Below are 112,996 nucleotides of genomic sequence, written 5' to 3' on the forward strand. Positions count from 1 at the left end.
CCAAGGCAAAGAGCATGGAAGACCTGGCCAAGCGATTGAAAGCCCAAGGGTACGTGCTGGAACGCAAGCCCGAGAAGCCTGGATCGAAGCAGTACTCCAACCGCGTCGCCTACAAGAAAGCCGAGTTCAAGGCCCTGAAGCACGGCGTTTTCAGGATCCCGAACGCCAAGGGTGAAGACCGGCGCGGAGCGGCTTGGGTGCTGCTCCAGTCCAAGAAGACAGGAAAGCAGTTCTATGCGGTTTCGGTTCATATTTCCCCGAAGTTGCCACAGACCGGGAATGTCTCCATGGCTTCGAGCGCCGAACTGATCAACGCCAAACTGGCCACGATCAACAAGAAGAGCTTGCCGATTGTGACTGGAGGTGATTTCAACTCGAGCTACTACGACAGCCCCAACAGCCCGCACACCACCCTGGTGAAAGCAGGCTGGACTGATGCCGCGTCGAGTGCCAAGCGCACCAACTACATGAGAGCCACCACGAGCCAGGGGACCGGATCCAAAATGGCGTTGACCTACGGACGTATCGACTACATCATGACCAAAAACATTTCGGGCACCGTCTCCTACAAGAACGTTGTCAGCACCAAGAACAATCGGATTGTCTCCCAGCACGGCTCGGATCACCACATGGTCGTTGCCAAGATCAAGATCAAATAGCCCTTAGAAGCCAGGTCGGGCCCGTTTTTCCATGTCCAGGGAAGACGGGCCGAGCCATTTAAGCGCAGAGTTTTCCCGGGTCAAGGCCTTGACATGGAGCGTGTCCCGAAGCGCATGCTGGAACTTGCCGTGTGTCGTCGATGAACCCTGGAGTCTTCGATCCGCGAGGGCCCGGCAACCCGGGAAGTTGCTTCACCGACGTGAAAGTGGACAGTTCATGAAACAAGTCGCATTAGGCAGTCAGGGATTGGTTGTTCCAGTCCAAGGGCTCGGCGCCATGGGGATGAGTGCGTTCTACGGAGGGCGGGACGACGTCGAATCGGCGGCCACGCTGCACCGGGCCGTGGACCTGGGCGTGACGTTGATCGACACGGCCGAGATCTACGGACCCTTCCTCAACGAGCGGCTCATCGGCCGGGTGCTTGGCCCGCGGCGCGGGGAGATCACCATTGCCTCCAAGTTCGCGCGGGAGGTTTTCGACGACGGCACCTTCGGTCCGGTCAACGGTAGTCCCGCCTATGCCCGCAAGGCACTTGAGCGGTCGCTGGTGAACCTCGGGACAGACGTCATCGACCTCTACTACATGCACCGGATGGATCCGAAGATACCCATCGAGGAAACCATGGGTGCCCTCTCCGAATTCGTGCAGGAGGGAAAGATCCGCTTCATCGGGCTGTCCGAGGCAGCGCCCGAAACCATCAGGCGCGCCCATGCCGTACACCCTGTGACGGCCTTGCAGACCGAGTACTCGCTCTTCGAGCGTTCCCCGGAAGAGAACGGCATTCTCAAGACGGTGCGTGAGCTCGGGATCGGGTTTGTTGCCTACTCGCCGCTGTCCCGCGGCTTCCTCTCGGGGACCATCACCAAGATCTCGGACTTCGCCGAAGACGATTTCCGTCGGCATGTCCCACGCTTCAGCGAAGCGAATTTCGGGGAGAACCTCAAGCTGGTTGACCTTGTTCGCGCCATGGCCGTGGACAAGGGCGTCACCCCCTCTCAGCTGGCCCTGGCCTGGCTCCAGGCCCAGGGCGTGGTGGCGATCCCCGGCACCAAGCGCCGGCGCTACCTGGAAGAGAACGCGGCGGCCGCGGACCTTGAGCTGGACGCCGCTGAGATCGCGGAGCTCTCCTCGATCATCCCTGGTTCCGCGGTGCACGGTGCCCGCTATGACGAGGCGGGCATGAAGTCGACCTACTTGTGACCCGTCGGAGCCACATCCAAAAACGGATCCCCGCCTCCTGGTGAAAACCGGAAGCGGGGATCCGTTGTGCGTGCGTCGCGCGAGTCGTTGCGACCGCGCAGGCATCGGCAGGCTTGCTAGACGCCCTGGGCGTTGTTCTTCTTCATGGCCGCCAGGCGGGCTTCGATCTCCGAAACCTCGGGGGCCGCTGCCTCGACCGCGGGGGTGGCCGGGGCTTCGTCAAGGATGTTGCTGCTGGTCTTCATCGCGGCGAGGCGTGCCTCGATCTCGGTGCTTTCGCCGAGATCCTCGAGGGCGGCGAACTGGGAGTCGAGGGAAGACGCCGCGATTTCGGCGGCTCCGCGCACCTTTGCCTCGTCGGCACGGATCTTGGATTCGAAACGGCCGATTTCGGAGGTCGGGTCGCTCAGGTCAAGCGCCTTGACGGCTTCCATCATCTGGCCCTGGGTCTTGGCGTTGCGGGCGCGGGCAACCAACTCGTCTCGCTTGGAAACGAGTTCCTGACGCTTGGTCTTCATGGTGGTCAGGCCGGTCTTGAGCTGCTCAACGATCTGGCGCTGCGACGTGATGGAAGGTTCCAGGTTTCGTGCGGTCTTTTCGCTGGCCATCTGGCGCTGGATGGCGACGGTGGCGAGCTGGTTGAACTTCTGGGCGTTGGCCGTGTCGCCGGCCGCCACAAATTCCTCCGCCTTGTTCGACGCCGCAAGCGCCTTGCCGCCCCACTGCTGGGCTTCCTGAAGGGCCTTCTTGTAGTCGTCTTCCTGCATGCGCAGGTTGCCGATCGTCTGGGCAACCGCGGCCTCGGCCTCGGCTATGTTGTTGGTGTAGTCGCGCACCGACTGGTCCAACATCTTTTGTGGGTCCTCGATTGCGTCCAACGCCGCATTCGCGTTTGACTTGCCGATCTTAAACAGTCGAGAAAAAATTGAGTTCTTCGCCATGGGTGCTCCCTTTCAAGTGCCGCAGTCATTAACTCTATGCGACGGGAGGGCCACGGATTAAACGGTGTTGCGGTGAGCCGCCGGCGTATACAGCCAATTTCGCGCATCCGCTGCGCCGCCCAAAAGGCCGCGGGGCGTGCGATGCAATCCGGCGTCTGGCGACGAAGGATCAGGACACCCGCCCCGCGGCGGTCCATCCGTTTCCGGGCGCTACTTCTTTGCGCCGTGGTGGGCAGCCTTCTTGGCGGCCTTTTCGCGGGCGATCAGCACCTTTTCATCCAGCGGCGCATCGGCGCTGGCGCGCAGCCGTCGGTAGTACTCCATGGCCTCGTCCTGGCGTTCGGCTTCCCCGCCGCCGGCAATGGCCGCCCGCAGGTGTTCCGGGCCGTAGCCGAAGGCGTCGACAAGATCCTGGGCGTGCGGGCGCAGCCGATCCAGCAGGATGTTGACGTAGCCCGAGAGTGTGCGTGCCCGCTGCATCGAGAGGCGACCGTTCATCAGGTACCAGCCCAGGTTCTCCTCGATGAGGGTCAGCGCGAACACGTCGCGCAACCACGTGAGCACCGTGCGGGTGCCGGTGTCGGTGGTCTCCGCGATGGCCCGGGTGAAGGCCTCCCAGCGCAGTAGTTCGCCGTGGGCCATGGCTGCGGCGATCAGCTCGTCCTGGTGCGAGTTGAAGGCCGCAGCGCTCTTGGCGCGGTCCTTGGTGGAGACCCCGCGCAGGGAGTCCGCAATTTCCCCCACCATGGCGTTGACGCGGTCGGTGAGCAGGGCGCGCTGGTTGGCCTCGTCCTTGAAGAAGTTCGCGCTCTTGCGTTCCGAGCCGGTGTCGGCGACGGCCTGGGCCACCGAGCGCAACCCCGAACGGTTCAGCGCGACCTTTTCCGCGTGCTTGACCACGTAGCGGGCCAGCACACCGGCGTTGAGTTCGCGGAATTCCTGCCCGTAGTCGGTGAGCAGGCGCTTGCCGACGAGCTGCAGCAGCACGTTGTTGTCGCCCTCGAAGGTGACGTAGATGTCCAGATCGGCGCGCAGCTGGGTGAAGCGGTTCTCGGCGATGAAGCCGGAGCCGCCGCAGGCCTCGCGGCATTCCTGCAGGGTGTCCAGCGCGTCCCAGGTGCTCAGCGACTTCAGCGCCGCGGCGAAGGTCTCAAGGTCCTGGCGGTCCTCGTCGGTGTCCGTCGCGCCGGAGAAGACCCCGTCGAACTTGGCCAGCAGTTCCTCGTGCGCGAAGGACGCCGCGTAGGTGCGGGCCAGGCGGGGGATCAGGCGGCGCTGGTGGCGCTGGTAGTCCATCAGCGTTTCCTCGACGGTGTCCGAGGATGCGTTGAACTGGCGGCGCTGGTTCGCGTAGGTGACGGCGATCTGCAGGGCGACCTTGGACGCGGCGGTTGCGGCGCCGTCAAGCGAGACGCGGCCCTGGACCAGGGTTCCGAGCATGGTGAAGAAGCGGCGGCCCGGGGAGTGGATCGGGGAGGAGTAGGTGCCGTCCTCGGTGACGTTGCCGTAGCGGTTGAGCAGGTTGGTGCGCGGGATGCGGACGTTGGTGAAATGCAGGCGGCCGTTGTCGATGCCGTTGAGTCCGCCCTTGAGCCCGTCGTCCTGGCCGCCGACGCCGGGCAGGAACCCGTTCTCGTCGCGGATGTCGACGTAGAACGCGTGCACGCCGTGGTTCACGCCGCGGGTGATCAGCTGCGCAAAGACCACGGCGGCCTTGCCGTGCACACCGGCGTTGCCGAGGAATTCCTTCCAGGCGGCCTTGAACGGGGTGTTGATGACGAATTCCTGCGTGTCGGCGTCATAGGTGGCGGTGGTGCCGATGGAGGCGACGTCCGAACCATGTCCGATCTCCGTCATGGCGAAGGCGCCGGGGATCTCCAGGCTCATGATGCCCGGCAACCACTTGTCCTGGTGTTCCTGCGTGCCAAGGTGCAGCACCGCGCAGCCGAAGAGGCCCCACTGGACACCGGCCTTGATCTGCAACGACGGGTCCGCCACGACGAGTTCCTCGAAGCTGGCAATGGACCCTCCGTGGTTGTCCTCGCCCCCGAGGTGCTTGGGGAAGGCGCGGTGCACGGCGCCCGAATCCACGAGCACCTTGAGCTGGCCGAAGACGCGTTCGCGGTGCTCGTCCATGCCCAGGCCCGGGGTGCCGCGCACGGCCTCGGTGCCGGCCAGCGCGCGCGACTGCTTGCGGATGTCGGCCCAGCGGCCGAGCAGCTGTTCGCCGAGTGCCGCCACGTCGATGGTGGCGTTGGCGGTGTCTAGGGTCAATTGTTCCTGGGTCACTGGCTTTCTTGCCTTTCGGTTGTGCTGCCCTCGCCATGCGGGGTAACTGTCGTCGGATCCTTGAGGTGTTTCGCTTCGGTGATGTGTCTGGTGTTTCGGTTCTTGCTTTGCCGCTTCGGGCAAGTCCTGGTGGAGGCTAGCGGCTTTCCGCGGAAGCCTGGTGGGCGACGCCGTGGGTCAGCCATCCGGTGATGCTTTGCGCCAGTTCCTCGATGCTCGGGCGCTGGCTGGTGTCCGGGGCCCGCAGCCACAATTCGCCGGCCGCGCGGACCATGCCGATCGACGCGCGCGGCCAGAGCTCCAGTGCCGGGCTGGCCAACTCGCCCGGGGCGATGCCCATGTACGAGTGCATGCGCTCCCGCATCATCGAGGTCAGTTCCTCGAAGAAGTCGTTCAGGGCGCCGTCGCGGACCTTTCCGCCCGCACCGGCGGGATCGGTGAGCACGTCGGTGGCGGGGCCCGCCGTGACAAAGAAGTAGATGTTCGGCGAGTTTGCCGCCATCTGCAGGTAGGCGAGCATCATTGCGTGGAGCGCGTCCCCGTTGTCGCGGGACTTGCGTCCGGCGGCGATCACCCCGGAGCGGAACTTCTTGATAACGTACTCGCCGACGGCGTGTCGCAGCCCGTCCTTGTCGCCGAAGTACCGGTAGAACACCGACTTGCTGGTGTTGGCCTGCGCAGCGATGTCCTCCATCGAGGCGTTGGGTCCGAGCTCATGGATCGCGCGTCGGGCCAGCTTGATGAGCTCCAGCCGGCGGGAGGCGCGGTGCGCGTCCCAGCGTGCGGAGCGGCCATCGCCACTGGTTTCGAGCTGTTGCGACGTGGTCACGTCGGCGGGTTGGTTGTTCACGATACTCAGCGTATCAGGTACGCTGGGTATCAGTAACGCATCTCACATTTCTGCTCGAGGAGTTTTTACATGTCTGCACAGTCCGACACCCAACTGGTCCGTCCGGCGGTCATCATCGGCGGCAACCGAATTCCCTTTGCACGCTCCAGCGGCGCCTACGCCAAGGCAAGCAACCAGGACATGCTCACCGCGGCGATCGACGGACTGGTGGCCCGCTTCGGATTGCAGGGCCAGCGGTTGGGAGTCGTCGCCGGAGGCGCCGTGCTCAAGCACTCCAAGGACTTCAACCTGGTGCGTGAATGCGTGCTGGGAACCTCGCTCTCCCCCGAGACCCCCGCCTATGACGTGCAGATGGCCTGCGCTACGGGCATGGAAGCCATCGGCTCGCTGGCCAACAAGATCAAGCTCGGACAGATCGACTCGGCGATCGGCGGCGGCGTCGACACGACCTCCGACGCTCCGATCGCCGTCTCCGAGGGCCTGCGCTCCATGCTGCTGGACCTCTCCAGGGCCCGCACCACCGGGGCCAAGCTCAAGGCCATGAGCAAGTTCCGTCCCGGCTTCCTGGCCCCCAACGCACCGGGCACCGGGGAGCCGCGCACCGGCCTGTCGATGGGCAACCACCAGGCGCTGACCACCAAGGCGTGGGACATCAGCCGCGAGGCGCAGGACGAACTGGCGCTGGCCAGCCACAAGAACCTTGCCGCCGCCTACGACCGCAACTTCTTCGACGACCTGATTACCCCGTTCGCCGGGGTCAGCCGCGACACCAACCTGCGCGCGGATTCGACGCTGGAAAAGCTCGCGAGCCTCAAGCCCGTCTTCGGCAAGAACCTGGGCGATGCCGCCACCATGACCGCGGGCAACTCCACCCCGCTGACCGACGGCGCCTCCGTCGTCCTGCTGGGCAGCGAGGACTACGCGCGCGCCAACGACCTGCCGATGCTCGCGAACTTCGTGGACTTCGAGGCCGCCGCAGTGGACTTCGTGCACGGGGCGGAGGGCCTGCTCATGGCGCCCGCCTACGCGGTGGCCCGCCTGCTCGAGCGCAACAACCTCACCCTGCAGGACTTCGACTTCTACGAGATCCACGAGGCGTTCGCCGGGACCGTGCTCGCCACGCTCGCTGCCTGGGAGGACGCGGAATTCTGCAAGAACAAGCTGGGGCTCGACGAGCCGCTGGGAGCCATCGACCGCTCCAAGCTCAACGTCAACGGCTCCTCGCTGGCAGCTGGCCATCCGTTTGCCGCCACCGGCGGGCGCATCGTGGCCACGCTGGCAAAGATGCTCCACGAAAAGGGGTCCGGCCGCGGACTCGTCTCCGTGTGCGCCGCCGGCGGGCAGGGCGTCGTGGCGATCCTGGAGGCGCGCTAAACCATGGCCGACAAGTACCTTGAACTCGTGAACTCCGGCTTCACCAAGAACCTCGCCAAGACCCTGGGCCTGCCGCGGCCCTCCATCCTGCGCCGCCACACCCCCGGGGCGCCGCTGGTGCCCGGCCCCGTGCTGCTGCTTGGCAGCAGCACGGCCGCGCAGGGACTCTCCGACACCTTGCTCGGCTGGGGACTCGATGTGCGCAGGCACGCCGTGGGCGAAGGCAAGATCGGCGCGATCATCCTGATGCTCGACGACGTCGCCACACCGGGCGAACTCTCCGAACCGATGCTCGCCGCCGGGCACGCCCTGCGCCAGCTGGCCCCGGGCGGCCGCGTCGTCTCCTTCAGCCGCCCGGCCCTGGCCACCGACACGCCCGCGCAGGCCGCGGCCCGCCAGGGCATCGACGGCTCGGTGCGTTCCCTCGGACGCGAACTGCGCGGCGGGGCCACCGCCAACGGCGTGGTGCTCGGCGAGCGCGTCGACCCCACCGCACCCTCGGCGCTTGCCGCGTTGCGTTTCCTGCTGTCGGGGCGCAGCGCCTACGTGGACGGCCAGTTCCTGCGCGTCGATTCCACGGACGGGGAGCTCCCTGCCGACTTCGAGAAGCCGTTGGCCGGGAAGGTCGCCGTGGTGACGGGTGCCGCCCGCGGCATCGGAGCGGCGATCGCCAAGACGCTGCGGCGTGACGGAGCGACGGTCGTCGTCGTGGACGTCCCGGCGGCGGGGGATGCGCTGGCGAAGGTGGCCAACCAGGTTTCGGGCACCGCGCTGCAGCTGGACATCACCCGCGAGGACGCCGGGGCGGTGATCATCGAGCACGCGAGGTCCCGGCACGGGAAGCTGGACATCGTGATCCACAATGCCGGCATCACGCGCGACAAGCTGCTGGCCAACATGGACGCGGCCAGGTGGAACTCGGTCGTTGCCGTGAACCTGGAGTCGCAGCTGCGGATGAACGAGGCGTTCCTGGCGGCGGGGCTCCCGGGGCTGCGGATCGTGGCGCTGGCCTCGACCTCGGGCATTGCCGGGAACCGCGGCCAGACCAACTACGCGGCCTCCAAGGGCGGGGTGATCGGCATGGTGCGCGCCAGTGCCGCGGCCTTTGCATCCCGGGGTGGCGGCATCAACGCCGTGGCGCCCGGCTTCATCGAGACGGAGATGACGGCCAAGATCCCCGTGGCCACCCGCACCGTGGCGCGCATGCTCATGCCTTCGCTGATGCAGGGCGGTTTGCCGTTGGATGTCGCCGAGGCCATCGGCTTCCTGGCTTCGGATGCGGCGGCGGGCATCAACGGGTCGACGCTGCGCGTGTGCGGGCAGTCCCTGGTGGGTGCGTGAGCATGCGCAGCACCCTGGAACTGGCGGAGGTCCCCTCGCTGGGTTCGCTCTACGCCAAGGCGCTCGGCACCCAGGCCAAGGGCCTGCTCCCCGGCAGGGAATCGCCGCTGTTGGTCCTTCCCCGGGTTGAACACCGGGTGGCCGGGCTTCGCGTGGATCGGGACCACCTGGTCGCCTACCAGCGGCTGATGGGCGACACCGTGCGCGAGGAGCTGCCCAGCGTCTTCGTGCACGGCCTGGCCTTCCCCGTGGCCATGTCCGTGATGGTGCGCGGGGACTTCCCGCTCCCGTTGCTGGGAATGGTCCACCTTGCCAACTCGGCCGAACACCTGCGCCCCGTTTCCCCCGCGGCGGAGCTCAGCGTGCTTGCCTATGCGGCGGACCTGCGCGAGCACCGTGCGGGGACCCAGCTGGACCTTGTCGCCGAGGTGCGCGAAGGCACGGAACTTGTCTGGCGCGGCGTGTCGACCTACCTGGCCCGCGGCGTCTGGCCGGGACCCAAGCCGGCCGGGGAGCCCGCCCCGCGGGATCCGTTTGCGGCGCCGACGCGCACCGGTTCCTGGGTGCTGCCGGCCAACACGGGGCGCGCCTATGCGGCCGTCATGGGCGACTACAACCCCATCCACCTCTGGGCCCCCACGGCCAAAGCGCTGGGCATGAAGCGGGCCATCGCCCACGGCATGTACCTGGCGGGCCGGGCGCTGGCCGGCGCCGCCCCCCACGGTTCGGGGTATTCGTGGAACATCGAGTTCTCCACCCCGGTGTTCCTGCCCTCTACGGCCGACGTCGCGTTCAGCGACGAGGAGCGGACGACAGTGTTCAGCGGATGGGGCGCGCGCAGCGGCAAGCCCCACTTTGCCGGATCGATCGTCCGCAGCTAGCGGGGGCCATCCAGCGAGGCACGGGTGCCCGGTCCCTCGGGGATCGGGCACCCGTGCCATGTCAGGACGTGTCATGTTCGAACGTCCACCTTGCCAAGGGCCGCTTCCGCCAGCCTGGTCGCCGGCGGCCGTTCGTGCCGTGTTGCCTGAGGTCAGGGACGAGGTGCTGGCACGGGAGGTTGCCGACGAAAGCCGTTCCGCGCGCCCCTGCTCCCGCGCCGGGGGAGCAGGGGCTGTTCGGCGTCGGCAACTTGGCATACGCAGCGGGCGCGCGGCTGAGTATCATGGGGACGACCCCCACGCGATGGCCAAGGCGAACACCATGGCCGGGCTGTTGGGGACCAACAGCCCGGCCAACGCCGCGGCCCCCTGATCGAAAGAGCTGATGCAATGGCCGCCCCAACCTCCTACGCGCGCGAGGTCGTCCGGGTCTTCATCCCCGTCGTCCTGCTGCACGCCCTTGGCTTGGGGACGTTCTTCGTGGTGGTCTATCCCCAACACATCCAATGGGGGTCATCCGTCTTCGGCGTGGGCGTGGCCGTCACGGCCTACATCCTCGGCGTCAAGCACGCCTTCGATGCCGACCACATCGCCGCGATCGACAACACCACCCGCAAGCTGGTCGACATGAAGAAGCCGGCCGCGGGCGTCGGGCTGTACTTTTCCCTGGGGCATTCCAGCGTCGTCTTCCTCATGGCGGCGATGCTCGCGCTCGGTGTTTCCTGGGCGGTCGGGCTGGCCTCCGACGGCAACGGCATACGCACCGTCCTGGGGGTTTTCGGCACGCTGGTCTCCGGCGTGTTCCTGATCCTGATCGGCCTGATCAACGCGGTGTCCTTCTTCGGCATCCTCAAGGTGTGGCGCCGGGCCCGGACGGGCACGTTGAACCAGAAGGAGCTCGAACGGCAGCTGGACGGGCGCGGCTTCATCAACCGGCTGCTGCGGCCGCTGGTCAAGTCCGTCGACCGCCCCGCAAAGATGTATGGCGTCGGGTTCCTCTTCGGCCTCGGGTTCGACACCGCCAGCGAGATCGCCCTGCTGCTCCTGGCCGGGACTGGGGTGGCCGGTGGCCTGCCCTGGTATGCGGTGCTGTGCCTTCCAGTGATCTTCGCGGCAGGCATGAGCCTGTTTGACACGCTCGATTCCGCGGTCATGGTCAAGGCATACTCATGGGCGGCCATCAACCCGGTTCGCAAGGTGTACTACAGCCTGACCGTCACCGGAATCTCGGTGATGGTGGCCGTGGTGATCGGCGGGGTGGAGTTGATCGGGCTGCTCAATGAAAAGCTCGGCCTGAGCGACCCCTTCACCCTGTGGATTGCCGGATTCGACCTGGAAAACATCGGGTACCTGGTGGTGGGCGTCCTCGTGGCGGCCTGGTTGGGATCGACGGCCTTTTGGAAGTTCGGACGCGTCGAGGAACGCTGGGCCCGCAAGAATGAATCCAGCGGAGTTGTGGGCGAGCGGAGCTAGCAATGGGCGGCACGGCGGCAGGGCGAAGCGTTGGGGCACCGGCGGGACGGGGCGCGGCGGCAACGGTCCTCCACGGGCTGTCGCAGATCTTCTTCCAGACAAACGTCCTGACCGGCCTGCTGATCCTGGCGGCCTTCGTTGCCCAGAACTGGTGGATGGCCGTCCTGGTGGTGCTGGGTTCGGCCGCATCCTCGGCGGCGGGGCGCCTGCTGGGCGCTCCGGGCGCGGACATCCGGGCGGGCTGCCAGGGGTTCTGCGGCGCCCTGATCGGCGCATCGACCTACTCGGCCCTGGGTGCTCCCTGGTTCTCCTATCCCCTCGCCATCGCCGGTGGACTGCTGTGCGCCCCGGTGACCAAGCTGACCGTCCGGCTCTTGGAAACCAAGCCGTTCAAGAGATTCGACCTTCCCTCCACCACGGCCCCGTTTTGCCTGGTGGCAACGCTGATCTGGGTGGGTATCGACGGACTTCGCCTGAACTCGCCGTTGCGGTTGTCCGGAACCGATCCCCAGGAGTTCTTCGCGTCGCTTTTCACCAACATTTCCCAGGTGGTCCTGGTCGACAGCGTCTGGGGAGGAGCGCTGATCCTGGCCGGGCTGTTCATCGCGCACTGGAAGGTCGGCGTTGCGGCGATCGTCGGAAGCCTCGTGGGTACCGTCTGCGCCATCGCCATGCACGAGAACCTTCAACGGACGGCCAACGGCCTGAGCGGGTACTCGGGTGTGCTGACGGCCATCGCCTTCGCCGTGGTCTTCGCGAAGGGACGCTGGGTGCCCTGGGTGTTTGCGGTGGCCGGTGCCGCGATAACGGCCGTGGTGACGCTGGCGATGCACCAGCTCCCGGGGCCCACCTACACCTGGCCGTACGTGCTGACCACATGGCTGGGTCTGGTCTTGATCCAGGTGTCGCCCCGGTTGCACCGGAGATAAGCCGCGGCCCGTGATTCGGCGGCTAGAACGCGCCGCCCAGCCACAGGCCCAACCAGGCGGCGGCGACGGCCGCAATTGCCAGCGCCAGGCCGTTGCCGAGGGCCGCCGCGTACCGGCGGTCCCGAACGAGCTGGACGGTTTCGTAGCTGGACGTGCTGAACGTGGTGTACCCGCCGAGGAAGCCCGTGCCCAAGACGATGAGGAGGTCCGCCGGGAGCAGTGTGTCCATGGCCATGCCAGTTAGGAACCCGAGGACCAGCGAGCCGGAAACGTTGATCAGGGTCGTCGGCCAGGGGTAGCCTGCCGGTGCCTTGGACCTCATGAATCCGTCGGCCGCGTAGCGCACAGCGGCGCCGATTCCGCCGGCCACGGCCAGGGCCAGGAACAACCAGGGCGTCACCGGCTGCCCTCCCGCGCGTTCTTGGTCGACCGGGAACCGAGGACGATGCCCGCCCACGTGGCACAGGCGCCCAGCGCCACCGTCCCGAACACGTAAAGCAGCGCCGTTCCGGGGTGCCCGTGGATGCCGAGCAGGGCCGCGTCCACGGCGAGTGAACTGTAGGTGGTGAACCCTCCGCAAAAGCCCGTGCCGAGAAGCAACTTGAGGCGGCTTGCCCGGTCGCCGGGAATTCCGGGGCGGGTGAGCGCCTCGTAGAGGACGCCAAGCAGGAACGCGCCGAGGATGTTGACGGTGGCAATGGCCACGGGCACGCCGTCCGCTGCGGGAATGAGCAGGGAAAAGGCCTCCCGTGCGGCGGCCCCGAAGGCGCCGCCGACGGCCACCACCGCCCACATGCGCCACTTCAGGTGGTTGGGACGGTTCGTGCCGCCCATCAGTCTCCCCGCCGCGGCAGCCTTGATTCCGCTCCGGGCGCACGGGACGGGATGACCACCACGGGCCTGCCCTGCCTGTGGGCCAGGTGCGTCGCGACGGAGCGGTTGAAGAATTCCTGGATGCTGCCGCCCACGGAATGTTCGTGCGTTCCGACCACGATCATGGCGGCATCGAGTCGTTCCGCAAGGCGCCCCAGGGCGGCCGACACCTCGCCCGCCAGCACCAGGGTCCTCCAGGTGACACCCGAGTCCCTCAGGATGAGTTCCAATTCCGAGGCCAGCTCGGCGTCGAAGGCTTCCTCTGTGTCGTCGGCAGGGTCGGGATCGATGGGCGCGGAATGCTCGGACCCGTTGGTTCCCGCCGGCAGCGGCAGGCGGGCCTGGTCCACGAACGCGCACACCAGTTCGGCGCCGAAGCGGAGGGCGAAATCCGCTGCCTGCTCCACGACGCGGGGAGGCTGCCCGGGTGCCACGCCGACGATGACCGGACGCGGCGGATTCGGATTCTGGCTCATAGGTGGAGCCTATCGGTTCCTCCGGGGCATGTCCTATGCGGCCGGCGGGGAGTGCAGTTCGCGCGGCCCCACACGGGGGCTGCCCGGCCGGGCCCGGTCGTAGGAGATCACGGACGCCGCGGCAGTCTCCTCCCACCCGTGGGCGGATGCGAAGGCCGCGGCCCGGGAGCCCAGGGTCCGGCGCAGGTTCGGGTTTTCGGCCAACCGGGCCAGCTCGCGTGCCCAGGACTCCGGTTCGGTGTCGTCGATCAGGATTCCGGTGACCCCGTCCTGCACCGCATAGGGCAGGCCGCCCACCCGGTGCGCAAGCACCGGAGTTCCGCAGGCCTGCGCCTCGAGTGCCACCAGGCCGAACGATTCGCTGTAGGACGGGACCGCAACAACGTCGGCGCAGCGAAACGCGCGTGCCAGGTGCCCGGCCGGCATGGGCAGCGAGAACCTCACCATGTGCTCCACGGACTCGGTCTCGACGAGCCTTTGCAGGTTCAGCTCCTTGGCGCCGGACCTGGCACCGATCACGGAAAGCTTCACGTCCAGTTCGGGTCGCTCGCGGGCCAGGATGCCCAGGGCCCTGACCAGGATCTGCGGTCCCTTCAGTTTTTGGATCCGTCCCGCAAACACCACGCGCAAGGAATTCGGGGCACCGATGCGCTCGGCACACACCCCGGGGTGAAACGCCTCGAGGTCGACGCCGGGCGCCACCACGTCCACCCGGTGGGCCTGCGCTCCGTACAGCTCGATCAGTTCGACAACCTCGGCCGGGGTGTTGGCTGTCAGACGGTCGGCCTGCTCGCAAATGAACATTTCCCCGGCGATCCGTGCCCCCGATTCCTCCGTCTTGGCCGACGCCTTCTTCACCTTGCCCATGGTGTGCATGGTGTGCACCAGCGGAATGCCCCAGGTTTCGCGCAGCCGAAGGCCAACGATCCCTGACATCCAATAGTGCGAGTGGATCACGTCGTAGGCGGCGAAGTCCGCGGCATAGTCGAGGATTGCCTCTGCACACGCATCGAGGTGGTTGCCCAGCTCCTCTTTGGTGAGCTTGCCCGGCGGACCGCCCTGCACTTCGTGGCAGGTGACGCCGGGAGCCATGGCCGTGGCGCGGGATTCGGTGGCGCCGCGGGTGAAAACATCGACGATTGCGCCGTCCTTGGCCAGCGCGAGGGCAAGGTGGCGGATATAGACGTTCATCCCACCCGCGTCTCCGGAGCCTGGCTGCTCCAACGGCGAAGTATGGAGTGAGACCATCGCGATGCGCCGGGGATGAATCGTTGGATCGAGCATTGGTGCGGTCCGCCTACTGGATGTGTCTGGGAAATTCGGGTGGTTGTGCCCGTCCATGGGCCAAGGCCCTCGGCAGGTGCAACACTGCTAATCCTAATAACACCGGGGAGCGGAAAATGATGCCCGTTTCCGGCCATCAAGGCGAAATCAACCCGCACGATATGACGCTCCCCACATATTTTGGGCAATCCAGGCTTTTTGCCTCGAAAAAGACGTGAAATTCCTTGTGAATACGGCTTTTTTGGCCGCAAGAGGCACCGAATTGGAGTGTGCGCCAAAGCCGTGCTAGAGTCTTATCTCGCCGCGAACAACGGATGCGAAGTTCTTCGGAACTCGGCCGGTTCGATGGTCACCAGCGAGGGTGGCGGAATGGTAGACGCGCTAGCTTGAGGTGCTAGTCCACTTATGTGGGTGGGGGTTCAAGTCCCCTCCTTCGCACAGATCAACCCCTGGTCAGATGAGAATCTGACCAGGGGTTTTCTTGTATTTGCACGCAGTTGCGCCCTCGGGTTGCACTGATTGCGGGGTGTGCGCGGGCGGGTCAAAACCGTGCTAGTATTTTATCTCGCTGCGAACAACGGAAACAAAGTTCTTCGGAAATTCATCCGGTTCGACAGTCACCAGCGAGGGTGGCGGAATGGTAGACGCGCTAGCTTGAGGTGCTAGTCCACTTATGTGGGTGGGGGTTCAAGTCCCCTCCTTCGCACAGATCAACCCCTGGTCAGATGAGAATCTGACCAGGGGTTTTCTTGTATTAAATGCATTTCGCCACGCGTCGTGCTCTCGCTCTCCGAGCCTGAAACTGGATATGGTTGAAGTCGTCATCCACCCCGTGAAAGGCAGATCCCACCATGTCAGCTGAAGAGAGCGTCTCGGCCCGAATCGCCGCAGAGGACGAAGTCGCGGGCATCTGCCAGGCGTTGATCCGCATCGATACCAGCAACTTCGGCGGCAACGAGGGGCCGGGGGAGCGCAGCGCGGCAGAATACGTCGCCGGGCTCATCTCCGAGGTGGGGCTGGAAACAACGCTACTTGAATCCGCCCCTGGGCGCGCCAACGTCGTGGCCCGCATGGAAGGCACGGACAAGTCCCTGCCGGCATTGATCGTCCACGGCCACCTCGACGTCGTTCCGGCCTTCAAGGATGAATGGTCGGTGGACCCGTTCGGCGCCGAAATCAAGGACGGCATGATCTGGGGACGCGGCGCCGTCGACATGAAGGACATGGATGCCATGATCCTGTCGGTGTTGCGCGAGATGCAGCGTGACGGCATCCGCCCGCGCCGCGACCTGATCTTCGCGTTCTTCGCCGACGAGGAGGCCGGGGGAGACTACGGTGCCCGCTGGATGGTGGAGACCCATCCCGAACTCTTCGAGGGTGCCACCGAGGCCATCAGCGAGGTCGGCGGATTCTCCGCGACGATCGACGGCAAGCGCGCCTACCTGCTGCAAACGGCCGAGAAGGGCATTGCCTGGCTCAAGCTCACGGCCGCGGGACGTGCCGGGCACGGTTCGCAGACCAACGACGCCAATGCAGTCACCCGGCTTGCCGCCGCGGTCACCCGCATCGGCGAACACGACTGGCCCATCTCCTACACCGACACCACGCGGGCCTTCCTGGAGGGCGTCTCCTCCATGACGGGGATAGAATTCACCGACGACAACCCCCAGGTGCTGCTCGACGAATTGGGCAATGTGGCCAGGTTTGTCGGCGCGACGTTGCAAAACACCTCGAACCCCACGGCGCTGAGCGCCGGGTACAAGCACAACGTGATTCCGGGTGCCGCCGAGGCGCTGATCGACGTCCGTACCCTGCCGGGCCAGCACGAGGAAGTCATCGCCAAGTTGCGCGAGCTGGCCGGCCCCGACGTCCACCTGAGCTCGGTCCACCAGGATCGCGCCCTCGAGGTTCCCTTCGCCGGAAACCTGGTCGACCAGATGGTTGCAGCTCTGGGGCGCGAGGATCCCGAGGCCGTGGTGCTTCCCTACATGCTCTCCGGCGGCACCGACAACAAGTCGCTCTCGCGCCTGGGCATCACCGGCTACGGTTTTGCCCCGCTGCGCCTGCCCGAGGAACTGGACTTCACCGGAATGTTCCACGGCGTCGACGAGCGGGTGCCCGTCGATTCGTTGAAGTTCGGGACCCGGGTCCTGCGCGACCTGCTGACCACCTACTAGGACCTACCGGCCGGGCTGCACCGAACGCCACCGCGCGGTGCAGCCCGGCCGTTCTTGAATGAAAGCGAACGTGACCCAGGTGAAAACCATTGCCGACGTGCTCGACACACAGATGCTCGAGCGCTTCCGGGCGCGAGCCGCCGCCTACGACGCCGAAAACACCTTCTGCATCGACGACTTCAACGAGCTGAAGGACGCCGGCTACCTCAGGGCGATGCTGCCGGCGGAGCGCGGAGGATTCGGCTGGGGCATGGAAACCATGACGGCAGCGCAGCGGCTCCTGGGAGCCCACGCGCCCGCCACCGCCCTGGCTGTGAACATGCACCTGGTGTGGACCGGCGTGGCCACGCTGCTCGCCGCACGCGGGGACAACCGGCTGGACATGGTGCTGGACTGGGTCGCAGCCGGCGAGGTGATGGCCTTTGGCGTGTCCGAGGCCGGCAACGACGAGGTGCTCTTCGACTCGGTCACCGCCGCCGTCCGCGCCGCCGACGGTTCATACGCCTACACCGGGGTCAAGGTCTTCACCTCCCTGGCGCCCGTCTGGACCAAGCTCGGGGTTTTCGGGAAGGACGCCGATGCCGAGGCGCCGTTGCTGGTCCACGGCTTCCTGGACCGGGAGACCCCTGGCATCGAAATTCCCGAGAACTGGAACACGCTGGGTATGCGGGCCACGCAGTCGAACGCCACGATCCTCACCGCGGCGCGGGTTCCCGCCGGGCAGATCCACACCGTGCTGCCCGTGGGCCCGGTGGCAGACCCGCTGGTGTTCGGAATCTTCGCATCGTTCCTGTCGCTGACGGCCTCCGTCTATGTGGGTTTGGCCGAACGCGGCATGCAACTGGCCGCGGCCCAGCCCGCGAAGCGCAAGTCCCTGAAGTACGACGGGCGAACCTACGACCAGGACCCCGACATCCGCTGGCAGGTTGCCGACGCCGGCATGAAGGTGCTGCAGCTGGATGCGATGCTGCGGATGACCACCCGTGACCTGGACGACCTCGTTGACCACGGCCCGGAGTGGTTCCCGCGGCTGGTCACGCTGCGCACGCAGGCGGGGGACACTGCCCGGGCGTGCGTCGAGATCGCGGCAAGGGTCTCAGGCGGAGGCCAGTACTTCAGGGGTTCCGAACTCGAACGCCTCTACCGTGACGCGCTTGCCAGCCTGTACCACCCCTCGAACGCCGAATCCGCGCACTCCACCGTCGCATCCTGGCTGTTGGGGCCCGTGGAGTCCTAGGCCCGGCCGCAGCGCCCAAGCCGATCTGCGCGGGCGCTGCCTCACGTGGTCAGCGCGCGATCTGGCTCGGCTTGTTCCGGGTGGCAGGGGTGGCTATCCGCCGGCGTTGCCGAAGCTAGGCTCGAATGTTCAGGGTCGGGCGCACGCGCATCACCCGGCGCCGCATCCAGTACTTTTGCCCGCCGCCTTGGTAGAGGCAGCTGCGCATGAGCTCCCATTTTCCGTATTCCGCATGTTCGCGCAGGATACCGCGCACCATCGACCGCTGCTCATGCGGAAGTGTGGTGATCACCAGATACTCATACCTCTGGGTTACCGTGTCGGGCGATCCGGCAGTCATTCTTTGCGGCGGAATTATCTTTTCGATCATGTCCCTGTCCATCGTGTGGCTGTGCCTGTAACGTCTAGCCCATGAGTACAGACCCGCGCGTTGCCCTCAGCGTCTTGATTAGCTGCCTTGAAGAGCACCTTGCCGCAGTGGCTTCGAAACGCGGTGCCGAGGATGCGAATCTCAGCTCCGCTTTTCTGGCCGTTGCAGATGCCTTCGAGGAATATGAGGATGCACTCTATGAAGCCTACGAAGAATTCTTACCGTTGAGCGTAGTTGATGAAGACGACGATGACGAGGGTTTCCGGGACTTCGAATCCGGCCCGGATGCGTTGCGTGAGTAGGGTCGTTCAGGGATCCGGGTCCGCCGGTAAAAGATAGTTCCCTGGTATTAACTTTGGCCGTCCAAGGGGTGCCGGTAAGGCCCAATGTGGCTCGGTGAAGTAATGTCGGTACGTGAATTGGTTTGAAGCAGCCTTCCTAGGGCTGATCCAGGGTCTGACAGAATTTCTCCCCATCTCCTCGAGTGCGCACCTCCGCATCGTCGGCGAATTACTGCCCAATGCGGCGGATCCGGGGGCGGCATTCACCGCCATTACCCAGCTCGGCACGGAAACAGCGGTCCTGGTGTTCTTCTGGAAAGACATCGTCCGCATCATCGGTGCTTGGTTCAACGCTCTGCGCGGAAAAGTCCCGCACAGCGACCCGGACGCCAAAATGGGCTGGTTGATCATTGTCGGCTCCCTGCCGATCGCGGTGCTTGGCCTGCTCTTCGAGGAGCAGATCGACACGACCCTGCGTTCCCTGTGGATCGTTGCGACCACGCTGATCGTCTTCGGCCTGATTCTTGCCGTCGCCGACCACTACGGCAGGCAGGACCGCGAGCTTAGCGAACTCACCCCCAAGCACGGCATCATTTACGGTTTCGCGCAGGCCATGGCCCTGATCCCCGGAGTTTCCCGTTCCGGCGGCACCATCACCGCCGGCCTGTTCATGGGTTACACCCGCGAAGCGGCGGCGCGCTATTCCTTCCTGTTGGCCATCCCTGCGGTGTTCTCCTCGGGGCTCTACAAGCTCGTGAAGTCCCTGGACGAGCCGGGCGTTTACTCCCTGCCGCAGACCGGCTTGGCAACCGTCATCGCGTTTGTCGTCGGCTTTGTCATCGTCGGCTGGTTCCTGAAGTACGTTTCCACCCACAGCTACCGGCTCTTTGTCTGGTACCGCATCGCCCTGGGTCTGGCCCTCTACCTGGCGCTCGGGTTCGGCCTCATCAACGCCTGATTCCAGCAATCCCGCCGGTGTACCGATCGTCGGTGGAATAACTGAGCCCCGAACGGGCTTGTTGAAAGTAAGTACTCCCCATCCACTTGGGACATCTCCCAAGAGAAAGGACGCCCCGTGCTTGCATGGTCCGCGCCCACCATCCCGCATATCCCGGGAAACGCTCCGATTCTGGAGGTCCACAACACCTCCAGCCATTCGCTTGTTGACACCGCCCCCGCGGAGAAGTCCAATGCGCCGGCGAGCATGTATGTCTGCGGCATCACCCCATACGACGCAACGCACATGGGGCACGCAGCCACCTACGTTGCCTTCGACCTGTTGCAGCGCACCTGGCGCGATGCCGGACGCGATGTCACCTACGTGCAGAACGTCACCGACATCGACGATCCGCTGCTCGAGCGCGCCGCGGCCACCGGCGTGGATTGGGTCGCCCTGGCCGAGGAACAGACCGACCTGTTCCGTGCCGACATGGAAGCGCTCAACGTCATTCCGCCGCAGCACTACGTCGGTGCCGTCGAGTCGATTTCCTGGCTGGTGCCGCTCATCGAAGAGCTGGTTGCCAAGGACCTTGCCTACCGGGTGCCCGGAGAGGGCGGGGACCCCGACGGGGACATCTACTTCGACGCCATTGCCTCGGCAAACAGCGCGTGGGAACTCGGCAGCGTCAGCGGCTACGACCGCGAGACCATGATGGGCTTCTTCGCCGAACGCGGCGGGGACCCGAAGCGCGCGGGAAAGCGCAACGAGTTGGATCCGTTGCTCTGGCGCGTCGCACGCGAGGGCGAACCGCGCTGGGACGGCGCGAGCCTCGGTGCCGGCCGTCCCGGTTGGCACATCGAATGTTCGGTCATTGCCCGCCGCTTGCTGCCTGCGCCGTTCACGGTCCAGGGCGGCGGCTCCGACCTGATCTTCCCGCACCACGAATTCTCCGCCGGCCACGCCGCCGCCCTGGACGGCAAGCCGTTGGCGGAAACCTACGTGCACACCGGCATGGTGGGCCTTGACGGCGAAAAGATGAGCAAGTCCCTGGGCAACCTGGTGCTGGTCTCGAAGCTGCGTGCCGCGGGCGTTGAGCCGGTTGCCATTCGCGCAGTGCTGCTCGGCCAGCACTACCGCTCGGACTGGTTCTGGACGGACGAATTGCTGGTCGAGGGCCAGCGCCGCGTCGAGCGCTGGCGCAACCGCATTCCGGGCACCACGCTCTCCGAAGCCACCGCCGTGATCACCCGGATCCGTTCCAAGCTGGCCAACGACCTGAACGCACCCGCGGCCCTTGCCGTGCTTGACGCCTTTAGCGTCCAGGAACCTGCCGTGCAGGACGATTCGCAGGGAGCCGGCGGGAAGCTGCTGGCCGACGCGCTTGACGCCCTGCTGGGACTCAAGCTCTTCTAGATTCCGTTTCCGGCCGCTTTCCGGAAACCAAAGGGGGCGCGTTTCGCGTTCCGCCATCAGCCCCGCAGCCAGCGGGAAAGGTTGCGGTTCGCGGAACGCGCCCTTTGCGTTGCAAACAAGTTTCACTTCGCGAATTCGGCCCCTATTTCGAGGCTGGTCTCAACCGGGCAGGGCAACGACCGGCACAATGAGGTGGCCCGCTGGCGGTCACGATAACCGTGCGGATAGGGTTGGCGGCCACCAGGAATTCCAGGTCAAGGAGGATCCGCGCCCGACCGTTGACGCTTTTCGGGATCCCGGACGGTGGCCCTCATGCCGCATGGGGTGAGCAAATGTTGCTCATGGAAGGCAATGAACAAGACGTATCAGGGGCTCCGTGTGCGTAGACACGATTCGGGCCCGAGCCTATGATGAGCCTTAGATTTGGGCTCGTTCTAGCCTATCGAGGTCACCGACATGGAAAACGACCGAACAACTGCCGCCTCCCTTCGTGTTCCGGATCCGGGTTCTTGCGGTCTTCCGGCCTACGATGCCACGGATCCGCATTCGCATTTTTCACCGATCCGGTCAACACTTCCACCACCCGGAGCGCCAAACGTGCGCGTCACCTTGTTGGATGATGTCGCCTTCTGTACCGCAAGCACCTACGGGGCAGCCTGTGCCACCCCAACCGCAGATCGGTTTGCCACCGCCGGCCCGAGATTCATCCGATTCCACACCACTGCGCCGTGCTCGCCGACGCGAGCCGCTGTTTTGTCCGGGCGAAACCATCACACGGTCGGGATGGGCGGCATCACCCAGCGGCACTTCCGAGGTATATCGGGCCTGAACGAGCACTCGGTCACTGACACCAAGAACAAGGCACGCACCATCGCCGACGCTGCCATGCGCCAGCCCGATTCGAGCAGCACCATCATGGCCCAGGATTGCGGGTGGGCACTCTCCGTCGACGGCGGACACAGTCTGGGACAGGGCGCAAGAGTCACAATGCGCGCGGACGACAGCCCGGTAGCAACCGGCCACGTCGATCACACTCAATCGACGATCTTCTTGAGGACGAAGCAGCAGACATCGGCATCGATCACGGATCGGACGTCTCGGACCGGTACTCAGAAACCGACGGCGGCTTCAGCGGGGAGATCGAATGGGCGTGATCGAACCCGAATATGCCAGCCAGGACCACTTCATCACCGCCGAGGACCGGCTGAAGTTGGCCATGGAACGTCAGTGGGAAGAGTAACGCCATGACGCAGGGGGCCAGCGGCCCGTCCAAGGCCCGGGTGCTAGCCGTTATTGCCACTATCGGCCCACCCATCACGCTGATTAGCTCGGTACTGGTCTTTTTCGGCTGGGTCAAGGCCGATGCCGAGGCCAAAGCCCTGGGCCTGAACGTGGAGCTGTTCGGGTACACCACCCAGGACTATGTCCGCTTCAGCATGATGCACGCGGCCATCCCGATGGTCTGTTTGTTGATTGTCGGTCTCTTCTGGCTGGGCCTGGACCGGAGACTATCCGAACGGCTGAGAGACGGCCGTGCCTGGCCCAGGGTACGGCTCATCGCCGGGGTCGCAGCCGTCGCCGGATTCGTGCTGGCCGGTGGCGCACTGTTGCTGGTGGTGTTGGACCCCGACCAGACTGTCTTATACGCTCCGTATGTCGTGGCAGTGGGGGTATTGCTGGCCGCGTGGGCGGCGCGGTTGCGTCGGCTGGCACAAGCCGTTCCACCGCCGCCGCTGTCCATCGAACAGCGTGCGGGCGAGGCGGCACTGCTGCTCGGATTGGTGGCGGTGTTGCTGTTCTGGGGCGCCGCGGACCATGCCCGGACCGTGGGCCAACGCATAGCCTCGGACCTGGAACAGCACGTGAATTCGCTGCCCGAGGTGGAGCTGTACAGCACCGGGCGGTTGGCGATCGGCGCCGAGGGAGTCACCGAGGAAGCGCTGGGCAATAGCACCGCCCCGCTTTACCGTTACGCCGGGCTCCGCCTGCTGGACCTCAGTGGCGGGAACTTGTTTTTTCTGCCGGACGGGTGGAAAGCAGGGAGCGGAACCGTGGTGGTGCTGCCCAATAACGGCACTGTGAGGGTTGAATACGGGCCATGAGATGCCGCCGGTGTCGCGCCCGCTTCCACGTATTCCCACTTCGGATGCAGCCTGGTCCTACTGTCCCAGCAGTTCTTTCCTCGCGGCTTCCAGGCCGGTGACGGTCGCGACCCAGTCGGGGCGCTTGAACTCGGTTGGCGTTACGCTTACTTCCTGCTGTTCCGCCAGTTCGCCGGGGCGCGCGACTACGCGTTTGACGCTGCCCCGGGAGTATCCGAGGCTGCGCGAGACGCCCAACGACGAGCGGTTCCAGACGGCGGCCGAGGATTCAGCGACTTCCGCCCCGAGATGGTCGAAGGCGAAAAACAGAACAGCTGCACGCATTTCCTTACCGAAACCCAGGCCGTGGTGACGACGCGAAAGCCATGAACCGGTGGTCACGGTCTTGCGGATTGAAAAATTGCGTGCACCGATGTCCTGCATGCCGATCGGTGTGCCTTCGTGGCTGACCACCAGGTTCAACGTCCAGTTGTCCGGGGAAATGCCGGAACGGACGTGCCATTGGTGCCTGGCGGTGTTTCGCATGAGTTCTTCCTTGGGCGCATCGGTCCAAGGCGTGGAGAAGGGCATGACGGCGGGGTCATGGATCCCGCTGATGGCTGCTTCGATGATCCCTGGCAGATCTTCGTCCCGGACCGGCCGCAGTTCCAGCCGCGGGCTGTTGATCGTGAGGCCAAAGAGGGGCCATACATCCGTTAGTTCAAGCATTCCCCAAACCTATCCGTGTGCAGTCGTCATGCAAAGCAGCAAGTCACATGGATGTTGCTGAACAGAAGCACCCCGTGCCGCATGGACCGACCCCGGTGCCAAAGGGCCGTTGTGCATGTGGAAGGCCGTACCCTACGGGCTTTCCGGGCTCTCTGGGCTCTCTGGGCTCTCCGGGTTTTCCGGTCCGCCGGGCTCATCGGGGGAGTCGACATCGGGGGAGTCCGGCCGGTTGCGGCGTTTCAGGTAGCGCTCGAACTCCCTGGCGATCGCCTCGCCGGTGGCCTCGGGCAGCTCGGTTTCGTCCTGGGCCTGCTCCAGCTGGCGCACGTACGCCGCTATGTCGCTGTCGCCCTTGGCCAGTTCGTTGACCCCGCGTTCCCAGGCCAGGGCGTCCTCGGTGAGTTCCTCCAGGTCGATCGTCAGGGGGAAGAATTCCTCGACCCTGTGCAGCAACGCCAGCTCGGCCTTGGGCGAGGGCGCCTGCGCCACATAGTGCGGCACCGCCGACCAGATGCTCAACGTCGGCAATCCCGAGGCCTCGGCAACCTGTGCCAGCACCCCGAGGATGCCGGTGGGGCCCTCGTATCCGGATTCCTGGACGCCGAGTGCCTTGCGGACCCCGGGATCGTCGCTGGTCACCGACGCCTGAATGGGGCGGGTGTGGGGGACATCCGCGAGCAGGGCGCCAAGGGCCATGACCCCCTGCACGTTTTCCTCCTCGGCCCGGAGGAGGATCTCAGCAATGAAGGCCTTCCACCGGTAGGTGGGTTCCACCCCGCGCAGCAGGACCAGATCCACGGGACTGTCTTCCAGTTCCGCACGGTACATGTGGGTGGTCGGCCATTTGATGATGCGTTTGCCGGAGGAGTTGCGGCGCACCTGCGGCCTGGAGAATTGGTAGTCGTAGAAGTCGTCGTCGCTGATGCCGGGGATCTTCTTGGCGCCGCTGGCGCGGCGGATGAGCCGCAGCGCCTCGCTGGCCGCATCGCCGGCATCGTTCCAGCCCTCGAACGCCACGATCATGATGGCGGGTCGAACTGTCGAGTCCCCGGGGGCGGAGGCCACGAGGGACGAAAGTGTCACCGGATCGTTTATATCTTCGCTCACAACCACACACTAGCGCGCGAAGTCGTCAGCATGTGAACCCCAAGCCTATTAGAATTGGCTCATGCCAACCCAGAATCCAGCCGTTTTGCCCGTGCAGACCCGCAACACCCATGTCCAGGGCGTGCTCTGGGACATGGACGGAACCCTTTTGGACACCGAGCCGTACTGGATGAGCGCCGAAGAGGAGCTTGTCGCCGCCCACGGCGGGTCCTGGACCCACGAGGACGCGTTGTCGCTGGTCGGCAGCGCGCTGCCAGACTCCGCCTTGGTGCTGCAGCGTGCCGGGGTCGACCTCGATGCTCGCGAAATCATCGACTGGCTGAACGAACGCGTCATGGCCGGGATCAACAACCACGTCGAGTGGCGCCCCGGCGCGCTGGAACTGCTCGAGGAACTGCACGCCGCCGGCATCCCGTGCGGCCTGGTCACCATGTCGGAGGGCCCGATGGCCACGCAGGTGCTCTCGAAGCTCCCCAAGGAGTACTTCTCTTTCCAGGTCACCGGGGACCAGGTGTCGCGCGGCAAGCCGCACCCGGACCCGTACCTGCTGGGCCTGGAGAAGCTTTCGGCCCTGGTGCCGGACCTTGAGGCCCGCCGGGTCGTCGGCATCGAGGATTCGGCACCGGGCATCGCCGCGGCGGCCGCGGCAGGCCTGACGGCGCTGCTGGTGCCGCACCTCAGCCGGGTTCCCGAAACGGGTCCATGGCACACCATCGACTCGCTGGAACGGGTCGGGCTGTCGACACTTTCGACGCTGATCGGCATCGGGGCAAACTAAATGACTGAAACACCAGCCAAGCGCGAGGGCATCCCGCTGGGATCCTTCTTTGGCGTTCCGGTGTCTCTGGCCTGGTCGTGGTTCCTGATCGCGGCGTTCATCGTCGTGGTCTTCGGCCCGCAGGTCAGCCAGGCCATCCCGGGGCTCGGGTACGGCGCCTACGTCGTCGCCTTCGCCTACGCGGTGCTGCTGGCGCTCTCGGTGCTGGTGCACGAGCTGGCCCATGCCGTGACGGCCAAGGGCTTCGGCTGGCCCGGGGCGCGGATCGTCCTGAACCTGTGGGGCGGGCACACGCAGTTCTCCTCCTTCAACGCCACGCCGGGACGCTCGCTGGCCGTGGCCATGGCCGGGCCGGCCGCAAACTTCCTGATCGCGGGCATCGGCTACGTGCTGCTGCACCTGGTCCAGCCGACCGGCGTCGTCTTCCTGCTCTGGGACATCCTGGTGTGGGCGAACCTGCTGGTGGCGCTGTTCAACATCCTGCCGGGCCTGCCGCTGGACGGCGGGCGCCTGGTTGAATCCGCGGTCTGGAAGGCCACCGGATCCCAGGACCGCGGCACCGTCGCCGCCGGCTGGGCCGGGCGCGTGATCGTGGTGCTGATCGTCGGCTACTTCGTGATCAGCCCGCTCACCCGCAACGAACCGCTGGACTTCCAGGTGCTGCTCGTGGCGATCCTCGTCGGCGGCTTCATGTGGACCGGAGCGTCCCAGATCATCACCCACGCCAAGCTGCGCCTGCGCCTGCCGCTGGTCTCGGTGCGCGCGCTGATGGAACCGGCAACCGCCCTGGCCGTGGATTCCACGCTGGCCGACGTCTCCGCGCGCATCGCCAGCCGCGGCGGGCGGGTCATCCTGATCGACCAGGCCGGCACCCCGCAGGGCGTCATCGACGAAGCGACCCTGGGCCAGGTCGATCCGGGCCTGCTGGCCGCGAGCCCGGCGTTGTCCGCGGCCCGCGCGTTGAGCCCCGGGGCGGTGGTCAGCGACACCGCCGACGGCCGCGCCCTGATCGGCTACCTGGCAACGCTGGAAGGCAGCGAGTACGCGGTGATCGACGACCAGAACCGCATCATCGGGCTGCTCGACCAGGCGAACATCGTCGCCGCGATCACCGGCAAGCCGCAGCAACCCCACGCGCACTAGGCGCCCAACACCCGTGCCTCGCCGCCGTCCCGGAAGGGCCGACCGGAGCAGGCAAGCAAAACGACAAGATCCCCAAGCACAAAGGACACCCAGCAACACATGAGTGACATGCCAGCAGCGCCGCACGGCGCAATGAACCGCCGCGGCCCCTTCCGTCCGGGCGACCGGGTCCAGCTCACCGACCAGAAGCGCCGCATCAACACCATCACCCTGACCCCGGGCGGCGAATTCCACACCCACAAGGGCGTGCTCTACCACGACGATTTGGTCGGCCTGCCCGAGGGCTCGATCGTCGAGAACACCAACGAGGTCCGCTACCAGGCCCTGCGCCCGCTGCTGAAGGACTTCGTCCTGTCCATGCCGCGCGGCGCCACCGTCGTCTACCCCAAGGACGCCGCCCAGATCATCCAGATGGGCGACATCTACCCGGGCGCCCGCGTGGTCGAGGCCGGCGTGGGTTCCGGCGCGCTGTCGATGTCGCTGCTGCGTGCCGTGGGCGACCAGGGCTACCTGCACTCCTTCGAGCGCCGCGAGGAATTCGCGGAGATCGCCCGCGGCAACGTGGACACCGTCTTCGGCGGCCCGCACCCGGCCTGGCAGATCTCCATCGGCGACTTCCAGGAGAAGGTCCTGGAGACCGAGGAACCGGGCTCCGTGGACCGCGTGGTCCTTGACATGCTCTCCCCGTGGGAATGCGTGGACGCCGTGTCCACAGTGCTGGCACCGGGCGGCGTGTGGGTCAACTACGTGGCCACCGTGACCCAGATGTCCCGCACCGTCGAGGCCATCCGCGCCACCGGCCTGTACACCGAGCCGGAGTCCTTCGAGACCATGGTCCGCGGCTGGCACGTCGAGGGACTGGCGGTGCGCCCGGACCACCGCATGGTCGCGCACACCGCCTTCCTGATCACCTGCCGCCGGCTTGCCGACGGCGCCGTGGGCATCCCGGGCGCCAAGCGCGTGAAGGAGCACACCTACTCCGCCGAGGACCTGGCCACCTGGACCCGCTCCGAGACCCCGGAGGATTGGAACCACGAGGCCCTGGGCGAACGCGGCGTCTCCGCCCGCAAGCTGCGCCGCGCCGCCAAGGACGCCAAGTCGATGACCCAGCGCGGCTCGCTGCCGCAGGGCGAGGCCGAGCTCGAGGAAGAAGAGCCCTCGGGCGAGTAGCCCGCGCAGCGCACCCTCCGGCGTGCGGTTCGGTGGTCACAAACCCCCGAACCGCACGCCGGAATGCATAGTATGAGTGTGTAGTTGCATCTTCCGGCTCCATCGGGGGATGCGTGCCTCGGATAATGCGAAACGGGTTGATGATGAGCGAAGATACAGATCGCGCACGGTTAGAGGGCCAGGTTACGGCCGCCGAACGGCAGTTGAACGTGCTGCGTGACAAGAACCGCCAACTCGACCGGCAACTGGCCTCCGCCGGGTCCAACAACTCGCGCCTGGTCGCCATGCTGGAACGCACCCGCGAGGAAATCATCAACCTCAAGGCCGGCCTGGAAAAGGACGGCGACACCCCGTTCAGCCACGGCACCATCGTCGAAAAGCACCCGCGCAGCCACCCGGTGGGCGGCGTGGCGATCTCCGCCACGGGCGTGCAGTCGGTCGACATCCTGCAGGGCGGGCGCAAGCTGCGCGTGGCCATCAGCCCGCTGCTTGACTTCGACAAGCTGCACGTCGGCCAGGAAGTCCTGCTCAACGAATCCCTCGTGGTCGTCGCGGGCCTCGGCTACGAACAGGCCGGGGAACTGGTCACGGTCAAGGAGGTCCTGGAGGACCACCGCGTCGTGGCCATGGGACGGGCCGACGACCAGCGTGTCATCCGCCTCGCGGACCCGCTGCTCCTGGACAAGGTTAGGGTCGGCGACGTGCTCTCGCTCGATTCGCGCACCGGGCTCGGCATGGAAAAGATCCACCTCTCGGACATGCAGTCCCTGGTGCTGGAGGAGGTGCCGGACATCTCCTACGCGGACATCGGCGGGCTGTCGGACCAGATCGAGGCCATCCGCGACGCCGTCGAGCTGCCCTTCCTGCACCCGGACCTCTACCGCGAGCACGGGCTCACCGCCCCCAAGGGCATCCTGCTCTACGGCCCCCCGGGCTGCGGCAAGACCCTCATCGCCAAGGCCGTGGCGCACTCGCTGGCCGAACGCACCAACGAGCGCAACGGCAACGGCGGCACCGCGCGCAGCTTCTTCCTGAACATCAAGGGCCCGGAGCTGCTTGACAAGTACGTCGGCGAAACCGAACGCCACATCCGGCTGATCTTCGCCCGCGCCCGCGAAAAGGCAGCCGGCGGCAGCCCCGTCGTCGTCTTCTTCGACGAGATGGACTCGCTCTTCCGCACCCGCGGCACAGGCGTGTCCTCCGACGTGGAAACCACGATCGTCCCGCAGCTGCTGGCGGAGATCGACGGCGTCGAGCGCCTGGACAACGTCATCGTCATCGGCGCCTCCAACCGCGAGGACATGATCGACCCGGCCATCCTTCGCCCCGGGCGCCTGGACGTGAAGATCAAGATCCGCCGCCCGGACGCCCAGGGCGCGTCGGAGATCTTCGCCAAGTACCTCACCGACGACCTGCCGCTGCACCCTGCGGACCTGGCCGAGCACGGCAACGACGCCACCGCCTGCGTGCGCGCCATGATCCAGGCCACCGTCGACTCGATGTACTCCACCGGGGCCGAGAACCAGTTCCTTGAGGTCACCTACGCCAACGGGGAAACCGAGATCCTCTACTTCAAGGACTTCTCCTCCGGCGCCGTGATCCGCAACGTGGTGGACCGCGCCAAGAAGTCCGCCATCAAGGCGTTCCTGACCAACGGCGAACGCGGCGTGCGCATGGAGTACCTGCTGGCCGCCGTGGTGGAGGAGTTCCAGGAGCACGAAGACATGCCCAACACCACCAACCCGGACGACTGGGCCCGGATCTCCGGGCGCAAGGGCGAACGCATCACCTTCATCCGCACCATCGTCGCGGACAAGAACGGGCGCGGAAAGACCCTGGCCGCCGGGCCCGGCGAAGAGACGGGACAGTACCTGTGAGCGTCCACCGTGTCATGGGCCTGGAGACCGAGTACGGCGTGCTGGCCCCGTCGATGCCCGGCGCCAACGCCACCCTGCTCTCGGCCCAGGTCATCAACGCCTACGCGGCCTCCGTCCGTGCCGGGTACGGGCATCTGGCCGGCACCCGCTGGGACTACTCCGACGAGTCCCCGCTGAATGACGCGCGCGGCTTCACCCAGCCGCGTTCCCAGGCCGACCCCTCCCAGCTCACCGACCTGGAACCGGAGCTGGACGCTGAGCAGGTGGCCCTGGCCGGGGGAGACTCGATGATCGGGTCGACCCTCTACGATGAGCCGGACGAGGGCCAGGAGGTCCTCATGAACATGGTGCTGGGCAACGGGGCGCGGCTCTACGTCGACCACGCGCACCCGGAGTACTCCTCCCCGGAAACCACCAACCCGTTCGACGTGGTGCTCTACGACCAGGCCGGGGACCACGTGGCGCTCACCGCCGCCCGGCGCATCGAGTCCACGCCGGGGTTCGTTCCGGTGCACTTGTACAAGAACAACACGGACAACAAGTCGGTGTCCTACGGAGCGCACGAGAACTACCTCATGCCGCGCAGCGTCCCCTTCGACTCGATCGCCGCGCACCTGATCCCGTTCTTCGTGAGCCGGCAGGTCATCTGCGCCTCCGGCCGGGTGGGCCGGGGCATGCTGGGCCAGTACGACGGCTTCCAGGTCTCCCAGCGAGCCGACTTCTTCGAGGCGCAGGTCGGCCTGGAAACCACCATCCGCCGCCCGATCATCAACACCCGCGACGAGCCGCACGCCCACTGGGACAAGTACCGGCGGCTGCACGTGATCATCGGGGACGCGAACCTCGGCCAGGTCTCCACGCTGCTGCGCACCGGCACCACGGCCCTGGTGCTCTCGATGATCGAGGCCGGCACCGCCCCGGAACCCGCGCTGCGCGAACCCGTCGCCGCGCTGCAGGCCATCAGCCACGACCCGACCCTCAAGACCCGGGTGGAGCTGTCCGACGGGCGCCGGCTCACCGCGTTGGAGATCCAGCGCATCTATCTGGACGCGGCCGTCGAGCACTGCGCGCGCACCGGGGCCGACGACGAGGCCACCACCGAGATCCTGCGCCGCTGGGAGCAAACCCTCACCACGCTGGGCACCGACCTCTTCGCCGCCGCCGGCACCGTGGACTGGGTGGCGAAGTACAAGCTGATGAGCGGCTATGCCGACCGCCACGGGCTGGAGTTCACCGACGCGAAGATCGCGCTCATGGACCTGCAGTGGGCGGACATCCGCCCGGAAAAGGGCCTGTACTACCGGCTGGCCGAGCGCGGCCTGATGGAGACCCTGTACACCCCCGGGCAGATCGCCGCCGCCGCGTCGACCCCGCCGGAGGACACCCGGGCGTACTTCCGCGGCCGGGTGCTCAGCCAGTACCCGGAGCACGTGGTGGCGGCCAGCTGGGACTCGGTGTCCTTCAGCGTTCCCGGCGCCCGGAAGCTGGAACGGATCTCCACCCTGGAACCGCTGCGCGGCACCAAGAAGCTGGTCGGCGGGCTGTTTGACGCGGAACTTTCGATCAGCGAGTTCATCGGAACGTTGAAGCGCTAAAGCGCCTCGGCAGTGACAAGATGGACACATAAGTGAATTTCGGGCCGGCCGCCGCCACCGGCGTTCGGCCCCCGACCACGGCACGTGCCAGCCACGTTCCATCCGGATAGACGACAAAGGGGCAGGACCATGACGCAGGAAAGCTTTTCGGCACGACGCACCGAGGAAACCGCCGAGCAGGAGCAGGAAACCGAGGCCGTGAAGGCCACCACGCAGGACGCCGGCGTGGATGACCTGCTCGACGAGATCGACGGGGTGCTTGAGCAGAACGCGGAGGAATTCGTGCGCGGCTTCGTGCAAAAGGGCGGGCAGTGATTGAGCTCGGCCCCGGACCTTCCTTTCTGGAGTACCTGAACCGGGACCGTCCGGACCTGCTTCCACACACCAGCGCCCCCGCGGCCGGGGTGCCGCACGCGACCACCATCGTGGCGCTCTCCTACGCCGGGGGCATCGTGATGGCCGGGGACCGGCGCGCGACCATGGGCAACGTGATCGCCAGCCGCCACATCGAGAAGGTCTTCGAGACCGACAGGTTCTCGGTGGTCGGCATCGCCGGCGCCGCGGGCCTGGCCATCGACATCGCCAAGCTCTTCCAAGTCGAGCTCGAGCACTACGAGAAGATCGAGGGCACGCTGCTGTCCCTGGAGGGCAAGGCCAACCGGCTCGCCTCGATGATCCGCTCCAACCTCGCCATGGCCATGCAGGGCATGAGCGTGGTGCCGCTGTTCGCCGGCTACGACACGGCCCGGGAGACGGGCAGGCTCTTCTCCTTCGACATCACCGGCGGCCTCTACGAGGAGGTCGAGCACCACAGCATCGGTTCCGGCTCGGTGTTCGCCCGCGGGGCGCTGAAGAAGCTGTGGCAGCCGTCGATGGACGCCATGCGCGCCATCCGCGTGGCCGTCGAAGCACTCTACGATGCGGCCGACGACGATTCGGCCACCGGCGGCCCGGACACGGTGCGCAAGTTGTGGCCGGTCGTCTACACTGTCACGGCGGAGGGCGCCACGCGCGTCGCCGAACCGGTGCTCGCGGCCATGGCCCAGCAAATCATCGACGAACGAACCAGCCAGGGAATGGAGGCCTAGATGAGCGCGCAGTATTACGTTTCCCCGGAACAGCTGATGAAGGACCGGGCGGATTTCGCCCGGAAGGGCATCGCCCGCGGGCGTGCCGTCATCGTGGCCTCCTGCGCGGAGGGCATCGCGCTCATCGCGGAAAACCCCTCCGGCTCGCTGCACAAGATCGGCGAGATCTACGACAGGATCGCCTTCGCCGCGGTGGGCAAGTACAACGAGTTCGAGTCCCTCCGCCAGGCCGGCGTGCGCTACGCGGACACCCGCGGCTACTCCTACGCGCGCCAGGACGTCACGGGCCGCGGCCTGGCCAGCGTGTACGCGCAGTCCCTCGGCGCGGTGTTCACGGCCGAGGCCAAGCCCTTCGAGGTCGAGCTCGCCGTGCTCGAACTGGGGGAGACCCAGGAGGAGGACACGCTGTTCTCCCTGAACTTCGACGGTTCGATCGCCGAACAGCCCGGCTTGATCATCATGGGCGGCGACACCCCGGCGCTTCGCACGGCGTGGGCCACCATCTGGGGCGAGAAGGTCCTGGCCGAGTCGAGCGCCGCCGCCGTGATCCGCGCCGCGGCCGCCGTCCTCCCCGGCGTCGGCGAGGGTCCGGACGGCGCGGGGCTCCTGGAGGTCGCGGTGCTCGAGCGCCTCAATTCACGGGGCACCCACCGGCATTTCCACCGGCTCGACAAGCCGACCATTGCAGCGATTTTGAGTTCAGGAGAATAACGGGTTCATGGACCGCAGGATTTTCGGCATAGAGACCGAGTACGGAATCAACTATTCGGACCCGACCGGGCGCCCCCTCACCCCCGAGGAATCGGCCCGCTATCTTTTCCGCCGCGTGGTGGCCTGGGGCCGAAGCTCCAACGTCTTCCTGACCAACGGGTCGCGGCTCTACCTGGACGTCGGCTCGCACCCCGAGTACGCCACCGCCGAATGCGACGACCTGGCCCAGCTCATCGCCCACGACCGCGCTGGGGAGTCCATCCTCAACGACCTGGTCGCCAGCGCCGAACGGCGCATGGCCGCCGACGGCTTCAACGGCAAGCTGTACCTCTTCAAGAACAACACCGACACCGCCGGCAATTCCTACGGCTGCCACGAGAACTTCCTGATTCCGCGCAGGCTCGAATTCGCACGCCTGGCCGAAATCCTGATCCCCTTCCTTGTCACCCGCCAGCTGATCGCCGGCGCCGGAAAGATCGTCAACGTCGAGGGCGAGTCGCTGTACGCGTTCTCGCAGCGCGCGGACCACGTGTGGGAAGGCGTTTCCTCGGCCACCACGCGTTCGCGCCCGATCATCAACACCCGCGACGAGCCGCACGCGGACGCCGAGTACTACCGGCGCCTGCACGTGATCGTCGGCGACTCGAACATGAGCGAGACCACCCAGCTGGTGAAACTCGGCGCCACCGACCTCATGCTGCGGATCATCGAATCAGGCAAGATCATGACGGACCTGCGCCTGGAAAACCCGATCCGCAGCATCCGCGACATTTCCCACGACTTCAACGGCCGGACCGTCGTGAAGCTGGCCAACGGCAGGGAAATGACGGCGCTGGAACTGCAACGTCAGTTCCTGGCGCTGGCCACAGACTTCGTCGCCCGGGAGGGTGCGCACCACGAGAGGGTCCCGCAGGTCCTGGACCTGTGGGAGCGGACCCTGGACGCGGTGGAGTCGGGGGACTTCTCGACGATCGACACCGAAATCGACTGGGCCATCAAGCACAAGCTCATTTCCTCCTACGCCGCGCGCCACGACCTGGGCCTCGAGTCGCACCGCCTGGCCCAGCTGGACCTGACCTACCACGACATCGACACCAAGCGCGGGCTCTTCCACCTGCTGCGCAACCGGGGGCAGGCCGCCAGCGTGGTCGACGCCAAGGACATCGCCTACGCCGTGGACAACCCACCGCAGAGCACCAGGGCCAAGCTGCGCGGCGACTTCGTGCGTGCGGCCAAGGACGCCGAATGCGATTTCACGGTCGACTGGGTGCACCTGAAGCTCAATGACCACCCCGGCCAAACCGTGCTGTGCAAGGACCCCTTCCTGAACGAGGATCCGAGGGTGGAGGCCCTGATCCAGAGCATCTGATCCGCCATGCGGCTCGAATACACCGTTCGATAAGGAATTTCACAGAATCAGCGATTAAGCTGAACAAATACTTTGACATCTACTCACCACCGTGTGTGGGTTTGCCTTGTCTCCATGCCCCAACTGAAAGTTGATTTCGTGCGCAAAGTTATGGCACTCGCCGCGGCGGCATCATTGCTGCTGCTTTCCGCCTGTGGTTCGACCGCCCCGGCCTCCAGCGGTGATACCGCCCCGTTCGAGTCCCTCAAGGTCACGCCCGGGAAGGACGACTCCTCGGATCCGACCGTCACCTTTGACCACCCGCTGGTAGCCACCGAGACCGCCGCCAAGGTCGTTGTCGAGGGCAAGGGCGAGACGATCAAGGAAAACCAGAACGTCAAGTTCAAGTCGGTTGCGTACAACGCGGAGGACGGCAGCCTGATCGGCTCCGGTTTCGGCCAGGCTCCCTTGACCTTGCCGACCACCGCCGAGATGAAGACGCAGATGCCTGCGCTCTATGACACCTTCCTGGCCGCAAAGGTCGGATCCTGGATCGCGTTCGTCGAGCCGGCAGCCGAGGCAGCCGCGACCCCAAGCGAGTCGGCGTCGCCTTCGGCATCGCCCGCAGCGGCCAAGACCCTGGTGGTCCTCAAGGTCATGTCTGCCGAAAACATCCCCCCGGCTTCCGAGAAGCTCGGCCCGGACGAGGTCAAGAAGCTCAAGGACTCCGGCGCCCTGCCGACGTTCGAGATGAAGGACGGCAAGCCGGCCATCACCATCCCGAAGGACAAGACCGAACCTGCGGGCCTGGTCGTTGACGTCGTCAAGGAAGGCACCGGCAAGGTCGCCACCGCAACCTCCGATGTTTCCGCCAACTACACCGGCGTGCGCTGGGAAGACGGCAAGCAGTTCGATTCCAGCTACGACCGTGGCGCAGCCTCCGATTTCAACCTGTCGCAGGTCATCAAGGGCTGGACCCAGGGCCTGACCGGCCTGAAGGCCGGAACCCAGGTCATGCTGACCATTCCGACCGACATGGCCTACGGCCCGGACGCCGCCTCCCAGGGACGCCCGGCCGGCACCCTGGTGTTCTTCGTTGAACTCAAGGAAGTAAAGTAGCTAGGACGCTACAAGCAATCAATCGAAAGGATTCAAGCATGTCATTTGGACAGCGTGAATACGACCGCACCAAGCCGGAAATTGAATTCCCGGGTACCGATGCCCCGACCGAGCTGAAGATCGTGGACATCGTCGTTGGCGACGGCGCCGAGGTTGTTCCCGGCTCGACCGTTTCGACCCACTACGTGGGCGTTGCCTGGTCGACCGGCGAAGAATTCGATGCTTCCTGGAACCGCGGCACCCCGCTGGACTTCCGCGCCGGCGTCGGCCAGGTCATCCAGGGCTGGGACCAGGGCCTGATCGGCATGAAGGTCGGCGGCCGCCGCCGCCTCGAAATCCCTTCGGAGCTTGCCTACGGTTCCCGTGGCGCCGGTGGAGCCATCGGCCCGAACGAGGCACTGATCTTCGTCGTGGACCTCGTAGCCGTACGCTAGGCACCCCCGCTTCCGAGCCGCCCTTTGGCCGTGTTTCTCCTGTTCATCAGGGAAAACACGGCCAAAGTCCGTTTAACCGGCGTTGCATTGGCACGCGGTGACGGCCACGGGGTAATCTTGCGAGCGTGGCTCAAATTAACTCCGGCGGCCCTTCCAGGGCCGAGAAGCTCGTCAGTCTCACCTACGCCCTGATCAATACGCCCCACGGCTATTCCAAGCGTGAGCTGCGCAAGATCGTCGATGACTACAAGGGGCTCTCCGAGGCCGCATTCGACCGGAAGTTCGACAGGGACAAGAAAGACCTCAGGGACATGGGCATTCCCTTGAAGACCCTGGGCGATGGAGGCGAGGAACGCTACCTCATCCCGCCCGAAAGCTACCGACTTCCGGAAGTTCGCTTCACCACCGAGGAATCCGCGGTTCTCGGGTTGGCCGCACAGCTCTGGAAAGACACCGAGCTTGAATCCTTTGCCGCCCGCGCCACCGGGCGACTTGCCGTGGGAAACCGCGACGCCGGCGAGGAAGCGCAATTCACCGAATACGTCCCGCGCCTGCACGCCTCGGGGCCCTCCTTTGGCGCGTGCCTGAATGCCGTATGGTCGCAACAGATTCTCGACTTCGAGTACCTTGATGCCCAAGGGCACAACAGCAAGCGAACCGTGGACGCCTGGGGGATAGGCTCGCGCTTCGGCAACTGGTACCTGGTGGGCTTCGACCACAACCGCCAAGACACCCGGATGTTCCGACTTTCACGGATCCTCAGCGACGTGACGACCGGCAAGACCCATTCATCGCGGCCGGCAGGATTCAAGATTGCCGAAGCCCTGGACCGGCTCGATCCGTTCATTGCCGGGGACGCGGCGCGGGTCTCCCTCGTCAAGGACACCGGCTGGTCCCTGCGGTCGCGGGCGACCAACATCATCCCGGGCGAGGAATACGACGAAGTCATTGTCCAATTCCACGACCTGGTGACCCTCGCGGCCGACATCGCAAAGCTCGGCCCGAACGCCAAGGTCATTGAGCCGGCCCCGCTGGTTGACGCCGTGCAGCGAAAGCTCGGCGATGCGTTGGCCAAGCAGCGCGATTCCGTGCCCGCCTTCAAACTCAGCAAGCGGCGCAACCTTGGCCGGCCCCCATCCACCGATGCGGTGGCCCGCAACCTCGACATCATCTCCTACGTCGCCAAACTGGGGTCGCCGACGGTGGCCCAGACGGCCAAGCATTTCGGGCTGAGCGAGAAGCAACTGCTGGAGCACCTGCAGACCATCATGATGTGCGGCGTTCCCAACGGCCTGCCGGACGAGCTGATCGACGTGGAGTGGGAAACCGGCGCGATCAGCATCAACAACGCCGAAGCCCTCAACGCACCGATCCGCCTGGGCCTTCAAGAGGCAGCGGCGATGCTCTCGGGGCTCGCTTCGCTGCGCCAGCTGCCAGATTTCGAGCACTCGGCCTCGATCCAGGGCGCCTTCGCCAAGTTGCAACAGGCTGCCGTCGGATTCGAGGGGCTCGAATCGGTGCTGTCGATCGCGTTGCGCTCCACCGAGGAGAACGAGAACTACGCCGTATTGCTGCATGCGATCCGCGACAACCAGGTCGTGAACCTGAAGTACTACAGCGCATCCAGCGACGCCGTCAGCGAGAGGCTCGTGGAACCCATCCGCTTGGTGGAACACGCGGGCCGGCAATACCTGCGCGCCTGGAGCCAGCGCAATGAACAGATCCGCAGCTTCCGCGTCGACCGAATCCAGGCGGCCACGACAACAGGTTCGGGATTCGAGGTGGATCCGCGCAAACACGAGGACACCGAGGACATCTTTTTCACCCCGGGCAGTGACGACGTGCAGGTGGTCCTTGGCTTCGGCAAGCGACTGGCCCTGGTGGCCGACGAATACGCGCCGGAGCAATGGGCCAGGGTCGGCGATGAATTGATCGCCGAAATCCGGATGTCCTCCACGGCCGTCCTTCCGGGCATGATCGCCTACCACGGCGGCGACCTGAGGGTGCTTGCCCCGGATAACGTGCGTGAAGAAGTCGAATCCTGGCTGCAGCACGCACTGTCGATCACCGAGGTGGCTTGAACATGTTGCCGTGGTGGTTTTGGGTATTGCTTTGGATAGTCCTTATTCTTGGAATGCTTCTTTTTCTCGTTCTTTCCGGCATCAGGCTGTTCCGCGGATTCATGAAACTCATGGATGAAGTGGGCGAAGCCGCCGACCGGATAGGAACGGCAATGGAGACACCTGCCGGACCCATTGACTACGGGGTTTTCCCCGATCGAGGACCGAGTGGTGTGGCTGCGCTCTTCCAAGACCCCGAGGATGCACGCGCATCATTGGAAGCCGGAAAGGCCCGTCGCGTGGAAGTTCGGCGCGTGCGTCGCGTGGAGCGTAAAGCTCTGCGCGGACAAGCGCAACGCGTGGCCGATCTGGATCTGTTCTGACGTAGAATTAAACCAATTGAAAGGTAGGTTCCCCATGTTCGGTGGACTGCAAGGATGGCACCTGGTCATCATCATTGTTTTGGCTTTGTTGCTCTTCGGTGCCCCGAAGCTTCCGGGCCTGGCTCGTTCCGTGGGACAGTCGCTGCGTATCTTCAAGTCCGAAGTTCGCCAGATGAAGGACGATGACAAGAACCCCTCTGCAGCGGATGAAACCGTTGAGGGCAAGATCGTTGATCCCGACCGTCGTGAGAACAACGCTTAATATTTCGTGAGCGACAAGGAAACTGCCCAGAAAAAGGGGCGGAAGGATAATCCTGAGGGCCGCATGGCCCTCAAGGCCCACCTCGTTGAGGCGCGCAACCGCCTCTTCATTTCACTTATTGCGTTGGTGTTGGGTACCGTCGGCGGGTTCTTCCTGTACAACGATGTCCTCAGTCTTCTCGTGGCTCCGGTGCGCGAGTACGGGGGAGAAGTCAACTTCACTTCGGTGATGTCCCCGTTCGACCTCATGCTCAAGACATCGCTGCTCTTGGGCCTGGTCTTCTCCGCTCCTGTCTGGATCTACCAGCTGTGGGCCTTCATCGTGCCCGGTTTGAAGAAACAGGAACGAAATACGGCCCTTGCATTCGCCGCGGCTGCAGCCCCGCTGTTTGTCATGGGCGTCGCGATGGCCTACTGGGTCCTGCCGCATGCCCTCAAGTTCCTAATCTCGTTGGCGCCGGCAAATACGTCATCATTGATCTCTTCGGATAACTACCTTCCGTTTGTCTTCCGGTTGCTGATCGCCTTCGGCCTGGCAATGTTGGTTCCCGTGCTGATGGTCGGGCTGAACATGGTTGGCGTGCTGAAAGCCAAGACGATCATGAAGCACTGGCGCATCACTGTGTTCCTCATCGCGTTGGTGGCCGCAATGGCGGCGCCCGGCGGCGACGCGATCACCATGTTCGCGCTGGCCGGTCCGCTCTTCCTCACCTTCGCAGCCGCAACATTCATCTGCCATCTGAACGACCGCAAGCGCAACAAGAAGCTCGCTGCGTTGGAAGCTGAGAACGCGGCGAATGCCGGACAAGGTTCGACTCTTCCCGAGGTGCCGGATCTTCCATAAGCCGTGCCCAATACAGCTCACCAGCGCGGGACCACTTACAACCATCTTGAAAGGGGTCGCAGCGTGAACACGCCGGCCGAGCGTTACGCCGCAGCCAAGGAACGGGCAAAGGAGGCCGACACCGGCCTCCCGGAATTCCGGGCCACACTTGGCTTTGACCTAGACCCATTCCAGGAAGATGCCTGCCGAGCTGTCGCCTCGGGCAGCGGCGTTCTTGTTGCCGCGCCCACCGGTGCAGGCAAGACCGTGGTGGGGGAGTTCGCGATCTTTGAGGCCCTTCGATCCGGTCGAAAGGCGTTCTACACGACCCCCATCAAGGCGCTCAGCAACCAAAAGTACAGCGACCTTGTCGCCACGTACGGCCCGGAACGGGTCGGCCTTCTGACCGGCGACATGACGATCAACGGCGAAGCCGACGTGGTCGTGATGACCACCGAAGTCCTGCGCAACATGCTGTACGCGGATTCCGACACCCTCCAGGGCCTGGGATACGTGGTCATGGACGAGGTCCACTACCTCGCCGACAAGTTCCGCGGCGCGGTGTGGGAGGAAGTGATCATCCACCTGCGCGAGGACGTGCAGGTGATTTCGCTTTCCGCCACGGTCTCGAACGCCGAGGAATTCGGCGGCTGGCTGGACACGGTGCGCGGGGATACCCGGATCATCGTCTCCGAGCACCGCCCGATCCCGCTGTACCAGCACGTGATGGTCGGCGGCAAGCTCATGGACCTCTTCGCCGAGGACGTTGCTTTCGACCAGGTTGCCGAAACCCCCGAACGCTCCGCCGCGGTGAACCCCGAGCTGAGCAAGCTTGCGCAGCGTGGATTCTCTTCCTCTCGTTCGCGGGCCTTCCAGCGCGGCGGACGTCGCGGTGGCAACGGAAACGGCAGCCGCCAGCGGGAGCAGATCAGCACCAAGGTCTCCCGGCCGGACATGATCATGGCCCTTGATCGGGCCGGACTGCTGCCCTCCCTGGTCTTTATTTTCTCGCGCAACGGCTGCGATGCCGCGGTTGCGCAATGCGTGCGCTCCGGTCTTGCCCTCACCACCCCGGCCGAGGCGACCGAGATCGAGCAGGCGATCGACCTGGTTGCGTACAAGCTGCCGGCCGACGACCTCGAGATCCTCGGTTTCTGGCCCTGGCGCGAGGGCCTCATGCGCGGATTCGCTGCCCACCACGCGGGCCTGCTTCCAATCTTCAAGGAAGTCGTCGAGGACCTGTTCGCCCGCGGCCTGGTCAAGGCCGTTTTCGCCACCGAAACCCTGGCGCTGGGCGTCAATATGCCGGCCCGATCCGTCGTCATGGAGAAACTCGAAAAGTTCAACGGCGAATCCCACGTCTCGATCACCGCCGGCGAATACACGCAGCTGACGGGTCGAGCCGGGCGCCGCGGCATCGACGTGGAAGGCCACGCGGTCGTGCTCTGGCAGGCGGACACCGATCCTGCCGCCGTCGCCGGTCTGGCGTCCAAGCGCACCTACCCCCTGAACTCCAGCTTCCGCCCGACGTACAACATGTCGTTGAACCTGACTTCGCAGTTCGGACGCGAACGTGCCCGCGGCATCCTGGAGACGTCCTTCGCGCAGTTCCAGGCCGACCGCTCGGTGGTCGGCCTGGCCCGCCAGGTTCGCTCGCGCGAGGAATCTCTCGAAGGCTACAAGAAGGCCATGACCTGCCACCTCGGCGACTTCGGCGAATACGCGGCACTGCGCAACGCGCTGTCCGAGGCCGAAAAGGAAGCGTCGAAAACGATCTCCCGCCAGCGGCGCTCCGCGGCCAGTGAGTCGCTAGAGTCGTTGATGCTTGGCGACGTCATCGAGGTCCACGGCCCGCGAAGGCTCGGACGCTGTGTGGTCGTTGAGCTGGACACGGCCTGGAACAATCCGCGCCCCACGGTGCTCACGGAGGAAAAGCAGATCCGGCGCATCGACGTGCAAGACCTGGACGGTCCGGTCGAGATCATCTCGCAGATCCGCATCCCCAAGGGTTTCACGGGCCGGAGCCCCAAGGAACGCAAGGACCTTGCGGCTTCCCTGCACAACGCGATCGCCGACTCCCGGCCTCCGCGCCGCGGCGCCGCCGGCTTCAATTTCTCCGGGAGCCAGGAGCAAGAGGAGAAGATTGCAGAGTTGCGTCGTGCCCTGAAGGCGCACCCGTGCCACGGCTGCTCCGAGCGCGAAGACCACGCACGGTGGGGCGAGCGCTACACGAAGCTGCTGAAGGACACCAACAAGTTGCGCTCACAGATCAGCGGGCGCACCAATACCATCGCGAAGACGTTCGACCGTGTGGCGTCGGTGCTCGAGCAGTTCGAGTACATGATTCCTGCCTCCAACGACAAGGACCAGGCCCAAATCACCGAGGCCGGCCAGCGCCTGCGGCGCATCTACGGCGAACGTGACCTCCTGACCTCCCTGGTCATGGAATCGGGGGTCCTGAATGAGATGAACGCGGAAGAGCTGGCCGGATTCATTTCCGCCTTGGTCTTCCAGGCGCGCCGCGAGGACAACTCCGACGAGCCGCGAATGCCGAGCGCCAAGGTGCAGCTGGCCTGGGAAGCCTCGGTCAACTTGTGGTCCCGACTCAGCGATGCGGAAGTGATTGCTCGACTTCCGGAAACAGTGGCCCCGGATTCCGGACTCATCTGGCCCATGTACAAGTGGACCAAGGGCTCCGACCTCCGCGAGTGCCTGCGCGGCACCGACCTTGCGGCCGGGGACTTCGTGCGGTGGGCCAAGCAGGTTATTGACGTGCTGGACCAACTGGCCAAGATCCCCGACCTGAACAGCGGCCTTGCCCGTTCCTGCAATCGCGCGGTCGACCGGATCCGGCGCGGCGTCGTGGCCTATTCGAATGTCGTCGACTAACCGACCGAGTCTTGCCGTTTCGGCTTTCAGCGCCCTGGTTTCCCGTGCGCGGTTCTCAAAGTAAAGGTAAATAATGTCACTTGATTTGTATCGTAACGGATCCATTTACTCGCCCGCGGACCCCTTTGCGACGGCGATGCTCGTGGAAAACGGCACAGTTGCCTGGATCGGTTCCGAATCGGCCGCCGGAGCATTGCTGGATGCACGGATGAACGAGATCGACCTGCAGGGCGCACTTGTCGCCCCGGCCTTCGTCGATTCCCATGTGCACCTCGGTGCACTCGGGGCCAACCTGGCGGGCCTGGATCTGGGCGGTGCGACGAACGGCTCGGACATCCTCGATTTGGTGTCGTCCGCCGCAAGCGCGGCGCCCGGAATCATCCAGGGGTTCGGCTGGGACGAAACCAAATTTGGCGATTCATCCTTTCCGACGCTTGAAGAGTTGGAGCGTGCGGCCCCCGGCCGAGAAGTCTACCTGTCCCGGGTCGACGTCCACTCGGCACTGGTCAGCCCGCAGTTGGCGCAACGCCTCGGGCTCGTGGCGGGTTCCGAGTTCACGGGCGCCTTGGTTCGTGGCAGCCTCCACGCCCAGGTTCGCACGTCCGTTTTCGCCTATGACGAATCGCTGAACGCCGCCCATCGGGAGCGGGCGCTGGCGCATTTGGCAGCTACCGGCCACGGCACCGTTGTGGAGATGGCGGCGGAGCACATCTCCGGACGCAGCGACCTGCAGGCCCTGTTGGCCCGAGGCGAAGAAGAAACAGCCCTCAGCCCCAAGCTCTACGCCTATTGGGCGCAGGCCGTGTCCGAGGAATCCGAGGCCCGCGAACTGCTGGCTTCCTTTGGTTCCCCGGCCGTGGTCGGTCTCGGCGGCGACTTGAACATCGACGGTTCCATCGGTTCACGTACCGCCCTGCTGCGTTCCGATTACCAGGATGCCCCGGGCAACCGCGGTACCTGCTACCTTTCCGTCGACCAGATCAGTGCGCACGTGGGCGCCTGTTCGCTTGCCGGGATCCAGGCATCGTTCCACGTGATCGGTGACGCCGGGCTGGATGCGGCCCTGGAAGGATTTGCCAAGGCCGCGGAAACCGTCGGCCTTGCAGCTGTCCAGGCCGGCCGGCACCGCCTGGAGCACGTCGAAATGGTTGATGAGCAGGCGCGTGCCAAGATGCTCAACTTCTCACTGACCGCTTCGGTGCAACCGCAATTTGATGCCCTGTGGGGTGGACCGGGTGAACTCTACGAACAGCGCCTGGGAACCGGGCGCGCGACCGGAATGAACGCGATCGGCAAATTCCTCGCCGCCGGAGTGCCGGTGACGGTGGGATCCGATGCCCCCGTGACCCCGACCAGCCCCTGGGTAACCATCAAAGCCTGCCTGGAACTCAACGATGCCCAGGCGCGGATTTCCGCCAAGGCCGCGTTCATGGCGCACACGCGCTCCGGGTTCCGTGCACTGGGGGAGTCGAACCCGTTGGCGGGCCAGCTGGTGACGGGAGCCGAGGCGACGTTTGCGATCTGGAACGCCTCCGAACTCACCGTCCAGACCCCGGACGTCCGTGTTTCCTCCTGGAGCACCGACGCCCGGGCCGGAACGCCGATGCTGCCGGTGCTGGAAGACGAGATGCCCACGTGCCTGCGCACGGTCCGTGCCGGACGCATCCTCTTCGACACAATGGGCGTATAGCTGCCCCACATCGGCCGGGGCATCGAATTTGTCCATAAATGGCTCCTGACCTGACAATCTCTGCAAGATTCCGGACCTAAAACGGTTGACAGCTCGGCCGGTGGCGGTAGGCTGTAATCATTGTCCGGTTTTAAGGTCGGACTTGCTGGTTTTCCGGCGCGCGTTGACGGGTTGGCCCCCGGAGCACTAGATAACACCTTGGCGTACGCCGTCGAGGAATGGACCGAAGCTCCGGGGGCAAATCTGTATCCAGCGGCGGATCTCCCGCCGGGGGTCTTCGGCATCACACGAGCCGTTCGTCCCGGGTCCAGAAAGCACGCGTATAATTGTGCCTTGACCTCATTAAGATCCTGACATTCATGGTCCAGACACTTAATCCTGTTCGGAACAATCACGGTGAAGCGATTCGCTCCCGTCTCCATGAGGATCACCTCTTCAGCAGAAAGGGACTTTCGCGTGCGCGTAGTCACGATCATTCCGACCTACAACGAGCTCGAATCGTTGCCGATCACCGTGGGTCGCCTACGTGCCGCAGTCCCTGACTCGGATGTATTGATCGTCGATGACAACAGCCCGGACGGCACCGGCGACCTCGCCGACAAGATGGCCAGCGAAGACAGCGCCATCCACGTCATGCACCGCACCGGCAAGGAAGGACTCGGGGCCGCATACCTTGCGGGCTTCCGCTGGGCCCTCGACGCCGGCTACGACGTGCTCGTTGAAATGGACGCCGACGGTTCCCACAAGCCCGAGCAGCTGCCGTTGCTGCTGGCCGAAATCCCCAAGGGCGCCGACCTCGTCATCGGCTCGCGCTGGGTCAAGGGCGGTTCCGTCGTGAACTGGCCGCTGCACCGCAAGGCGATTTCCCGCGTGGGCAGCTTCTACTCGCGCATGATGCTGGGCGTCAACCTTCGCGACATCACCGCAGGTTACCGCGCATTCCGCCGCGAAACCCTCGAGGCGCTCGATTTCAGCGCTGTCGAGTCCGTCGGCTACGGTTTCCAGGTCGACATGACCTTCCGCGTGGCACAGCTGGGCAAGAACATAGTAGAGGTTCCCATCACCTTCGTCGAGCGCGAACTCGGCGTCTCGAAGATGAGCGGCAACATCGTTGTCGAGGCGATGCTGAACGTGACCAAGTGGGGACTTGGCGCACGCTGGAAGAAGCTGACCGGCAAGAAGTAGTCGCTGGCCAGACACACGCATTAAAGCCTGCGGGGCCCGGTGGAAATCCACCGGGCCCCGCAGGCTTTAATGCTGATGTTGCTTAGGACTTGGCTGCTGCCTGGGCTGCGCCACGGGTGGCACGCAACTTGTCCAAGCGATCCTGGAGGATCGTTTCAAGTTCTTCCGGGGTGCGACGCTCGAGGAGCATGTCCCAGTGAGTACGAACCGGCTTCTCGGTCGACTCCTCTTCCTGCTTCTCACCATTGACCAGCGTTGCTTCCTTGCCGGTCTTGGAGGTCCAGGTCTGCGGGATCTCTGCCTCGGCGGCAAAGATCACAAACACCTGTTCGCCGTCCTCGCAACGGTATTCAACGCGCTGGCGCGCTGCTGGCTCGACGCCAGCCTCAGTTTCCATGCTCTGTGCGCCAAGGCGCATTCCACGCAGGCTGCGATCGCTCATGTTGTCTCCCTACTGCGATTACAAACGGGTTCGGCTACCGATTTCAACGTCCCGGTTCAGCATAAAATTCCCGCGGGGCGCAAGTCTCGAAGTTTCTATTATACGGCCCCGACAAGGCTTCGGGCGGGCAACCTCGTTTATGAGGTCGCCCGCCCGAAAACCCGGCCAGTATTGGCATCGATTACATCAGGGTGCTGCCGCCGGCCGGCGGCTTCTCGTCCCCGCTCGGGGCGCCGAAGTTGCCCAGTGCGCCGCCGATTCCCTTCAACGCCTCGCCCACCTCGCTGGGGATGATCCACAGCTTGTTGGACGTACCCTCGGCGAGCTTGGGCAGCGTCTGCAGGTACTGGTAGGCAAGCAACTTCTGGTCCGGCTTGCCCGCGTGGATCGCGTCGAAGACCTTCTGGATGGCCTGAGCCTCGCCGTCCGCCCGCAGGATTGCGGCCTTGGCGTCGCCTTCGGCCTTCAGGATCGAGGCCTGGCGCTGGCCCTCGGCGGTCAGGATCGCCGACTGCTTGGTGCCTTCGGCGGTCAGGATGGCTGCGCGGCGGTCACGCTCGGCACGCATCTGCTTCTCCATCGAGTCCTGGATCGACAGGGGCGGGTCGATGGCCTTGAGCTCGACACGGGAGACACGGATGCCCCACTTGCCGGTGGCTTCGTCCAGCACCCCGCGGAGCTGGCCGTTGATCTGGTCGCGGCTGGTCAGGGCCTCTTCCAGGTTCAATCCGCCAACGACGTTACGGAGAGTGGTAGTGGTCAGCTGCTCAACGGCCTGGATGTAGTTCGCGATCTCGTACGTCGCCGCGCGGGGCTCGGTGATCTGGAAATACACGACGGTGTCGATCGAGACAACCAGGTTGTCCTCGGTGATCACCGGCTGCGGCGGGAAGCTGACGACCTGTTCGCGCAGGTCCAAGATCGGGAGCAGGCGATCCACGAACGGAATCAGTAGGGTCAATCCCGGTAGAAGGGTGCGGTGGTATTTGCCCAATCTCTCCACGATCCCGGCCCGTGCCTGCGGAATGATCCGCACTGCGCGCAAGAGCACGATGATCACGAAGACTGCCAGTACAACCAGGACGACCGTTAAGCCCAGACCCGATGTTTGCATCTCTTCTCTCTTTCGTTGGGGCACCCGGACAGGGCGCCAATAAACCTAAAGGTGCGGGTGGAGCAAGGACTAGTCCAGCCCGGTCATGTGGGTACGGCGGGTGATGTAGGCGGTGGCTCCCTCGATGCGCACCACCGAACCATAGGTTCCCGGCTGCAGTGCAACCTCGTCATCCGTGCGGACGGACCAGGTCTCCCCGCCGATTTTTGCGCGACCGTTCATCCGGTTCGTCGGTTCCAGCACCAGCGCGTCCTCGCCGATCAGGCGATCGACATTGGTGCGCAGCGCTTCCGGGTCCTTGCGCAGGTGTCTCAGTGCGATCGGCCTGACCAGGATGATCATGGCCAGTGACGTGATGCAGAAGACGACGACCTGTAACCATGTCTCCCCGCCGACCAATGCGACGGCTACACCGCCGAGCGCCCCAACGCCCAGCATGATGAAGTACAGATCAAGGGAGATCATCTCGATGATGGCCAGCAACAGGAATAGCGCTAGCCAAACCACCCAGGCATTTGAAACTGCCCACTCAATCATTTTTTCCCCTCAAGGCGTGATGCGTTGGATCCACACCAACTCGTGCTTCCATTTTGCCCGACGGGGTACCCAAATCGAATCAGCACAAGGGAGTATGTTCGGGCGCCCGCGCCTCATCATTCCGGCTTCCCGCCGCGGATCGGCGGCGGGAAATCAGCGGCGCCTGAATTCCTGGACCCTGAAGGCGGCCGCAAGTTCGATGGCCCCGGGATGCGCCTCGATGCGTTCGCGGAGCACCGCGGGATCCAGGTGGTGGCCGGCCGGACCCATCATCGCCAGGTCGAAGGCCTGATCGGGGGAGAGCTCCAGCGGCACGCGGATTTCCCGGGTCTTCTCCAGGACGAAGGATTCGCCCATGGATGCGACAACTCCCGCCGCCTTGTCGCCCGCGATCCCCAGCAGGCCCAGCAGCTGCGCGCCGTCCGCCAGGTGATCGGGCAGGGGAGTGACAACCAAGGCCAGGCCGCCCGGGCGAAGCACCCGTGCGAACTCCTGCCCGTTGTGCGGGGAGAAGACGTTGATCAGCGCGTCAAAGGAGGCGTCACCCATCGGCAGCTCGCGCCACAGGTCCCAGACCAACGCAAGGGTGCCCGGAAGCTTCGCGGCCCTGCGCATGGCGAACTTGGAAATGTCCACGGCGATGGCCGTGGCCGATTCCGGCAGTCCGTGAAGTACCTGGCCGAGGTAGTAGCCGGTTCCGGCGCCGGCATCCAGGATCCGGGGGCCGGAATTTCCCTCGACCGCGGCGGCAACGGACTCGGTGAGGGCCTCCGCCAACGGCCCGTAGTGGCCCGCCTCAAGGAAGGCGGCCCTGGCAGCAACCATGGCGGAGCCGTCCTCGCGGAAGGCGGTTCCCTTCCCTGTCAGCAGGTTGAAGTACCCCTGCTTGGCCGCATCGAAGGCGTGCAGGTCAGCACAGGAAAGCTGGGCCGGTCGGCCCGGGCGGGTGCGCAATCGCAGCTCGAGTCGGCAGACGGGACAGAGAAGTCCCAGATCCAGGTTTGTCGGCTGCGCCACTTGCTTCCTTCGGGTTGGGGGCTTTGGGTAGGCTAGCGCGGTGAAACCAGTGCAACTAGAACTACTCACTACTGTATCGGCGCCAAGCCTCAGCCCCGATTCCACCCGCGCCGTGGTTGCGGCATCGCGGCCGAGTTTCGCCAGCAACACCTACGTCGGCCAGCTGTGGGAAATCCGCGTGGATGGCTCCGTGCTGCCGAGGCGCCTCACCCGAGGGGAGTCGGACCGCCAGCCCCGGTACGCGCCGGACGGATTGAGCATCGCCTTCCTGCGCCCCGACGCCAAGGGCAAGGCCCAACTGGCGGTGGTTGAGGCCGGCGGCGGCGAACCACGGGTGCTCACCGACCGTCCGATGGGAGTCAGCGGTTTCACTTGGTCTCCCGACTCTCTGGCCATTGCCTTCACCTCACGCACCGCCGAACCAGGGCGCTACGGGTCGATCGAGGGCGTCGGGGCAGGCGACGAGGCGCCACGGCGCATCTCCACCTTCAACTACCGCGGCGATGGCGTGGGATTCGGGACTGACAAGATCCAGGGTCTGTTCAGCCTGGACGTGCCCGGTCCGGATACCGAACCGTTCATCAAGCCAAGGGGCCGGGCTGCCCACGGGGTGACCCCGCTGCCCACGGGCCTGCCGGTCGTGCGCAAGCTTGCCGTGGCAACCCAGGACATCAACGAACCCGCCTACGGCCCCGACGGCCAATGGGTCTACTTCACCTCGGCGCTGCACGAAGACCACGATTCGGATCTGCGCTCGATGATCCACAGGGTTCCGTCCGGTGCGCCTGAACCGGCCGAACCCGAGCTGGTGCTGGGCGACCCGGTCGGGGAATGGGCCTACCGCTCGGCGTGCTGGAGCCCGGACGGATCCACGCTCTTTGCCCTGGCCCAGCATGTGGGGAAATCCGGCACGGACTTCCTGGCCAAGCACACGGTGGTGGTATCCGTGCCGGCCACGGCCCTGCCCGCCGCAAGCGCCCTTGCCCCGGACGAAGCCCAACAGGCCGACTACACGGAGTCCGAGTCACTGGTGCCCTTCGGCGGCAACTCGGTGCTGGCCTGCGCCCGCGTGCGCGGCACCGGTGAACTGCACCGGATCGCCGCCGACGGCGCGGTGGACGTGCTCAGCTCGGGGCCGAGAATCATCCACGGAGCCGCCGCCAGCGGCGGGACGGTCGTGGTGTCCCACGTTTCCGAGGATTCGCCGGGGGAGTGCTCCGCGCTGGAAGCCGGCGGACTGCGCCGGCTGACCGATTTCGCGGAGCCCCTGCGGCAACAAGCGGGCATCAGCCTTCCGCGGGAGGCGACCTTCGCCGCACCCGACGGATACCCGGTCCACGGCTGGATCCACCTGCCCGCCGGTCCCGGCCCGCACCCGGTGCTGTTGAACATCCACGGCGGTCCGTTTTCCCAGTACGGACCCGGCTATTTCGACGAAGCGCAGGTCTACGCGGCCGCAGGGTACGCGGTGCTGCAGTGCAACCCGCGAGGCAGCTCCAGCTACGGGCGCGACCACGGGCTGGCGATCCGGCACGCCATGGGAACAGTCGACCTGCTCGACGTGATCGCCTTCCTGGACGGCGCGTGCGATGCCAACCCCGAACTGGACGCCGACAGGGCGGGTGTCCTGGGTGGTTCCTATGGCGGGTACCTGACCGCCTGGACGATCGCCCACGAGCACCGCTTCGCCGCGGCGTTGGTGGAGCGCGGTTTCCTTGACCCGGCGTCGTTTGTCGGCACTTCCGACATCGGATGGTTCTTTGCCGATGCCTACACGGGGTCCGACCCTGCGCACGTGGCCGGCCAATCTCCCATGGCAAGGCTCGACCGGGTGCGCACTCCGACGATGGTCATGCATTCGGAAGGCGACTACCGATGCCCGCTCGAGCAGGCCCAACGCTATTACGTTGGTCTCAAGCAGCGCGGCGTGCCGACCGAGTTCGTGCTCTTTCCGGGCGAAAGCCACGGGCTGAGCCGTGGAGGATCCCCGTGGCACCGACGGCAGCGCTTTGAAGCAATCCTCGAGTGGTTCAACCGCTATTTGCCGGTGGAGGGACCTATTGCGGTCGATGCGGCGGGACAGGTCGCGGAGCCCCGGAGCTAAAACCATTCGTTGATGACAATTTGTATTCGGCCATTGAGCAATCGCCCGAAGTCCGGGAGGCGTTGGCCCAACGGAGGAGAGCGGGATGACGGCGAAATTCAAGACGCGTCTGCTCGTGGGCGCAGTTGCGGCCATTGCCCTGGCCGGCTGCGCCGTTCTTCCGAATTCAAGCCCGGGCGGTCACGGGACTGCCTCGATCCGCACCACGGCCTATACCGCCGCCGATTTCTGGGGCAATTATCGGATGAGCGCCGCACTCGAAGTCAATCCCGCGCAATCGCTCGATGACCTGTACGCGCGATCCGTACTGGTCGTGCTTGGTTCCGTCATCGACGCCGATCCAGGACCATCCAACCCTGTGCGCCTGGATGACGGATCGAACGATACGAATGGAACAACGATCCTGACCGTCGGGGTGGACAAGGTCCTTGCCGGCTCCCCGGCGGAGCAGGTCAAGGTGTGGATCTCGAACACGAACCAATCGGCAAACGACGCCCCGTCGGCCTTGATGCCCGCGGACCGGCTCGTTTGGTACCTGCGCCCCAGCGAGGAGCCCGGCATCATGTACGCAACGGCGCGTGACGGGATCATCGGAACCACCGCCGAAGGCAAGCTCACGACCGTGCTGGGTTCGCTGGGGGATGAACTGTTCCCACCGACAATCACCTCGGTCGACGCGCTTGCCGACTCGGTCGTGGCGCTCAAGGAGAAAACCGCAGGCTAGCCGGCAACACCAGACATGGAGTCTACGGACCAAAATCCCGGGCAACCGTGTGGCTTCCGGCGTCCTCCGCAGTGGGTCACCGAACCGTGGGATTCCTTCATGCGCTCACCGGCATTCAGTGGAGCGCCGTCCGCCTGACGGGGCTGGGTTGCTCAGAAATTCAGCCCGGTCCGGGCTTCCTCGATGCCGGGATTCGCCCAGCGAACGTACTCGTGGCTGGCGCACAACGAGCGAGTCAGAGCCTTGTCGATGTACACGGTTCCGTCCAGGTGGTCGGTTTCATGCTGGAAGATCCGCGCCTGCCAACCACTGAAGGAGCGCTTGTGGGCCAATCCATCTGCATCCGTGTAGGTGGTGTCGATATCGGCCGGGCGATCAACGACCCCCTGATAGCCATTGAAGGAGAGGCATCCCTCGTAGAAGGCTGCCGTCCGCTCGCTGCTCGCGGCATAGGTCGGGTTCAGGACCTCGAAGTACTCCAGGGGCATGCGTTCACGCACGGCCGCGACATCATCGTTTGTCGGGTACATGTCCTCGAGTACGGCGATTCGCAAGGGAATGCCGAGTTGCGGGGCGGCAAGGCCTACCCCGGGCGCGTCATGCATGACGGATTTCATGGTGTCCAGGAAGGCGCGAAGCAGCGGCGCATCCAACTGGTCCGTGAATTCCTGGGCCGGCATGCGAAGAACCGGGTGGCCGAGCTGGACTATGGGCGGAACCGTGCCCGAATCGTGGAGCTGAACGAGTCGGGTGACCTCTTCGCGGATCCAGTCGGGGGAGAGGAAGTCCTCTTCGGTGAATTCTGGGTTCTGGCTCATGCGTTCACACCTTCAGCTAGTGGTTCATTGGCTTCTTTGCCAGGGGCGGAATGCCGCAATGCGTTCAGCCTGCTTTCCAGCCGTGATGCATCAAGATCGGGCAGCAGCGACAACGAATCGGTGAAGTCGCCGTCAATCAAAAGATCGAGCCGGATACCGTGATCGTAGAGAACGTCGATGGCGTTGGCCAAACGGCGGAGCCCGAAGGGCGTCATGTCGGCGGAACCCGGGACACCGGAAACTACCCAGTGGCTGTGGTCCTTGGCCAGCTCGAGGTAATCCAACGTGGACGTCAACGATTCGCAGAGATCGCGGAAAACAAACCAAACGTGGTCGCCGGCAACCCGCAGGGCGCGGATTTCATGGCTGGTTGGCTTGAGCATGGTCGACTCTGTGGGATCCGGCAGGCCGATGCCGAGAGCCTGCAATTCCAAGTCCGACGGAGCGATGGCTAGCGTGCCGGTGGCGAATCCCAGCCTGTCGGCCTCGTTCCTGTCCAGCGAGCGGTAATCCAGCTTGGCGTCCAGTTCGTGGACGTTCATTTGCTCGCGAATGGCATCGACGGTCGGCAGGATCAAGTGGTGGTAGTACTCGTCGGCGAGCAATTCCTCCGGCGGATAGTTTGAGGTCGTGATCAACAGGATCCGCCTGCCCATGATGAATTTGAACATCCGGGCCAGCAACATCGCATCGCCAGGGTCGTTACAGTGGAATTCGTCGAAGCAGAGTACCTCGACATCGCCCAGCATCGACTCGATGGCCTGCTCTATTGCGCTCGTGCGAGCCTCAACCCGATCCATGCGGCCACGGGACGAGCCCAGGGAGCCGGGTTCGTCCACCCGCGCCAACGCCAGCGTCGTTGCCTTGTGGGCCGTGGAATGCAGTTCACGGAAGAAATCGTGGAAATGTACGCGTCGCTTCCTTGACGTGGGCAACGCGTCAAAGAACGCGCCGAGAATCCAGGTCTTGCCGCGGCCCGGAGGACCCCAGAGATAAACGTGTTTTCCGACGGGGGACTGGTGCCCCGGGCCAAGATGGAATGCCGCGTTGTAGCCAAGCAATTGGACGGCAGCTCGTTGTTGCTCATCAAGTTCCAGGCGTTCGACCGTTGCGCGCTCGTGAATGATTCGCTGAAGGTCTTCGTGCAATCCGTCCGATGTCCCGGATGACGGGGAAACCTGAACGTCCGAATATTGATGTGGCATACCATCGAGTTTCCCTGAATAACTATGCAACCACCAATCCGTGCCCAAATGCACTCGAACGAGTAGTTATGTCAACCAAAAGTTATCTTTCGGAGGGCGACGATGGGCGAGTGTATGGTCGTGAATTTTCGCGAATTAACTCCGCGAATATTGCGGTCAAGATCGACCGCCACTCGCTCGGCTGCGGCATCCCCGCACCGCGGGCTTCAGCGGAACGCTCGACGCGGTTGGCGACCAACGTCCGAAATTGCTGAAAAACGAAAAATTGGCGGGGGATTCGGGTCGATTTGTCGGATGGTCACCATGGTCAAAAATCTGATATTTGACCACTTCCAGGAACTGATTCAGTACGCCGATAATCTACATTATGTCAAGTAATACTTCGAGAGCCCCTCTCGGTCCAGGTGTCGCGAGTCCTGTGGGATGGAACCGCGGCAATTCGCGCCGCACATAGTGCGACGCCTAGCGATGAAAACCACACCCGTGCGGATCCGGAAACGGCGTGCGGTCGATTTTGGCGGGACACGACCACGCCTTCGGAACGAGACAACAACCGAGATGGGCCGGCTGGCCCGGCGGAGCGCCGTGAACGCCGGCGTGGATTCCCGGAATGATCAACGAAACGCTAAATTCTTCTATGCACCACGCGCCCAATCCAAGAATCGAGATTGCCATGACCGTTGGGCCTAGACGCAGCCCGATGCGCAAGACACTGCCATTCATATGGCTCTACACGGCGATCCTTACATTGTTCGCGTTTATCGCCTGGCTTTCCGATAGCTTCGCGGGCATATCCTTACAACTCACTTTCTGGAGCGGAATGTTGCTGCTGTTCGCGGGAGGCTTGTTTCTGAAGTTCGATTCAACCTAGGTGACCTGGCTCGATGACTTCTCGTTTGATCTGCCCGTAAGAGCGGCAGGCATTCAGATTGCGGTGTGCTCCGTCCCGCTATTGGTGATGACGGCGATCGTGTCGGCTACTCACGCCGACAACGGCTGCCAACCAGCGTTGCTGTTCCCACAGTGGATGTGCCAGTGAGCGTTCCATTTGCGGACGCGCAATCGCACCGAAGAGGACTTTGGATTGCGCAGTCGGCTCCTGGGAATGACACTAAGGGTGACGTCTTAGCCGATGCCCCACCGCGACACTCCCCCACCCAAAACCAACAGCGGCCGATTGATGGCTGGATACCCGAACTCATGTCTCGAAATGCAGTAGGTTATCAAAATGGCCCGCAGTCTCCGTACTGTGTCAATGATTTCAAGGAGGCGCGAGGTCGTTGGTTCATGGCGGCACCGGTGCACCATTCCCGGCGGGACCGATCGGTGCCACGTCGCGAGCAAGGCCTCTTCGTGGCGGGCATCCAGGCCACCTATTCGTGGGAACTTCTTGGCCATCACAACTCCCGCGGTTGGCTCCGGCGATTCCTTGACCGCACCCGCCGACGCTGAGCGCACCGCAGCTTTTTCGATGGGCGTCGAGCGCTCGGTCCACCAGTAGTGGCAGGCGACCTCGCCCAAGGATCAGCCACCGGCCGGCCGCTCACAGCAAAGGCACAGGCGGGTGCTATGTAGGGGGCTAGCCATCCCGCCCTAGACTGTGCACATGAGCGTCGAAGGCGCAGACTTGGGGAGAGATCACATGCGACGTGCCGAATCCGTTCCGCAGCGTTTCCACAACCATCCTCATCACCGCACCCGGCTGTGGACCGTTGCGCTGTGCGCGACACTGGTTGGCGGCGTTGCCGCATGTTCCGGCGAGCCACGGCCGCCTGTGAGGGTGGAGGCCCCACCGGACCCTTCTTTCGTGCAGGAAGTGGTGGAGCCCAGTGCGCTGACCCGGCATCTGGAGGCGTTCCAGGATGCGGCGGACGCGAATGCTGGGAACCGGGCCGACGCCACTAAGGGCTATGAGGCGTCCGCGGCGTACGTCGAGGAGCAGTTGCGTGCGGCGGGGTACGAGCCGCGGCGCCAGGAGTTCAGCTACGGCCGGCGCAATCCCGTGGACGCGTTCAACATCCTGGCCGACACCGGCAGCAGCTCCGGCGGCGTGCTGGTACTCGGCGCGCACCTGGACTCGGTCGAGGAGGGACCCGGGCTCAACGACAACGGCAGCGGGGTCGCCGCGGTCCTCGAGGTCGCGCTGCGGCTCGCGGAGGAGGGCGCCGTGTCGCGGGAACGGATCCGGTTCGCGTTCTGGGGCGGCGAGGAAGACGGAATGCACGGCTCGGAATACTACGTCGAGCAACTCTCCCGCGAGGAAGCCGCCGCGCACGTCGCGTACTTGAACGTCGACGTGGTGGGCTCGCCGAACGCGGTGGCCTTCGTGTACGACGGCGACGGCTCGGACAGCAAGGAGGCCGGGCCCGAGGGGTCTGGCGCCATCGAAAAGGTGTTCCAGGACATCCTGCGGGCCGAGGGGGTCCAGTCGCTGCCGTTCGGGTTCATCGCGGATTCAGACTACGACGCGTTCGTGAAGGCCGGCATCCCGACCGGGGGCATATTCACCGGCGACGAAGGGACCAAGAGCGAGGCCGAGGCGCGCACCTTCGGCGGGCAGGCCGGGGAGCAGTACGACGAGTGCTACCACCAGGCCTGCGACACCATCAAGAACGTCGACATGGCCATGCTGGAGCTCATGACCGAAACGCTCATGAGTGCGACGGTTTCGCTCGGCAGCATCGAGGGCGGCCTGGCCAAGGGCGCGGCAACGGAATAGGGCGACGGCTGCGGCGCAGCGAACTCAGACCTTCACGAGGGCCGCCGCCTCATCGTGGGCGGACTCCGCGGCGTCGGTGATGAAATCGCCGCGCGAACCCAAGCTTCCTCCTGCGGGACGGATTTCATTCAGAACTATATCGTTCTGAGCAGGATTGAAACTCCTAGCCTGAATTTCCGTACCGCTCGTCCTCAGACCTCGCTTCGCAAGGTTCAGCGACGACCGGGTCGGGGTCGTTGTGGATCGCCTCGGTGATCGCATCACGGTGCACGGTCTTAAGGTCTTCTCTGATCTAGCATTTTGTAGTAGCACTCCCCCGCCCGCCGGCCGTGGAATTGCACCGACCATCCAGGCCGAAGCGTCCCGTCTGCCGTGACATTGAGGGTCAGACGTCGATTATTGGGGCTTGAATCCGGGCTTTCCAAGCGGACAACGAACTGCGCGGTTCGGCAGTGGCGGTCCATTCCATGTGGACGGGCCGATCGTTTTCATCTGCCAACGACCATGGTTGCGGCGTCGAAGTGTTACCGCTGTTGTTGTCGCTTTCGCCGTGGCATCACTATAGTAAACACCGTCCACCTGAACGCCGTTCAATTGGACGGTGTTCAAGTCGATGCCGTTCAGGATTGAAACGTAACAAGGAAATCTCCAATGACCAATCCTCGCACCCTCTCAAACCGTACCGGCGGGCGTCGGCTCGACGCCACCAGCCTCGCACGCGTCGCAGTCTTCGCGGCAATCGTCGCCGTGCTGGGCCTGCCGGGCGGATTCACCGTCGCCGGCGGCGTCCCGATCACCGTCCAGACGCTCGGCGTGATGCTCGCGGGAGCCATCCTCGGACCGTGGCTTGGCGCCCTCTCGATGACCGTGCTGCTGGCGCTGGTCGCGCTTGGCCTGCCCCTGCTTGCGGGCGGCCGTGGCGGCATCGGCGTGTTCTTCGGCCCGTCGGCCGGCTACCTCTTCGGCTGGATCCTCGGCGCATTCGTCATCGGCTTGATCGTGCACGCAGGCGGGCGCAAGCCGGTGCTGTGGCGGACGGCCGTCGGCGTCTTGACCGGCGGCATCCTGGCGATTTACGCCGTCGGCGTCCCGGTGCAGAGCCTGGTGACGCGCCTGCCGCTCGGCGAGACCGTCTTGATGAGTCTGGCGTTCATTCCCGGCGACCTGATCAAGGCCGTGACCGCAACGATCATCGTGATGACGTTGGTCCGGGCCTACCCGCGCGCATTCGGCCGCGTCTGGGCCCCGAAGACGACTCCGGTTCTGGAGCGCGTCTAGTGATCATCCCGGTGAGCGGCGGGGCGCCCGGCCTGCTCGGACATCTCCAGGAGATCCGCGAGGCGGGCAACGTCCCCCTCGTTGGCGATCCCCGATGGTCGCAGACACATTGGGACGCCATGGTCGCGGCCGCCACGCAGGCAGAGATTCCCGAGGGAACCGCCTGGGCGACGCTCACCTCCGGCAGCAGCGGAGCGCCGCGGATCGTGCTGCGCACCGCGGAGTCGTGGTCCGACTCGTTCACCGCCGTCGGCGGCTTCCTGGACGCCGGGCACGGGGAGAACGTGGCATTGCCCGCCCCGCCGGCTTCCTCGCTCACCCTCTTTTCCCTCGCGCACTCGCTCTCCGGCGGCCCGCGCCCGATGCTGCGGGTCACCCCGGATGCCGACGCCTTGCACGGAACGCCACAGGCTCTCCGTGCAGTGCTCGACGCGGGCGCGCCGCCACGGCTGCGCTCGGCGTTGATCGGCGGTTCCCACCTGGACCCGGAGCTCCGCAAGCGTGCCGAAGCCGCGGGTATCCGGGTGACGGCCTACTACGGTGCGGCCGAGCTGTCCTTCGTGGCCTGCGACGAGGGCGACGGCTTGCGGCCGTTCCCCGGTGTCGATGTGGAAATCCGGAACGGCGAGCTGTGGGCGCGCTCCGCCTTCACAGCCTCCGGCTATGCAGGCGCCCCCGGCCCGCTGCGCCGTGACGGCGAGTGGGCGACGGTCGGCGACCGCGCGGAACTCGTCGACGGCCGCCTCCGCCTGCTGGGAAGGGCCGACGACGCGATCCTGAGCGCCTCGGCGACAATCGTTCCCGAGGAGGTCGAGGCGGTGCTGCGCTCAATTCCGGGTGTCCGCGACGCGATCGTGTTCGGGTTGCCGCGCGGTCCCGTCGGTGCCCTTGTCTCGGCGCTGCTGGAGCTTGACGACGATGCGCCGGTTGATGTCCGATCGCTTGCCGCCGCCCGGTTGGCGACGGCGCACCGGCCGCGGCGCTGGTTCTCAGGCGAGATCCCGCGGACCGCATCGGGCAAGCCCGCGCGTGCCGCGGCCCTGCGCCTGGTCCTGGCCGGGGAGGTGCAGACCCTTGCATGCTGACAGCGATCCAGTGATCATTGCCGCCCGGCGCAGCCCGATCGGCACGCGAGGCCGCGCCCTGGCGCAACTGCGCGTCGAGGAGCTGGCGGCGCCCGTGATCCGGGCCGCCCTGGCCGATGCCGAGGCCTCGCACGGCGCCCCGATCTCCGTGGCCGACGTGCTCCTCGGGAACTGCATGGGCCCCGGCGGAAACCCCGGCCGCATCTCCGCCCTGGCGGCCGGGCTCGGCCACGGGGTTCCCGGCGTCACCGTGGACCGGCAGTGCGGAAGCGGCCTCGCGGCCGTGCTCGATGCCGCGGCAGCCATCCGCGCCGGTGACGCGCGCATGCGCGTGGCCGGCGGCGTGGAGAGCGCGTCCACGGCGCCGGTGCGTTCCGTGGACGGCATCGCCTACGGCCGGGCGCCGTTCGCCCCCGCGGGCTTCGACGACCCGGAGATGACCCGGGCCGCCGAGGACCTCGCCGTGCGCGACGGCATCCCGCGCGCCCGCCAGGACGCCCATGCCGCCCGCAGCCACGCCCGCGCACGCGCGGCACGCGACGCCGGCCGCTTCGACGCCGAGCTGGTGCCGCTGGCCGGCCTCCACCATGACGACGCGATCGGCGGCGCGGAGCGCCTGCTCCCCCGCCTGCCCGCGCTCTTCCCGGGTGGCTCGCTCACCGCGGGCACCGCAACGCGGATCGGGGACGGCGCCGCCGCCCTGGTGCTCGCCCCGGCCGGGACCGCTCCCGGGCTCGCGATCCGGGCCTCCGCCGTGGTCGGCTGCGATCCGGCGCTCCCGGGCATCGGGGCAGCCGGCGCGATCGAGGCTGCCCTGCGCTCGGCGGGGCTGAACCTTGCCGGCATCTCGGCGCTGGAGATCGTGGAGGCGTTCGCCGCGCAAAGTCTCGCTGTGCTCGACAGGATCGGGATCGACGACGACGACCCGAGGCTGTCCGCCGACGGCGGCGCGCTGGCGCTCGGCCACCCGTGGGGTGCCAGCGGCGCGGTCGCCGTGGTGCGCCTCTTCAGCCGCCTGGTGCGCGCCGGGGCGCCGGCCGGGACCCGCGGCGTCGCCGCGGCCTCGATCGGCGGCGGCATGGGGATCGCCGCGGTGCTGGAGGTCGTCCGATGAGCCAGACGGGAATCCACCTCAAGAACGTCGGCGTGCGTCTCGGGGATACGGACGTGCTGCGGGACGTCTCCCTCGGTCTCGACGCGCGCACCGTGGCCGTCATCGGGGAGAACGGCTCGGGCAAGTCCACGTTCGCCCGGCTGATCGGCGGGCTCATCGCCAGGACCTCGGGCGAGCTGGGCATCCTGGGGATCGACCCGGCCCGCCGGGCCGCCGAGCTGCGCCGCCGCATCGCGATCGTGTTCAGCAACCCGGACGCGCAGATCATCATGCCGACCGTCGCCGAGGACGTCGCCTTTTCGCTGCGCGCGGACCGGCTCCGCCCGGCCGAGCTCGAGGAACGGGTGGCCACCGCGATGGAACGGTTCGGCCTCACCGCATTGGCCGAGCGCCCGTCCCACGACCTCTCGGGCGGGCAGAAGCAGATGCTCGCGCTGTGCGGCGCGTTCGTGCGCAACCCGGAGCTGGTCATCGCGGACGAGCCGACCGCCTACCTGGACGCGCGCAATGCCAGGCGCGTCGCCGACCACCTGTTCGAGGACGTCGGCCAGCGACTGGTGCTGGTCACCCACGACCTCGCGCTGGCCGCGCGATGCGACCAGGCCGTGCTTTTTGCCGACGGACGCCTGGTGGCGGTCGGGGAACCGGACGCGATCATCGACAGGTACGAGGCGGTGCTGCGATGCTGACGCTCTACAAGCCGGGCAAAGGCTGGCTGCACCGCATGCCCGCCGGCCCGAAGCTGCTGCTGGTCCTGTCCGTCGTGCTCGCCGTGTCGCTGCTGCCGTCGCACTGGTGGTCGGCGGCCGTCGCCGCGGTGGCGGCCATCCTGGTCTACGCGGTGTCCGGCCTCGGCGCCGGACTGGGCGGGCTCCGGGAGCTGGGCCGACAGGTGTTCTCGGTCCGCTGGGTCATCGCGATCACCCTCGTCAGCCAGCTGATCTTCATGGGCCCGGAGCCCGCGGTCGCCAACGCCGCCCGGGTCACCGCCGCGATCGTGCTCGCCGCGCTGCTCGCGCTCACCACGCGGGTAACCGCGCTGCTGGACGCCATCGAGCGCGGGCTGCGCCCCCTGGAACGGCTGGGCCTGGATCCGCAGCGGATCGCGCTGCTGCTCACGGTGACCATCAGCACCATCCCGGTGCTCGGCCGCCGGGCAAACGAGGTGCGCGATGCGCAGCGGGCGCGCGGGGCACGGAACAACCCGCGCACCTTCGTCGTCCCGTTTCTCATCGTGGCGATCAAGCACGCGGACGAGCTGGGCGACGCGCTCACCGCGCGGGGCGTTCGATGAACCTCGACCAGCCGAACGCCGGCCGGCCGAGGGTGCTCGGTCCCGTCGTCGACGGCCAGACGCGTTGCGTCCACTACCGGACCCCGCTCGACGTGATTGCCATCAAGTTCGCGTGCTGCCGCGAGTTCTACCCGTGCCACCTCTGCCACGCGGAGACCGCCGACCACGATGCGGCCCAGTGGCCCGTCGGTTCCCGCGACGAGCAGGCCGTGCTCTGCGGCGTCTGCGGACACCTTTTGGCGATCACCGAATATCTCGGCGTCGACTCGTGCCCGAAGTGCGCCGCGGCGTTCAACCCGGGATGCAAGCTGCACACGGAGCTGTACTTCCAGGATTGATGCGGTGATGCGGGGCCCGTCGTCGACTCGGGCACCTGACTCGGACGCAGACCCGACGTTCGTCATTCCACGTGGATTTTCGTTGGCGCCTGTTCCATCCAACCCTCGACCTGCCGCGTGCTTGTCGATAGTGTGAACCGCAGCGAAGCCGAATTGGGGCCGACCGGATCAACGGACGAGCAACGGCGGCACCCCGTATCCATTCATGCGAAGGAGCACGCCATGGGAATCCTCTCCGTCGACCTTTTCATTACCTTGGACGGTGTCTATCAGGCGCCGGGCGGGCCCGACGAGGACCTCGAGGGTGGCTTTGAGCTCGGCGGCTGGCAGGGTGCGTATTCCGACCACGAGACGGGTGAGGCGATCGGTGCTGGCATCGACCGCATGGACGCATTGCTGCTGGGACGCAAGACCTACGAGATCTTCGCCGCCTACTGGCCGAACAGGGGCGAGGATGATCCCATCGCCGGAACCTTCAACGCCCTTCCAAAGTTCGTCGTGTCGCGTTCACTGGCCGACCCTTCATGGCGGGGCACCACGGCACTTTCGAATGTCACGGAGGTCGCCTCGCTGAAGGACCAATTCAACGACATCCACGTCATCGGCAGCGGCGACCTCGTACGGTCGCTACTCGATGCCAACCTCGTGGATCGGCTGAACTTGTTCCTCTACCCGCTCATTCTCGGATCGGGCAAAAGGCTGTTTCCGGATGGTGCAGGCGTGCCTGCGGCGTTCCGAATTGCGCAGCCACCCAGGACATTCCCGAAGGGCGCCATCCAGCTTTCCTATGAACGTGCCGGCGATCCGATCACGGGCGTCGACATCAGCGAGGTATAGCAACCTGCTTGGGCCGGTGTAGTTCTTCCAATACCCGCGTGTGCCGTCATCGTGGAACGCAGCTGAGTTCCGGCAAGCAACGCCCGGCGCTTTGCTTGAAGAAGTTGGCGAATTCCCTTCCACTCCCCCGACGCAGATGTTCCTTGCCTTGGTTGCGTCCGTGAGTAGCTCAACCCCAATTCGGATTGCGCAACCTACATTGTCTGGGAACGCGGCTACTTCGATGAAGGTCAGCCGACGCACTTGGTCACCACGTGTGAATACCCCTAGAGGAACAGCTTGAAGCCCACATGAGACGGTTCGAATCCAAGGCGCTCATAGAACCGATGTGCGCCTTCACGGGACTTGTCGCTGGTCAGCTGGACCAACGAAGCACCTCGACGCTGACCTTCCGCGATCGCCCACTCCATCATCGCCGTTCCCAAACCATTGCCACGCAATTTCTCATCCACCCGGACTGCTTCCACCAGCAGGCGCGCCGCACCCATGCGTGCAAGGCCCGGAATGATGGTCAACTGCATGGTGGCCACTACGGTGGCCGCGTCATCGGTCACGACAACCAGCAAGTGGGCAGGATCTGCGTCGATCGCATGGAATGCGTCCAGATATTGCGTGTGCCCTTCGGCCGTAGCTGTGTTTTCGGCCCGCCTCAGCACGTCGTTGACCATAAGTTCGACAATGGGGACGACGTCAGATTCAACGGCCTTGCGCAGATGGAAGTTTTCGCCGGACAAAGTGAAGGTTTCCTGGGTCATGGATTCATCCTTGCATGTGGACGGGGTCTAGGCCCGACATTGATGCCCGAAAAGCAGGCTGGTAGGTTGCCGAACACGGCACCTGGCGCACTCCCCTATTTGACTGCTTGAATTCATCCCTCGGAGCGATCGTCGTCATTCCACCTAGCTGGTTAAAACCACTGAACCGTGCTTTTCTGGATTCAAGGAACGCCTAGGAGGCCTCATGAAACGCCGCTACGATCGGAGGCTTGTCCTTCAGGCCGTTGCCTTCACGCTCGCGATCACTGCCTCCCTTGTTCTCCTGCTGATCCCTGGATACACCGAAGTAACACAGTCAAGCGACGGGCCAGAGCAGGTCACGACTTCGACTTTGCTCGAAACCGTAGGACCGTGGATCTTCGTGCCGCTGCTAATCCCCGTCGTGCTTACCGGGTTGCCCCTCGTGTTCAGGGGACGCTCAAATATCTATGCTTCGGTCGCGGCCGCCATTGCTCTCGCCATCTTCACTGTTCTAGGAGCCCTAAGTATCGGGTGGTTCTATCTGCCGGCCACGGGTGTCGCATTCATCGCACTCTTTTCGCTCTCCACGAAGCCCAAGGTACCGAATGCCCATCCAGAAGTAAGCCAATGATCTTCACCTAGCCCGATCGAGTGGTCTATTGTCGGTGGGCAGTCAAAAACCAAGTCCCGACCCCTCTCACATATTCCTAATAGGTAGTGGCAAGCCTGAGGCTGGCTGCCCACTGCTGCGCCGAGCTTCCTGGATTCAATGTATGGGCGCGATAGCCCCGGCGGCGATACCGATTCAGAATGCGGGATACGAGGGTGTTCCCTGATGAACGAAACGACTCATTTCGGTGTGTATGGCCTTTGGAAACAGGATGGTCAGGTGGTCCTCGTTCGTAAGTCGCGCGGGCCATATTCCGGCCTTCTCGATCTCCCTGGAGGTTCGCCCGAAATCAACGAAACAGAAGATCAGACGCTGGCGCGCGAATTGGACGAGGAATGCGGCGTATTGCTGGCCTCAATCCATCGTCGAGTACGCTTCAGCATTCAGGTCGAGCTTTCCAGCACAGGAGAGGCAATCGATCTCACGCACAGTGGGCGCATAAAGTCGGTGAACGTATTCGGTCAGGTCCGGCGTCTTGGCGCCTTTGAGGATGTAGCTTCTGTTGAACTATTCGACAGCGAACGTCATTCCTTGGAAGAGCCCTCTCCCCTGGTCCGCGAAGCGATGCACCTGTATCCCGAATCCGGGTTGGTCTAGCCTGCTTCCTGCGGACATCGCCAGGTTTCTTCGACCATCGGCGACAGCCTTTCGACCCGACGCGATTCCCGGGCAAGCCATCCCCATGCAGGATCTTTCATGAGATCCCTATGGAACGCCCAATGCGGGGCAACGGAGACGATCCTTGGTCATTATCATGGGATCAAGCCCAAGAATCAGCTTGAAGCGTTCCGTGAGCCCGCACAGGACGGAGTCACGGAACGCTCCAGCTCGGATCTCCCGGGCGGCGAGGAGAACCAGCCATGGATACAGGAGCAGAGCTGTTTGGCAAGCTCAGCGCGTGGTGCAAGGATCACCGTCACGGTGTGCGCAACCGCAAGCAGTGGAAGAACATGGCCTATGGAGCGGCCGCGGATATACACCAAGAACTGATCGAAATGGGGTTTGTTCCGCTCGGTGAAGAGCACCTGCGCAGGATCGCCGCTCATGCTGACGAGTGGTGGTGGAAACAGAATTCACGCAGCGCATATGGGCGAGCACGCTCGCGCCACGGCAAAGGCAACCCGGTGAAGCCCACCGTGTTGGATACCGGCATTGACTAATCAAGAAATCTGCGTGATTTGGCCACCCGTGCCGCGTTCCAGGGACTTCAGGGCTCCGTGCAGTTGCCAACCAGCATGGGAAGATTCTTGAAACCTATCAACTTCACAGCGCTGCAGGTCATTGACGTCCCATGGGTGTTTCCCCGGGTATCCGACAGGTAGCGGTCGACCGACAGAATCCGTCTTCTTGTTACCGGGGCGGTTAAGACACGGTATTTTCGATGCGTGACCGAAGGGTAGCGACCCCTGGTCCCTGGAGGTCCTCGAGGTACGGTACGCGTCCGGCCATCGCCATCACCAGCGCAAGAGTCGACCCCGTAACCAGCGGTCCTGTTCCCGCAGCGAAAGGCCCGTCGGCTGCCCTCAGCTGAAGGCCCGTATCGTTCGAGCGGCTGGCAACCGCAAAGTTGCGGCTCGCGTAGAACTCCGCGACGGGTGTCAACGCCTCGATGCTCGGGGTACGGGAAATCCCCAGTGGGTGGCGGACGTCCTGGGCATGCACGACTACCTCCCCAAATATGCCGGGGTGTGGGAGGACGGTGCGATGTTGCTAGTGATAACGGCTCGAAACCGCTCCAGGGTCTCGGCCGGGGTGTTGCCTCGGTGCTCCTGCAGCCGACGCTGGTTGTGCACATCGGGTCGGAAACGCGCGCCGAGCATGCTGCGCAACCACTGCCACTGGTTGAGGCTCGCTGCGGCCGTGAGATGCGCAACGACCTGCTCGACATCCCACTCCCCACAAAGGGTCTTGTGATGCCACTGCTCGGTGCTGAGATCCGACAAGTCATCCGCCAGCGCGGCGCGTTCGGCATGTAGGAGCGCCCAAAGGCCGCGTTCCGATGATCTTGCCATAGCGGATGTTCCCCCATTCCGATTTGCCGGTTTCAATCCTACGACGCACTCATCACGTTTTCAGGAACCGCAATCTATCAGCGGGGGCGCGCCCCTGAGGGAACGAATTCATGTTCCGGTGGTGGCTTCCTTGGAAAGGTTGCCCAGCGGTAGCTCCATTCCGCTCATCATCGAATTTGTTGGTCATGGTTGGCCTGCTCAATTGCATATGCAAGAATCTCAATCGAGCCGCTGATCGTCGGCCGAGGAATCGACTTTAGGAGCACTGCCATATGGGCGCATGGGATGTATCGGTCTTTGGCAACGACGACGCCGCGGACTTTATGTACGAGTTTGATGAGGCCAACACCGTGGCCCAGGTCGTGCCTGTCCTTGAGGACGCACTGGACGCCGTCCTTCTATCGTCTCCGGAGGTGGACGCCTCCGACGGAGCAGCAGGTTTGGCGGCCGCTGCGCTCGTAGTTGCGTGGAGCGAACCGGAGATGCTTGCGGACGATGAAGACTACGCCCCGCAGCCATGGCCGCGAACTGCCGATCCCTTGCCCGGACAGCTGAGGGCGAAAGCCGCGAACGTGCTTGACCGTATGAAAAAAGCCGAAGGGAACGAACTGGCAGAATTGTGGGCCGAATCAGGACAATCTGCGGAGTTCGCAGCTGAAATCGGGCGCTGGAGCGCACGCTTTGCCTGAGTAAAAGCGCTTGGTTCTATTCCTTCAGGAGGAGATGGGGGGGTGAACGCAAAATGTCGCTGCTCCAAGCTGGGAACTCGCGGCAACCTACAGGTGTGCTCCCTTCGGGGACTCAGGGATCTCGGTTTCAGGTGGCGGGTACATTGAGTCGGACGGTCCTTGCTGGACTGAATGTGCTTGAGCTCTTCGATTGCCCTGGTGAAGAAGCAACAGCCAGATCGCCAGCAAAAAGGCCACGAACGCAAGAAGTCCCAGTGCAATCAAGGTATTTCTGTGCCCCAGGCTGTGGATGAGAACCGAACCGACGATGGGCGCTGCCGCTTGGGCGAGCAGGGACGGCATGGCGATGCGGCCCATGATTCGCGCGTATTGATCTTGGCCGAACATCGCCAATGGCACGGTGCCGTTGGCGATGGAACTCAACCCGATGCCGACCCCGTAAACAACGACGAGGAACGCTGGCGACAAAATCCCGATGCCGAGGAAACCGACGGATACTGCCATGGCGAGGGTCGCGGTCAGGAGCGTCCACAACGGGTGTTGTTTTCGCCCGATGACAAACTCGAGGAACCGGGCACCGACTTGGGAGGGGCCAATGGTTGCGGCGAGAACGACGGCGGACGTGCCACCGATCCCGATGCCCGCCAGCACGGCGAACATGTGGACCGACATCAACGCGGCAATGGATGTCGCAAGAGTGGAGATGGTCGCGATCAGGACAACCAACAGCCAACGGGGGCCCGATGCTCCGGATGGCTGCTGGTCTGGTTCTCCTGATCCACCGTCGGGCGTTGGCGCACATGGTCGTCGCGGAATCGTGAGCGCATACAGGGGCGCGGTGATCACCAGGTGCGCCCCGGCATAGGCGAGGGCCGTCCACCGCCACCCGACCTCGTCTACCAGCAAGGCGCTCAGTGGCCAGCAGATGGTGCTGGCGAACCCTCCAAAAAGCGTCAGTAGGGTAATGGCCGAGCGCGCCGAGGAACCATAGGTGTGTCCAAGCATCGCGAACGCCCCGCTGTAGAGGCCGCCACTCATGCCCAAGCCAAGGATCAGCCAGGCGCCGAGGTACCACCACTCGTTGGGAGCCAAGCCGAGCACGGCCAGGCCCAATGCGAGCAGCAGGGCACTGGAAATCAGGACGGTCCGCCCGTGGTTGCCGGCCACGAGTGCGCCCACCCGGGGTGAACCCAAACCTGCAACGACGAGCCCCACCGACACGCCTGCCACGACGAGGGAACTGGGCCATCCGGTATCCGTGGCGATGGGTCCGGCCAGAACCGCCAGCAGGTAGAAGGTCGATCCCCACGAGAGGATCTGCCCGACCCCCAGGCCGGTGATGACGTAGCCGCGTTTGGTGGCGAACCTCTGGGTGAGGGCCACGGTCAGACCAGCTGGGCGGTACAGCTCAACGTCAGGGATCCGGGGTCTCCCCCGGCCGGACCGGAATCAATGTCGGTGACGTTGCGGTTCGTGTCGGAGCTGCCAAAGCTCATGGGCAGGCCTTTCGGAGCGGGTGGCAAACGACGCACATGGGAGCTATTGCGAGGCGAGGATGCGGTTCTTGAGGTCCTTGACGCGTGCATGGATGTCATCGCGCACCAGCTCCATGCGGGCTCGTCCCTCGATGCCGCGCCGGCTTGGTTCGTCGGTGTCCCAAACTTCAATCTCGACGCCGTCGAGGGCCGGAACCGTGGCCTCGGTACCCAGGACGACGACGTGTCCGGCCGCCCGCATGTTCTCCTCGGTCAATGGCTTGGGCTTTTCGTCGCTGATGTCGATGCCCAGATCCAGAAGGACCTCGGCCGAGAGCGCGTTGATGGCGGTTCCGGGCTTGGTGCCGGCGGAGGTGACGGCGATGGCGTTGCCGGCTTCATGCTTCATGAGGCCGGCCGCCAATTGGGATTTGCCGCCGTTCTTGACGCAGACGAACAGGACGGCAGGCCGCTGTACTGCCGGTGACTTGGCGCTCATGGCTTAGCCTTCGGGATCAATGTTGCAGCCAGGGATTCCAGGGCACCGGGAACCAGGGAGTAGTAGGCCCAGACCCCTCGCTTTTCACGGTTGAGCAGGCCCGCCTCCACCAGGATCTTCAGGTGGTGCGAAACCGTGGGCTGCCCCAGGCTCAGCGGCTCGGACAGGTCGCATACACAGGTCTCGGCCTCGGTGCTGGAGGAGACGATGGAGAGGATGCGCAGGCGGCTGGGATCGGCCAGCGCCTTGAAACGAAGTGCCAGCGCCTCGGCTTCCGTGGCCAGCAGGGATTCGCTCCCCGTTGCCGGGACGCAGCAAGAGGCATCGGTTTCACTGGCGGAAACCAATGTGGTTTGGCCTTCGGTTTTCTGGGCAACTTGAGTAGACATGCGTCTTCCCTCGCCTTCTCTGCGGTCCCTGACAGGAGATTGACAATCGTCGATATGTGTAAGCATACTCGTTGCATCGAGGTTCGTCGATGTCTAGTTTTTGGAGAGAATTTGCCGTGACAACTACCGCCGCATCCGCAGACACGGTGCACATCACCGCCAAGCTATCCACCCTCGACCGGTACCTTGCCGTATGGATCCTGGCGGCCATGGCCCTCGGGCTCGGGCTGGGACGGCTCATACCGGGACTGGGCCAGGCGCTCGATTCGATCAAGGTTGCCGGCGTTTCACTGCCCATCGCACTGGGCCTGCTGGTGATGATGTATCCGGTGCTCGCCAAGGTCCGCTACAACGAAACCCGGCGCGTCATCGGTGACAGAAAGCTCATGATCACCTCGCTGGTGATCAACTGGGTGCTGGCACCGGCGTTCATGTTTGTCCTGGCCTGGATCTTCCTGGCGGACCTGCCCGAGTACCGCACCGGGTTGATCATCGTCGGCTTGGCCCGATGCATCGCCATGGTCTTCATCTGGAACGACCTGGCCTGCGGCGACCGCGAGGCAGCGGCCGTGCTGGTGGCCATCAACTCCGTCTTCCAGGTCTTCGCCTTCGGAGCGCTGGGCTGGTTCTACCTGCAGGTGCTGCCGGGCTGGCTTGGGCTGCCGACCACCAGCGCCGATTTCTCCGTCTGGGCGATCACCCTCTCCGTACTGGTCTTCCTCGGCATCCCATTGGTAGCAGGGTTCCTCACCCGAACCCTCGGCGAAAGGGCCAAGGGTCGCGCCTGGTACGAGGGCACGTTCCTGCCGAAGATCGGCCCCTGGGCGCTCTACGGCCTACTGTTCACCATCGTGATCCTCTTCGCCCTGCAGGGCGACGCCATCATTGCCAAGCCGTTGGACGTCGCACGCATTGCCCTGCCGCTGCTGGTCTACTTCATCGTGGTCTTCGGCGCCAGCATGCTCATCGGCCGCGGCCTGGGCATGGGGTACGAGCGCACCACCACCCTGGCGTTCACCGCGGCGGGCAACAACTTCGAACTGGCCATCGCTGTGGCCATCGCGACCTTCGGCGTGACCAGCGGCCAGGCACTGGCCGGCGTCGTCGGCCCCCTCATCGAGGTACCCGTTCTCGTGGCCCTGGTCTACGTCGCGCTCTGGTCCCGCAAATTCTTCACCACCCACACCACACAGAAGGTCTCCGCATGAACACCACCAAGCCCTCCGTCCTGTTCGTCTGTGTCCACAACGCCGGACGCTCCCAAATGGCCGCCGCCTTCCTGTCCAACCTTTCGGCCGGTCAGATCGAGGTCCGCTCCGCAGGATCGGCACCCGCAGATGCGGTGAACCCCGCCGCCGTCGCAGCGATGAACGAGGTCGGCATCGACATGTCCACCGAGGTCCCCAAGATCCTGACCACCGAGGCCGTGAAGGAATCCGACGTCGTGATCACCATGGGCTGCGGCGACACCTGCCCGGTCTTCCCGGGCAAGCGCTACGAGGACTGGAAGCTCGATGACCCCGCAGGCCAGGGCGTCGAGGCCGTGCGCCCGATCCGCGACGAAATCCGCGCCCGCATCGAGACCCTGATCTCCGAGCTGTTGCCCGCCGCCAAGTAGTTCCCCCTTCGTTGCCAGGAGTAGAAGACCGTGAACCAGAATTACCCCGTTGTTGTCATCGGAGCCGGCCCCATCGGACTGGCAGCCGCGGCACACCTGATTGAACGCAACCAGGACGTCCGCGTCCTCGAGGCCGGAGCCAGCGCCGGTGCCGCCATGGCCGGGTGGGGGCACATCAAGCTCTTCTCCACCTGGCGCTACAACATCGACGCGGCATCCCGCCAGCTCCTGGAAACGCCGACCGAGGGCTACGCCGGTGACTGGCAAGCGCCACGGGAAACCCGCCTCCCAACGGGATCGGATATGGTCGCCGAATACCTGGAACCGCTGGCCGCCCACCCAGCGCTGGCCCCCAGGATCAGCTTCGGGCACCGGGTCGCCAAGGTCACCCGCATCCAACCCGACGGCCGTGGCGTGGACAAGACCAGCTCAAAAACTCGCGAAGATTCCCTCTTCCTGGTGCGCACCGAAACCGCAGAAGGACCCAAGGACATGCTGGCCCGGGCAGTCATCGACGCCTCGGGAACCTGGAACACCCCCAACCCGGTGGGACGCTCGGGCATCGAAGCCATCGGCGAAGCAGAAGCCCGCGCGGCCGGTTTCATCACCTCTCCCCTGCCCGATCCCCTGGGGGCCGACCAAGATCGCTTTGCCGGAAAAACCATCCTTGTACTGGGTGCCGGCCATTCGGCGGCCAACACGCTGATCAGCCTCGGCCGCTTGCGCCAACAGCACCCCGACACCCAAATCCTCTGGGGCCTGCGCGGTGCGGCCAACCCCGTCCGGCTTTACGGCGGCGGGGCGGCCGACGAGTTGCCGGCCCGCGGGCAGCTGGGCACCAGCTTGCGCCGATTCGTCGGGAACGGGGACATCGCCATCCTCGAAGACGTCTCCGTCACCGCTCTGGAAACGGACGACCAATTGAGCGCGGTCCTTGCCGACGGCCGCAAACTCGCCGTGGACCTGCTGGTTCCGGCCACGGGCTTCCGCCCCGACCTGGCGATCCTCTCGGAACTCCGTTTGGACATGGATCAGATCGTGGAGGCCCCAAGCGCACTGGGCCCGCTCATCGACCCCGAGTTCCACAGCTGCGGCACCGTCAGCGCCCACGGCGAACGCATCCTCGCCCACCCCGAGACCGACTTCTACATCGTGGGAATGAAGAGCTACGGCCGTGCACCGACGTTCCTCATGGCCACCGGCTACGAACAGGTCCGCTCGATCGCCGCGTCCCTGGCCGGTGACCGTACGGCAGCGGACCTCGTCGAGCTGGAACTGCCCGAGACTGGCGTTTGCTCCACCGACCTGGGTGGGTCCTGCGACCTGCCGGCAGCGGGCGAATCGGCGGCAAGCTGCGGCACCCCCGAGCCGGAGGCCGATTCCTGCTGCGGAACGCCCGAACCGGTGACCATCGGGTTCTCCACCGGCACCCTGCATGGATACGCCGAACTGGTCAACGAGCAAACCGAGCGATAGGCGGCAGGTGCCGGGTTCCTGCCCCCATCGAAACGATCGACCGTTCAAGCCAAGCGAGGACCGTCCACCGACCGTCGGGACCGCGATGCGTGCCGGGGTCGTTGTATCCGCTCCCGGAGACGGAGCTTCGCGGTCGGCCAACGGACACGGCCAATCGTGAAGCTCCGGTCAGCGGTGCAGGCGCAGGCGCGAGAGCTTCTTCCTCGTCTTGGAATATTTCTTCGCCGCGGCACGTGCGATGTCTCTCTCGATTTTCAGAATCCGGCGGTACGCCTTGACGGTTCCCTCGGGCAAGGTCGGGTCCGTGACCAGCTCTTCAAGGAGAGTGCGAACCATGACACTGTCGTGGTGGTCACCAAGTGTCCTCTGGAGACGATGGGCGCGGAGGGAGATCTTGCGGGCGCGCTTTCCGTGGATCTCGGCTACGGAGTCGGCGACGTGCAGCAGTCGTTTGGCTTCCTTGCGGACACGGTGGAGCGCGACGTCCCGGGTGCTGCCTGCCTTGGTTCGGGTAACGGATTTGTGCGCACGGTCCAGTCGCTTGGCCGACTCGTTGACCAATTTTGCCGTTGCGCTGCGTGCGGGTCTGGAGGCCCGGGGGCTTGCCGGTGGATCGTCGCGGAACCGTTCGAGGTCGTCCAGCAGCCGGTAGTAGCGGTCGGATTCAAGAACCTTCAGCAGCTCCCTGTAGTCGACGTTGTAGGCGGTGCCGATTTCGCGCTCCATGGGTTCGGGAACGGGCCCGGCTCGGAGTGATTCGGGCAAGTCGTCCATGCGTTGGCGGAGACGGTCCCGCATGACCTCGGCATCGCGTGGTCGACCCAGAATCCGGGCGAACCATTTCAACTCGGCGCCGAGCCCCTGCGCAGCGTCCTTGGTGTAGAGGTCGGCATATGTTGACAGGGCGGACCGCAGCCGTCGGGTCGCGGATCTCATTTGGTGGACCGCATCCGGAAGCTCCATCCGCACCCCGGCATCGTTGCTGAGAAGCGCGTTGACGTGAACATCAAGGTAGGCCGTCACGACATCGATGGCCGGTCCCTTCTTGCGCGGCTTTCCGGTGCCGGTGGCACGTGCGGGTGGGAAGGAGCCGCCGAGCGCGCGGGCGAGTTCGGAGCTTTGCCGGGGGTGCCCGGCACCCGTCGCGGCCAGCATTTCCTCGGCGGCGACGAGCACGTCGTTGTCTCCGTGCACGCGCTGCAGCGTCCATTCCCGCCATTCGACGCCGGGACCCTCGGAGTGCGGCCTTTTGGCCTGGATCCGGTCGTCGACGAAGTCGGCCAAGTGCTCGCCTCGGGTTCCGTAGAGCCGATAGGTGCTGCGTTGGGTGCCCAGGTGCACGATGGGCGCAATACCCTCGCCGCGGGCGTAAGCCAGCACATGGGTGAGCAGCTCCCCCGGTACTACATCGGGTTGTCCCAGCGGGGCGATGAATTCCTGCCAGTGGGTGGTCCCGTCGGGGATTCCCAAATGCCACCCGTGCTCGATTCCTCCCGTGTGGCGTCGGAGGGTGATGCGCCGGGTGGCCAAGGCCAATGTCGCCGTGTCGAAATAGACGGCGTCGAGCCGGGACTCGACCGGATCCGACACCCGTTCCACGGCCTGAATGTCCATCAGTATCGGCAAGGGTGACGCTGCGCCGACCTCGTATACGGGTTCCGACTGGGGGTATCCGTCTGGTTTCATGGCGTTGGAGCCTCAGGCCCTGTCATGCCGTGCAACATTGCCGCGGACTCAAACATTGCGGCGGTGGCAGGCCCGTACGGAAGGTATTCGGTTCCGCACGGGCCTGCCACCGCCGCACCCCCGAGAAGCTGGGTGCTGAAGTGGCTCTGGATCTTGCTCAAGCGAGGCGTCCTTTCCCGGAACTGCAGGGACATTGGGTGGAGCATGTAGGCAAGTCCCGGGGCTCGGTCGTCGGTTGCCTCCACCCCGATTCTAGGACCCGGAGATCGCCTCTACCAGAGCTGGCGAAGATGCCGAACAAGTTCTCCAAATCGTCGATCTTGGCGCAGCAATTCGCGGTGGATCCAGCGACCGGATGACGATGACGCGCCGCCGTCCCGGCTGCGTGTGAACAATCATTTCGCCTTATGCGGGGTGTGGTCTGCTTGTTGAGTTCCTGCACCCGTGGCGCGGCCGGGTGCCGTCGCCTCAACCGGTCCCGCCCCAAGTCGGGCAACGTTTTATAGGTAGGATGGGCCCATGCCAAGGACAGCCGGAGAGAAGCTCGGATCTTTAATCATTCCGTTGTTCCTGTTGGCAATACTCACCGGGGTTCTGGCCGGCGCAGGTCTCGGTGCCGTCCTTGGCTTGTTCTTGGCCATTCCGATGGCCGCGAATCCCGAGGTTTCGGGCGTCGGGAGCCCAGGGATCTGGGCAGTGATCCCAATACTTTATGGCATTCCCGTCGGTGGCGTCGCTGCCTTGGTTCCCGCTGTCGGTGCGTTGATCGGGTTGTACGTCCACACTGGAAAAGTCCCTTTTCCTTCCACCAGACACCAAGCGCTGGCAGCCGGCATGGGTGCCAGCACGACATCGCTCCTGCTTGCTGTTTTTACCTTGATCATGAGGGACGCAAACCCGCCGGCAGCCCTTGCAGTCGGTGTTGTGTTCTCCATTGTTTCCTTCTTGGTTACCCGTCTGGTCGCGGGCAAGTTCCTCCGGCACAGGGCAGCCAGGGAAGCCGGACTCGGTCCGGCATGATGAAACGACTGCGGTGGAGGGTCCAGCACCAAGCGGCTGATGCTCCCATCACCGGGCATCGTTGCGAGGGTCATTCTCAGATGTCGCCCGCAACCTTGCCCGGTGAAGCCCCCGGTTTCCGTTCATGTTGCGGATAGGGGCCCTGACGTGCCCGTGGGCGGTGTCGGCTTTATCTCCGCGGCCTGGTTGAGCCGGCCTTCATAGGCCGGCTCAACCCCTTGGTTCCTCGCTTCAGAGCGACCCGTTTTTGTCCGGACGTCGGCGGGCCAACCGCATGACGATGGCCGTCAGCGCCAGCAGGACCGCGACCAAACCGACCACCGGACAGAAGGGGAATCCGCCAGGTGCCGATGTTTCCGGCTCTTGGGACCGGTCCGCGGTTGATTGCGGCTCGGCTGCCTGCGAAGTCGGCGCTCCGGCGGCACCGGAGTTCGCCGTGAACCCGAAAGTGCCCTCAATGGGATGCCCATCAGAAGACACCACCCGCCAGATCACCGTGTAATCCCCGCCGGGGGCATCGGGACTGACGGATTGGCTGACCACGTTGTCCACGATCTTGACATCGCCGACGGCCCAGTTCTTTCCACCGGCATCTTCAACAAGGACCTTGGTTCCGATGGCCAGGGGCATGTTGCTGAAGGCCATGTCGATGATATCCGGCATGACCTTCACCGTCTGGCCGTCTTTGGGGTTCGTTCCCGTGAGGCTGTCGTGGGCGGAGGCAGCCGAGACCGGGGCCAGCAGAGCGAGCGCAACGAGCGCCACGACAGTCAAGGACTGTCTGATCACCAGCGGGACGCTCGATCGGCGTGGCCTTGAAGACTCCACGTCCCCGACCTACTTGCCGGACGTCTTGCGGGTGCGGCTTAGCGCGATCCCTCCGGCTACCAGGCCCAACACTCCCGCGCCCAGCCCCAGGTAACCCGGGACCTGTGAGGCTTGGTTGTCCGAAGCTGGCACGGCCTGGGCGCTGCCCGCCGGGACCACACCGTCAGTGGCGGTGCTCGCCGCCTGGTGGTGTCCTTCCTCGGAGGCCGCCGTCAGTGTGTAGCTCGCGGCGGGGGCCTCAAGTGCGTGCGGGTCTTGGCCCTCCGCCGGCATCTGGGCCCAATCGGTCTCCCCCTTCTCGCAGGTCTGGAGCGTGGGGAACGCAAGGGTTTCGCCTGCCTTGTCCGGGTTCTTGACCTGGATCTCGAATGCCATCCGGTAACCGTCTTCCAGCGGGGTCTTTGCCGTGTAGACGATCTTGCCGATGTGCTTGGTGATGGTGGAGCCGTCTTCGGTGGTCAGCGGTTCGGCCAGCTTTTCCTCGATCTTCTTCACGTCCCAGCCGGGGTAAATGGTGGGTTTGGCGTCGGCGATGGATTCGGGGATGTTGATGGTGAAGCTGGTGGTGGGTGATCCTTCGCAGCCGTGTGAGGCGGCGAAAGTCAGTACGGAGTATGCGCCCGCGTCGGTGCTATCCGGCTTGACGGTAACGTGGGCGCTGGCCGAGGCAATTCCAGCGGCCATCAGGCCGGCGGTTGCTGCGGATACGAGGAGGGTACGACGGAGTTTCATGGCATGCCTTTCGCTGTGCGCGGCCCATGGTGGCCGGCACGAAGTAATGGAAGAAGTCGGAATCAGCGAAAGGCAGGTGGGCCACGTAGCGGCGGCGAGACGAGGAATGGCACGGCAGGCAGACGGTGTGCCTGGACAACAGGAATGATCCAAGCCGGCGGGCGAACGGGGGAAGTGCGCAGGACCGTGAAGAGCGGGCGCATCCACCTCGCCACCGCGTGAAGCGCTTCTTCGCCGCGGGTGATAAGGATGGCGGTTGCCAGGGTCGCAATCACGTGGGCCGCGAACATGGTGACACCACCCCCGCCCTGGACGGCATGCTGGTGTGACTCGGCGGACCCGACGGTACATGTCAGTGCGGCCGAGTGATCAAGGTGGGTGGAAGCCGAGGCGCACACCATCGTGGTGGTGGTGCTGAGAAATTCGAATGCCTGGTGGAGCGCGAACTGCCCTCCACCCAGGACCGCCAGCAGGGCCGGTAGACCCAAGGTACGCTTGGCAACGACGATTGAGGCCAGCATGGTCAGTGTGGCAAACCCGACGAGGACAGCAGGGTGCGGCAGCATTCCGCCGCCGGCCTGGTGCGCTCCTGCGGAGAGAGCCAGCACGACGACGCTGACCACGGCGGCACGGAGCATGCGCGCGTGCCGTTCCTGCATTGCCGCCCCTTTTTCTATCGCTCGTAAAAGTCGCTCCCCAGCTTAGGGCTTCGCCAGCAACTATGCTCCATCGAGCCGTAACACTCTGGTGGGCGACGCATGCCTGTACACCGTTTGCCGGATGATGCCTAAAACCGCGGCTTCCAGGGCGAAACCTTGGGCGGCGATTCCGTGGCCACCATGACCAAGCACTTCCCCGGCGGCGGGCCCCAGAAGGACGGGGAGGACCCGCACTTCTCCTACGGCCGCGAGCAGGTCTACCCCGGGGACAACTTCGAGCACCACCTGCTGCCGTTCGAGGCAGCCTTCGACGCCGGCACCAGCCAGATCATGCCCTACTACGGCATGCCTGTGGGCACCGAGTACGACGAGGTCGGCTTCGGTTTCAACAAGTCGGTCATCACCGGCCTGTTGCGCGATCGTTACAAGTTCGACGGGGTCGTCTGCACAGACTGGGGCCTGCTCAGCGACGCGGTCATCGCCGGGGAGCCCTTCCCGGCCCGGGCCTGGGGCGTGGAACACCTCTCCACCCGCGACCGGATGCTTGCCGTGCTCAACGCCGGGGCCGACCAGTTCGGCGGCGAGGCCATCCCCGAGGTCCTGATCGACCTGGTCCGGAGCGGCGAGATCAGCGAGGAACGGATCGACGTGTCCGCCCGCCGGCTGCTGCGCGAAAAGTTCGTACTCGGGCTCTTCGACTCCCCCATGGTCGACGTCCGGCGTGCCGAGGCAATCGTCGGCAGCGCGGAATTCCGGGCCGCGGGCGAGGCCGCCCAGCGCGCGTCGTTCACGCTGCTGAGCAACCGGGCAGATGCCGCCGGCGCCCCCACGCTGCCGCTGTCCCGCGGCGTCAAGGTCTACCTGCAGGGCGTCTCCGCGGAGGCGGCCGCCGGATACGGAACGGTGGTCGATTCGCCGGAGGAAGCCGACGTCGCGATCGTGCGCCTGCAGGCGCCGTTCGAGCAGCGGGACACCATGTTCGAGAACTTCTTCCATGCGGGTTCCCTCGACTACCCGGCGGACCAGCTCGAGGGCCTGGTCGCGCTCTGCGGCACGGTGCCGACGGTGATCGACGTGTTCCTGGACCGTCCGGCCATCCTCACTCCGCTGGTCGGCGAGGCCGCCGCCATCACCGCCAACTTCGGCGCGAGCAGCCATGCACTGCTCGACGTGCTTTTTGGCGACGCCGAACCGCAGGGCAGGCTGCCCATGGACCTGCCGCGTTCCATGGATGCCGTGCGGGTGAACCTTCCGGACGTGCCTTTTGACACCGTCGACCCGCTATTCCGCTTCGGCCACGGGCTGGGCTACAACACGGGGGCCTGACACCCGGGAAGCATGTGCGGAAACCCGCGCAGGGTGGAACTGTTCAGCCGGCCGGGCCGGTCGAACAGTTCCACCCCTTATTTGAGCATGTCGTCCATGACCGGCGCTTTCCTGTCGTTCGCCGTCATGGGAGTCAGGCCCCACCGGCTCTCAATCGTGTGCAGCAGGGAGTAGTGGTCGTACTTCCGGTGGGATGTGAAGGCCTGCCGGGCGGCGGGCCCGGCGAAGATGGTTGGCACGGTGTTGTTCCCGCCCTCGTCCTCGTCCTCGTCCCAGGTGAGCACCAGCAGGGAGTTCTGCGTCGTGAACGGGGGCGACGCCAGGATCTTGGGCACATGGCGTGACAGCCAGGCATCGCCCGTTTCCACGGGGCAGTCGTGCATGTCGTTGCAGACATTGGGGGCGATGAACACGTAGTTGGGCAGTCCCTCGGCTGATTTCAGGTCCTCGCTCAGCCGGGTCAGGGGAACGACATGCGCCTCGCACGAGCCCTTGTAGTCGGTGACGCTCGGGTAGTACATGAACGGATTGTGCCTCACGCCGTACAGCTCGGAATTGGTGGCCGTGCACGGGGCGGGCATACTTTCCGCATACATCTTCCAGGTCCGTCCCGACCGTTCGATGGCGTCGGTGATGTTCGGAACCTGCGCCATGCAGCCGTCCCCGGGTTCGCAGTCGTCCGTGATGCCGGCGTTCGTCCCGCTGGTCATCGCCAGGTAGTTGGGAAGGCTCGGGTGCATCACGGCTCGGTAGTTGGTCGCCAGCGCATTCTCGGCGGCCAACTTGTTGATGTACGGGGCGGCGGCGTTGCCCAGGATGTTCGAGCGCGAGTGGTTCTCCTCGACGATGATGACCACATGGTCGATCCCCGCTTGCGGAACCGCAGTGGATTCGGGACTGCCCGCCGAAGGGCTCGGGCTTGGGCCAGGCATGGTGGACGACGCCGATTGCACGGCGGAGGGCCCCGGCGAAGTGCATCCCGCCAGCAACGGTCCCGCCGCAAAGACGCCGATCGCCACGGCGACAAGGAATCTGTTTTTCCTGCCCATCACCCGATACTAATCCGGGCGATCGCATCTTTCCCATCCCCAGGCACCCTCATTCTGCGAGGGCGCTTGACCCCCAACCACCTTCAGGGCGTCGGCTGGATGAAGGAAGACCCCGCGGCCGGGCGTCGTCGACCTGTTCGCCCGACCGCACGGCCGCGGGACCGGGAACCGCTGCCCGCCAACTCCTTGACACCCAAATTGGCGGGGTCTATTACAGAGGTGTCCGATACATCCCTTTTCGCCCAAGGAACAATCATGGGAGCCACCCCATACGGAATTGTGCACTTCTTCCCAGGAGGCACCAAGGAGCAATACGACGTCTCGCTTGCCGCGGTCCACCCGGCAGACGGCAGCCTGCCGGAAGGCCAGATCTTCCATGCCAGCGGTGCTTCCGCCGGAGGCTGGACGATCATGGCCGTCCACGAGTCGAAGGAGAGCTGGGAGAAGTTCCGCGACGGCATCCTCCTTCCCCGCATGCAGGAAGGAATCGAGGGCGGATTCACCTCGCCGCCCGAAGAGACCGTCATCGATCTGTACAAGGTCATGCCCTAGCGACGTGCAAGGCCGCTGCCAAGTCCATTGGCAACGGCCTTCCTGCGTGCGGAGGCAAGACGGGAGAAGGAGGCGGCCATGGCCGAAATTCCGAATTACTTTGAGATCGGTACGCCCGACCCGGAGGAGGCGCGGCACTTCTACGGGTCGCTCTTCGACTGGACCTTCGACGACCCCTCGCCGCTCGGCTACGGCATGGTGAACGGCGGGAAGGGCGGGCTGTGGGACACCACGTCCACCGGCGGAAGCTCCTGGGCGATCTTCTACGTGCAGGTCGACGACGTCAAGGCGGCGATCGCCCGGGCCCTATCGCTGGGCGCCAGTGTCGCACTCCCCTACGTCGACAACGGCTCAATCGAATTCGCCCACCTCCTTGACCCGCGGGGCAACCGATTCGGCGTGTGGCGGCCCAAGCAATCCGATTGAACGAACGACGATGACTGCGTGGCACGCCGGTTGGTGCCCCTGGTATCGCCCTGCCACGGAGGGCATTCGCTGTCGAACCGTTCACGACGATGCGCTCGCCGAGGCGCCTCCCGCCAACCGCAACAACAACGCAGCCGGACGGAGGTTCCGGCGCTCCGGGCAATCTTGTCGTGCCCACCCTTGATAAACGCGGCTCGGCGGGACAACGTGGGTTCGAAGAAGCCCGCGGGGCAAATCGGTGAGGGAGGGCAACCATGTGTCGATTGTTCGGGATGCACACGGGCCACCACCCCGCGAAGGCCTCGTTTTGGCTGTTGCGGGCTCCCAACAGCCTGGAACTCCAGAGCCACTACGAGCCCGACGGAACGGGAATCGGCTCGTTCGCCGCGGACGGCAGCCCGTTCATCAGCAAGCAGCCGATCTCCGCATGGCACGATCCCGAGTTTGCCTTCGAAGCCAAGCATCTGGAGAGCACCACGTTTCTCGCCCACGTCCGCTACGCGAGCACCGGCGGGCACACTCCAGAGAACACCCATCCGTTCGTTCAGGACGGCCGCCTGTTGGCCCACAACGGCGTACTGGGCGGCCTCGACGAACTCGACAGTCGCCTGTCCCTGCTCGGGACCTCGGAACTGGTCCTGGGCCAGACCGATAGCGAGCGGATGTTTGCCTTGATCACCGCGGAAATCCGTCGGGCCGCCGGCGACGTGGCCGCGGGGATCGCCGCCGCACTCACCTGGATCGCGGAAAACCTTCCCGTCTACAGCCTGAATTTCATCCTGACCACTCCCACCGACCTCTGGGCGCTCAGATATCCCGCGACGCACGAGCTATACGTCCTCGAGCGGCGCATCGGGAGGAATGCGCCCTCTGAAGACCTGCGCATGCATAGCGACCGCATCCACGCGCACAGCCCGGAACTGGCCGCACGCTCATCCGTCATCGTGGCCACGGAGATGATGAGTGCGGATCCCGCCTGGCGACCGCTGGAACCGGGCGAGCTGCTGCACGTCGACAGGGCGCTCGGCGTGGAATCCAGCTTCCCCCTGCCAGGGAATCCGCTTCGGCTGATGACGTTGGAGCAGCTCGACCCAAAGACTGCGGCCTCCCAGCATCCGCAAACGCATGTCCGCCCCTCCTGAACGGCCATGGGAAGCCATGGGGGAAGCCGCCCAGCCAACAACCGCTTTCGAATATGCATTCGAAACACGCGCCTTGAGCGGGCGACGCCGTCGAGGCTCCGCAATTCATTGCAACTCCGATGTCCGAGCGGACCATCTGGAAAAATGGGATCATGACCATCACCGCCGCCCCCTGGACCTCGGACCCCTCACGTGTGGGCGTCCGGGTGAGGCTCGTGCAAGTGCCACGCGACGTACTCGATGCCCTCGCCGACGGAGACCTGGACAAAGCCCGATCCCTGACTGATCTTGACCTGACGCCATACCTGACCACCGCCGAATGCCGAGGCCTTTGGCTCAGGCGGCGGAGGCAGATCACCCGGGATGCCGCCGAGGCCCCATGGGTGACCAGGCTTGTCGTTGATGCCGAAACGGGGGCGGTCGTTGGGCGTGCGGGATTCCACGGCCAGCCGGATGCGACGGGCATGGTCGAAGTCGGCTACTCGATAGACCCCACGTGCCGCCGGCGAGGCTACGCGCGGGCCTCACTCGTGACACTGATCGATGCGGCCAGGCGCGATCCCCGCGTGAACACGGTGCGTGCATCCATCCGCCCCGACAACGTCCCGTCGCGCAACCTGGTGGATCAATACGGGTTCCGGGTGGTCGGCGAACAGTGGGATGAGGAAGACGGACTGGAAACAGTGCTCGAGCTCAACCTCCGATAAAAGCCCCCGGCCACGGATCCATCCACCACGCACAACAAGGTGCCATTCGACCGCAGCCGATTCGGGCGCATACCTCAGAGGCACATTCTCGGAATCCTGCAGCACCGAACTCCCCAGCAACCTCAGGGACGCCGGCCGGGAATAGAGCGGAATCCCTCCACCAATTGCCCTGGGTCCCGGCACAAGGTGCAACTCATCGATGAGTCCACGCTACAGCAACACGTTCCAAAGCAGGTGGCTCGCAAAGACCACGATGTCCCCACCAACGCCCGCCTTCTCGATGCGGAGCAACCGGTCGATCTCTGAGCCCGGAATGACGCGACTGCTGTCATGCCAGGCGTTGTCGACGGGCAGCACGCAACTGTCACCGACAACGAGTTTGGGAATCTCTCCGTAGAGCCGGCTAAGAACCCTGTTGGTTTCACTCAATCCAGGATTCGCGGGATCCTCGGGCGCGTCGGCGACGTTCGGCCAGAACGAACGGAACAATTCGAACGAGGCACGGCCCAGCAAGACCGTACCGGCGGAACGCATGTGCTCGAGGTTCAGCGCGTCCAACGCCGCATCCATGTTCAGCACCAGCGGATTGCCGCCGACCCCGGCGAAGTAGCCGTCAAGGCTTGAGATGTTGCAGACGATGACCTTGCGCATTTGGAACGTTCCTTCAGACAAGCGACTCACTGGTCACCTACCCAGGCTCCTCCGATTATGGCGATCTGTCGGCTTGGGTGGATGAGAACTTTCCGGGCAGAGCCAGCGGGAATGGAGTCTTGGTGGCTCTGCCCACCAAGAAGCGGTATTTCGACTGCCTAAAATCGTCCTCACATCGCGACCAAGAAGGGTAAGCGGTCGGCAGAGTGAACAAGTCCCATGGCGGTAGACGCATCGAAATCGGGTTCACGGCGCTCGCCGAGTGTCCTCTCGGGTGCAATGCAGCTTGCGTCCGGGAATACAACGTCTGGCACCGGTTACTACTGGCCGTAGAATAGCTATATGACCTCTCGCAAGACCTGGATCGCCTATTTTGCGATCGACGTGGTTCTAGTCCTGCTCTTTGCCCTGATCGGACGGCAATCACACGAGCACTCGTTGACAGTGCTGGGCGTGCTGCAGACAGCAGCCCCTTTCCTCATTTCGCTGACGATTCTGAGCCTGCTCTCGCGTCCGTGGATCAACCACTCGCGCCTTTGGCCCACCGGATTCCTTGTATGGCTCGGCACGGTTGCCCTGGGGCTGGCGTTCCGGGTGCTCTTCGGGGGCACCGCCGCCGTTGCTTTCATCGTCGTCGCCACGATCGTCCTGGGTGTCTTCTTGATGGGTCGACGGGGCATCACCACTCTTATTGCGCGCCGCCGCGTGCGCTCCGCCAAGTCCTGAACTAGGCTCTGCCTAAGCTTCGGACCGACACCATTAATTACTGGAGGTAACACCGTGGTCACTGCATTCGTGATGATCCAAACAGCTTCTGACAGCATTCCCGAGTGCGCAGAGAAGATTTCAGACATCGAGGGCATCTCCGAGGTCTACTCGGTCGCCGGCGACTGGGACCTCATTGCCATCGCGCGAGTGCGTCACCACGAGGATCTGGCCGAAGTCATTGCCAACCGACTCTCAAAGGTCCCCGGGATCAAGGGCACACAGACCCACATAGCGTTCCGCGCATATTCAAGCCACGATCTCGACGCCGCGTTCTCGCTCGGCCTCGAGTAAGTCACGGCCCCGCAGCCTCAGCAGCATCCAACCGGGTGGCTTGTTGTCGATCAATTCCTGATCAACGACAAGCCACCCAGTCGTTTAAGCGGAATCCGGGCACCCGGAACGCGGGGCGGCAAGGAGGGATCCCGTGGCTATCGGGTATGGGTCGGCGGACCTGACATGCAGGTGTCCAGGGCACGTGTCATTGACCTGGACACCCGCCGTGGTTGCTTTGGCAGAAACCCGAGACCGACTGCAACCCGCGCAGTCCTTCGGACGGCCCCACGCGCTCACCCGCGCCCCTGCAGCCAGGATCCGTACCTCCGGGTTGTTTCTCACCCCAGAGGCGCCAGAAACAGGCGTGGCACACCTTGCGTCCCCTGGGGACAGGCGTGCCACGGATCAATATTTTGGGTTGACGGTCCCAGGACTAGGCGGTCGCCGCGATCCAAGCCTCAAGCGCACGCTTGGCTGCTCCGGAATCAATCGCGTCTTCGGCCTTGGCCTTCGCCGCAATGAGCCGTTCCTGCAAGGTACCGTCGGCAGAAGCGTCCAGCGCCACCAGGCCCGCGGCAGCATTGAGCACCACCGCGTCTCGGACGGGTCCGCGGGCTCCGTCGAGGATCTCGCGAACAACCTGCGCGTTGTGTGCGGAGTCTCCCCCGCGCAAATCATCAAGGGTGGCCCGGGCCATTCCGATGTCCTGGGCGTCAAAGATCGATTCGGTGACCTTGCCGTCACGGACCTCCCACACCCGGTTCGGCGCGGTCGTGGTGAACTCGTCCAAGCCGTCCTCACCGCGGAACACCAAGGCGCGGACGCCGCGTGCAGCCAGGACGCCCGCCATGAGCGGAGCCATGCGAAGGTCGGAGCAGCCGATCGCGGATGCCGTCGGTTGCGAGGGGTTGGTCAGCGGGCCCATGAAGTTGAATGCCGTTGGCACGCCCAACTCTCGACGGGGCACCGCGGCATTGCGCATCGAAGGGTGGAACACCTGGGCGAAGCAGAAAGTGATGTTCGCCGCGTCGAGGACGTCCTCAAGCCGATCGATGGGCATATCAAGTCGCACGCCGAGCGCCTCAAGGACGTCCGCCGAGCCGGCGGAAGATGATGCGGCCCGGTTCCCGTGCTTGACGATCTTGGCGCCAGCTCCTGCGCAGACCAGGGAAGCCATGGTGGAGATGTTGACCGTGTTTTGCCTGTCACCGCCGGTTCCGACGATGTCTAGTCGGTCACCCTCTATTGTGAGCGGCCTCGCATTGGCCAGCATTGCTTCCACAAGACCGGTCAATTCGTCGACGGTTTCGCCCTTGGAACGGAGCGCGACAAGGAAACCAGCCACCTGGGAATCGGTGGCATTCCCCGTCATCACCTCGCCCATGGCCCAATACGCTTGGTCCCGATCCAGGTCGCCGCCGGCGATCAGGCTCGAGAGAATTGTTGGCCATGTGGGGAACTTTTGCTGCGCTCGAATCGTTGACACGCCTCTAGGTTATCTACGAATCGTAGAAAGTCTGAAATGTTAATCCCGCGTGTTTCCGCGGTTGTAGGCGTGAAGTGCCCAAAATTCGCGCCACGCGGGGGGCTATGCATTGGTGTCAGAGGCACTTTTATAGACATAATGGCTCTGTGACAACTGCGACTCATGCCCTAAATGCCCCGGCGCATCCTGCGCCGAACCGTCCCAACATGGTGTCGGTAGGAACTGTCGTCTGGCTATCCAGCGAGCTCATGTTCTTTGCCGCGCTTTTTGCCATGTACTTCACACTCCGCGCTGCATCGCCGGAACTGTGGGCGACCGAAACCGCGAAACTCAACGTTCCGTTCGCACTTATTAACACGATCATCCTGGTCTCGAGCTCATTCTCCTGCCAGTTGGGTGTCTTCCGTGCCGAGGATCTTAAGCCTCGCCGCACCGGCGGACTGTTCAACTTGAAGGAATGGGGAATGGTCGAATGGTTCGTCCTGACCTTCATCCTCGGTGCCATCTTTGTTTCCGTTCAGGCCTACGAGTACACCGAACTGGTTGCTCACGGCATTGCGTTGAACTCCAACGCATACGGCTCTGTCTTCTACATGACCACCGGCTTCCACGGCTTGCACGTGGCCGGCGGCCTCATCGCCTTCTTGCTGATCATCGGTCGTGCACTCATTGCACGTAAGTTCGGTCACTACGAAGCAACCGGCGCGATCGTGGTGTCCTACTACTGGCACTTCGTCGACGTCGTGTGGATCGCCCTGTTCATCATCATCTACTTCCTGAAGTAGCGCACTCCAAAAGTTGCCTACTTACGGCAGCTCCCAGTTCTAAGAAATAAGTGAGGAACCAGCAAGTGAAGGCTCTTTCGCAAAGGCGCCGCCATCCACTCGCCGCCGTCGCGCTGCTTTTGATGGGCCTGCTCATCACCGGAGGCCTGTATGTGGCCGCCGGCAGCGTCAACGAGGCTAAGGCAGCCACTGGATACACCGCTAGCGACATCGAACAAGGCAACAAGCTCTTCGTCGCCAACTGTGCCACCTGCCATGGCATGAATGCCGAAGGATCCGCAGACGGTCCTTCGCTGATTGGTGTTGGCGCCGCTGCAGTCGACTTCCAGGTCGGTACCGGCCGTATGCCGATGCAGATGCAGGGCCCCCAGGCTCAGGTCAAGCCGGTGCAGTTCGATGACGAACAGATCTCCCAGCTCGCCGCATTCGTTGCCAGCTTGGGTGCCGGACCGTCCATCCCCACCGAGGAAGTTCTTGATACTTCCAAGGGCCACGCCGCCGAAGGCGGCACCGTATTCCGCGTGAACTGCGCAATGTGTCACAACGCCGCCGCAGCTGGTGGTGCCCTTACGCGCGGTAAGTTCGCTCCTTCCTTGGCTGGGGTTTCGGAAAAGCACATCTACGAGGCCATGATCACCGGCCCGCAGAACATGCCGGTCTTCAACGACTCGAACATCTCCCCCGAAGAGAAGCGCAACGTCATCACCTTCTTGAAGGAAATCGAATCCCAGGGTTCGCCCGGCGGAGCCAGGCTTGGTTCGTTGGGTCCGGTATCTGAAGGTCTCTTCATCTGGACCGCTGGTTTGGGCATCATCATCGCCTTCACCATCTGGCTCACTTCGCGTCCTTCCTAAGGCCGCAGACGGCTAACCCCGTCGAAATCACTACGTACTAATGAATCTTGAGAAAAGGATGAGAGACAACATGGGCGACCATAGTCACGGCAGTCCGGACGATTCGGGCACCGTTGCTAAGGCTGGCACGGGAACCCTGGATAAGTTCCAGGATCCCGGCCTTCCGCCGCATCGGAAGCGCTTGGCAGATACCGACCCGCGAGCAGAGAAGCGAGCAGAGCGTCAGGTAGCGCTGCTCTTTATCATCTCCATCATCGGAACGCTGTCGTTCTTCATTGCTTACTTCGTTCTCGGACGTCCGGATAGCCTCACGGAAATCCGCGTGCAGAACTCGATGCTCGGCCTTGGCACCACTTTTGCAATGCTCGGCATCGGTATCGGCATCGTCCACTGGGCCAAGGTCCTGATGCCGGACCACGAAGTCTCGGAAATGCGCCACGAGATCCGCCCCGAAGCGGATCGCCAGGACGCCGAAGACATCATCAACCAGGTCATCGAAGAAACCGGCATCAAGCGTCGCCCGTTGATTCGCAACACCCTGATCGGCGCCATGGCGTTGGCTCCGGTTCCGGCGATCTTCATGTTCCGCGACCTTGAAGGTTCGGGCAAGACCGCAAACCAGCTGATCGAACAGCTGCGTCACACCATGTGGGCCAAGGACGTTCGCCTGACCCGCGACCCTTCGGGCACCCCGATCAAGGCCTCGGATGTGCAGATCGGTTCGGTCTTCCACGTCATCCCCGAGGGCTTGAACGAGTCCGAGGATCCGCTGAACGAAAAGGCCAAGGCCGTCGTACTGCTGATGCGTCTGGATCCGGGAAAGATGAACATCTCCCCCGGCCGCGAGAACTGGCACGTAGACGGCATCGTCGCCTACTCCAAGATCTGCACCCACGTGGGTTGCCCGGTTGCTCTGTACGAGCAGCAGACGCACCACCTGCTGTGCCCGTGCCACCAGTCGACCTTCGACCTCACCAACGAGTGCAAGGTTGTCTTCGGTCCGGCCGGTCGTCCGCTGCCACAGCTGCCGATCACGGTTGACTCCAACGGCTTCCTGGTCGCCCAGAGCGACTTCCACGAGCCTGTTGGACCGAGCTACTGGGAGCGTGGCTAATCCATGAGCACCACTACTGAGTACACCCCGAAGACCGCAACGGGTCGCATCGCCAACTTTGTTGACGAGCGCACCGGCGGCTCGGCCATGGTCAAGGAATTCGGTCGCAAGATCTTCCCCGACCACTGGTCCTTCATGTTTGGCGAGGTGGCGCTGTACACCTTCGTACTGCTGCTGATCTCGGGAACGTTCCTGACGTTCTTCTTCGACCCGTCGATGACCCACGTCATCTACGACGGTTCGTACAACCCGCTCAAGGGCATCGGCATGTCTGCCGCATACTCCTCGTCGCTGGATATCTCCTTCGACATCCGCGGCGGTCTGTTCATGCGTCAGGTCCACCACTGGTCCGCACTGCTCTTCGTTGCTGCCGTGTCGGTCCACATGCTCCGCGTGTTCTTCACCGGCGCATTCCGCAAGCCCCGCGAACTGAACTGGGTTGTCGGCGGCGTGCTGCTCATCCTGGCGATGGCTGCAGGCTTCACCGGCTACTCGCTCCCCGATGACCTGCTCTCCGGCAACGGCCTGCGCATCATCGACGGCGTCATGAAGTCGATCCCGGTTGTCGGCACGTACATCTCGTTCTTCCTCTTCGGTGGGGAATTCCCGGGTACGGCCGTCATCCCGCGCCTTTACTCGCTGCACATCATGATCGTGCCTGCCATCATCCTTCTGATGGTCGGCCTGCACCTCTTCATGGTTGTCGTGCACAAGCACACGCAGTACCCCGGCCCGGGCCGCACCAACGACAACGTCGTAGGCTTCCCGGTTGGTCCGGTTTACGCAGCAAAGGCCGGCGGCTTCTTCTTCATTGTCTTCGGAATCGTTGCCTTCATCTCGGGCTTCTTCACGATCAACCCGATCTGGAACTACGGACCGTACGACCCGTCGCCGGTTTCCGCCGGTACCCAGCCTGACTGGTACATCGGTTGGGTTGACGGCGCGCTGCGCCTGATGCCCGGTGTGCTTGGCAACTTCTCCTTCGAGTTCAACATCCCGTTCCCTTGGGCCACCAACACCCTGGTGCTCAACGTGCTGCTTCCGGCACTGGTTCCGGCCGGCATCATCTTCACCTTGATGTTCACCTGGCCATGGATCGAACGCTGGCTCACCAAGGACAACCGCGAACACCACCTGTTGGATCGCCCGCGCAACGCACCGTTCCGTACGGCCGTCGGTGTTGCAGGCGTCGTCTCCTACAGCGTGATGTGGGCTGCGGCCTCCTCCGACTTGATCGCTACGCACTTCCATGTGGCGTTGAACGACGTGACGTACTGGTTGCGTACGCTGTTCATCGTTGGTCCGATCCTCGGCTTCATCCTTGCCCGCCGCATCGCACTGTCGCTGCAACGCAAGGACCGCGAGATCGTCCTGCACGGCCGCGAAGCGGGCATCATCGAGATGTCGCCGGAAGGCGGCTTCTCGGAGAAGCACGAAGACCTTGATGTGTACCAGCAGTACCACCTGGCCGTCTTCGAGGACCGCAAGGTTATTCCGGCCCAGCCGGACGCAGCAGGCCACATCTCCGCCAAGGAGAAGCGCCGTGGCGCACTGTCCAAGTTCTTCTTCGAGGATCGCGTTGCTCCGGTGACTCCGTCCGAGTTGGCAGCCGCCAAGGCTGCACATGGACATGCAGAGATCGAAGGATCCGAACAGGATTCCATCGGTCACTAAGTTCCACCAGGAACTAGCCCAAGCTGTGGGGCCCGTCTTCGGACGGGCCCCACAGCCGCTTAACCCGAAAGTCCGCTCTGGCATGATTCATGCCAGAGCGGACTTTGCCGTTTCCCCAGGGACGGCCACACCCACTCCCCCGGGCACGGCGATCACGTTGTTCGGCAGATCGGCTTATGCGTGGGATTCAGCGTTCTTCAAGGGCATCTAGATACAAGGAACCCTGGCCTTGGTACTCTTTGATTGCCGCTCAGCATATGCGGTGTCCAGACCTGCGGACACGGAAGGCATCGCCCATGAGTATTCCCCTGCATCCGGCGCCACCACCGCCGCATCAGGGCAACGATTCCCCACCTGCCAAGACCAACGCCCTTGCCATCGCCGCATTTGTCTCATCGTTCATTGTCGGCATGACCGGCGTCGTCTTGGGGCACATCGCCCTGCACCAGATCAAGACCACTCGTGAAGGCGGCCGCTGGTTGGCCATCGCCGCGCTGGTGATCGGCTACTCGTCCACGGCGATCGGCGTTTACTTCATCACTGCTATCTTGTCCGCAAGCGGCTGACACCGCAGGAACGCCCCGGCTTCACAGCCCATACCCCGTTTCCGTGAACGCTGGCGGGAGGCCCCATTCTTTCAGAATCCCGGACTCCGCGACGATTCCAATTCGGGCACGGAAAGCTGGAGCCCGAGGCGCCCCGAGCTCCAGCCTTCCGCTACTTGGTTCTGCGGTAGCCTCGGTCCAGCAGTCCGCCGATCATTCCCGCCATCGCACCCGGCAGGGCGACAGCGGCCACGAGATGCCGGAGCAAGCTGTACGGCGCCACCAAGGCAATCCCTCCGACCAGGACAGCAGGCGCCGCCACGCACGCGGTAACCCAGGGTGGATGACCGCGCAGGAACGACCACGTGGCTGCGACCAGTGAGGCAGCCGATCCGCCCAGCAGGTAAAGACTGCCGACGCGAGCGTCCTCCTCAAGGCCCGGCACGGGGAGGTACCCGAGGAATGTTGACACCCACAAGCCAATGGCCATCAGGACAATGGATGCCACGACCAGGAGCGCCCAGAGGATGGCACCTAGCCATCCCCGACGTCGGACGGAAGAACTGTCCTGAAGCATGGTCTGCGCTCCGTTCCCCCATCATGAACACGATGTTGCCGCCAAGCCACCACAGGTTGTGCGTCGAGCCTGGCTGCCAGGCCGGCGGCTGCCTCCCCCGCCCCGTGGAAATTCGACCATGAGCGCCAAGATAGCATCCTGCCGCTGGCATTTCCACGTATTTATCCAACAACTAGACAAGGTGAACAGCCCACGATTAGGGCACAGTCAGGCGCAGGACCCCATTTCGCGGAAGGCTTGCGCAAAGAAGCGATCGATTGCCGGGGGGGGGTTCGCCGCGTGGTCCGCAATTCGGGGAATAACGGACCATTTGGCTCACGAGCAGTTTGCTAGTTACGCCTACGACCGCCTGGACGGCCTTCTAACGGCCACGCTGGGCTTACAGGGTGGTGTAGCGAGGTGTGCGGCTCCCCTGGCGCTGCAGCGGCACGAAGAGCTTGTAGCGATCGGAGCGGTAGAGCGACACCGAGTAGTCAACGAGCCCGTCTCCCACAAAGGCGTACCTGGTGATCTTCAGCAAGGGGAAACCGACCTCGACCTGGAGCAGGTCCGCGTTCGCCGCGGTGGCAGCCGTGCTTTCGATCTGGTCCTCGCCCCATTCAAGGACGAGGCCATAGCGTTCATGCAACGACTGGTAGAGCGAAATCGGCGGCGGGTCGTTGAGGAAACCGGGCACCAGGTCGCTGGGCATGAAGTTCTCGTCAAGGCTCATTGGTTTGCCGTCGGCCAGGAGCAGGCGCCTGAAGCGAATGACCGGCGCGCCCTCGTCTATTTGCATGTGCCGCGAAAGGCTTCCGGTGGCCGGGACCTCGTCAAAGCGCAGCACATGGGCATCGGGGACCATGCCGCGCCTGATCATCTCTTCACTGTAGGAGTTCAGGCGGACCTGCAGGTCGACCTTCGGGTGCGCGACAAAGGTGCCCACCCCCACGACACGTTTGAGGACCTGGTCTTCAACCAAGGAGTCAATGGCCTGCCGTAGCGTCTTCCGGGCCACGCCAAGCGAGGCGGCAAGCTCGCGCTCGGGCGGGAGCTTGAATCCGGGTTCGCACACCGTCTTGGCATGGGTGCGCAGGATTTCACGGATCTGCCGGTACTTGCCAACGGGTGAGCCTTCATCGATGGCACCGAGAACCGACGGCTGTGGCGCATAGGGTTTCACGTCTACTCCATTTGTTGAGGCCCAAGAACTGCCTGTATTAATTCTCGCGCATGAATGACGGGGTTAAAAGCAAAGAGTCGGTGTTTCCCCCAACGGGGAAACACCGACTCTTCAGAAACTGCGGTTAGAACGCACCAGAATTAGTGGGCGTGGGCACCGCGGCTGTACTCGTAAACCCAACCGACCAAGCCGATTACGGCGAGACCTGCACCGATGTACAGGACCCACCAGCCCAATGCCAAGCCGGCGAAGCCGGTAGCGGCACCGAAGCCGAGGAACAACGGCCACCAGCTCCACGGGGAGAAGAGGCCGATGGTGCCGGCGTTCTCGTGGATGTCGCCGTCAACGCGGTCTTCGGGGCGGGGGCCCACACGACGCGCGGTGTGCAACAGGTACCAGCCGATCATGATCGACAGGCCGGAGAGCATGAACAAACCGAGGAAGCCTACGGGTTCCGACCAGTTGACCATGATGCCGTAAACGATGCCTACGGGGGTGAAGAAGAAGATACCACCGAGGAAGAGCCAGGACTCAACTTTCATCTCTACTTATCCTTCTGGTCAGCCGGGCCGAAGATCTTTGCCACTGCGTTGTCCGGGGTCGAGCGTGCGCTCAGTTCCGGGTGGTGCAGGTCAAGAGCCGGTCGCTCGGAACGAATGCGCGGGATGGAGTGGAAGTTGTGGCGCGGCGGCGGGCAAGAAGTTGCCCATTCCAGCGACGCACCGAAGCCCCACGGATCATCCACGAGAACCTTCTTGCCCTTGCGGTGGGTGGTCCATACGTTCCAGAAGAACGGAATCATGGACATGCCCAGGATGAAGGAGAAGATCGTCGAGAACTGGTTCATGGTGGTGAAACCATCTTCAGGCATGTAGTCGGCGTAGCGACGCGGCATGCCCATGACACCCAGCCAGTGCTGGATGAGGAAGGTGCCGTGGAAGCCGATGAACAGGAGCCAGAAGTGGAGCTTGCCAAGGCGCTCGTTGAGCATCTTGCCGGTCCACTTTGGCCACCAGAAGTAGAATCCGGCGAACATTGCGAACACGACGGTGCCGAAGACCACGTAGTGGAAGTGGGCAACCACGAAGTAGGTGTCCGAAACGTGGAAGTCCAGCGGCGGAGCCGAAAGGATGATGCCGGTCAGACCACCGAAGAGGAAGGTCACCATGAATCCGAGGCTCCAGAGCATCGGGGTTTCGAAGGTGATCGATCCGCGCCAGAGGGTACCGATCCAGTTGAAGAACTTCACACCGGTTGGTACGGCGATCAGCATGGTCATGAAACCGAAGAACGGAAGCATGACGGAGCCGGTGACGTACATGTGGTGCGCCCAAACCGCCACGGACAGCGCCGCGATGGAGATGGTTGCAAAGATCAGGCCCTTGTAGCCGAAGATCGGCTTGCGGCTGAAGACCGGGAAGATTTCCGACACGATGCCGAAGAACGGCAGCGCGATGATGTAAACCTCGGGGTGGCCGAAGAACCAGAACAGGTGCTGCCAGAGAACCGGCCCGCCTGCTTCCGGGTCAAAGACGTGCGCGCCGAAGCGTCGGTCAGCACCCAGTGCGAACAGTGCGGCTGCCAGCGGCGGGAATGCCATCAGGACCAGGATCGCGGTGATCAGCGTGTTCCAGGTGAAGATCGACATACGCCACATGGTCATGCCCGGTGCACGCAGGCAGATGATGGTGGTGATGAAGTTGACGGCGCCGAGGATGGTGCCGAAGCCCGACAGTGCCAGGCCGAAGACCCAGAGGTCGCCACCCACGCCGGGGCTGAAGGTGGTGTTCGACAGCGGTGCGTAAGCGAACCAGCCGAAGGAGGCTGCGCCCTGCGGGGTCAGGTAACCGGACAGCGCGATGATCGAGCCGAAGGAGAAGAACCAGAATGCGAGTGCGTTCAGACGCGGGAAGGCCACGTCCGGTGCGCCGATCTGGAGCGGCATCATGACGTTTGCGAAGCCTGCGAAGAGCGGGGTTGCAAACATGAGCAGCATGATCGTGCCGTGCATTGTAAACAGCTGGTTGTACTGTTCCTTGGTCTGCAGGATCTGCATGCCAGGTTCGAACAGCTCGGCGCGGATGATCAATGCCATCACGCCGCCGATGCAGAAGAAGATGAACGACATGATCAGGTACATGTACCCGATGGTCTTGTGGTCGGTGGAGGTGATCCAGTTGACGAAGATCCGTCCCTTGGAAACCGGAACCACGCGCGGTGCGAGGCTAGCGGCCCCGTCGGTTGCGTATTCGTAAGTAGTCACGATGGATTACTCCTTTTCCGCGCCGTGGGCGGCTGCCTGGTTGACCGTGCCCGGCTGGCGATCGTATTCCTTGCCCAAGTGGCCATCCTTCATGGTGGCCAGCTGTGCCTGGAATTCGGCCTCGGAAACTACCTTGACGTTGAACAGCATCTCCGAGTGGTATTCGCCACAGAGTTCTGCGCACTTGCCGTCAAACTGACCCTCGACCTGCGGGGTGAGGTAGATGTAGTTCGTCTTGCCCGGAATCATGTCCAGCTTCTGCAGGAACGCAGGTACCCAGAACGAGTGGATGACGTCACGGCTGTTCAGCTCGAGCGTGACGCTCTTTCCAACCGGCAGGTACAGGGTCGGCAGGGTCTCTTCAACGCCCGGCTTGCCGGTGAGGTGAGCCTGAACGGTTGCGTCGTACTTCTCTACGCCCTTGTAGGTGTAGTTGTAGTCCCACGCCCACTGCTTGGCGCGGACGTCCACTACGAGCTCGGAGTCGACCTTGGTGTTGATCGTCTTTTCGGTCTGGTCGGAGAACGTGAAGAACGTCAAGACCAGGACCAACGGCACGGCCGTGTAGAAAATTTCGATTGGCAAGTTGTAGCTAAGCTGGCGCGGGTAGCCAGTATCGCCCTTGCGACGGCGGTAAGCGATGATGCACCAAAGCATCAGGCCCCACGTTAAAATGCCGATGACAAGCGCTGCAATCCACGAGTTGACCCAGAGATCCTGGATCATACTGGTGTGGTTGGTGGTGTCACGTTCGACGTTTGGGAGCCAACCTCGCTGGGCTTCCGCTGAACATCCCGTCAACAACAACGCGCCAGCGCCAGCAAGAGCCAAGACTTTGGCTCTGCCTTTGCGGCGGCTGCTGGTTCGGTCTTGCGAACTCACAGACGGCCCTTCCTCTTTGTTGGTGCTGAATGAGTCTTCGACGCTCAGCGGCCGGACTCAAGTGAATCAACGCTGATGAGGTCGAAGAAAACCATAGTTTTACTACTTATCGTAGAGCTTACCCTCTCGGGCGCTCGAATGCCGACCAAAACACCGCTCACGCGTGAAGATGTCTCAACGCGTGAGCGGTGTATTTGGTTCCGACTTAGTGGAAAGAATCTCCACAGGCGCAAGAGCCGCCGGCGCTCGGGTTGTCGATGGTGAAGCCCTGCTTGGAGATGGTGTCTTCGAAGTCAATCGAAGCTCCGGCCAAGTACGGGACGCTCATCTTGTCCACGACAACTTCAACGCCGTCGTACTCGTTGACCGCGTCGCCCTCGAGCAGACGCTCGTCGAAGTAGAGCTGGTAGATCAGGCCCGAGCATCCCCCTGGCTGAACGGCGACGCGCAACCGAAGATCGGTGCGGCCTTCCTGTTCAAGCAGTGAACGGACCTTGTCTGCAGCTACATCCGAGAGCTTGACCTCGTGGGTCGGCAGCTCGGTAGCATCGGCGGTGGTTTCGTTGGGTGCAGCTGTCATGCTTGATCCTCCATTTACTGCTCAACTTGGGCAACGCCTCAAGCGTGGCCCCTCATCTTCTATGGTACGTCGACGCCGCAAACGTTGTCGCGGCGCCCCCTGTGACTTAGAGCCCGTGGTTGTTCAAGCGTGCCAAGAGCAACGCCTCGGCCAAAATTGCATGACGGAAGTCACCCAAATGAAGCGACTCGTTGGCCGAGTGGGCGCGGGAATCGGGATCCTCGACGCCGGTGACAAGAATCTGCGCCTGCGGGAAGACCTCGAGCAGATCGGAGATGAACGGGATGGAGCCGCCGATGCCGGTTTCCACGGCCGGGACGCCCCACGCCTCGCCCAGTGCCCAGAGGCTTGCCTGCGCGGCCGGCGCCGAGGTGTCGGTGGAGAATGCCTGACCGGCCTCGTCTGATTCGAAGCTGACCTGCGCGCCTCGGAGGTCCTGGGCCATGATGTGGGCCCGGACCGCCTCAACGGCCTCCTGCGGGTCCTGCCCCGGTGCTAGACGCAGACTCAGCTTGAAGCGCGTCGACGGGATCAGCGTGTTGGAGGAGACCGCGACGGTCGGGATGTCCATCCCGATGATCGAGAGCGCCGGCTTGTTCCACAGACGGTCGGAGATCTTGCCGCTACCGGCAAGGGCCACCGAATCCAGGACCGAGGAATCGGTGCGGAAGTCTGCCTCGGGGTATTCCACCTCCGCGGTCTCGTGGGCGACCAGCCCGGCGATGGCCACGTTGCCCTCGGCATCGTGGAAGGTGGAGATCAGGCGGGCGGCGATCGTCGGTGCGTCGAGGACCGGTCCCCCGAACATTCCCGAGTGCACGGCGTGGTCCAAAACGCGGACCTCAACCACTCCCCCGGCCATACCGCGCAGCGACGTAGTCAGCGCGGGAACCCCGACCTTCCAGTTGCTCGAGTCCGCAACGACGATCACGTCGGCGGCGAGGCGGTCGCGGTGGGTCTCAAGGAATTGGCGGAAGCTCGGCGAACCGGCTTCCTCCTCGCCCTCCAGGAAGAACGTGACGCCGAGCCCGAATTCCTCGACCTTGGCCAGCACGGCGCGCAGGGCGGCGATGTGGACCATGATGCCGGCCTTGTCGTCGGCAGCGCCGCGGCCGAACAGACGTCCGTCGATCTCGGTGGCCTCAAAGGGCTTGGTGTTCCAGAGTGCTTCGTCCCCCGGAGGCTGCACGTCGTGGTGTGCGTACAGCAGGATCGTCGGCTTGCCGTCGCGGGCGGGGCGGTTTGCAACGATGGCGGGGCCGCCCATGGCGCCGGACTCGGTGGGCACGCGCAGGATGTCAACCTGTTCCATCCCCGCGTCGCGTACGAGTTGCGCCACGGCATCGGCGCTGCGGTCCAGTTGCGTGGCGTCGAACGACTCCCAGGCGATGCCAGGGATTGCCACAAGGTTGCTTAGTTCGGAAACGATTCGTCCGAAGTCGTTGTCGATGTGGTCGCTCAGTGCGTCGCGATCCACACCGAATGACGTCGATACGGCGGTGTTCTTGGTAGTCATACTCGAAAGCCTACAACCGTGCCGTGTCCTGGATGAGGCAGGCGTGCCACGCGCGGGTAGACTATATGGGTGTTTGGACGCAAGAAAGATCAGGCAGCTTCCGTAGAAGCGCCCACAGAAGAGACCATCAAGCCCACCGGCAAAAATGCCCCGACTCCCAAGCGTAAGGCGCAGGAAGCAAGCCGCCAGCGGCCGTTGGTTCCCACGGACCGCAAGCTTGCGCGTGAAGCAGAGCGCGCCCAGCGCCTCGAAGCGCAGAACCGCATGCGTCTGGCCAATGAAACCGGCGACGAGCGCTTCATGGCGCTGCGCGACCGCGGCGACCAGAAGCGCTTCGCCCGCGACTTTGTGGACCGCCGCTTCATGATCGGCGAATACCTGATGTTCGCGGTCTTCGGCTTCCTGATCATCTCGCTGACCATGTCCAAGTTCCTGCAGGTTCAGGTGTACATCACCTTTGCACTGTGGATCCTTGTCGCCTTGGTGGTCATCGACTCGTTCCTCATGTCCCGCGGCATGAAGAAGGGTCTCGTCGCCCGCTACGGAACCGTCGAACGCGGCGTCGTCTGGTACGGCGTCATGCGTGGCATGCAGTTCCGCAAGCTGCGCCTGCCCAAGCCACAGGTACGCCGCGGAGAAGACCCGCGCTAAACGCACAAGCGTTCAACAATCCACACAAGGCGTGTGTTGCACCGGAAGCGGTGCAACACACGCCTTTTTCATCCCCCGACGGACGGGGATAGACAAATGGGTCGGTTGGGTTTCCCGCACGAACTGCGGAGAAACCAATCGACCCATCGCCTTGCCAATGGTGGCCTATGCCTGGTTGCGCAGGCTGACACCCTTGGCCACTGCCTTGGCCAACGTCTTGTTGATGCTGCGCGCCCACAACGGTCCCTCGTAGAGGAACGCGGTGTAACCCTGCACCAGGTCCGCGCCCGCCTGCAGGCGTTCGATGACGTCCTCGCCGGTGGTGACACCGCCGACTGAGATGATCGCCATGCTGGCAGGAACCTTGGCGCGCAAAACCTTCAGGACCTCCAGCGAGCGGGCCTTCAACGGTGCGCCGCTCAGGCCGCCGGCACCGATCTCGGCGACCTTGAACGCGTCGGAGGACAGTCCCTCGCGCGAGATCGTGGTGTTGGTCGCGATGATGCCGTCGAGCTTCAGCTCCTGCGCAAGGGTTGCGACGTCCGCGATATCCTCATCGGTCAGGTCCGGCGCGATCTTCACCAGCAGCGGGATGTGGCGGCCAGCCACGCGGTCGGCCTCGGCGCCGACGGCGCTGAGCAACGGACGCAGGGACTCGACGCTCTGCAGCAGGCGCAGGCCGGGGGTGTTCGGCGAGGAAACGTTGACCACCAGGTAGTCGGCGTGCGGGGCGAGCTCGCGGGTGGAGACCAGGTAGTCCTCCACGGCGTCCTCGAGCTCCACGACCTTGGTCTTGCCGATGTTGATGCCGATGACCGGGCGGTGTGCACCGAAGCGGCGGTTCAGCAGCATGCGGGCGTCGCGGGTCCGCGGGGCCACGGCATGGGCGCCGTCGTTGTTGAAGCCCATGCGGTTGATGACCGCCTTGTCCTCAATCAGGCGGAAGAGCCGGGGCTGTTCGTTGCCGGGCTGGGCGGCACCGGTGATCGTTCCGACTTCCACGTGGCCGAAGCCCAGGTCGGCGAGGGAGCCAATGCCGGCGCCTTCCTTGTCGAAGCCCGCGGCCAGGCCGAAGGGCGACGGGAAGTCGATGCCCATGACCGTGCGGCGCAAGGACGCGTCCGGGGAGCAGATCATGCGGGCGACGCTCGAAAGCCCGACCTTTTCGGAGAGTCGAATGGCGTTAAAGGCGAAGTGGTGGGCCTTTTCGGGGTCCATGCCCGAAAAAAGCACACGGAAAATCGTGGGATAGATGCGCATAATCTCCAGTCTTCCCTCTGCGCTCCCTCCAAACAACTTCAACCCGGTTATGCTCATCACATGTCGCATGCGTCTTCACAAACCTCGAGGTTCCCCACTGCGCCGGACTACGACCCCGCCGCCACTTGGCCCGACTACTGCGAAACGACGCTTCCCGGCCAGTGGCTCCCGGACATCCTGGGCGATGGGTTCTCCTATACAACGCTGCCCATGGGAACCGACGAAGAAGGCGAGCTCTGCGCCACGCTCGTTCGTTACAGGCCTCAAGAGCACCCCCGGCACCTGACCGTGCGGACCGGATGGCTACGCAGGATCGCGGCCCAGCTCACCCCGCTGCGCGAAGACATCAGGCGCTTCCGCACCGACAGGAGGGCGGCGAAAACCACGCCCAACGGTTTTGTCCTCGCCATCCACGGGTGGAGCGACTACTTCTACAACACGGAGCTTGCCGCGTACTGGGCCTCGCGCGGTTATTCCTTCTACGCACTGGACCTGCGCCGCTACGGCCGCAGCATGAGGGCGCACCACCAAAACCCCGGGTTCACCAACAACCTCGAGGAATACGATGCGGACCTCGCCGCGGCGCTTGCCGCCATCCGCGATCTGGAAGGCCCCGGAGTGCCGGGCATTTGCGTCGCGCACTCCACCGGCGGACTGATCGCCAGCCTGTGGGTCAACCGCAACCCGGAGGCGTTCTCCGCACTGATCCTCAACAGCCCGTGGCTGGAAACGCAGGGCAGCTACCTGGTGCGGTTCGCAACGCAAGGCGTCTTCGAACCGATCGCCCGGGTCAGGCCGCGCGCCAAGCTGCACCTGCCCGAGTTCGACCATTATTGGCGCTCGCTCAGCCGGCTGTCGCACGGATTCTGGGACCTGCATCCCGTGTGGAGGCCGCCCGTTTCCTTCCCGGCCACGGCCGGCTGGATCACAGCGATCCTGGCCGGGCACCGGGAAGTAGCCCGGGGGCTCGACGTGAAGATCCCGATCCTCGTGCTGACCTCGCGTTCAACGCACCTCGGCACCAGTTTCGATGAATCGATGCTGCACACCGACTCGGTCATCGAGGTGCAGGTGGTGCGCGAACGCAGCCTGGGCCTGGGATCGGAGGTCACGAATGTCATCATCGACGGGTCGATGCACGACGTGTTCACCTCCCTGCCGACCCCGCGCGCCGTTGCCTACGGGGCAATCGACCGGTGGGCCGCGGGATACCTGCCGAAGGGAACGACCGCGGGATAGTCCGGCGGATGTGCGGGGCTAGGACCCTGCCTCGGGCTTGTCAACGGCTCCCCCGTAACGGCGGTCGCGGCTCGCGTACTCCTGCACGGCAGACCAGAGGGTCGAGCGGTTCACGTCGGGCCAGAGTTCGTCGATGAACACCATTTCCGCGTAAGCCGACTGCCACAGCATGAAGTTCGAGGTGCGCTGTTCCCCGCTGGTGCGCAGGAACAGGTCCACGTCCGGCAGCTCCGGTTCGTCCAGGTACCTGGCAACCGTCTTCTCGCTGACCTGGGACGGCTTCAGGCGCCCGGCCTGGACCTCGGCGGCGATGGCCTGCACGGCGTCGGCGATCTCTGCCCGGCCACCGTAGTTCACGCACATGGTCAGCTGGCAGGTTTCGTTGCCGGCCGTGTGTTCCTCGGCGGCCTTGAGCTCGTTGATGACGGACTTCCAGAGCCGCGGTTCGCGGCCGGCCCAGCGGATCTTCACGCCCCACCCGTTGAGGGTGTCGCGCTGGCGGCGCAGCACGTCGCGGGAGAAGCCCATGAGGAAGCGAACCTCCTCCGGGCTGCGCTTCCAGTTTTCGGTGGAGAACGCGTAGACGGAAACGTACTTGATGCCCATCTCGATGGCGCCTGCCATCACGTCCAGCAGGGCGGCCTCCCCCGCGCGGTGTCCCTCGGTGCGGGGCAGCCCGCGCTGGTTGGCCCAGCGGCCGTTGCCGTCCATCACGATCGCCACGTGCTGCGGCACGAACTCGGCGGGGATCTGCGGCATGGTGAAACCCGCCGGGTGCGGCTCCGGGTGGTTGGGTCCGGGGTTCCCGGTGATCTTGGTGGGTTTACTCATCTTCTCTCCACGAGCTTGAGGGATTTGACTAGACGTTCGAGGTGCCACTGCAGGTAACTGGTCACGATGGTGGCGGCCTGGGTGCGCGAGGCGATGTCGCTGGCGTCCACGGTTTCCCAGTCCCCCGCCAGCAGCGCCGCCAGCAACTCGACGGTCTGCGGCGAGGGGGAAAGCGAGCCCGCGGGACGGCAATCGTGGCAAACGACGCCGCCGAGGGGGACGTTGATGGCCTGGTGCGGGCCGACGGCGCCGCACCGCACGCAGTGGGTGAAGCTCGGCGCCCAGCCCGCGGTGGCCAAGGCCCGCAACAGGTAGGAGTCGAGCACCGTGCCGGGCTCGTGGCCGCCGCGGGCCAGCGCAGCGATGGCGCCGTGCAGCAGCCGGTACTGCGGGGCGATGGACTCGGCCTCCGAGTCGGTGAGCCGCTCGGCGGTCTCCACCATGGCGTGGGCGGCGGTATAGGCGGCGTAGTCGGCAACCAGCGCTTGGCCGTAGGGGTTGCGCAGCTGCGCCTGGATGATGGTGTGCAGCGACTTGCCCTCGACGATCTGGGCGTCGACCTCCATGAAGGGCTCGAGCGTCGCCCCCATCTTGGAGCTGGTGCGGCGCACGCCCTTGGCGGCGGCGCGGATCACCCCGCGCTCGGGGCTCAGCAGCGTGATGATGCGGTCCGCCTCACCCAGTTTCTGGGTGCGCAAGATGATCCCGCGCGTGCGGTAGCTCTTTGCTGCAAAACCTGATCGTGACACGCTACCCATCATCTCAAACAAAACCGAAAGTCCGGTGCATCAACCCGATGCACCGGACTTTCGGCTACGTCACCCCGAGGGGTTCTACTTGGCGTCGCGGACCGCGCGGTTCACCGCGGAGATCACTGCCTTCAGCGAGGACATGGTGGTGTTGGTGTCGACGCCGACGCCCCAGAGCACGCGCTCGCCCACGGCGCATTCGACGTAGGCCGCGGCCGCGGCGTTGCCGCCCTCGGACAGTGCATGCTCGGTGAAGTCCAGCACGCGGACGTCCACGCCCTCTGCGGAGAGGATGTTCACCAGCGCGTTGATCGGGCCGTTTCCGCTGGCCGAACGGCGGTGCGGGGTGCCGTCGATGACCAGGGTGGTGGTCAGCTCGAAGGTGCCGTCCTCAGCGGTGTCGGCGGTGGCGGAGCCCAGCTTGAAGCGGCCCCACGGCTCGTGGTCGGACCCCTCGGTGACCGGCAGGTACTCGTCCTGGAAGACGTTCCAGATCGCGGACGAGGAGATTTCCCCGCCCTCGCCGTCGGTCTTGCGCTGGATGACGCCGGAGAACTCGATCTGCGCGCGGCGCGGCAGGTCCAGCGAGTGCTCGCTCTTGAGCAGGTAGGCGACGCCGCCCTTGCCGGACTGCGAGTTCACGCGGATGACCGCCTCGTAGGAGCGGCCGATGTCCTTCGGGTCGACCGGCAGGTACGGCACGGCCCACTCGATCTCGTCGACGGTCTTGCCGGCGGCCTTGGCGTCGGCCTCCATGGACTCGAAGCCCTTCTTGATGGCGTCCTGGTGGGAGCCGGAAAAGGCGGTGAAGACCAGGTCTCCGCCGTACGGGGAGCGTTCCGGGACCGGCAGCTGGTTGCAGTACTCGACCGTGCGGCGGATCTCGTCCATGTCGGAGAAGTCGATCTGCGGGTCGATGCCCTGGCCGAACAGGTTCATGCCCAGGGTGACCAGGTCGACGTTGCCGGTGCGTTCGCCGTTGCCGAAGAGGCAGCCCTCGATGCGGTCCGCGCCGGCCAGGTAGCCGAGCTCGGCGGCGGCGACGCCGGTGCCGCGGTCGTTGTGCGGGTGCAGGGAAAGCACGATCGAGTCGCGGTTCGCCAGGTTGCGGTGCATCCACTCGATCGAGTCGGCGTACACGTTCGGCGTGGCCATCTCGACGGTCGCCGGCAGGTTCAGGATCATCTTGTTCTCGGGGCTGGCTTCGAGGACCTCGGCCACGGCGTCGGAGATGCGCTTGGCGAACTCCAGCTCGGTCCCGGTGAAGGACTCCGGGGAGTACTCGTAGGTGATCTTGGTGCCGACCAGCTGCTCCTCGTACTTCTTGCACAGGCGCGCACCGGTCAGCGCGATGTCCATGATGCCGTCCTGGTCCTGGTTGAACACGACGCGGCGCTGCAGCACGGAGGTGGAGTTGTAGAGGTGCACGATGGCCTGCTTGGCGCCCTCGAGCGCCTCGTAGGTGCGCTCGATCAGGTGTTCGCGGGCCTGGGTCAGCACCTGGATGGTGACGTCGTCCGGGATGCCGCGTTCGATCAGCTGGCGCACGAAGTCGAAGTCGGTCTGCGAGGCGGACGGGAAGCCGACCTCGATTTCCTTGAAGCCCATCTTGACCAGGAGGTCGAACATCTTGTGCTTGCGCTCGGGGCTCATCGGGTCGATCAGCGCCTGGTTTCCGTCACGGAGGTCTACCGCGCACCAGCGCGGGGCCTGGGTAATGTACTTGTCCGGCCAGGTGCGGTCCGGCAGGGAGATGTTGATCTGGTCCTGGAACGGCACGTACTTGTGGATCGGCATTCCGGAGGGCTTTTGCATGTTCTGCATTTCACTGGGCCTTTTCTAAGTGGGTGAGAAAGGGGGCCGGGACGGTGGTTGACTCCGCAGCGAGGGGTCGGCCGAAGGACGCTTAGAGTCCTGTCTGGGTCTCGCCGCGGCGGCTTAGTAGTAGTAGTCCGAAATGCATTTGTTTAACATAGCATCGCGCCCGCGCCCGGTGTGATTTGTTGAACAAATTGTTTCACATGGTGGACAGGGGCCCGTTCCGCATGCGGCTCGCTGCTGAAGTCCACCACCACGTCAACCGGCCTTCCACGGCCCGGACCGGCTCCGCTACGATCGACCCATGAAAGAAGAATCGCCCGCACGGTTCGGGCTTTCCCTGCCAACCCCGGACTGGCTGCTGATCGACGGTGCCCTGGACAACCTGGATGCCGTTTCCCTCGGGGATCCCTCGCTGGTCCAATGGTCCGGCGCGATCCGTGAAGCCGTCTTGCGTGACATGCCCGGCCGGACCGCCGACCTTGAGGGGTCCGAGAGCCGGCCGGCCGTGGGCACTCCCCCGGAGATACGGCTTCCCCGCGAAACATGGGCATTCATCATCGACGCGCTCGGGGACGTGGAAGCCGACCGCATGTTGGCCGACGACAGCTCCCTGCCGCCGGAGACACGGGAGCTCCATGCGAGGATCGCCGCCAGGTCGGAAGCGATTGCAGCGGAAATCCGCAAGAGGCTCGGCCCGTAGACATCGAACGCGGGCAGGCAGGCCGAAATGCCGAACGATCCCGGGCCAACCGCGCCCGGGATCGTTCGGCATTGCATGGTGAAGCCGGAAGTTAGAAGCCGAGCTTGCCCAGCTGCTTGGGATCGCGCTGCCATTCCTTCGCGATCTTCACGTGCAGGTCGAGGTACACCTTGGTGCCCAGCAGCGCCTCGATGCCCTTGCGCGAGCGGGTTCCGACGTCGCGCAGGCGGGCGCCGCCCTTGCCGATGATGATGGCCTTCTGGCTGGGGCGCTCCACGTAGAGGTTCACGCGCACGTCAAGCAGCGGGTTGTCCTCCGGGCGTCCCTCGCGCTGGACCATTTCCTCGACGACCACGGCCAGCGAGTGCGGAAGCTCGTCGCGCACGCCCTCGAGGGCGGCCTCGCGGATCAGCTCCGACACCATCTTGGCCTCCGGCTCGTCGGTCAGCTCGCCGTCCGGGTACAGCGGCGGGGAGAGCGGCATCTGCGCGGCCAGCACGTCGGCGACCTCCTTGACCTGGAAGTCCTTGGTGGCCGAGACCGGCACGACGGCGGCCCAGCCGCCCTCCCCGAGGGTCTCCACGCCCAGCTGCGCCACGGCCAGCAGCTGCTGCATGAGCGCCGCCTTGTCCACGGTGTCCGCCTTGGTGACGATCGCGACGATCGGCTTCTTCTGCAGCTGCGCCAGCTGGGTGGCGATGAAGCGGTCGCCCGGGCCGATCTTCTCGTTGGCCGGCAGGCAGAAGCCGATCGCGTCGACCTCGGAGAGCGTGTCCGCGACCAGGTCGTTCAGGCGCTGGCCCAGCAGGGTGCGCGGGCGGTGCAGGCCCGGGGTGTCGACGAGGATCAGCTGCGCGTCCTCGCGGTGCACGATGCCGCGGATGGTGTGGCGGGTGGTCTGCGGCTTCGAGGAGGTGATCGCCACCTTCTGGCCCACCAGGGCGTTGGTCAGCGTCGACTTGCCCGCGTTGGGGCGGCCGACGAAGGAGGTGAAGCCGGAGCGGAAGTCCTTCGGCCAGCCGCCATCGGGCATCATTGCGGGGGTCTTGGTGTTCCGGCTCATGCTTGCTCCTTGTGATGCGGTGCATCGTTCACGGCGGGTTGTTCGCCGGTTGTCGTTTGTACTTCCACCTTGCGCACCAGGATCTTCCCGATGCGGTTGCGCCGCCCGCTGAGCGAGACGACCTTGAGTTCTATGCCGTGGACCGCGGCGTGCGATCCGAGGACCGGGACGCTGCCCAGCTCCTTGGCCAGCAGCCCGCCGACGGAGTCGACCTCGTCCTCGTCGATGTCGATGTCGAAAAGCTCGCCGAGTTCGTCGATGGAGGTGCGGGCGGTGACGGTGTAGCTGCCGTCGCCCTGGTCCTCGATCTCGTTGCGCTGCCTGTCGTATTCATCATCGATCTCCCCGACGATTTCCTCAATGAGGTCCTCGAGGGTGACCAGACCGGCGGTTCCGCCGTATTCGTCGATGACGATGGCCATGTGGGTCGATTCGCGCTGCAGCTCCGGCAGCAGTTCGCCGACCAGCTTGGATTCGGGCACGTACCGGGTGGGGCGTGCCAGCTGCTCGACCAGTGCCCGGGAACCGGGTTCCTTGTGAAGCTTGTAGGCCACGTCCTTGAGGTAGATGATGCCGAAGATGTCGTCGGCGTCCTCCCCGATCACCGGCACGCGCGAGCAGCCGGAGTTCAGGAACAGTTCCATGGCCGCGTTGAGGTCCCGGCCCTTGGGAATGGTGACCATGTCCGTGCGTGGCACCATGACCGAGCGCACGTAGGTGTCCTCGAGGTCCATCACGGAGTTGATGATCTCCGCGGCGTCGTCCTCCAGGCCGTCTCCCTCCGAGGCCCGGTCGACCAGGTCGCGCAGGCGCTCCTTGGAGAGGAAGCCCTCGTCCTCCGCGACGGCGCGCGGGGAGATGGCCTGGCCGATGCCGACCAGCCAGGACGGGATCGGGCCCAGCACCAGGCGCAGGAAGCGGATCAGCGGCGCGGTGCTGCGCACCACGGCGTCGGCGTGGGTGCGACCGTAGCGGCGCGGCGAGACCCCGACCAGCACGAAGCTGACGGCGGCCATGGTGACGGTGGCCAGCAGGCCGGCCAGCCAGACGTTGCCGAGGCGATCGTGGTACAGGATGCCGACCGCCACGGCGGAGGCGGTCTCGAACCAGATGCGCCAGAAACGCACCGCGTGGGTGTGGCTGGTGGTGTCGTCGAGGATGCGGCTCAGGTGGCCGGCGGCGGATTCGCTGCGCAGCACCTCCGCCTGCTGCCTGGAGAGGTACAGGTAGGCGGATTCGGCCGCGGTGAGGATGGCTGCACAGATGATGAACACCAGTGCACAGAGCGCGAGAACAATCGCGGTCACTAGTTCATCGTCTCCCGCGGAGCCGGGCGGCCCAGGAATCCTTCAAGCAGCTGTCGCTGCAGCGCGAACATGATTTCCTTTTCCTCGGGCTCTGCGTGGTCGAAGCCCAGCAGGTGCAGCATGCCGTGCGTGGTCAGCAACAGGATCTCGTCCTCGACGCTGTGCCCGCCGGCGGCGGCCTGGGTGGTGGCGACCTGCGGGCAGATCACGATGTCGCCGAGCATGCCGGCCTCGGTGGGCGATCCGGGGCGGCCCGGGCGCAGCTCGTCCATCGGGAAGCTCATCACGTCGGTGGGCCCGTCGATGTCCATCCATTCGACGTGCAGCGCGCTCATGGGCTCCTCGTCCATCAGGATGATCGAGACCTCGGTTTCCGGGTGCACGTGCAGCTCGGAGAGGATGTGGCGTCCCAACGCGCTGATGCGTTCGAGATCGGCCGCGATCTCGGACTCGTTGTTGACCTCTACGCTCATGATGCGTTCTCCTGGTTGTCGGGACCGTGTCCCGGTGGTTTGCCGTGCTGTTTGTGGGATGCGTGGCCCGCTCCGGGGGCCGCGGATGCCCGGCGGCGCGCGCGGGCGGCCGAGCGGTTGAAGTTGGGGTCCTGGCGGGCGGTCCAGCGCTCGTAGGCGCCGACGATGGCCCCGACCAGCCGGTGGCGCACCACGTCGCTGGCGTCCAGCTCGCAGAAGGCGATGTCGTCGACGCCCTCGAGGATCTCGGTGACCACGCGCAGCCCCGACTTGGTGCCGCCGGGCAGGTCGACCTGCGTGATGTCGCCGGTGACCACGATCTTGGAGCCGAAGCCCAGCCGGGTGAGGAACATCTTCATCTGCTCGGGCGTGGTGTTCTGCGCCTCGTCGAGGATGATGAACGCGTCGTTGAGCGTGCGTCCGCGCATGTAGGCCAGCGGGGCGACCTCGATGGTGCCGGCCGCCAGCAGGCGCGGGATCGAATCGGGTTCCAGCATGTCGTGCAGCGCGTCGTAGAGCGGGCGCAGGTACGGGTCGATCTTGTCCGTGAGGGTGCCCGGCAGGAAGCCCAGCTTCTCCCCGGCCTCGACGGCCGGGCGGGTCAGGATGATGCGGCTGACTTCCTTGGCCTGCAGTGCGGCGACCGCCTTGGCCATCGCCAGGTAGGTCTTGCCGGTGCCCGCGGGGCCTATGCCGAAGATCACGGTGTTTTCGTCGATGGCGTCGACGTAGGCCTTCTGGTTCACGGTCTTGGGACGGATCGCTTTGCCGCGGCCGGAGAGGATCTTGAGCCCGAGCACGGACTGGGCGTCGCCGGCTCCGGAGCCCTCCAGCATGCGCACCAGTTGTTCGATGGTCTGCGCGGAAATCCGGGTGCCGTTGGCCGCGAGTGTGCGGGCCTCGGTGATGACACGCAGGGCCCGGTGTGCGACTCCCGGCTCGCCGGTGACGCGCAGGTCGTTGCCGCGGGCGTGGAGCTCAACGCCCGGATAGGCGCCGCCGATGACGCGCAAGAGCTCATCATGTGCACCCAGGGTGGCGACCATTTGGTCGGAACTGTCGAAGCTGACCAGCGCATCGGTTTCCCGTGGCTGCCCTGATTGGCTCATCTCTGGATCCATACGACTGTTGCCGCCTCCGCATTCCGTGTGGGCGACTCAGGCCCGCGGTCCTTCCGCGGCCAATGGTCCCAGCACCTCGTCCATCCTATCCTGCCCTTGTCGCACCGGCCATTGACGCGCGGGCGGCCAGCCTGTCGGCCGCGGAACATATCAATCGCGCAACAGTCACCGCAAAACCGGGATCGAAACCCCCTCGAAGGGGAATTTTGTGCAAGGCTGGGGAAAGCCCCTCGTCTCCCCCGATGCGGCTGCACCCACGTTTTCAGTTCCCTTTCTCCCAGAGAGCCACTATTTCCGATGTCCCGTTCACGCCGCACCGCCCGATCCCGCATTGCGGTTTTGGCACTCATGGCGTTGCTGGGGACCACGGCCTCCTGCGGCGTGGGGACCGGTTCCCACCAGTTCTCCATGCCCGCATCGAACACCGACGTCAATTCGGTTGCCCCGATGCCGGCGGTGGAGATGGAGGCGTTGAGCAACGACCGCCGCACGCCCGTCTACTGGCTCTCGGAATCGGACGGCACGGTGCGCCTCTACCGGGAATTCGTGCAGGTCGCCGGGGCCGGGGACCCGATCGCCGCGTCGGTCCGCTACATGCTGTCCTCCAAGCCGCATGACACCGACTATTTCAACCTGTGGCGTCCGAGCCCCTCGATCGGAACCTCGGTGAGCCCGCAGAACCTGATCACCATCGACCTGGGCAAGAAGGCGTTCGGCGCATCGCTGGACCGCGGCCTCGCTGAGCGGTCGATCGCGCAATTGGTGTACACGGCCACGGCCGCCGCGGCCAACGCCGGCATCCTCTCCGACGGCATCGAACCAAGCGTGCGGATCCAGGTCGACGGATCGAGCGACTTCCTGGCCTTCGGCCAGATCCCGCTGGACCAGACTTTCACCCGCGACGCCACGCTCGCGGCACCGCTGTGGGTCATCGACCCGCAGGCCGGCAGTTCCGTGCCCGCCGGCAAGGTCGATTTCCGCGGCCTGAGCGCGAGTTTCTCCGGCGGGGAATTCTGGGAGATCCGGAAGAGGAAGCCCATGCACCCGCTGAAGGCCAGGAGCGTGTCGACCGAGCCCGTCGCCTCCGGCATGCTGCCCCCGGGAGACGGTTCCCGGGCCACCAACGAATTTTCCTTCAGCCACGAGCTGGGGGCCGGCGAGTACACGTTCACCGCGTGGGGCGTCGATGCGGCCACGGAGAAGCGGTTCGCCCTCGAGTCCAAGGACTTCACGGTCACGCAGTAGCCTCGCCGCCGAACGAAGCAGCACAACGCAGGAATCCCTGTGCGGTTCACCCTTTTCCGGGGAACCGCACAGGGATTCCTTGTCTGTGGCGCTGCCGCCCTGGACTTCCTACATGTCAGAGCTGCCCCAGCAGGTGCCTGACGAGCACCAGCGCCGCGGGTCCGGCGGTCGAGGCGCGCAGCACGTGCCGGCCCAGCAGCGCGACCTTGGCGCCGGCGGCCAGGAACTGGTCGATCTCGTGGTCGGAGATCCCGCCCTCGGGCCCGACGACCAGATGGACCTCCGCGCGCGGGTTCTCCCCCGCGGCCAGGGCCGGCGCGTGTGCTGCCGCCCAGTCAGCCACGACGTCGGCCACCGAGGCGGCCCCGCGTTCGTGTAGCACCAGGACCAAGACCGGGGTCCCGGCCACCGCCGCGGCAGCCATGGACTTGGCCAGGGCCGGGGTGGAAACCATCGGCAGGACCTCGGGGAGGAACGTGCGCCTGGACTGCTTCAGCGCGCTGAGCACCGTCGCTTCCCACTTGCCCAGCGCCTTGGCGGCCTTGGCCTCGTTCCAGCGGACGATCGCGCGTTCGGACTGCCACGGGCGCACCGCGTCGATGCCGAGCTCCACCGCGGACTCCACGGCCTGCAGGTCGCGGTCGCCCTTGGCCAGCGCCTGCACCAGGGTGATGCGGACCGGCGGGGCTTGCTCGTGCTCGACGGAGGCCACCGTGGCGCGCAACGAGGACTTGTCGGTGTCCAGCACCTCGACGCTTGCGCGCACGCCGGTGCCGTCGACCAGGTCGATCATCTCCCCGCTGCGCACGCGCTTCACGTTCACCGCGTGGTGGGCCTCGGGCCCCTCAAGGGTGAGGACGGAACCGACGGCGGGGTCGCCGAGGGATCCGCGCTCCATGAAGAAGCACTGGTTGCTCATGCGCCCAGGTTGCCGAGCTTGCCGCGCAGGCGGGAGAACATGCCGCCGCTGTTTTCCATGCGGCCCTCGGCGAATTCCTCGCCGCGCAGCTTGGCCAGCTGCTCCAGCAGCTCGCGCTGTGCCGCGTCGACCTTGGTCGGGGTCTCGACGTGCAGGTGCACGATGATGTCGCCACGCTTGCCGCCGCGCAGGCGCGGAACGCCGTAGCCGGAGAGGCGGACGGTGTCGCCGGACTGGGCGCCGGATTCGACCTCGATGACCTGGGCGCCGTCGAAGGTCTCCAGCTTCAGGTCCGCGCCGAGCGCGGCCGCCGTCATCGGGACGTTCATGCGTGCGTGGAGGTCGACGCCCTCGCGCTCGAAGACCTTGTGGCGGCGCACCTCGATCTCCACGTACAGGTCGCCGTTGGGGCCGCCGCCGGGGCCGGCCTCGCCCTGGCCTGCCAAGTGGATGCGGGTTCCGCTGGCAACGCCGGCGGGGACCTTGAGCTGCTTGGAGATGCGTTCGCGGATGCGGCCCTGGCCGCTGCAGTCGATGCAGGGATCCGGGATGGTGGTGCCGAAGCCGCGGCAGGCCGCGCAGGTCTCGACGGTCATCATCTGGCCCAGGAAGGAACGGACCGGGCGCTGGACCTGGCCGGCGCCATGGCAGATGGTGCAGGTAACGGGCGAGGTGCCCTCGCGGCAGCAGGTGCCCTCGCAGGTGGGGCAGGTGACGGCCGTTTCCATGTCCAGCGGGTACACGGTGCCGGCCACCGCATCGGCAAGGTCGATGGTCGCGGTGATCAGTGCGTCGCGTCCGCGCTGCGTGCGCGAGGCCGGGCCCTGGGCCTGGCCGCCGCCGAAGAACTGCTCGAAGATGTCCCCGAAGCCGCCGCCGAAGCCGCCGCCCCCGCCGAAGCCGGTCTGGCCCGTGCCGTTCTCGTTGCCGGTGGCGTCGTAATTGGCGCGCTTGTCGGCATCGGCGAGCACCTCGTAGGCGCGGGTCACCAGCTTGAACTGCTCGGAGGCGTCATCCCCGGGGTTCACATCGGGGTGCAGCTTGCGGGCCAACTTGCGGTAGGCCTTCTTGATCTCTTCGCCCGTGGCGTCCTTGCTGACGCCCAGAACTTCGTAGTGAGTGCTCACAGTGCTCGCTGTGTCCTTTCGTACTTCAAAAAATTGACAATTGCCCGGCGGTCAGCCGGCCAGGATGCGGGAAAGATATCTGGCGACGGCGCGCACGGCGGCCATCGAGGTGGGGTAGTTCATGCGCGTCGGGCCCAACACGCCGATCATCGACTGCTCGCCCGGCCCGTAGCCCGTGGCGACCACCGAGGCCTCGGTCAGTGCGCCGTACTGGTTTTCGGTGCCGATGCCCACCGCGATCCCGTGGGCGTCCTGCTCCAGTTCGGAGAACAGCCGCAGCAGCACCACCTGTTCCTCGAGCGCCTCGAGGACAGGGGTGATGCTCAACGGGAAGTCGCGGTTTGCGCGTGCCAGGTTGGCGGTGCCGGCCATGACCATGCGGTCCACGGTGTTGTTGCGGGCCAGGGCTGCCAACGCGTCGGCGATCGCCCGTGCGGCGTGCAGCAGTCGCGGTTCGACCAGGTCAGTGGGTCCTCCGCAGAGTTTCGAGACATCTGCAATGGGGCGGTTGTCCAACACGGCGAGGAACACCGCGCGCAGGCGGTGGAGGTCTTCCTCCCCGGTGTCCGGGGGCAAGAGAATGACCCGCTGTTCGACCTTGCCGCTGGAGGCGATCAGGACAACGAGCGTCTGCCCGGCGCCGAGGCCGACCAGCTCGATGTGGCGCACCGTGGCGTTCGAGTAGTGCGGCACCTGGATGAGCGCCACCTGTTGGGTGATGCTGGCCAGCAGGCGGACGGTGTTTTCGAGGACCTCGTTGAGGTCGTGGGAGCCTTCGATCAGCGCGGCTATGGCACGTCGTTCGGCATGCGAGAGCGGCTTGATGTCGCCGATCTGGTCGACGAAGTGGCGGTAGCCCTTTTCCGTGGGAATGCGCCCGGAGGACGTGTGAGGGGCGACGATGAAGCCCTCTTCCTCAAGCGAGGCCATGTCGTTGCGGATGGTCGCGGCCGACACGCCGAGGTTGTGACGCTCCAGCAGGGCACGCGAACCCACAGGTTCACGGGACTTCACATAGTCTTCAACGATGGCTCGGAGGACCTCAAGCCTGCGCGGTTCGGTCATTCTCCACCCTCCTGACTACCAGATTGATACTGTCGGCGACGCATCCGGGTGCCCGGGGCAGCGAAATAGCGGCCTCTTAGCACTCGACATGTCCAAGTGCTAAGTCTAATACGTCTGGCTGGGTTGTTAGCATGGTTTGTTCAAACACGGTGATGCCGCGTTCACCACACGTCTCACCGCCGCGTCACGCGACCACCGGCACCGGAAAGTGAAACCATGACCAACTACACCTGGGGCGCCCAAGACATGAGCGCACCCGTACGACGACAGCTTCGCAAGGTACCGCTGAGCCTGGGCCTACTGCTTGAAGATGTCGAAAGCGGCTGGGTCGGAGAGGTCGTCCGCATGGAGAAATCCGGCGGCATGCGTGTGATGGCGTTGGAGGACCGGTCAGGCCGGACCAAGTCCTTCCGCACGGGCTTCGGCTTCCTGCTCGAGGGCGAGCCCGTGGAAATCACGGAACCGGTTGCCGCGCAGCCGGCCAACCAGGGCACCGCACGCAGCGCCTCCGGCTCAC

At 64.7% G+C, this 112,996-nt stretch carries 113 protein-coding genes, 2 tRNA genes and 1 pseudogene (2 of these 116 running past the window's edge); 70 read left to right on the top strand and 46 right to left on the bottom strand.

Annotated features, from left to right (window positions below):
* Positions 1–659, top strand: the 3' end of a protein-coding gene (locus tag ACFY5D_RS01705; RefSeq protein ID WP_387524153.1) for a hypothetical protein. The gene continues 874 nt to the left of window position 1, outside the view; 659 of the gene's 1,533 nt are visible here — the last part of the coding sequence; its start codon lies off the left edge, out of view; its stop codon occupies positions 657–659.
* Positions 660–876: 217 nt separating this feature from the next.
* Positions 877–1,860, top strand: coding sequence for an aldo/keto reductase (locus ACFY5D_RS01710; protein WP_387524156.1), 984 nt, complete (start codon positions 877–879; stop codon positions 1,858–1,860).
* Positions 1,861–1,976: 116 nt separating this feature from the next.
* Here ACFY5D_RS01710 and ACFY5D_RS01715 read toward each other — a convergent pair whose 3' ends face one another.
* The 3 genes from ACFY5D_RS01715 to ACFY5D_RS01725 form a co-directional block, all read right to left on the bottom strand.
* Positions 1,977–2,801 (bottom strand): PspA/IM30 family protein, encoded by an 825-nt coding sequence (locus ACFY5D_RS01715; protein WP_387524159.1) that lies wholly within the window; start codon positions 2,799–2,801, stop codon positions 1,977–1,979.
* 210 nt (positions 2,802–3,011) lie between these two features.
* Positions 3,012–5,090, bottom strand: a complete 2,079-nt coding sequence (locus ACFY5D_RS01720) for an acyl-CoA dehydrogenase (protein WP_387524162.1) — start codon at positions 5,088–5,090, stop codon at positions 3,012–3,014.
* Between the two features lie 136 nt (positions 5,091–5,226).
* Positions 5,227–5,940, bottom strand: a complete 714-nt coding sequence (locus tag ACFY5D_RS01725) for a TetR/AcrR family transcriptional regulator (RefSeq protein WP_387524165.1) — start codon at positions 5,938–5,940, stop codon at positions 5,227–5,229.
* A gap of 69 nt (positions 5,941–6,009) precedes the next feature.
* Between ACFY5D_RS01725 and ACFY5D_RS01730 the strand changes: the two genes are divergently transcribed.
* The 5 genes from ACFY5D_RS01730 to ACFY5D_RS01750 all read left to right on the top strand — a co-directional run bounded on the left by ACFY5D_RS01730 (position 6,010) and on the right by ACFY5D_RS01750 (position 11,938).
* The gene (locus ACFY5D_RS01730; protein WP_387524168.1) at positions 6,010–7,314 is read left to right on the top strand and encodes an acetyl-CoA C-acetyltransferase; all 1,305 of its coding nucleotides are present in this window, start codon (positions 6,010–6,012) and stop codon (positions 7,312–7,314) included.
* Positions 7,315–7,317: 3 nt separating this feature from the next.
* Positions 7,318–8,655 carry a 3-oxoacyl-ACP reductase gene (locus tag ACFY5D_RS01735; protein WP_387524170.1) on the top strand — a complete coding sequence of 446 codons (1,338 nt, stop codon included), beginning with the start codon at positions 7,318–7,320 and terminating at the stop codon, positions 8,653–8,655.
* Between the two features lie 2 nt (positions 8,656–8,657).
* Positions 8,658–9,536: a MaoC/PaaZ C-terminal domain-containing protein gene (locus tag ACFY5D_RS01740; protein ID WP_387527531.1), complete on the top strand. Its 879-nt coding sequence runs from the start codon at positions 8,658–8,660 to the stop codon at positions 9,534–9,536.
* 390 nt (positions 9,537–9,926) lie between these two features.
* Positions 9,927–11,009, top strand: coding sequence for a HoxN/HupN/NixA family nickel/cobalt transporter (locus tag ACFY5D_RS01745; protein ID WP_387524173.1), 1,083 nt, complete (start codon positions 9,927–9,929; stop codon positions 11,007–11,009).
* A gap of 2 nt (positions 11,010–11,011) precedes the next feature.
* On the top strand, positions 11,012–11,938 hold the full coding sequence (locus ACFY5D_RS01750; protein ID WP_387524176.1) for an urea transporter: 927 nt from the start codon (positions 11,012–11,014) through the stop codon (positions 11,936–11,938).
* 22 nt (positions 11,939–11,960) lie between these two features.
* Here ACFY5D_RS01750 and crcB read toward each other — a convergent pair whose 3' ends face one another.
* Genes crcB through ACFY5D_RS01770 form a run of 4 tightly spaced genes read right to left on the bottom strand, consistent with a single transcriptional unit; the run spans position 11,961 to position 14,478 of the window.
* Positions 11,961–12,338: a fluoride efflux transporter CrcB gene (gene crcB / locus ACFY5D_RS01755; RefSeq protein ID WP_387524179.1), complete on the bottom strand. Its 378-nt coding sequence runs from the start codon at positions 12,336–12,338 to the stop codon at positions 11,961–11,963.
* Positions 12,335–12,772, bottom strand: coding sequence for a fluoride efflux transporter FluC (locus ACFY5D_RS01760; RefSeq protein ID WP_387524182.1), 438 nt, complete (start codon positions 12,770–12,772; stop codon positions 12,335–12,337). The genes crcB and ACFY5D_RS01760 overlap by 4 nt, the downstream gene beginning before the upstream one ends.
* Positions 12,772–13,287 carry a universal stress protein gene (locus ACFY5D_RS01765; protein WP_387524184.1) on the bottom strand — a complete coding sequence of 172 codons (516 nt, stop codon included), beginning with the start codon at positions 13,285–13,287 and terminating at the stop codon, positions 12,772–12,774. The genes ACFY5D_RS01760 and ACFY5D_RS01765 overlap by 1 nt, the downstream gene beginning before the upstream one ends.
* A 33-nt stretch (positions 13,288–13,320) precedes the next feature.
* Positions 13,321–14,478, bottom strand: a complete 1,158-nt coding sequence (locus ACFY5D_RS01770) for a glycosyltransferase (RefSeq protein WP_387524187.1) — start codon at positions 14,476–14,478, stop codon at positions 13,321–13,323.
* A gap of 448 nt (positions 14,479–14,926) precedes the next feature.
* On the opposite strand from ACFY5D_RS01770, the gene ACFY5D_RS01775 reads away from it, so the two are divergent.
* From ACFY5D_RS01775 to ACFY5D_RS01790, 4 genes are all read left to right on the top strand, one after another.
* Positions 14,927–15,009 (top strand) — tRNA-Leu (locus tag ACFY5D_RS01775).
* A 185-nt stretch (positions 15,010–15,194) separates the two neighbouring features.
* A tRNA-Leu gene (locus tag ACFY5D_RS01780) sits at positions 15,195–15,277 on the top strand.
* 145 nt (positions 15,278–15,422) lie between these two features.
* On the top strand, positions 15,423–16,748 hold the full coding sequence (locus ACFY5D_RS01785) for a M20/M25/M40 family metallo-hydrolase (protein ID WP_387524190.1): 1,326 nt from the start codon (positions 15,423–15,425) through the stop codon (positions 16,746–16,748).
* Positions 16,749–16,806: 58 nt separating this feature from the next.
* Positions 16,807–17,985, top strand: a complete 1,179-nt coding sequence (locus tag ACFY5D_RS01790; RefSeq protein ID WP_387524193.1) for an acyl-CoA dehydrogenase family protein — start codon at positions 16,807–16,809, stop codon at positions 17,983–17,985.
* A 115-nt stretch (positions 17,986–18,100) separates the two neighbouring features.
* On the opposite strand, the gene ACFY5D_RS01795 is transcribed toward ACFY5D_RS01790, so the two are convergent.
* Positions 18,101–18,355, bottom strand: coding sequence for a DUF5703 family protein (locus tag ACFY5D_RS01795; RefSeq protein ID WP_387524196.1), 255 nt, complete (start codon positions 18,353–18,355; stop codon positions 18,101–18,103).
* Positions 18,356–18,396: 41 nt separating this feature from the next.
* On the opposite strand from ACFY5D_RS01795, the gene ACFY5D_RS01800 reads away from it, so the two are divergent.
* From ACFY5D_RS01800 to ACFY5D_RS01820, 5 genes and pseudogenes are all read left to right on the top strand, one after another.
* A complete protein-coding gene (locus ACFY5D_RS01800) occupies positions 18,397–18,657 on the top strand; it encodes a hypothetical protein (RefSeq protein WP_387524197.1) in 261 nt (86 codons plus the stop codon).
* 112 nt (positions 18,658–18,769) lie between these two features.
* Positions 18,770–19,594, top strand: coding sequence for an undecaprenyl-diphosphate phosphatase (locus ACFY5D_RS01805; RefSeq protein WP_387524199.1), 825 nt, complete (start codon positions 18,770–18,772; stop codon positions 19,592–19,594).
* A gap of 117 nt (positions 19,595–19,711) precedes the next feature.
* Positions 19,712–20,989: a cysteine--1-D-myo-inosityl 2-amino-2-deoxy-alpha-D-glucopyranoside ligase gene (gene mshC, locus ACFY5D_RS01810; protein WP_387524201.1), complete on the top strand. Its 1,278-nt coding sequence runs from the start codon at positions 19,712–19,714 to the stop codon at positions 20,987–20,989.
* Positions 20,990–21,445: 456 nt separating this feature from the next.
* A pseudogene (locus tag ACFY5D_RS01815) lies at positions 21,446–21,811 on the top strand (sulfatase-like hydrolase/transferase); the annotation flags it as partial.
* A gap of 422 nt (positions 21,812–22,233) precedes the next feature.
* Positions 22,234–23,091 carry a hypothetical protein gene (locus ACFY5D_RS01820; protein WP_387524203.1) on the top strand — a complete coding sequence of 286 codons (858 nt, stop codon included), beginning with the start codon at positions 22,234–22,236 and terminating at the stop codon, positions 23,089–23,091.
* 57 nt (positions 23,092–23,148) lie between these two features.
* On the opposite strand, the gene ACFY5D_RS01825 is transcribed toward ACFY5D_RS01820, so the two are convergent.
* Complete coding sequence (locus ACFY5D_RS01825; protein ID WP_387524205.1) at positions 23,149–23,799, bottom strand: GNAT family N-acetyltransferase; 651 nt, start codon at positions 23,797–23,799, stop codon at positions 23,149–23,151.
* A gap of 132 nt (positions 23,800–23,931) precedes the next feature.
* The gene (locus ACFY5D_RS01830) at positions 23,932–24,906 is read right to left on the bottom strand and encodes a PAC2 family protein (RefSeq protein WP_387524207.1); all 975 of its coding nucleotides are present in this window, start codon (positions 24,904–24,906) and stop codon (positions 23,932–23,934) included.
* Between the two features lie 61 nt (positions 24,907–24,967).
* Here ACFY5D_RS01830 and ACFY5D_RS01835 point away from each other — a divergent pair, with 61 nt between their 5' ends.
* From ACFY5D_RS01835 to ACFY5D_RS01920, 18 genes are all read left to right on the top strand, one after another.
* Positions 24,968–25,684, top strand: a complete 717-nt coding sequence (locus ACFY5D_RS01835) for an HAD family hydrolase (RefSeq protein ID WP_387524209.1) — start codon at positions 24,968–24,970, stop codon at positions 25,682–25,684.
* Positions 25,685–26,827, top strand: a complete 1,143-nt coding sequence (locus ACFY5D_RS01840; protein WP_387524211.1) for a site-2 protease family protein — start codon at positions 25,685–25,687, stop codon at positions 26,825–26,827.
* Between the two features lie 99 nt (positions 26,828–26,926).
* Positions 26,927–27,997, top strand: coding sequence for a tRNA (adenine-N1)-methyltransferase (locus ACFY5D_RS01845; protein WP_387524214.1), 1,071 nt, complete (start codon positions 26,927–26,929; stop codon positions 27,995–27,997).
* Positions 27,998–28,137: 140 nt separating this feature from the next.
* Positions 28,138–29,874, top strand: a complete 1,737-nt coding sequence (gene arc / locus ACFY5D_RS01850; protein ID WP_387524216.1) for a proteasome ATPase — start codon at positions 28,138–28,140, stop codon at positions 29,872–29,874.
* Positions 29,875–29,888: 14 nt separating this feature from the next.
* A complete protein-coding gene (dop, locus tag ACFY5D_RS01855) occupies positions 29,889–31,469 on the top strand; it encodes a depupylase/deamidase Dop (RefSeq protein WP_387527534.1) in 1,581 nt (526 codons plus the stop codon).
* 129 nt (positions 31,470–31,598) lie between these two features.
* Entirely contained in the window at positions 31,599–31,784 is a 186-nt protein-coding gene (locus ACFY5D_RS01860) for a ubiquitin-like protein Pup (protein WP_387524219.1), read from the top strand.
* Positions 31,781–32,557, top strand: a complete 777-nt coding sequence (gene prcB / locus ACFY5D_RS01865) for a proteasome subunit beta (RefSeq protein WP_387524222.1) — start codon at positions 31,781–31,783, stop codon at positions 32,555–32,557. The genes ACFY5D_RS01860 and prcB overlap by 4 nt, the downstream gene beginning before the upstream one ends.
* Positions 32,558–33,268, top strand: coding sequence for a proteasome subunit alpha (gene prcA / locus ACFY5D_RS01870; RefSeq protein WP_387524225.1), 711 nt, complete (start codon positions 32,558–32,560; stop codon positions 33,266–33,268).
* Between the two features lie 7 nt (positions 33,269–33,275).
* Positions 33,276–34,637, top strand: coding sequence for a Pup--protein ligase (pafA, locus tag ACFY5D_RS01875; protein ID WP_387524227.1), 1,362 nt, complete (start codon positions 33,276–33,278; stop codon positions 34,635–34,637).
* A gap of 114 nt (positions 34,638–34,751) precedes the next feature.
* The gene (locus ACFY5D_RS01880) at positions 34,752–35,735 is read left to right on the top strand and encodes an FKBP-type peptidyl-prolyl cis-trans isomerase (protein ID WP_387524230.1); all 984 of its coding nucleotides are present in this window, start codon (positions 34,752–34,754) and stop codon (positions 35,733–35,735) included.
* Between the two features lie 38 nt (positions 35,736–35,773).
* Positions 35,774–36,169 carry an FKBP-type peptidyl-prolyl cis-trans isomerase gene (locus ACFY5D_RS01885; protein ID WP_387524233.1) on the top strand — a complete coding sequence of 132 codons (396 nt, stop codon included), beginning with the start codon at positions 35,774–35,776 and terminating at the stop codon, positions 36,167–36,169.
* A 125-nt stretch (positions 36,170–36,294) separates the two neighbouring features.
* Positions 36,295–38,250 carry a helix-turn-helix transcriptional regulator gene (locus ACFY5D_RS01890; RefSeq protein WP_387524236.1) on the top strand — a complete coding sequence of 652 codons (1,956 nt, stop codon included), beginning with the start codon at positions 36,295–36,297 and terminating at the stop codon, positions 38,248–38,250.
* A 2-nt stretch (positions 38,251–38,252) separates the two neighbouring features.
* Entirely contained in the window at positions 38,253–38,612 is a 360-nt protein-coding gene (locus ACFY5D_RS01895; RefSeq protein ID WP_387524238.1) for a hypothetical protein, read from the top strand.
* 34 nt (positions 38,613–38,646) lie between these two features.
* Positions 38,647–38,874, top strand: coding sequence for a Sec-independent protein translocase subunit TatA (tatA, locus tag ACFY5D_RS01900; RefSeq protein WP_209996920.1), 228 nt, complete (start codon positions 38,647–38,649; stop codon positions 38,872–38,874).
* A gap of 63 nt (positions 38,875–38,937) precedes the next feature.
* Entirely contained in the window at positions 38,938–39,717 is a 780-nt protein-coding gene (gene tatC, locus ACFY5D_RS01905; RefSeq protein WP_387524241.1) for a twin-arginine translocase subunit TatC, read from the top strand.
* 63 nt (positions 39,718–39,780) lie between these two features.
* Positions 39,781–42,585, top strand: a complete 2,805-nt coding sequence (locus tag ACFY5D_RS01910) for a DEAD/DEAH box helicase (RefSeq protein WP_387524244.1) — start codon at positions 39,781–39,783, stop codon at positions 42,583–42,585.
* A gap of 73 nt (positions 42,586–42,658) precedes the next feature.
* Positions 42,659–44,275 (top strand): amidohydrolase, encoded by a 1,617-nt coding sequence (locus ACFY5D_RS01915; protein WP_387524246.1) that lies wholly within the window; start codon positions 42,659–42,661, stop codon positions 44,273–44,275.
* Between the two features lie 456 nt (positions 44,276–44,731).
* Entirely contained in the window at positions 44,732–45,460 is a 729-nt protein-coding gene (locus tag ACFY5D_RS01920; RefSeq protein WP_387524248.1) for a polyprenol monophosphomannose synthase, read from the top strand.
* A gap of 82 nt (positions 45,461–45,542) precedes the next feature.
* Here the strand turns inward: ACFY5D_RS01920 and ACFY5D_RS01925 are convergent, their stop codons facing one another.
* The 4 genes from ACFY5D_RS01925 to ACFY5D_RS01940 all read right to left on the bottom strand — a co-directional run bounded on the left by ACFY5D_RS01925 (position 45,543) and on the right by ACFY5D_RS01940 (position 48,570).
* The gene (locus ACFY5D_RS01925; protein WP_209996925.1) at positions 45,543–45,902 is read right to left on the bottom strand and encodes an RNA polymerase-binding protein RbpA; all 360 of its coding nucleotides are present in this window, start codon (positions 45,900–45,902) and stop codon (positions 45,543–45,545) included.
* 181 nt (positions 45,903–46,083) lie between these two features.
* Positions 46,084–47,016, bottom strand: a complete 933-nt coding sequence (locus tag ACFY5D_RS01930; RefSeq protein WP_387524251.1) for an SPFH domain-containing protein — start codon at positions 47,014–47,016, stop codon at positions 46,084–46,086.
* A gap of 69 nt (positions 47,017–47,085) precedes the next feature.
* Positions 47,086–47,553 carry an NfeD family protein gene (locus ACFY5D_RS01935; protein ID WP_387524254.1) on the bottom strand — a complete coding sequence of 156 codons (468 nt, stop codon included), beginning with the start codon at positions 47,551–47,553 and terminating at the stop codon, positions 47,086–47,088.
* A 153-nt stretch (positions 47,554–47,706) separates the two neighbouring features.
* Positions 47,707–48,570: a methyltransferase domain-containing protein gene (locus ACFY5D_RS01940; RefSeq protein WP_387524257.1), complete on the bottom strand. Its 864-nt coding sequence runs from the start codon at positions 48,568–48,570 to the stop codon at positions 47,707–47,709.
* 40 nt (positions 48,571–48,610) lie between these two features.
* Here ACFY5D_RS01940 and ACFY5D_RS01945 point away from each other — a divergent pair, with 40 nt between their 5' ends.
* Together ACFY5D_RS01945 and ACFY5D_RS01950 are read left to right on the top strand one after the other, a co-directional pair.
* Positions 48,611–50,674, top strand: coding sequence for a S9 family peptidase (locus tag ACFY5D_RS01945; RefSeq protein WP_387524260.1), 2,064 nt, complete (start codon positions 48,611–48,613; stop codon positions 50,672–50,674).
* Between the two features lie 85 nt (positions 50,675–50,759).
* Positions 50,760–51,398, top strand: a complete 639-nt coding sequence (locus ACFY5D_RS01950; RefSeq protein WP_387524262.1) for a hypothetical protein — start codon at positions 50,760–50,762, stop codon at positions 51,396–51,398.
* A 152-nt stretch (positions 51,399–51,550) separates the two neighbouring features.
* Here ACFY5D_RS01950 and ACFY5D_RS01955 read toward each other — a convergent pair whose 3' ends face one another.
* Entirely contained in the window at positions 51,551–52,216 is a 666-nt protein-coding gene (locus ACFY5D_RS01955) for a peptide deformylase (protein WP_387524265.1), read from the bottom strand.
* Complete coding sequence (gene zapE / locus ACFY5D_RS01960) at positions 52,213–53,469, bottom strand: cell division protein ZapE (RefSeq protein ID WP_387524268.1); 1,257 nt, start codon at positions 53,467–53,469, stop codon at positions 52,213–52,215. Before zapE ends, ACFY5D_RS01955 begins: the two co-directional genes overlap by 4 nt.
* A 562-nt stretch (positions 53,470–54,031) precedes the next feature.
* Between zapE and ACFY5D_RS01965 the strand changes: the two genes are divergently transcribed.
* From ACFY5D_RS01965 to ACFY5D_RS02005, 9 genes are all read left to right on the top strand, one after another.
* Positions 54,032–54,292 (top strand): hypothetical protein, encoded by a 261-nt coding sequence (locus ACFY5D_RS01965; protein WP_387524271.1) that lies wholly within the window; start codon positions 54,032–54,034, stop codon positions 54,290–54,292.
* Positions 54,293–55,237: 945 nt separating this feature from the next.
* Positions 55,238–56,140 (top strand): M20/M25/M40 family metallo-hydrolase, encoded by a 903-nt coding sequence (locus ACFY5D_RS01970; protein ID WP_387524273.1) that lies wholly within the window; start codon positions 55,238–55,240, stop codon positions 56,138–56,140.
* Between the two features lie 651 nt (positions 56,141–56,791).
* Positions 56,792–57,418: a biotin transporter BioY gene (locus tag ACFY5D_RS01975; protein WP_387524276.1), complete on the top strand. Its 627-nt coding sequence runs from the start codon at positions 56,792–56,794 to the stop codon at positions 57,416–57,418.
* On the top strand, positions 57,418–58,503 hold the full coding sequence (locus tag ACFY5D_RS01980) for a class I adenylate-forming enzyme family protein (protein WP_387524278.1): 1,086 nt from the start codon (positions 57,418–57,420) through the stop codon (positions 58,501–58,503). The genes ACFY5D_RS01975 and ACFY5D_RS01980 overlap by 1 nt, the downstream gene beginning before the upstream one ends.
* On the top strand, positions 58,493–59,617 hold the full coding sequence (locus ACFY5D_RS01985) for a thiolase family protein (protein ID WP_387524281.1): 1,125 nt from the start codon (positions 58,493–58,495) through the stop codon (positions 59,615–59,617). The genes ACFY5D_RS01980 and ACFY5D_RS01985 overlap by 11 nt, the downstream gene beginning before the upstream one ends.
* Positions 59,614–60,306 (top strand): energy-coupling factor ABC transporter ATP-binding protein, encoded by a 693-nt coding sequence (locus tag ACFY5D_RS01990; RefSeq protein ID WP_387524284.1) that lies wholly within the window; start codon positions 59,614–59,616, stop codon positions 60,304–60,306. Before ACFY5D_RS01985 ends, ACFY5D_RS01990 begins: the two co-directional genes overlap by 4 nt.
* Entirely contained in the window at positions 60,300–60,911 is a 612-nt protein-coding gene (locus ACFY5D_RS01995; RefSeq protein WP_387524287.1) for an energy-coupling factor transporter transmembrane component T, read from the top strand. Before ACFY5D_RS01990 ends, ACFY5D_RS01995 begins: the two co-directional genes overlap by 7 nt.
* Positions 60,908–61,249, top strand: a complete 342-nt coding sequence (locus ACFY5D_RS02000) for a CHY zinc finger protein (RefSeq protein WP_387524290.1) — start codon at positions 60,908–60,910, stop codon at positions 61,247–61,249. Before ACFY5D_RS01995 ends, ACFY5D_RS02000 begins: the two co-directional genes overlap by 4 nt.
* A 222-nt stretch (positions 61,250–61,471) precedes the next feature.
* The gene (locus ACFY5D_RS02005) at positions 61,472–62,086 is read left to right on the top strand and encodes a dihydrofolate reductase family protein (protein ID WP_387524292.1); all 615 of its coding nucleotides are present in this window, start codon (positions 61,472–61,474) and stop codon (positions 62,084–62,086) included.
* A 266-nt stretch (positions 62,087–62,352) separates the two neighbouring features.
* Here ACFY5D_RS02005 and ACFY5D_RS02010 read toward each other — a convergent pair whose 3' ends face one another.
* Positions 62,353–62,841, bottom strand: a complete 489-nt coding sequence (locus tag ACFY5D_RS02010; RefSeq protein WP_387524295.1) for a GNAT family N-acetyltransferase — start codon at positions 62,839–62,841, stop codon at positions 62,353–62,355.
* A 205-nt stretch (positions 62,842–63,046) separates the two neighbouring features.
* Here ACFY5D_RS02010 and ACFY5D_RS02015 point away from each other — a divergent pair, with 205 nt between their 5' ends.
* The 3 genes from ACFY5D_RS02015 to ACFY5D_RS02025 all read left to right on the top strand — a co-directional run bounded on the left by ACFY5D_RS02015 (position 63,047) and on the right by ACFY5D_RS02025 (position 64,653).
* Complete coding sequence (locus tag ACFY5D_RS02015; protein WP_387524297.1) at positions 63,047–63,454, top strand: hypothetical protein; 408 nt, start codon at positions 63,047–63,049, stop codon at positions 63,452–63,454.
* A gap of 204 nt (positions 63,455–63,658) precedes the next feature.
* Positions 63,659–64,090 (top strand): NUDIX domain-containing protein, encoded by a 432-nt coding sequence (locus ACFY5D_RS02020; protein WP_387524300.1) that lies wholly within the window; start codon positions 63,659–63,661, stop codon positions 64,088–64,090.
* 263 nt (positions 64,091–64,353) lie between these two features.
* The gene (locus ACFY5D_RS02025; protein WP_387524303.1) at positions 64,354–64,653 is read left to right on the top strand and encodes a hypothetical protein; all 300 of its coding nucleotides are present in this window, start codon (positions 64,354–64,356) and stop codon (positions 64,651–64,653) included.
* Between the two features lie 504 nt (positions 64,654–65,157).
* On the opposite strand, the gene ACFY5D_RS02030 is transcribed toward ACFY5D_RS02025, so the two are convergent.
* Positions 65,158–65,505 (bottom strand): maleylpyruvate isomerase family mycothiol-dependent enzyme, encoded by a 348-nt coding sequence (locus ACFY5D_RS02030; protein WP_387524305.1) that lies wholly within the window; start codon positions 65,503–65,505, stop codon positions 65,158–65,160.
* 272 nt (positions 65,506–65,777) lie between these two features.
* Between ACFY5D_RS02030 and ACFY5D_RS02035 the strand changes: the two genes are divergently transcribed.
* Positions 65,778–66,194 carry a DUF4259 domain-containing protein gene (locus tag ACFY5D_RS02035; protein WP_387524308.1) on the top strand — a complete coding sequence of 139 codons (417 nt, stop codon included), beginning with the start codon at positions 65,778–65,780 and terminating at the stop codon, positions 66,192–66,194.
* A gap of 87 nt (positions 66,195–66,281) precedes the next feature.
* Here the strand turns inward: ACFY5D_RS02035 and ACFY5D_RS02040 are convergent, their stop codons facing one another.
* From ACFY5D_RS02040 to ACFY5D_RS02050, 3 genes are all read right to left on the bottom strand, one after another.
* Complete coding sequence (locus ACFY5D_RS02040) at positions 66,282–67,577, bottom strand: MFS transporter (protein WP_387524311.1); 1,296 nt, start codon at positions 67,575–67,577, stop codon at positions 66,282–66,284.
* A 156-nt stretch (positions 67,578–67,733) separates the two neighbouring features.
* The gene (locus ACFY5D_RS02045) at positions 67,734–68,168 is read right to left on the bottom strand and encodes a low molecular weight phosphatase family protein (RefSeq protein ID WP_387524314.1); all 435 of its coding nucleotides are present in this window, start codon (positions 68,166–68,168) and stop codon (positions 67,734–67,736) included.
* Positions 68,165–68,557 (bottom strand): ArsR/SmtB family transcription factor, encoded by a 393-nt coding sequence (locus ACFY5D_RS02050; protein WP_387524317.1) that lies wholly within the window; start codon positions 68,555–68,557, stop codon positions 68,165–68,167. The genes ACFY5D_RS02045 and ACFY5D_RS02050 overlap by 4 nt, the downstream gene beginning before the upstream one ends.
* A 116-nt stretch (positions 68,558–68,673) precedes the next feature.
* Here ACFY5D_RS02050 and arsB point away from each other — a divergent pair, with 116 nt between their 5' ends.
* The 3 genes from arsB to ACFY5D_RS02065 are packed head-to-tail and all read left to right on the top strand — an operon-like array spanning position 68,674 to position 71,651.
* Positions 68,674–69,765 (top strand): ACR3 family arsenite efflux transporter, encoded by a 1,092-nt coding sequence (gene arsB, locus ACFY5D_RS02055; protein WP_387524320.1) that lies wholly within the window; start codon positions 68,674–68,676, stop codon positions 69,763–69,765.
* Positions 69,762–70,175 carry an arsenate reductase ArsC gene (locus tag ACFY5D_RS02060; RefSeq protein WP_387524323.1) on the top strand — a complete coding sequence of 138 codons (414 nt, stop codon included), beginning with the start codon at positions 69,762–69,764 and terminating at the stop codon, positions 70,173–70,175. The genes arsB and ACFY5D_RS02060 overlap by 4 nt, the downstream gene beginning before the upstream one ends.
* Before the next feature lie 30 nt (positions 70,176–70,205).
* Positions 70,206–71,651 (top strand): FAD-dependent oxidoreductase, encoded by a 1,446-nt coding sequence (locus ACFY5D_RS02065; protein ID WP_387524326.1) that lies wholly within the window; start codon positions 70,206–70,208, stop codon positions 71,649–71,651.
* A gap of 168 nt (positions 71,652–71,819) precedes the next feature.
* Here ACFY5D_RS02065 and ACFY5D_RS02070 read toward each other — a convergent pair whose 3' ends face one another.
* Positions 71,820–73,337, bottom strand: coding sequence for a CHAD domain-containing protein (locus ACFY5D_RS02070; protein WP_387524329.1), 1,518 nt, complete (start codon positions 73,335–73,337; stop codon positions 71,820–71,822).
* A gap of 519 nt (positions 73,338–73,856) precedes the next feature.
* Here ACFY5D_RS02070 and ACFY5D_RS02075 point away from each other — a divergent pair.
* Positions 73,857–74,357: a hypothetical protein gene (locus tag ACFY5D_RS02075; RefSeq protein WP_387524331.1), complete on the top strand. Its 501-nt coding sequence runs from the start codon at positions 73,857–73,859 to the stop codon at positions 74,355–74,357.
* Between the two features lie 231 nt (positions 74,358–74,588).
* On the opposite strand, the gene ACFY5D_RS02080 is transcribed toward ACFY5D_RS02075, so the two are convergent.
* From ACFY5D_RS02080 to ACFY5D_RS02090, 3 genes are all read right to left on the bottom strand, one after another.
* A complete protein-coding gene (locus ACFY5D_RS02080) occupies positions 74,589–75,146 on the bottom strand; it encodes a copper resistance protein CopC (RefSeq protein WP_387524334.1) in 558 nt (185 codons plus the stop codon).
* A 48-nt stretch (positions 75,147–75,194) separates the two neighbouring features.
* Positions 75,195–75,917 carry a YcnI family protein gene (locus ACFY5D_RS02085; protein ID WP_387524336.1) on the bottom strand — a complete coding sequence of 241 codons (723 nt, stop codon included), beginning with the start codon at positions 75,915–75,917 and terminating at the stop codon, positions 75,195–75,197.
* Between the two features lie 62 nt (positions 75,918–75,979).
* Positions 75,980–76,576 (bottom strand): hypothetical protein, encoded by a 597-nt coding sequence (locus tag ACFY5D_RS02090; protein WP_387524339.1) that lies wholly within the window; start codon positions 76,574–76,576, stop codon positions 75,980–75,982.
* A gap of 156 nt (positions 76,577–76,732) precedes the next feature.
* On the opposite strand from ACFY5D_RS02090, the gene ACFY5D_RS02095 reads away from it, so the two are divergent.
* Complete coding sequence (locus ACFY5D_RS02095) at positions 76,733–77,902, top strand: glycoside hydrolase family 3 C-terminal domain-containing protein (protein ID WP_387524342.1); 1,170 nt, start codon at positions 76,733–76,735, stop codon at positions 77,900–77,902.
* Positions 77,903–77,979: 77 nt separating this feature from the next.
* Here the strand turns inward: ACFY5D_RS02095 and ACFY5D_RS02100 are convergent, their stop codons facing one another.
* Positions 77,980–78,951 (bottom strand): alkaline phosphatase family protein, encoded by a 972-nt coding sequence (locus tag ACFY5D_RS02100; RefSeq protein WP_387524344.1) that lies wholly within the window; start codon positions 78,949–78,951, stop codon positions 77,980–77,982.
* A gap of 255 nt (positions 78,952–79,206) precedes the next feature.
* Here ACFY5D_RS02100 and ACFY5D_RS02105 point away from each other — a divergent pair, with 255 nt between their 5' ends.
* From ACFY5D_RS02105 to ACFY5D_RS02120, 4 genes are all read left to right on the top strand, one after another.
* Entirely contained in the window at positions 79,207–79,503 is a 297-nt protein-coding gene (locus ACFY5D_RS02105) for a hypothetical protein (protein WP_387524347.1), read from the top strand.
* A gap of 78 nt (positions 79,504–79,581) precedes the next feature.
* Positions 79,582–79,929 carry a VOC family protein gene (locus ACFY5D_RS02110; RefSeq protein ID WP_387524350.1) on the top strand — a complete coding sequence of 116 codons (348 nt, stop codon included), beginning with the start codon at positions 79,582–79,584 and terminating at the stop codon, positions 79,927–79,929.
* Between the two features lie 254 nt (positions 79,930–80,183).
* Positions 80,184–81,071: a class II glutamine amidotransferase gene (locus ACFY5D_RS02115; protein WP_387524356.1), complete on the top strand. Its 888-nt coding sequence runs from the start codon at positions 80,184–80,186 to the stop codon at positions 81,069–81,071.
* A gap of 152 nt (positions 81,072–81,223) precedes the next feature.
* Positions 81,224–81,778, top strand: coding sequence for a GNAT family N-acetyltransferase (locus tag ACFY5D_RS02120; protein ID WP_387524359.1), 555 nt, complete (start codon positions 81,224–81,226; stop codon positions 81,776–81,778).
* A gap of 210 nt (positions 81,779–81,988) precedes the next feature.
* Here the strand turns inward: ACFY5D_RS02120 and ACFY5D_RS02125 are convergent, their stop codons facing one another.
* On the bottom strand, positions 81,989–82,429 hold the full coding sequence (locus ACFY5D_RS02125; RefSeq protein ID WP_387524362.1) for a dihydrofolate reductase family protein: 441 nt from the start codon (positions 82,427–82,429) through the stop codon (positions 81,989–81,991).
* Between the two features lie 342 nt (positions 82,430–82,771).
* Here ACFY5D_RS02125 and ACFY5D_RS02130 point away from each other — a divergent pair, with 342 nt between their 5' ends.
* Together ACFY5D_RS02130 and ACFY5D_RS02135 are read left to right on the top strand one after the other, a co-directional pair.
* Positions 82,772–83,155: a DUF3054 domain-containing protein gene (locus tag ACFY5D_RS02130; protein ID WP_387524365.1), complete on the top strand. Its 384-nt coding sequence runs from the start codon at positions 82,772–82,774 to the stop codon at positions 83,153–83,155.
* Positions 83,156–83,209: 54 nt separating this feature from the next.
* Positions 83,210–83,488 (top strand): Lrp/AsnC ligand binding domain-containing protein, encoded by a 279-nt coding sequence (locus ACFY5D_RS02135; RefSeq protein WP_209996998.1) that lies wholly within the window; start codon positions 83,210–83,212, stop codon positions 83,486–83,488.
* A 415-nt stretch (positions 83,489–83,903) separates the two neighbouring features.
* Here ACFY5D_RS02135 and trpD read toward each other — a convergent pair whose 3' ends face one another.
* The gene (gene trpD / locus ACFY5D_RS02140; RefSeq protein ID WP_387524368.1) at positions 83,904–84,956 is read right to left on the bottom strand and encodes an anthranilate phosphoribosyltransferase; all 1,053 of its coding nucleotides are present in this window, start codon (positions 84,954–84,956) and stop codon (positions 83,904–83,906) included.
* Positions 84,957–85,102: 146 nt separating this feature from the next.
* Here trpD and ACFY5D_RS02145 point away from each other — a divergent pair, with 146 nt between their 5' ends.
* The 5 genes from ACFY5D_RS02145 to ACFY5D_RS02165 all read left to right on the top strand — a co-directional run bounded on the left by ACFY5D_RS02145 (position 85,103) and on the right by ACFY5D_RS02165 (position 89,949).
* Positions 85,103–85,741, top strand: coding sequence for a heme-copper oxidase subunit III (locus tag ACFY5D_RS02145; RefSeq protein ID WP_387524371.1), 639 nt, complete (start codon positions 85,103–85,105; stop codon positions 85,739–85,741).
* 65 nt (positions 85,742–85,806) lie between these two features.
* Positions 85,807–86,595 carry a cytochrome c gene (locus tag ACFY5D_RS02150; RefSeq protein WP_387524374.1) on the top strand — a complete coding sequence of 263 codons (789 nt, stop codon included), beginning with the start codon at positions 85,807–85,809 and terminating at the stop codon, positions 86,593–86,595.
* Positions 86,596–86,665: 70 nt separating this feature from the next.
* Positions 86,666–87,709 carry a Rieske 2Fe-2S domain-containing protein gene (locus ACFY5D_RS02155; RefSeq protein ID WP_387524377.1) on the top strand — a complete coding sequence of 348 codons (1,044 nt, stop codon included), beginning with the start codon at positions 86,666–86,668 and terminating at the stop codon, positions 87,707–87,709.
* 3 nt (positions 87,710–87,712) lie between these two features.
* Positions 87,713–89,383, top strand: coding sequence for a cytochrome bc complex cytochrome b subunit (locus ACFY5D_RS02160; protein WP_387524380.1), 1,671 nt, complete (start codon positions 87,713–87,715; stop codon positions 89,381–89,383).
* Between the two features lie 296 nt (positions 89,384–89,679).
* The gene (locus tag ACFY5D_RS02165) at positions 89,680–89,949 is read left to right on the top strand and encodes a DUF4190 domain-containing protein (protein ID WP_387524383.1); all 270 of its coding nucleotides are present in this window, start codon (positions 89,680–89,682) and stop codon (positions 89,947–89,949) included.
* 151 nt (positions 89,950–90,100) lie between these two features.
* On the opposite strand, the gene ACFY5D_RS02170 is transcribed toward ACFY5D_RS02165, so the two are convergent.
* The 7 genes from ACFY5D_RS02170 to ACFY5D_RS02200 all read right to left on the bottom strand — a co-directional run bounded on the left by ACFY5D_RS02170 (position 90,101) and on the right by ACFY5D_RS02200 (position 96,908).
* Positions 90,101–90,505 (bottom strand): hypothetical protein, encoded by a 405-nt coding sequence (locus ACFY5D_RS02170; RefSeq protein WP_387524385.1) that lies wholly within the window; start codon positions 90,503–90,505, stop codon positions 90,101–90,103.
* 379 nt (positions 90,506–90,884) lie between these two features.
* On the bottom strand, positions 90,885–91,667 hold the full coding sequence (locus ACFY5D_RS02175) for a GntR family transcriptional regulator (RefSeq protein WP_387524388.1): 783 nt from the start codon (positions 91,665–91,667) through the stop codon (positions 90,885–90,887).
* A gap of 140 nt (positions 91,668–91,807) precedes the next feature.
* A complete protein-coding gene (locus ACFY5D_RS02180; RefSeq protein ID WP_387524391.1) occupies positions 91,808–92,209 on the bottom strand; it encodes a cytochrome c oxidase subunit 4 in 402 nt (133 codons plus the stop codon).
* Positions 92,210–92,211: 2 nt separating this feature from the next.
* Positions 92,212–93,930, bottom strand: coding sequence for a cytochrome c oxidase subunit I (ctaD, locus tag ACFY5D_RS02185; RefSeq protein WP_387524394.1), 1,719 nt, complete (start codon positions 93,928–93,930; stop codon positions 92,212–92,214).
* Positions 93,931–93,936: 6 nt separating this feature from the next.
* Entirely contained in the window at positions 93,937–94,812 is an 876-nt protein-coding gene (gene coxB / locus ACFY5D_RS02190; RefSeq protein ID WP_387524397.1) for a cytochrome c oxidase subunit II, read from the bottom strand.
* Between the two features lie 205 nt (positions 94,813–95,017).
* Entirely contained in the window at positions 95,018–95,392 is a 375-nt protein-coding gene (locus ACFY5D_RS02195) for a HesB/IscA family protein (RefSeq protein WP_387524400.1), read from the bottom strand.
* 106 nt (positions 95,393–95,498) lie between these two features.
* A complete protein-coding gene (locus tag ACFY5D_RS02200; RefSeq protein ID WP_387524403.1) occupies positions 95,499–96,908 on the bottom strand; it encodes a dipeptidase in 1,410 nt (469 codons plus the stop codon).
* Positions 96,909–96,977: 69 nt separating this feature from the next.
* On the opposite strand from ACFY5D_RS02200, the gene ACFY5D_RS02205 reads away from it, so the two are divergent.
* Positions 96,978–97,559, top strand: coding sequence for a DUF3043 domain-containing protein (locus ACFY5D_RS02205; RefSeq protein WP_387524406.1), 582 nt, complete (start codon positions 96,978–96,980; stop codon positions 97,557–97,559).
* Positions 97,560–97,724: 165 nt separating this feature from the next.
* Here the strand turns inward: ACFY5D_RS02205 and ACFY5D_RS02210 are convergent, their stop codons facing one another.
* Positions 97,725–98,819, bottom strand: a complete 1,095-nt coding sequence (locus ACFY5D_RS02210) for a quinone-dependent dihydroorotate dehydrogenase (protein WP_387524409.1) — start codon at positions 98,817–98,819, stop codon at positions 97,725–97,727.
* 60 nt (positions 98,820–98,879) lie between these two features.
* On the opposite strand from ACFY5D_RS02210, the gene ACFY5D_RS02215 reads away from it, so the two are divergent.
* Complete coding sequence (locus ACFY5D_RS02215) at positions 98,880–100,058, top strand: alpha/beta hydrolase (protein WP_387524411.1); 1,179 nt, start codon at positions 98,880–98,882, stop codon at positions 100,056–100,058.
* A gap of 18 nt (positions 100,059–100,076) precedes the next feature.
* Here ACFY5D_RS02215 and ACFY5D_RS02220 read toward each other — a convergent pair whose 3' ends face one another.
* From ACFY5D_RS02220 to leuA, 3 genes are all read right to left on the bottom strand, one after another.
* Positions 100,077–100,889 (bottom strand): isoprenyl transferase, encoded by an 813-nt coding sequence (locus tag ACFY5D_RS02220; protein ID WP_387524414.1) that lies wholly within the window; start codon positions 100,887–100,889, stop codon positions 100,077–100,079.
* Positions 100,886–101,638 carry a DNA repair protein RecO gene (gene recO, locus ACFY5D_RS02225; RefSeq protein WP_387524416.1) on the bottom strand — a complete coding sequence of 251 codons (753 nt, stop codon included), beginning with the start codon at positions 101,636–101,638 and terminating at the stop codon, positions 100,886–100,888. Before recO ends, ACFY5D_RS02220 begins: the two co-directional genes overlap by 4 nt.
* A gap of 84 nt (positions 101,639–101,722) precedes the next feature.
* Positions 101,723–103,462, bottom strand: coding sequence for a 2-isopropylmalate synthase (gene leuA, locus ACFY5D_RS02230; protein ID WP_387524419.1), 1,740 nt, complete (start codon positions 103,460–103,462; stop codon positions 101,723–101,725).
* A gap of 298 nt (positions 103,463–103,760) precedes the next feature.
* On the opposite strand from leuA, the gene ACFY5D_RS02235 reads away from it, so the two are divergent.
* Positions 103,761–104,159: a hypothetical protein gene (locus ACFY5D_RS02235; protein ID WP_387524422.1), complete on the top strand. Its 399-nt coding sequence runs from the start codon at positions 103,761–103,763 to the stop codon at positions 104,157–104,159.
* A 91-nt stretch (positions 104,160–104,250) separates the two neighbouring features.
* Here the strand turns inward: ACFY5D_RS02235 and era are convergent, their stop codons facing one another.
* From era to ACFY5D_RS02255, 4 genes are read right to left on the bottom strand one after another with little or no spacing between them, the layout of a single operon-like run.
* Entirely contained in the window at positions 104,251–105,222 is a 972-nt protein-coding gene (era, locus tag ACFY5D_RS02240; RefSeq protein WP_387524425.1) for a GTPase Era, read from the bottom strand.
* Entirely contained in the window at positions 105,219–106,529 is a 1,311-nt protein-coding gene (locus tag ACFY5D_RS02245; RefSeq protein WP_387524427.1) for a hemolysin family protein, read from the bottom strand. Before ACFY5D_RS02245 ends, era begins: the two co-directional genes overlap by 4 nt.
* Positions 106,529–107,002, bottom strand: coding sequence for an rRNA maturation RNase YbeY (gene ybeY / locus ACFY5D_RS02250; RefSeq protein WP_387524429.1), 474 nt, complete (start codon positions 107,000–107,002; stop codon positions 106,529–106,531). The genes ACFY5D_RS02245 and ybeY overlap by 1 nt, the downstream gene beginning before the upstream one ends.
* The gene (locus ACFY5D_RS02255; RefSeq protein ID WP_387524432.1) at positions 106,999–108,111 is read right to left on the bottom strand and encodes a PhoH family protein; all 1,113 of its coding nucleotides are present in this window, start codon (positions 108,109–108,111) and stop codon (positions 106,999–107,001) included. Before ACFY5D_RS02255 ends, ybeY begins: the two co-directional genes overlap by 4 nt.
* Positions 108,112–108,420: 309 nt before the next feature.
* Between ACFY5D_RS02255 and ACFY5D_RS02260 the strand changes: the two genes are divergently transcribed.
* Positions 108,421–109,368 (top strand): GerMN domain-containing protein, encoded by a 948-nt coding sequence (locus ACFY5D_RS02260; protein WP_387524435.1) that lies wholly within the window; start codon positions 108,421–108,423, stop codon positions 109,366–109,368.
* A gap of 115 nt (positions 109,369–109,483) precedes the next feature.
* On the opposite strand, the gene ACFY5D_RS02265 is transcribed toward ACFY5D_RS02260, so the two are convergent.
* The 3 genes from ACFY5D_RS02265 to hrcA are packed head-to-tail and all read right to left on the bottom strand — an operon-like array spanning position 109,484 to position 112,479.
* Positions 109,484–110,287, bottom strand: a complete 804-nt coding sequence (locus ACFY5D_RS02265) for a 16S rRNA (uracil(1498)-N(3))-methyltransferase (RefSeq protein ID WP_387524438.1) — start codon at positions 110,285–110,287, stop codon at positions 109,484–109,486.
* On the bottom strand, positions 110,284–111,414 hold the full coding sequence (gene dnaJ / locus ACFY5D_RS02270; RefSeq protein ID WP_387524441.1) for a molecular chaperone DnaJ: 1,131 nt from the start codon (positions 111,412–111,414) through the stop codon (positions 110,284–110,286). The genes ACFY5D_RS02265 and dnaJ overlap by 4 nt, the downstream gene beginning before the upstream one ends.
* A 51-nt stretch (positions 111,415–111,465) precedes the next feature.
* Entirely contained in the window at positions 111,466–112,479 is a 1,014-nt protein-coding gene (gene hrcA / locus ACFY5D_RS02275; protein ID WP_387524444.1) for a heat-inducible transcriptional repressor HrcA, read from the bottom strand.
* A gap of 216 nt (positions 112,480–112,695) precedes the next feature.
* On the opposite strand from hrcA, the gene ACFY5D_RS02280 reads away from it, so the two are divergent.
* On the top strand, positions 112,696–112,996 hold the start of the coding sequence (locus ACFY5D_RS02280; protein ID WP_387524447.1) for a DUF3097 domain-containing protein. It continues 563 nt past the right edge of the window; only the first 301 of its 864 coding nucleotides appear in the window; the start codon lies at positions 112,696–112,698; the stop codon falls past the right edge of the window.

Source organism: Paeniglutamicibacter sp. NPDC012692, assembly GCF_042901625.1.
Lineage (GTDB): Bacteria > Actinomycetota > Actinomycetes > Actinomycetales > Micrococcaceae > Paeniglutamicibacter.

Coding starts and splice junctions, on each gene's coding strand:
- tatC (WP_387524241.1), top strand. CDS start 38,938: ATGGCCCTCAAGGCCCACCTCGTTGAGGCGCGCAACCGCCTCTTCATT.
- ACFY5D_RS01785 (WP_387524190.1), top strand. CDS start 15,423: ATGTCAGCTGAAGAGAGCGTCTCGGCCCGAATCGCCGCAGAGGACGAA.
- ACFY5D_RS02000 (WP_387524290.1), top strand. CDS start 60,908: ATGAACCTCGACCAGCCGAACGCCGGCCGGCCGAGGGTGCTCGGTCCC.
- ACFY5D_RS02035 (WP_387524308.1), top strand. CDS start 65,778: ATGGGCGCATGGGATGTATCGGTCTTTGGCAACGACGACGCCGCGGAC.
- ACFY5D_RS01965 (WP_387524271.1), top strand. CDS start 54,032: ATGATCAACGAAACGCTAAATTCTTCTATGCACCACGCGCCCAATCCA.
- ACFY5D_RS01990 (WP_387524284.1), top strand. CDS start 59,614: ATGAGCCAGACGGGAATCCACCTCAAGAACGTCGGCGTGCGTCTCGGG.
- ACFY5D_RS01795 (WP_387524196.1), bottom strand. CDS start 18,355: ATGATCGAAAAGATAATTCCGCCGCAAAGAATGACTGCCGGATCGCCC.
- ACFY5D_RS01835 (WP_387524209.1), top strand. CDS start 24,968: ATGCCAACCCAGAATCCAGCCGTTTTGCCCGTGCAGACCCGCAACACC.
- ACFY5D_RS01860 (WP_387524219.1), top strand. CDS start 31,599: ATGACGCAGGAAAGCTTTTCGGCACGACGCACCGAGGAAACCGCCGAG.
- ACFY5D_RS01885 (WP_387524233.1), top strand. CDS start 35,774: ATGTCATTTGGACAGCGTGAATACGACCGCACCAAGCCGGAAATTGAA.
- ACFY5D_RS02120 (WP_387524359.1), top strand. CDS start 81,224: ATGACCATCACCGCCGCCCCCTGGACCTCGGACCCCTCACGTGTGGGC.
- ACFY5D_RS02015 (WP_387524297.1), top strand. CDS start 63,047: ATGAAACGCCGCTACGATCGGAGGCTTGTCCTTCAGGCCGTTGCCTTC.
- ACFY5D_RS01745 (WP_387524173.1), top strand. CDS start 9,927: ATGGCCGCCCCAACCTCCTACGCGCGCGAGGTCGTCCGGGTCTTCATC.
- ACFY5D_RS02260 (WP_387524435.1), top strand. CDS start 108,421: ATGTCCCGTTCACGCCGCACCGCCCGATCCCGCATTGCGGTTTTGGCA.
- ACFY5D_RS02255 (WP_387524432.1), bottom strand. CDS start 108,111: ATGAGCCAATCAGGGCAGCCACGGGAAACCGATGCGCTGGTCAGCTTC.
- dop (WP_387527534.1), top strand. CDS start 29,889: ATGGGCCTGGAGACCGAGTACGGCGTGCTGGCCCCGTCGATGCCCGGC.
- arc (WP_387524216.1), top strand. CDS start 28,138: ATGATGAGCGAAGATACAGATCGCGCACGGTTAGAGGGCCAGGTTACG.
- ACFY5D_RS02155 (WP_387524377.1), top strand. CDS start 86,666: ATGGGCGACCATAGTCACGGCAGTCCGGACGATTCGGGCACCGTTGCT.
- leuA (WP_387524419.1), bottom strand. CDS start 103,462: ATGCAGAACATGCAAAAGCCCTCCGGAATGCCGATCCACAAGTACGTG.
- ACFY5D_RS01995 (WP_387524287.1), top strand. CDS start 60,300: ATGCTGACGCTCTACAAGCCGGGCAAAGGCTGGCTGCACCGCATGCCC.
- ACFY5D_RS01840 (WP_387524211.1), top strand. CDS start 25,685: ATGACTGAAACACCAGCCAAGCGCGAGGGCATCCCGCTGGGATCCTTC.
- tatA (WP_209996920.1), top strand. CDS start 38,647: ATGTTCGGTGGACTGCAAGGATGGCACCTGGTCATCATCATTGTTTTG.
- ACFY5D_RS02110 (WP_387524350.1), top strand. CDS start 79,582: ATGGCCGAAATTCCGAATTACTTTGAGATCGGTACGCCCGACCCGGAG.
- ACFY5D_RS02100 (WP_387524344.1), bottom strand. CDS start 78,951: ATGGGCAGGAAAAACAGATTCCTTGTCGCCGTGGCGATCGGCGTCTTT.
- era (WP_387524425.1), bottom strand. CDS start 105,222: ATGAGCCGGAACACCAAGACCCCCGCAATGATGCCCGATGGCGGCTGG.
- ACFY5D_RS02235 (WP_387524422.1), top strand. CDS start 103,761: ATGAAAGAAGAATCGCCCGCACGGTTCGGGCTTTCCCTGCCAACCCCG.
- ACFY5D_RS02020 (WP_387524300.1), top strand. CDS start 63,659: ATGAACGAAACGACTCATTTCGGTGTGTATGGCCTTTGGAAACAGGAT.
- ACFY5D_RS01730 (WP_387524168.1), top strand. CDS start 6,010: ATGTCTGCACAGTCCGACACCCAACTGGTCCGTCCGGCGGTCATCATC.
- ACFY5D_RS01750 (WP_387524176.1), top strand. CDS start 11,012: ATGGGCGGCACGGCGGCAGGGCGAAGCGTTGGGGCACCGGCGGGACGG.
- pafA (WP_387524227.1), top strand. CDS start 33,276: ATGGACCGCAGGATTTTCGGCATAGAGACCGAGTACGGAATCAACTAT.
- prcA (WP_387524225.1), top strand. CDS start 32,558: ATGAGCGCGCAGTATTACGTTTCCCCGGAACAGCTGATGAAGGACCGG.
- ACFY5D_RS01950 (WP_387524262.1), top strand. CDS start 50,760: ATGACGGCGAAATTCAAGACGCGTCTGCTCGTGGGCGCAGTTGCGGCC.
- ACFY5D_RS02195 (WP_387524400.1), bottom strand. CDS start 95,392: ATGACAGCTGCACCCAACGAAACCACCGCCGATGCTACCGAGCTGCCG.
- ACFY5D_RS01735 (WP_387524170.1), top strand. CDS start 7,318: ATGGCCGACAAGTACCTTGAACTCGTGAACTCCGGCTTCACCAAGAAC.
- ACFY5D_RS01915 (WP_387524246.1), top strand. CDS start 42,659: ATGTCACTTGATTTGTATCGTAACGGATCCATTTACTCGCCCGCGGAC.
- ACFY5D_RS02220 (WP_387524414.1), bottom strand. CDS start 100,889: ATGAGTAAACCCACCAAGATCACCGGGAACCCCGGACCCAACCACCCG.
- ACFY5D_RS01825 (WP_387524205.1), bottom strand. CDS start 23,799: ATGCTTGAACTAACGGATGTATGGCCCCTCTTTGGCCTCACGATCAAC.
- ACFY5D_RS02180 (WP_387524391.1), bottom strand. CDS start 92,209: ATGAAAGTTGAGTCCTGGCTCTTCCTCGGTGGTATCTTCTTCTTCACC.
- ACFY5D_RS01760 (WP_387524182.1), bottom strand. CDS start 12,772: ATGGGCGGCACGAACCGTCCCAACCACCTGAAGTGGCGCATGTGGGCG.
- ACFY5D_RS01895 (WP_387524238.1), top strand. CDS start 38,253: ATGTTGCCGTGGTGGTTTTGGGTATTGCTTTGGATAGTCCTTATTCTT.
- hrcA (WP_387524444.1), bottom strand. CDS start 112,479: ATGACCGAACCGCGCAGGCTTGAGGTCCTCCGAGCCATCGTTGAAGAC.
- ACFY5D_RS02200 (WP_387524403.1), bottom strand. CDS start 96,908: ATGACTACCAAGAACACCGCCGTATCGACGTCATTCGGTGTGGATCGC.
- ACFY5D_RS01765 (WP_387524184.1), bottom strand. CDS start 13,287: ATGAGCCAGAATCCGAATCCGCCGCGTCCGGTCATCGTCGGCGTGGCA.
- ACFY5D_RS02030 (WP_387524305.1), bottom strand. CDS start 65,505: ATGGCAAGATCATCGGAACGCGGCCTTTGGGCGCTCCTACATGCCGAA.
- ACFY5D_RS02010 (WP_387524295.1), bottom strand. CDS start 62,841: ATGACCCAGGAAACCTTCACTTTGTCCGGCGAAAACTTCCATCTGCGC.
- ACFY5D_RS01740 (WP_387527531.1), top strand. CDS start 8,658: ATGCGCAGCACCCTGGAACTGGCGGAGGTCCCCTCGCTGGGTTCGCTC.
- ACFY5D_RS01710 (WP_387524156.1), top strand. CDS start 877: ATGAAACAAGTCGCATTAGGCAGTCAGGGATTGGTTGTTCCAGTCCAA.
- ACFY5D_RS01925 (WP_209996925.1), bottom strand. CDS start 45,902: ATGAGCGATCGCAGCCTGCGTGGAATGCGCCTTGGCGCACAGAGCATG.
- ACFY5D_RS02115 (WP_387524356.1), top strand. CDS start 80,184: ATGTGTCGATTGTTCGGGATGCACACGGGCCACCACCCCGCGAAGGCC.
- ACFY5D_RS01845 (WP_387524214.1), top strand. CDS start 26,927: ATGAGTGACATGCCAGCAGCGCCGCACGGCGCAATGAACCGCCGCGGC.
- ACFY5D_RS02075 (WP_387524331.1), top strand. CDS start 73,857: ATGCCAAGGACAGCCGGAGAGAAGCTCGGATCTTTAATCATTCCGTTG.
- ACFY5D_RS01955 (WP_387524265.1), bottom strand. CDS start 52,216: ATGAGCCAGAACCCAGAATTCACCGAAGAGGACTTCCTCTCCCCCGAC.
- ACFY5D_RS02085 (WP_387524336.1), bottom strand. CDS start 75,917: ATGAAACTCCGTCGTACCCTCCTCGTATCCGCAGCAACCGCCGGCCTG.
- ACFY5D_RS01715 (WP_387524159.1), bottom strand. CDS start 2,801: ATGGCGAAGAACTCAATTTTTTCTCGACTGTTTAAGATCGGCAAGTCA.
- ybeY (WP_387524429.1), bottom strand. CDS start 107,002: ATGAGCGTAGAGGTCAACAACGAGTCCGAGATCGCGGCCGATCTCGAA.
- ACFY5D_RS02165 (WP_387524383.1), top strand. CDS start 89,680: ATGAGTATTCCCCTGCATCCGGCGCCACCACCGCCGCATCAGGGCAAC.
- ACFY5D_RS02070 (WP_387524329.1), bottom strand. CDS start 73,337: ATGAAACCAGACGGATACCCCCAGTCGGAACCCGTATACGAGGTCGGC.
- ACFY5D_RS01930 (WP_387524251.1), bottom strand. CDS start 47,016: ATGCAAACATCGGGTCTGGGCTTAACGGTCGTCCTGGTTGTACTGGCA.
- ACFY5D_RS02215 (WP_387524411.1), top strand. CDS start 98,880: ATGTCGCATGCGTCTTCACAAACCTCGAGGTTCCCCACTGCGCCGGAC.
- ACFY5D_RS02210 (WP_387524409.1), bottom strand. CDS start 98,819: ATGCGCATCTATCCCACGATTTTCCGTGTGCTTTTTTCGGGCATGGAC.
- ACFY5D_RS02160 (WP_387524380.1), top strand. CDS start 87,713: ATGAGCACCACTACTGAGTACACCCCGAAGACCGCAACGGGTCGCATC.
- ACFY5D_RS01880 (WP_387524230.1), top strand. CDS start 34,752: ATGCCCCAACTGAAAGTTGATTTCGTGCGCAAAGTTATGGCACTCGCC.
- ACFY5D_RS01790 (WP_387524193.1), top strand. CDS start 16,807: ATGAAAGCGAACGTGACCCAGGTGAAAACCATTGCCGACGTGCTCGAC.
- ACFY5D_RS01820 (WP_387524203.1), top strand. CDS start 22,234: ATGACGCAGGGGGCCAGCGGCCCGTCCAAGGCCCGGGTGCTAGCCGTT.
- ACFY5D_RS02090 (WP_387524339.1), bottom strand. CDS start 76,576: ATGCAGGAACGGCACGCGCGCATGCTCCGTGCCGCCGTGGTCAGCGTC.
- ACFY5D_RS02005 (WP_387524292.1), top strand. CDS start 61,472: ATGGGAATCCTCTCCGTCGACCTTTTCATTACCTTGGACGGTGTCTAT.
- ACFY5D_RS02050 (WP_387524317.1), bottom strand. CDS start 68,557: ATGTCTACTCAAGTTGCCCAGAAAACCGAAGGCCAAACCACATTGGTT.
- ACFY5D_RS02130 (WP_387524365.1), top strand. CDS start 82,772: ATGACCTCTCGCAAGACCTGGATCGCCTATTTTGCGATCGACGTGGTT.
- ACFY5D_RS01770 (WP_387524187.1), bottom strand. CDS start 14,478: ATGAACGTCTATATCCGCCACCTTGCCCTCGCGCTGGCCAAGGACGGC.
- ACFY5D_RS02170 (WP_387524385.1), bottom strand. CDS start 90,505: ATGCTTCAGGACAGTTCTTCCGTCCGACGTCGGGGATGGCTAGGTGCC.
- ACFY5D_RS02125 (WP_387524362.1), bottom strand. CDS start 82,429: ATGCGCAAGGTCATCGTCTGCAACATCTCAAGCCTTGACGGCTACTTC.
- ACFY5D_RS01975 (WP_387524276.1), top strand. CDS start 56,792: ATGACCAATCCTCGCACCCTCTCAAACCGTACCGGCGGGCGTCGGCTC.
- ACFY5D_RS01800 (WP_387524197.1), top strand. CDS start 18,397: ATGAGTACAGACCCGCGCGTTGCCCTCAGCGTCTTGATTAGCTGCCTT.
- ACFY5D_RS02025 (WP_387524303.1), top strand. CDS start 64,354: ATGGATACAGGAGCAGAGCTGTTTGGCAAGCTCAGCGCGTGGTGCAAG.
- ACFY5D_RS02060 (WP_387524323.1), top strand. CDS start 69,762: ATGAACACCACCAAGCCCTCCGTCCTGTTCGTCTGTGTCCACAACGCC.
- ACFY5D_RS02105 (WP_387524347.1), top strand. CDS start 79,207: ATGGGAGCCACCCCATACGGAATTGTGCACTTCTTCCCAGGAGGCACC.
- ACFY5D_RS02265 (WP_387524438.1), bottom strand. CDS start 110,287: ATGAGCAACCAGTGCTTCTTCATGGAGCGCGGATCCCTCGGCGACCCC.
- ACFY5D_RS02045 (WP_387524314.1), bottom strand. CDS start 68,168: ATGAGCGCCAAGTCACCGGCAGTACAGCGGCCTGCCGTCCTGTTCGTC.
- ACFY5D_RS01935 (WP_387524254.1), bottom strand. CDS start 47,553: ATGATTGAGTGGGCAGTTTCAAATGCCTGGGTGGTTTGGCTAGCGCTA.